The organism is Pseudomonas sp. 382 (assembly GCF_002759075.1).
GTDB lineage: Bacteria > Pseudomonadota > Gammaproteobacteria > Pseudomonadales > Pseudomonadaceae > Aquipseudomonas > Aquipseudomonas vlassakiae.
The window spans coordinates 1-82,385 of sequence record NZ_PEMX01000023.1 but is presented as its reverse complement, the minus strand read 5'-3'; the positions used below and the strand labels follow the sequence as shown (position 1 = coordinate 82,385).

At 63.6% G+C, this 82,385-nt stretch carries 70 protein-coding genes and 1 tRNA gene; 37 read left to right on the top strand and 34 right to left on the bottom strand.

The features are described from left to right. The first annotated feature begins 233 nt into the window (after positions 1 to 233). Positions 234 to 1,064: an alpha/beta fold hydrolase gene (locus tag CQW31_RS22020; RefSeq protein ID WP_054887232.1), complete on the top strand. Its 831-nt coding sequence runs from the start codon at positions 234 to 236 to the stop codon at positions 1,062 to 1,064. Between the two features lie 200 nt (positions 1,065 to 1,264). Further along, positions 1,265 to 2,044 (top strand): TSUP family transporter, encoded by a 780-nt coding sequence (locus tag CQW31_RS22015; protein ID WP_054887233.1) that lies wholly within the window; start codon positions 1,265 to 1,267, stop codon positions 2,042 to 2,044. A gap of 6 nt (positions 2,045 to 2,050) precedes the next feature. Here CQW31_RS22015 and CQW31_RS22010 read toward each other — a convergent pair whose 3' ends face one another. From CQW31_RS22010 to CQW31_RS22000, 3 genes are all read right to left on the bottom strand, one after another. Beyond that, entirely contained in the window at positions 2,051 to 2,848 is a 798-nt protein-coding gene (locus tag CQW31_RS22010; RefSeq protein ID WP_099815399.1) for an RHS repeat-associated core domain-containing protein, read from the bottom strand. A 158-nt stretch (positions 2,849 to 3,006) separates the two neighbouring features. Continuing rightward, a complete protein-coding gene (gene nudC, locus CQW31_RS22005; RefSeq protein ID WP_099815398.1) occupies positions 3,007 to 3,837 on the bottom strand; it encodes an NAD(+) diphosphatase in 831 nt (276 codons plus the stop codon). Between the two features lie 34 nt (positions 3,838 to 3,871). Further along, positions 3,872 to 4,684 carry a crotonase/enoyl-CoA hydratase family protein gene (locus CQW31_RS22000; protein WP_054887235.1) on the bottom strand — a complete coding sequence of 271 codons (813 nt, stop codon included), beginning with the start codon at positions 4,682 to 4,684 and terminating at the stop codon, positions 3,872 to 3,874. A gap of 161 nt (positions 4,685 to 4,845) precedes the next feature. On the opposite strand from CQW31_RS22000, the gene CQW31_RS21995 reads away from it, so the two are divergent. From CQW31_RS21995 to CQW31_RS21975, 3 genes are all read left to right on the top strand, one after another. Further along, the gene (locus CQW31_RS21995) at positions 4,846 to 5,481 is read left to right on the top strand and encodes a dihydrofolate reductase family protein (protein WP_099815397.1); all 636 of its coding nucleotides are present in this window, start codon (positions 4,846 to 4,848) and stop codon (positions 5,479 to 5,481) included. A gap of 397 nt (positions 5,482 to 5,878) precedes the next feature. Next, the gene (locus CQW31_RS21980; RefSeq protein WP_099815396.1) at positions 5,879 to 6,442 is read left to right on the top strand and encodes a lipocalin family protein; all 564 of its coding nucleotides are present in this window, start codon (positions 5,879 to 5,881) and stop codon (positions 6,440 to 6,442) included. Between the two features lie 60 nt (positions 6,443 to 6,502). Then, entirely contained in the window at positions 6,503 to 7,465 is a 963-nt protein-coding gene (locus tag CQW31_RS21975) for an MBL fold metallo-hydrolase (RefSeq protein ID WP_054887218.1), read from the top strand. A gap of 39 nt (positions 7,466 to 7,504) precedes the next feature. Here the strand turns inward: CQW31_RS21975 and CQW31_RS21970 are convergent, their stop codons facing one another. Then, positions 7,505 to 8,788, bottom strand: coding sequence for a Zn-dependent hydrolase (locus CQW31_RS21970; RefSeq protein ID WP_099815395.1), 1,284 nt, complete (start codon positions 8,786 to 8,788; stop codon positions 7,505 to 7,507). Positions 8,789 to 8,799: 11 nt separating this feature from the next. Beyond that, complete coding sequence (locus tag CQW31_RS21965) at positions 8,800 to 10,299, bottom strand: NCS1 family nucleobase:cation symporter-1 (RefSeq protein WP_054887220.1); 1,500 nt, start codon at positions 10,297 to 10,299, stop codon at positions 8,800 to 8,802. Between the two features lie 618 nt (positions 10,300 to 10,917). Here CQW31_RS21965 and hydA point away from each other — a divergent pair. The 3 genes from hydA (at position 10,918) to preA (ending at position 15,125) form a co-directional block, all read left to right on the top strand. Then, positions 10,918 to 12,357 (top strand): dihydropyrimidinase, encoded by a 1,440-nt coding sequence (gene hydA / locus CQW31_RS21960; protein WP_054887221.1) that lies wholly within the window; start codon positions 10,918 to 10,920, stop codon positions 12,355 to 12,357. A 125-nt stretch (positions 12,358 to 12,482) separates the two neighbouring features. Then, entirely contained in the window at positions 12,483 to 13,850 is a 1,368-nt protein-coding gene (locus CQW31_RS21955) for an NAD(P)-dependent oxidoreductase (RefSeq protein WP_099815394.1), read from the top strand. Continuing rightward, positions 13,851 to 15,125 (top strand): NAD-dependent dihydropyrimidine dehydrogenase subunit PreA, encoded by a 1,275-nt coding sequence (preA, locus tag CQW31_RS21950; protein WP_099815393.1) that lies wholly within the window; start codon positions 13,851 to 13,853, stop codon positions 15,123 to 15,125. Between the two features lie 139 nt (positions 15,126 to 15,264). Here preA and CQW31_RS21945 read toward each other — a convergent pair whose 3' ends face one another. The 5 genes from CQW31_RS21945 to gnd all read right to left on the bottom strand — a co-directional run bounded on the left by CQW31_RS21945 (position 15,265) and on the right by gnd (position 20,724). Continuing rightward, positions 15,265 to 15,885: a TetR/AcrR family transcriptional regulator gene (locus CQW31_RS21945; protein WP_099815402.1), complete on the bottom strand. Its 621-nt coding sequence runs from the start codon at positions 15,883 to 15,885 to the stop codon at positions 15,265 to 15,267. Beyond that, positions 15,885 to 16,241, bottom strand: a complete 357-nt coding sequence (locus CQW31_RS21940) for a VOC family protein (RefSeq protein ID WP_054886298.1) — start codon at positions 16,239 to 16,241, stop codon at positions 15,885 to 15,887. The genes CQW31_RS21945 and CQW31_RS21940 overlap by 1 nt, the downstream gene beginning before the upstream one ends. Before the next feature lie 56 nt (positions 16,242 to 16,297). Then, positions 16,298 to 18,094, bottom strand: a complete 1,797-nt coding sequence (locus tag CQW31_RS21935; protein WP_099815392.1) for a glycoside hydrolase family 15 protein — start codon at positions 18,092 to 18,094, stop codon at positions 16,298 to 16,300. Between the two features lie 144 nt (positions 18,095 to 18,238). After that, positions 18,239 to 19,744, bottom strand: coding sequence for a glucose-6-phosphate dehydrogenase (gene zwf, locus CQW31_RS21930; RefSeq protein WP_099815391.1), 1,506 nt, complete (start codon positions 19,742 to 19,744; stop codon positions 18,239 to 18,241). Then, entirely contained in the window at positions 19,744 to 20,724 is a 981-nt protein-coding gene (gene gnd, locus CQW31_RS21925) for a phosphogluconate dehydrogenase (NAD(+)-dependent, decarboxylating) (RefSeq protein ID WP_099815390.1), read from the bottom strand. The genes zwf and gnd overlap by 1 nt, the downstream gene beginning before the upstream one ends. 203 nt (positions 20,725 to 20,927) lie before the next feature. On the opposite strand from gnd, the gene CQW31_RS31370 reads away from it, so the two are divergent. The 9 genes from CQW31_RS31370 to CQW31_RS21885 all read left to right on the top strand — a co-directional run bounded on the left by CQW31_RS31370 (position 20,928) and on the right by CQW31_RS21885 (position 34,717). Continuing rightward, positions 20,928 to 21,098 carry a DUF6026 family protein gene (locus CQW31_RS31370; RefSeq protein ID WP_219824750.1) on the top strand — a complete coding sequence of 57 codons (171 nt, stop codon included), beginning with the start codon at positions 20,928 to 20,930 and terminating at the stop codon, positions 21,096 to 21,098. A 521-nt stretch (positions 21,099 to 21,619) separates the two neighbouring features. After that, complete coding sequence (gene glgA / locus CQW31_RS21920; protein WP_099815389.1) at positions 21,620 to 23,179, top strand: glycogen synthase GlgA; 1,560 nt, start codon at positions 21,620 to 21,622, stop codon at positions 23,177 to 23,179. 13 nt (positions 23,180 to 23,192) lie between these two features. Continuing rightward, positions 23,193 to 24,935, top strand: coding sequence for a malto-oligosyltrehalose trehalohydrolase (gene treZ, locus CQW31_RS21915; RefSeq protein ID WP_099815388.1), 1,743 nt, complete (start codon positions 23,193 to 23,195; stop codon positions 24,933 to 24,935). Next, on the top strand, positions 24,932 to 27,001 hold the full coding sequence (malQ, locus tag CQW31_RS21910) for a 4-alpha-glucanotransferase (protein WP_099815387.1): 2,070 nt from the start codon (positions 24,932 to 24,934) through the stop codon (positions 26,999 to 27,001). Before treZ ends, malQ begins: the two co-directional genes overlap by 4 nt. Then, a complete protein-coding gene (locus CQW31_RS21905; RefSeq protein ID WP_099815386.1) occupies positions 26,998 to 29,772 on the top strand; it encodes a malto-oligosyltrehalose synthase in 2,775 nt (924 codons plus the stop codon). The genes malQ and CQW31_RS21905 overlap by 4 nt, the downstream gene beginning before the upstream one ends. Before the next feature lie 17 nt (positions 29,773 to 29,789). Continuing rightward, complete coding sequence (locus tag CQW31_RS21900) at positions 29,790 to 30,056, top strand: DUF2934 domain-containing protein (RefSeq protein WP_152955953.1); 267 nt, start codon at positions 29,790 to 29,792, stop codon at positions 30,054 to 30,056. A gap of 153 nt (positions 30,057 to 30,209) precedes the next feature. Continuing rightward, positions 30,210 to 32,363 carry a glycogen debranching protein GlgX gene (gene glgX, locus CQW31_RS21895; protein ID WP_099815384.1) on the top strand — a complete coding sequence of 718 codons (2,154 nt, stop codon included), beginning with the start codon at positions 30,210 to 30,212 and terminating at the stop codon, positions 32,361 to 32,363. Between the two features lie 159 nt (positions 32,364 to 32,522). Then, on the top strand, positions 32,523 to 33,317 hold the full coding sequence (locus tag CQW31_RS21890) for an endonuclease/exonuclease/phosphatase family protein (RefSeq protein WP_054886288.1): 795 nt from the start codon (positions 32,523 to 32,525) through the stop codon (positions 33,315 to 33,317). 320 nt (positions 33,318 to 33,637) lie between these two features. Then, positions 33,638 to 34,717: an autotransporter outer membrane beta-barrel domain-containing protein gene (locus tag CQW31_RS21885; protein ID WP_099815383.1), complete on the top strand. Its 1,080-nt coding sequence runs from the start codon at positions 33,638 to 33,640 to the stop codon at positions 34,715 to 34,717. 55 nt (positions 34,718 to 34,772) lie between these two features. Here CQW31_RS21885 and glgB read toward each other — a convergent pair whose 3' ends face one another. Genes glgB through CQW31_RS21870 form a run of 3 tightly spaced genes read right to left on the bottom strand, consistent with a single transcriptional unit; the run spans position 34,773 to position 42,335 of the window. Continuing rightward, on the bottom strand, positions 34,773 to 36,983 hold the full coding sequence (gene glgB / locus CQW31_RS21880; protein WP_099815382.1) for a 1,4-alpha-glucan branching protein GlgB: 2,211 nt from the start codon (positions 36,981 to 36,983) through the stop codon (positions 34,773 to 34,775). Further along, positions 36,984 to 40,301 carry a maltose alpha-D-glucosyltransferase gene (gene treS / locus CQW31_RS21875; protein ID WP_099815381.1) on the bottom strand — a complete coding sequence of 1,106 codons (3,318 nt, stop codon included), beginning with the start codon at positions 40,299 to 40,301 and terminating at the stop codon, positions 36,984 to 36,986. It abuts the gene before it with no gap. 15 nt (positions 40,302 to 40,316) lie between these two features. Further along, positions 40,317 to 42,335: an alpha-1,4-glucan--maltose-1-phosphate maltosyltransferase gene (locus CQW31_RS21870; RefSeq protein WP_099815380.1), complete on the bottom strand. Its 2,019-nt coding sequence runs from the start codon at positions 42,333 to 42,335 to the stop codon at positions 40,317 to 40,319. A 152-nt stretch (positions 42,336 to 42,487) separates the two neighbouring features. Between CQW31_RS21870 and CQW31_RS31365 the strand changes: the two genes are divergently transcribed. The 5 genes from CQW31_RS31365 (at position 42,488) to CQW31_RS21850 (ending at position 44,154) form a co-directional block, all read left to right on the top strand. Further along, entirely contained in the window at positions 42,488 to 42,649 is a 162-nt protein-coding gene (locus CQW31_RS31365; protein ID WP_177332413.1) for a hypothetical protein, read from the top strand. 97 nt (positions 42,650 to 42,746) lie between these two features. Beyond that, complete coding sequence (locus CQW31_RS21865) at positions 42,747 to 42,983, top strand: hypothetical protein (RefSeq protein ID WP_256218665.1); 237 nt, start codon at positions 42,747 to 42,749, stop codon at positions 42,981 to 42,983. Positions 42,984 to 43,202: 219 nt separating this feature from the next. Then, positions 43,203 to 43,334: a hypothetical protein gene (locus CQW31_RS31740; protein ID WP_256218664.1), complete on the top strand. Its 132-nt coding sequence runs from the start codon at positions 43,203 to 43,205 to the stop codon at positions 43,332 to 43,334. Positions 43,335 to 43,600: 266 nt separating this feature from the next. Next, complete coding sequence (acpP, locus tag CQW31_RS21855) at positions 43,601 to 43,834, top strand: acyl carrier protein (RefSeq protein WP_099815378.1); 234 nt, start codon at positions 43,601 to 43,603, stop codon at positions 43,832 to 43,834. Positions 43,835 to 43,893: 59 nt separating this feature from the next. After that, positions 43,894 to 44,154 (top strand): hypothetical protein, encoded by a 261-nt coding sequence (locus CQW31_RS21850; RefSeq protein ID WP_099815377.1) that lies wholly within the window; start codon positions 43,894 to 43,896, stop codon positions 44,152 to 44,154. A 51-nt stretch (positions 44,155 to 44,205) separates the two neighbouring features. Here CQW31_RS21850 and CQW31_RS21845 read toward each other — a convergent pair whose 3' ends face one another. Continuing rightward, complete coding sequence (locus tag CQW31_RS21845) at positions 44,206 to 45,882, bottom strand: AMP-binding protein (RefSeq protein WP_099815376.1); 1,677 nt, start codon at positions 45,880 to 45,882, stop codon at positions 44,206 to 44,208. A 322-nt stretch (positions 45,883 to 46,204) separates the two neighbouring features. On the opposite strand from CQW31_RS21845, the gene CQW31_RS21840 reads away from it, so the two are divergent. From CQW31_RS21840 to CQW31_RS21825, 4 genes are read left to right on the top strand one after another with little or no spacing between them, the layout of a single operon-like run. Continuing rightward, a complete protein-coding gene (locus CQW31_RS21840) occupies positions 46,205 to 47,368 on the top strand; it encodes an isovaleryl-CoA dehydrogenase (protein ID WP_099815375.1) in 1,164 nt (387 codons plus the stop codon). A 19-nt stretch (positions 47,369 to 47,387) separates the two neighbouring features. Next, positions 47,388 to 48,995: a carboxyl transferase domain-containing protein gene (locus CQW31_RS21835; protein WP_054886279.1), complete on the top strand. Its 1,608-nt coding sequence runs from the start codon at positions 47,388 to 47,390 to the stop codon at positions 48,993 to 48,995. A gap of 3 nt (positions 48,996 to 48,998) precedes the next feature. After that, the gene (locus CQW31_RS21830; RefSeq protein ID WP_054886278.1) at positions 48,999 to 49,814 is read left to right on the top strand and encodes a gamma-carboxygeranoyl-CoA hydratase; all 816 of its coding nucleotides are present in this window, start codon (positions 48,999 to 49,001) and stop codon (positions 49,812 to 49,814) included. Next, entirely contained in the window at positions 49,811 to 51,763 is a 1,953-nt protein-coding gene (locus CQW31_RS21825) for an acetyl/propionyl/methylcrotonyl-CoA carboxylase subunit alpha (protein WP_099815374.1), read from the top strand. Before CQW31_RS21830 ends, CQW31_RS21825 begins: the two co-directional genes overlap by 4 nt. 33 nt (positions 51,764 to 51,796) lie before the next feature. Here the strand turns inward: CQW31_RS21825 and CQW31_RS21820 are convergent, their stop codons facing one another. Beyond that, positions 51,797 to 52,504 (bottom strand): LexA family transcriptional regulator, encoded by a 708-nt coding sequence (locus tag CQW31_RS21820; RefSeq protein WP_054886276.1) that lies wholly within the window; start codon positions 52,502 to 52,504, stop codon positions 51,797 to 51,799. 87 nt (positions 52,505 to 52,591) lie between these two features. On the opposite strand from CQW31_RS21820, the gene CQW31_RS21815 reads away from it, so the two are divergent. Both CQW31_RS21815 and CQW31_RS21810 read left to right on the top strand, forming a co-directional pair. Next, complete coding sequence (locus CQW31_RS21815; RefSeq protein ID WP_054886275.1) at positions 52,592 to 52,903, top strand: DUF6124 family protein; 312 nt, start codon at positions 52,592 to 52,594, stop codon at positions 52,901 to 52,903. Between the two features lie 433 nt (positions 52,904 to 53,336). After that, a complete protein-coding gene (locus CQW31_RS21810; RefSeq protein ID WP_099815373.1) occupies positions 53,337 to 53,852 on the top strand; it encodes a DUF4880 domain-containing protein in 516 nt (171 codons plus the stop codon). Between the two features lie 92 nt (positions 53,853 to 53,944). Here the strand turns inward: CQW31_RS21810 and CQW31_RS21805 are convergent, their stop codons facing one another. Then, the gene (locus tag CQW31_RS21805) at positions 53,945 to 55,006 is read right to left on the bottom strand and encodes an MFS transporter (protein ID WP_249342002.1); all 1,062 of its coding nucleotides are present in this window, start codon (positions 55,004 to 55,006) and stop codon (positions 53,945 to 53,947) included. A 240-nt stretch (positions 55,007 to 55,246) separates the two neighbouring features. On the opposite strand from CQW31_RS21805, the gene CQW31_RS21800 reads away from it, so the two are divergent. Then, the gene (locus CQW31_RS21800; protein ID WP_099815371.1) at positions 55,247 to 56,395 is read left to right on the top strand and encodes a M14-type cytosolic carboxypeptidase; all 1,149 of its coding nucleotides are present in this window, start codon (positions 55,247 to 55,249) and stop codon (positions 56,393 to 56,395) included. 118 nt (positions 56,396 to 56,513) lie between these two features. On the opposite strand, the gene CQW31_RS21795 is transcribed toward CQW31_RS21800, so the two are convergent. The 7 genes from CQW31_RS21795 to CQW31_RS21765 form a co-directional block, all read right to left on the bottom strand. Then, complete coding sequence (locus tag CQW31_RS21795; RefSeq protein ID WP_099815370.1) at positions 56,514 to 57,473, bottom strand: spore coat U domain-containing protein; 960 nt, start codon at positions 57,471 to 57,473, stop codon at positions 56,514 to 56,516. Next, entirely contained in the window at positions 57,470 to 59,710 is a 2,241-nt protein-coding gene (locus CQW31_RS21790) for a fimbria/pilus outer membrane usher protein (protein ID WP_249342140.1), read from the bottom strand. The genes CQW31_RS21795 and CQW31_RS21790 overlap by 4 nt, the downstream gene beginning before the upstream one ends. A gap of 165 nt (positions 59,711 to 59,875) precedes the next feature. Beyond that, complete coding sequence (locus tag CQW31_RS21785; protein ID WP_054886269.1) at positions 59,876 to 60,652, bottom strand: molecular chaperone; 777 nt, start codon at positions 60,650 to 60,652, stop codon at positions 59,876 to 59,878. Between the two features lie 46 nt (positions 60,653 to 60,698). Next, positions 60,699 to 61,202, bottom strand: a complete 504-nt coding sequence (locus CQW31_RS21780) for a spore coat U domain-containing protein (protein WP_054886268.1) — start codon at positions 61,200 to 61,202, stop codon at positions 60,699 to 60,701. 15 nt (positions 61,203 to 61,217) lie between these two features. Next, positions 61,218 to 61,751: a spore coat protein U domain-containing protein gene (locus CQW31_RS21775; RefSeq protein ID WP_054886267.1), complete on the bottom strand. Its 534-nt coding sequence runs from the start codon at positions 61,749 to 61,751 to the stop codon at positions 61,218 to 61,220. Positions 61,752 to 61,770: 19 nt separating this feature from the next. After that, positions 61,771 to 62,307, bottom strand: a complete 537-nt coding sequence (locus CQW31_RS21770; RefSeq protein ID WP_054886299.1) for a spore coat U domain-containing protein — start codon at positions 62,305 to 62,307, stop codon at positions 61,771 to 61,773. 18 nt (positions 62,308 to 62,325) lie between these two features. Beyond that, positions 62,326 to 62,853: a spore coat U domain-containing protein gene (locus CQW31_RS21765; RefSeq protein ID WP_054886266.1), complete on the bottom strand. Its 528-nt coding sequence runs from the start codon at positions 62,851 to 62,853 to the stop codon at positions 62,326 to 62,328. Positions 62,854 to 63,124: 271 nt separating this feature from the next. Here CQW31_RS21765 and CQW31_RS21760 point away from each other — a divergent pair, with 271 nt between their 5' ends. The 3 genes from CQW31_RS21760 to CQW31_RS21750 are packed head-to-tail and all read left to right on the top strand — an operon-like array spanning position 63,125 to position 68,252. Next, complete coding sequence (locus tag CQW31_RS21760; protein ID WP_054886265.1) at positions 63,125 to 65,374, top strand: ATP-binding protein; 2,250 nt, start codon at positions 63,125 to 63,127, stop codon at positions 65,372 to 65,374. A gap of 15 nt (positions 65,375 to 65,389) precedes the next feature. Next, positions 65,390 to 65,851, top strand: coding sequence for a response regulator (locus CQW31_RS21755; protein WP_054886264.1), 462 nt, complete (start codon positions 65,390 to 65,392; stop codon positions 65,849 to 65,851). Positions 65,852 to 65,864: 13 nt separating this feature from the next. Beyond that, positions 65,865 to 68,252 carry a hybrid sensor histidine kinase/response regulator gene (locus tag CQW31_RS21750; protein ID WP_099815369.1) on the top strand — a complete coding sequence of 796 codons (2,388 nt, stop codon included), beginning with the start codon at positions 65,865 to 65,867 and terminating at the stop codon, positions 68,250 to 68,252. 129 nt (positions 68,253 to 68,381) lie between these two features. Here CQW31_RS21750 and CQW31_RS21745 read toward each other — a convergent pair. Next, positions 68,382 to 68,456, bottom strand: a tRNA-Gln gene (locus CQW31_RS21745). A gap of 270 nt (positions 68,457 to 68,726) precedes the next feature. On the opposite strand from CQW31_RS21745, the gene CQW31_RS21740 reads away from it, so the two are divergent. Both CQW31_RS21740 and zapE read left to right on the top strand, forming a co-directional pair. Then, complete coding sequence (locus CQW31_RS21740; RefSeq protein ID WP_054883655.1) at positions 68,727 to 68,969, top strand: hypothetical protein; 243 nt, start codon at positions 68,727 to 68,729, stop codon at positions 68,967 to 68,969. Between the two features lie 105 nt (positions 68,970 to 69,074). Beyond that, on the top strand, positions 69,075 to 70,151 hold the full coding sequence (gene zapE / locus CQW31_RS21735; RefSeq protein ID WP_099815368.1) for a cell division protein ZapE: 1,077 nt from the start codon (positions 69,075 to 69,077) through the stop codon (positions 70,149 to 70,151). A gap of 110 nt (positions 70,152 to 70,261) precedes the next feature. Here the strand turns inward: zapE and CQW31_RS21730 are convergent, their stop codons facing one another. After that, positions 70,262 to 72,151 (bottom strand): propionyl-CoA synthetase, encoded by a 1,890-nt coding sequence (locus tag CQW31_RS21730; RefSeq protein ID WP_099815400.1) that lies wholly within the window; start codon positions 72,149 to 72,151, stop codon positions 70,262 to 70,264. A gap of 180 nt (positions 72,152 to 72,331) precedes the next feature. On the opposite strand from CQW31_RS21730, the gene CQW31_RS21725 reads away from it, so the two are divergent. Next, positions 72,332 to 73,198, top strand: coding sequence for a LysR family transcriptional regulator (locus CQW31_RS21725; protein WP_054883653.1), 867 nt, complete (start codon positions 72,332 to 72,334; stop codon positions 73,196 to 73,198). On the opposite strand, the gene CQW31_RS21720 is transcribed toward CQW31_RS21725, so the two are convergent. From CQW31_RS21720 to CQW31_RS21700, 5 genes are all read right to left on the bottom strand, one after another. After that, positions 73,172 to 74,329: an HPP family protein gene (locus CQW31_RS21720; protein ID WP_099815367.1), complete on the bottom strand. Its 1,158-nt coding sequence runs from the start codon at positions 74,327 to 74,329 to the stop codon at positions 73,172 to 73,174. The genes CQW31_RS21725 and CQW31_RS21720 overlap by 27 nt on opposite strands. Before the next feature lie 151 nt (positions 74,330 to 74,480). Further along, on the bottom strand, positions 74,481 to 75,800 hold the full coding sequence (locus CQW31_RS21715; protein WP_099815366.1) for a sensor histidine kinase: 1,320 nt from the start codon (positions 75,798 to 75,800) through the stop codon (positions 74,481 to 74,483). Then, positions 75,797 to 76,465 (bottom strand): response regulator transcription factor, encoded by a 669-nt coding sequence (locus tag CQW31_RS21710; RefSeq protein WP_054883650.1) that lies wholly within the window; start codon positions 76,463 to 76,465, stop codon positions 75,797 to 75,799. The genes CQW31_RS21715 and CQW31_RS21710 overlap by 4 nt, the downstream gene beginning before the upstream one ends. A gap of 1 nt (position 76,466) precedes the next feature. Next, positions 76,467 to 76,781 carry a PepSY domain-containing protein gene (locus CQW31_RS21705; protein ID WP_054883649.1) on the bottom strand — a complete coding sequence of 105 codons (315 nt, stop codon included), beginning with the start codon at positions 76,779 to 76,781 and terminating at the stop codon, positions 76,467 to 76,469. Continuing rightward, a complete protein-coding gene (locus CQW31_RS21700) occupies positions 76,781 to 77,089 on the bottom strand; it encodes a PepSY domain-containing protein (protein ID WP_054883648.1) in 309 nt (102 codons plus the stop codon). Before CQW31_RS21700 ends, CQW31_RS21705 begins: the two co-directional genes overlap by 1 nt. A 152-nt stretch (positions 77,090 to 77,241) precedes the next feature. On the opposite strand from CQW31_RS21700, the gene CQW31_RS21695 reads away from it, so the two are divergent. Together CQW31_RS21695 and CQW31_RS21690 are read left to right on the top strand one after the other, a co-directional pair. Next, positions 77,242 to 78,321, top strand: a complete 1,080-nt coding sequence (locus CQW31_RS21695; protein ID WP_054883647.1) for a patatin-like phospholipase family protein — start codon at positions 77,242 to 77,244, stop codon at positions 78,319 to 78,321. Positions 78,322 to 78,557: 236 nt separating this feature from the next. Continuing rightward, a complete protein-coding gene (locus CQW31_RS21690; RefSeq protein ID WP_099815365.1) occupies positions 78,558 to 79,730 on the top strand; it encodes a tyrosine-type recombinase/integrase in 1,173 nt (390 codons plus the stop codon). A gap of 1 nt (position 79,731) precedes the next feature. On the opposite strand, the gene CQW31_RS21685 is transcribed toward CQW31_RS21690, so the two are convergent. From CQW31_RS21685 to CQW31_RS21670, 4 genes are read right to left on the bottom strand one after another with little or no spacing between them, the layout of a single operon-like run. Then, positions 79,732 to 80,004, bottom strand: coding sequence for a hypothetical protein (locus CQW31_RS21685; RefSeq protein ID WP_099815364.1), 273 nt, complete (start codon positions 80,002 to 80,004; stop codon positions 79,732 to 79,734). Further along, the gene (locus CQW31_RS21680; protein WP_099815363.1) at positions 79,985 to 80,527 is read right to left on the bottom strand and encodes a DUF2514 family protein; all 543 of its coding nucleotides are present in this window, start codon (positions 80,525 to 80,527) and stop codon (positions 79,985 to 79,987) included. The genes CQW31_RS21685 and CQW31_RS21680 overlap by 20 nt, the downstream gene beginning before the upstream one ends. Then, positions 80,524 to 81,150, bottom strand: a complete 627-nt coding sequence (locus CQW31_RS21675; protein ID WP_099815362.1) for a glycoside hydrolase family 19 protein — start codon at positions 81,148 to 81,150, stop codon at positions 80,524 to 80,526. Before CQW31_RS21675 ends, CQW31_RS21680 begins: the two co-directional genes overlap by 4 nt. 59 nt (positions 81,151 to 81,209) lie before the next feature. Next, on the bottom strand, positions 81,210 to 82,247 hold the full coding sequence (locus CQW31_RS21670; protein WP_256587426.1) for an acyltransferase: 1,038 nt from the start codon (positions 82,245 to 82,247) through the stop codon (positions 81,210 to 81,212). Positions 82,248 to 82,385: the final 138 nt, after the last annotated feature.

Sequence of the window (82,385 nt, the reverse complement as noted above, 5' to 3'; positions counted from 1 at the left end):
GATGCATTCTTTATCGGCGCTTTGGTGGAAGGGGTGGGGCGATGTCTCCCACGGTCTGTACTGCTGCGAACAGTCAGAATCGGGCATTTAGTCCCACCACCCCTTCAAGTCTAACCATACAAGCGGGCGTGCCCGCGAAAAGGCCGGTACTGCCGCTACAAACTTCAATGCCGTGCGCAATCCCTCCTATTCTCAATAGCTCACTTCGGTTCGTGCACTGAGGAGACACGACCATGAGCTACGTAACCACGAAGGATGGCGTTCAGATTTTCTACAAGGACTGGGGACCGCGCGATGCGCAGGTCATCCACTTCCACCATGGCTGGCCGCTCAGCGCTGATGACTGGGACGCACAGATGCTGTTCTTCCTGGCCAAGGGCTTTCGCGTGGTCGCCCACGACCGCCGCGGCCACGGGCGCTCCAGCCAGGTATGGGACGGCCACGACATGGACCACTATGCCGACGATGTCGCAGCCGTGGTCGACCACCTGGGCATCCAGGGCGCGGTGCATGTTGGCCATTCCACCGGTGGCGGCGAAGTGGTGCGCTACATGGCCCGGTATCCTGGTGACCCGGTGGCCAAGGCCGTGCTGATCGCCGCCGTGCCACCGTTGATGGTGCAGACGCCGGCCAATCCTGGCGGCCTGCCCAAGTCGGTGTTCGACAACTTCCAGGCCCAGGTCGCCAGCAACCGTGCACAGTTCTACCGGGATGTTCCGACGGGTCCGTTCTATGGCTACAACCGACCGGGTGTGCAAGCGTCGGAAGGCGTCATCGGCAACTGGTGGCGCCAGGGCATGATCGGAAGCGCCAAGGCGCATTACGACGGCATCGTGGCGTTCTCGCAGACCGATTTCTCCGAGGATCTCAAGGGGATCAAGCAGCCGGTGCTGGTGATGCATGGGGATGATGACCAGATCGTGCCCTACGAGAATTCCGGGCCGCGGTCAGCCAAGTTGCTGCCCAATGGCACCTTGAAGACCTACAAGGGGTACCCGCATGGCATGCCGACCACCCATGCCGATGTGATCAATGCGGATCTGCTGGCGTTCATCCAGAGCTGATAGGGTTTGCAGTACCGGCCTCTTCGCGGGCAAGCCCGCTCCCACAGGTTTCGCGCCAACTTCAAGACCTGTGCAATACCTTTGGGAGCGGGTTCACCCGCGAAAGGGCCGGCACTGGCAACCGTTTGCGCCCAGGATTACCATGTCCCCTTCTAGCGCGGCCATTTGCCGCACGCCCTGCCCTCTGCCAGTCAGCCCCCATGCCCTTCGAACTCACCGTAGAACCGCTCACCTTACTGATCCTCGCCCTGGTCGCCTTCGTCGCCGGTTTCATCGATGCCATCGCCGGTGGCGGCGGCCTGCTGACCACTCCGGCGCTACTCACCGCCGGCATGCCGCCACACCTGGTTCTCGGCACCAACAAGCTCAGCTCGACCTTCGGCTCGGCCACCGCCGGCTTCACCTACTACAAGCGCAAGCTATTCCACCCGGCGCAATGGCGCCCCGCCCTGCTCGCGACCTTGGTTGGCGCCTCGATCGGTGCAATGGTGGCCCACTACATGCCAGCCGAGTGGCTGAACAAGATGCTGCCGGTGATCGTCTTCGCCTGTGGCATCTACCTGCTGTTCGGCGGCACGCCCAAGGCACCGCTGGATGCCGATGCGCCGATCAAGAAGAAATGGCAGTTCCCCCAAGGCTTCACCCTCGGTTTCTACGACGGTGTGGCCGGCCCCGGCACCGGTGCGTTCTGGACCGTCAGCACGCTGCTGCTCTACCCCATCGACTTGGTCCGCGCCAGCGGCGTGGCGCGCAGCATGAACTTCGTCAGCAACATCGCGGCGCTGACCGTGTTCATCATTTCCGGGCAGGTGGATTACATCGTTGGCCTGTGCATGGGCCTGTCGGTGATGGTCGGCGCCTTCTTCGGCGCACGCACGGCGATCAGCGGCGGCAGCAAGTTCATCCGCCCGGTGTTCATCACCGTGGTGCTGGCGCTGACCGTGCGCCTGGCGTGGCAGCACTGGTTCGGGTTGGTATGACCCCACCTATTCCTTACGGCGTATTCGGCCAACGGGATTGAAAGTTATCGGGGTGGCGGTTCTTCGAACGTACGGTATTGGAGGTAGCTCGAAAAGCCCTAACCAGGGATGATTTTCTGCTTGCGTGTTCATAAACCAATCGTCAGGCGTCAGCACATTGTGACGGTATCCAATCACTGGTCTATTCAACGCATTAGCGACTTCCTGTGCTGCACCGCTCGCCCCTGACTTGCAAGCAATCAGATAAATTGGCTTATTTGGATCGGCTCGATAAGATTTCAACCCCTTCAGTCTAGGAGCAATTTCCTTCATTGCTACTTTTCTGGCAGATACCATATTCCCATGTTCATTCATAAGCCGCGGGCTGCCGTCAGCGTGGCCATGCGTTACAAACCCCGCGTTACCAGTCTTAAAAACTTCCTTATGAAATGTGGTTGATGAGACCCCCTTCCGACCCGGGAACAAAACTTGATAATCGTCATCAAAAGTTATCGATTTTTGGAATAATGCCTTAAGCCAGCTCATGCGCCCTGATGGATCAACACGATTAACAGGATCACTAGCGCAATAAGCATAAGTATTTATTCCACCCCTATCAAATGGGCTCAAGATGTCGGGCGAAAGAAACCTTTGCAATGCACAACTGAGAGCTCTATAGCCATTACCCAGCATGTAAAAGCCTGTAAAGGAGTCTCGCAACTGCGCGTTGAATCCCAGTAGCGATTCAGTTGTGGCAGTACGGTTATAACCATAAGGCGTATAGCCGCGAGAGACAGGTAATTTGGCGCGACCACCGTAATGCATAAGACTCTCCTTGAAATCGCCGCCACAACTCTGCTGCCGGGGACTAAACTGAGATCAACGTAGGCATTTCCCCTCCAGGTTAACGGCCCCTGCCATTGTAAAGTTCAATTCGGGCTCAGCAACTATCAGAAATGACAGTCCCCTTGATAACCACAAACCTAGCGTGGCAGCACTGGTTCGGGCAGGCCTACGCGGCGCGCCACGTAAAGGTCGATCAAGTATCGGGCGATGGACCGCCCGGCCGGCAGTGGCGGTAAGTCGTGCACGCTGAACCACTTGGCGTCCTCGATCTCGTCCGGCTGCATGACAATCTCGCCCCCGGCGTATTCGGCATGGAAGCCCAGCATCATCGAGTGCGGGAACGGCCAGCACTGGCTGCCGATGTACTGGATGTTGCGCACCTCCACCGCCACCTCTTCGCGCACCTCTCGTACCAGGCAGTCTTCGGCGGATTCGCCCGGTTCGGCAAAGCCCGCCAGGGTGCTGTACACGCCTGTGACGAAGCGCGGCGAACGGGCCAACAGGATCTCGTCGCCACGGGTCACCAGTACGATCATGCTCGGCGAGATGCGCGGATAGCTGCGCAGGTCGCAGGGCTGGCAGTACATCGCCCGCTCCCAGCGGATCTGCGTCATCGCCTGGCCGCAGCTGCCGCAGAAGCGGTGCTCGCGGGCCCAGGTGCCGATCTGCGCGGCATAGCCCAGCACCTTGTAGGTGTCGAAGTCGCCTTCCAGCATGAACGCGCGCAGGCCACGCCAACTGCAACCCGGTACTTCGGTCGCGCTGCGCAGCTCCAGCAGGAATACCGGCTCGCCATCGAAATGGCCGATACCGTGCTCGCACAGCACCTCCAGGTCCTGCCGCTTGAGCCAGTCGCGGGGGAACAGCGCGCCGTTGGCGTCCACCAGGAACCCTTCCGGGCTGCGGGCCACGGCCAGCCCCCCGGTGATCTGTGGGTCGAGTACTGCGGTAGTCCAGCGAGCTGACATGTCGGGGGTTCCTTTGCTGCGTCCCCCGGCCCGGTCAGTCGGCGAACGTCGGTTTCTGTTTGCTCATGTGCGCCGCCACGGCCACGCGCAGGTCTTCGGACTGCAGCATCGCGGCGTTCCAGGTGGCGATGTAGTCCAGGCCATCGTCGATGCGATGGTCACGCATGTAGCTGAGCATCTCCTTGGTGCCGGCCACGGCGATCGGCGATTTTGCGGCAATCTCGCGGGCGATGGCAAAGACCCCGTCGAGCAACGCGGCCTGATCATCATAGACCCGGTTGACCAGGCCGATGCGCAGCGCCTCGTCAGCCTCTACATTGCGCCCGGTGAAGGCCAGCTCACGCATGATGCCGTCGCCGATGATACGTGGCAAACGTTGCAAGGTGCCGACATCGGCGGCCATGCCCATGTCGATTTCCTTGATCGAGAATTGCGCATCGCGGCTGCAATAGCGCATGTCGCAGGCCGAGATCAGGTCGATTGCGCCGCCAATGCAGTAGCCCTGGACCGCCGCCAGCACCGGCTTGCGGCAGTTGTCCACGGCATTGAAGGAGGCCTGCAGGCGCTGGATGGTCTTGCGCAGGAAGCGTGCGTTGCGGCCAACATCCTTGCCCATCTGCCCGGCCAGCGACGCCAGCATCATCAGGTCGATACCGGCGGAAAAGTGCTTGCCGGCACCGCTGATCACCACTGCGCGCACGGCCTCGGTGTCGTCGATCCACTGGAAGACATCGACGATTTCCGTCCAGAAGGCCGCGTTCATGGCGTTGATCTTTTCCGGGCGGTTGATCTGCACATGGGCGATGTTGTCGGTCAGTTCGACCTTGAGCGCGGTGTATTCGGTCACGGGCGGCACTCCTGTGGGGAAAGGATTCACGGCATGGATGGTAACCCAGGCAGGTGACCGTGCTTGTGCCAAAAACGGGACTGCATGCCCTGTCGAAATCGCCGCGCGCCGTTCGACCATAGGGTGAATCATCACATCGGCAAGCCTTTCAGGAGAGCCCCATGCGCAAACTTATCGTAGCCGCCTTCGTCAGCCTCGACGGGGTCATGCAGGCCCCCGGTGGCCCTCAGGAAGACACCAGCGGTGGTTTCACCTTTGGCGGTTGGCTCGTGCCCCATGCCGAGGAAGTGTTTGGCCAGGCCATGCAGGCGTTGTTCAGCCAACGGTTCGAATTGCTGCTGGGGCGGCGCACCTATGACATCTTTGCCGGCTACTGGCCGAAGGTGAAAGACGATACCGAGGACTTCTCCATCGCCAAGCTGTTCAACAGCGTGGCCAAGCATGTCGCCACCCATGATCCCGACAGTCTCGAATGGCATAACAGCCATGCGCTGGGCGTGGATATTGTGTCAGCGGTGCGAGCCCTGAAGCAGCAGCACGGCGCTGATCTGCTGACCCAGGGCAGTGCCAATCTGGTGCAGCAACTGCTCGCCGCCGGGCTGGTCGATGAGCTTCAGTTGCTCATTCACCCTGTGTTGCTGGGGCATGGCAAGCGGTTGTTCAGTGATAATGCGGCGCCTGGGGTTTTCACCCTGAAACATTCGCAGGTAACGCCGAAGGGCGTGATCATTGCCCGCTATGTGCGTAAGGGCGAAGTCGAGACGGGATCGTTTGATTTACCGCCGGAGAATGGGTGAGGGCTGACAGGTGCCTGCCGACAGATTTGTAGCGCCTGTGAGATCGAGCGCCGCCCGCGCGGCGCATCGCGGGCAAGCCCGCTCCCACATCTGTTTCGGGCCAGTCTCTCCTGTGAAGCCAACAGGGACCGCCTTGTTGGTATGGCGATGCATCTGAGTGGGCGCTGATGTCGCTCCACTTGTCTCCAGTCATGCACCAAGGCGGATCCTGTTGGCGGTACAGGAGTAACTGGCCCGAAACAGATGTGGGAGCGGGCTTGCCCGCGATGCGCCGCGCGGGCGGCGCTCGATCTCACAGGCGCCAAATAACTTAAGCCAGGAACAACCAATACAACTTTTACACCTCGCCCGCATCCAACCATAAGCAACACTCACACCCGCTGACAGGAGATTTGCCATGGCGATGCGCACGGCCCTGATGCTTTCCTGCATGACCGTGGCCCTGATGGGCTGCGTCGGTTCCAACGACGATCACCACACCCCGCCGTCCACCGAACAGGTCGACCTGCAACGCTACCAGGGCACCTGGTACGAGCTTGCACGCCTGCCGATGTTCTTCCAGCGCAACTGTGTGCAGTCCGAAGCCCATTACGGCTTGCGCGAAGATGGCCGTATCGACGTGACCAACCGCTGCAAGGAAAAAGACGGCACCTTGAACGAAGCCCGTGGTATTGCCGAAGCCCAGGTGCCGGGCCGGACCGACAAGCTCTGGGTGCGCTTCGATAACTGGTTCAGCCGCCTGGCGCCGGGGCTGACCAAGGGTGAATACTGGGTGCTGTACCACGACAAGGACTACCGCGTGGCACTGGTTGGCCACCCCAACCGCGAATACCTGTGGCTGCTGTCGCGCACGCCGGCAATTACCGACCAGACGCGTGACCAGCTGCTGACGATTGCCCAGAAGCAGGGTTATGACACCAGCAAGCTGATCTGGCGGCAGGACACCCCCGCCGAGCCTTGAGCATCGACGCCCTGCAGCAATCCGTCTAAGGTGTGGCTCCCCCAAGCATGGAGCAAAGCATTGGACCTGCAGTTTCTGGGCACCTCCTCCGGGGTGCCCACCAAAGCCCGCAACGTCAGCGCCACCGCCGTCATCGAAGCCAGCGGCAGACACTGGTACCTGGTCGATTGCGGCGAAGGCACGCAGCACCAGCTGCTGCACAGTTCGCTCTCGGTACGCGACCTGCGCGGCATCTTCATTACCCATGTGCATGGCGACCATTGTTTCGGCCTGCCGGGGCTGTTGGCCAGTGCCGCAATGGGCGGGCGCAGCGAACCCCTGGACCTGATCTTGCCCGCCGCTTTGCAGGACTGGGTGCGACTGAGCCTGGCGGCCAGCGAAACCCACCTGCCGTTCGAACTGCGCTTGTTGCCGGTCGAGGGGCTGGGGCAGTGGCAGAGCGAACACATCCAGGTCAGTACCGTGCAGCTGTCGCACCGGGTACCGAGCGTGGGCTTCGTGTTCACCGAACTGAACCCTGAACCACGCCTGGACATTCAGCGGTTGGTGGCTGAAGGGGTCCCGCGTGGGCCGTTGTGGGGCGATCTGGCCAAGGGACTGATGGTCGAGCTTGACGGGCAGCGGCTCGAACCGCGTGACTATTTGAAAGCCTCTCGGCCGCCGCGGCGGGTGATCGTCTGTGGCGACAACGACAACCCGGCATTGCTCGCCGAGGTCGCCAAGGACGCGGATGTACTGGTGCATGAGGCGACCTATACCCAGCCCATCGTCGAGCGCAGTGGCAACGCGTTCGGGCATAGTACGGCGGCGGCGGTGGCGCAGTTCGCTGAAGCGGCAGGGGTGCGCAATCTGGTACTGACGCATTTCAGTGCGCGGTACCAGGGGGATCCGAAGCGCAGCCCGTGCATTGGTGATGTGCGGGATGAGGCGTTGGCTCACTACAGTGGGCACCTGACCTTGGCTCAGGACCTGCAGCGTTACCATGTCGACCGTGATGGGTGCCTGGTCGCCGTTCAGTCTTGAGATCGCCGGGGCCGCAAAGCGGCCCCTTTCAGTGCATTGCTATGCCGCCAGGCGCCCGCTGGCGATCGCCTCCGACGCCGCCAGCATGGCCCGCAGCAGCACGGCACATCCTGCCGCCAGGTCCTCTGGCGTGGCGTTCTCGATCTCGTTGTGGCTGATGCCATTCTCGCAAGGCACGAAGATCATCCCCGCCGGCCCAAGCTCGGCCAGGAAGATCGCGTCATGCCCTGCCCCGCTGACGATGTCCATGTGCGGCAAGCCCAGGGCCTGCGCCGACTGGCGTACGGCATCGACGCAAGCGCGGTCGAAGTACAGCGCCGGGAAATCCGCCGTGGGGACCAGTTCATGGCTCAAGCCATGCTTGGCACAGGTCGCCTCGATCACCGTGCGCACATCGGCAATCATCGCTTGCAGCTGGTCGCCCTCCAGGTGACGGAAGTCCAGGGTCATGCGCACCTCGCCAGGGATCACGTTGCGCGAGCCGGGGTAGGCCTGCAGGCACCCGACTGTGCCGCAGGCGTGAGGCTGATGCGCGTGGGCGGTGCGGTTGACCGCTTCGACCACGGCTGCGGCGCCCACCAGGGCGTCCTTGCGCAGGTGCATCGGCGTCGGCCCGGCATGGGCTTCGACGCCGCGCAGGGTCAGGTCGAACCACTTCTGGCCCAGGGCGCCGAGCACCACACCGATGGTCTTGGCCTGGTCCTCGAGGATCGGCCCCTGTTCGATATGGGCTTCGAAGTAGGCACCCACCGGGTGGCCAAGCACTGCACGCTGGCCGGCATAGCCGATGGCGTCCAGCGCTTCGCCGACGGAAACGCCTTGGGCGTCGCGCTTGGCCAGGGTTTCTTCCAAGGTGAATTTGCCGGCGAACACACCCGAGCCCATCATGCAAGGCGCAAAGCGCGAGCCCTCCTCGTTGGTCCACACCACCACTTCCAGCGGTGCCTCGGTCTCGATGCCCAGGTCGTTGAGGGTGCGCAGCACCTCCAGCCCGGCCATCACACCAAAACAACCATCGAACTTGCCGCCGGTTGGCTGGGTGTCGATATGGCTGCCGGTCATCACCGGTGGCAGCTTGGGGTTGCGCCCTGGGCGACGGGCGAAGATGTTGCCCACCGCATCGACACTGACGCTGCAACCGGCAGCCTCGGTCCATTGCACGAACAGGTCGCGAGCCTGGCGGTCGAGGTCGGTGAGCGCCAGCCGGCACACGCCGCCCTTGGGTGTGGCGCCAAGGCGGGCAAGGTCCATCAGCGACTGCCACAGACGTGCACTGTCGACGTGGCGCTCGGTTGATTTCAGAACATGCTGGGATTGGCTCATAGTGTTTCTCCTCAGGCATTTTTATTGGTGTGTACTGGCGCAATCGCCGGCCCGCGCACCGCCACGCCGCCCAGGGCGTAGTACAGCGCCCCGCCCAGCAGCGACCCGGTGAACCAGCCATAGTCGTAGAACCAGCTGAAGCTGCTGTTGCCGATGGCCAGCACGGTCAGCGCCACCGGCACGGCGAAGGCGGCGAAGCCCGCCCGGTTCCACGCCGGGTACACGTCGTCGCGGTACAGCCCGGCAAGGTCCAGGTGCTGGCGGCGGATCAGGAAGTAGTCCACCACCATGATCCCGGCGATCGGCCCGAGCAGACTGGAGTAACCCAGCAACCAGTTGGAATAGACGCTTTCCAGGCTCAGGTCGGAAACGATCCAGCCGAGCTTCTTCAGCAACTCGTGGCCCATCAGCGCCAGGCCGATGAAGCCGGTCAGCCACACCGCGCGGCTGCGCCCGATCAGGCGCGGCGCGATGTTCTGGAAGTCGTTGGTCGGCGAGACAATGTTGGCGGCAGTGTTGGTCGACAGCGTGGCGACCACGATCAGCGCCATGGCCAGCGCGACCCAGCCAGGGCTATGAATCTTGCCGATCAGGCTGACCGGGTCGGACACCGTCTCACCCACCAGCGAGGCGGATGCTGCCGTCATGACCACCCCCAGCGAGGCGAACAGGAACATGGTCAGCGGCAGGCCGAAGATCTGCCCGAGGATCTGGTCTTTCTGGCTCTTGGCGTAGCGGCTGAAGTCGGGAATGTTCAGTGACAGCGTGGCCCAGAAACCGACCATGGCGGTAAGCCCGGCGCAGAAGTAGCCGACCACGCTGGCACCTTCCGGGCGCTTGGGTGGCTGCGCCAGCAATTCAGTCATCGACATGTGCGGCAAGGCCCAGAACAGCAGGCCGAAACCCACCGCCACCAACAGCGGTGCCGACAGTGTTTCAAGCCACTTGATCGACTCGGCGCCGCGCAGCACCACCCACAGGTTCAACGCCCAGAAGATCATGAACCCGATTACCTCGCCAGTGCCGCCCAGCGCCTTCCAGCCGTCGAAGATCGAGCCAAGGAACAGGTGGATGGCCAAACCGCCGAACATCGTCTGGATGCCGAACCAGCCACAGGCCACCACCGCACGGATCAGGCACGGTACGTTGGAGCCGAGGATGCCGAACGACGAGCGCAGCAGCACCGGGAACGGGATGCCGTACTTGGTGCCTGGGAAGGCATTGAGGGTCAGCGGGATCAGCACGATGAGGTTGGCCAGCAGAATCGCCAGCAGCGCCTCACCCACGCTCAGGCCGAAGTAGGCCGTGAGCACGCCGCCGAGGGTGTAGGTCGGCACGCAGATGGACATGCCCACCCACAGTGCGGTGATGTGCCATTTGTTCCAGGTGCGCTGGTGCACCTTGGTCGGCGCGATGTCGTGGTTATAACGCGGGCTGTCGAGGACGTCACTGCCTGCGGACAGCTCGAACAGGCCTGCCTGCTCGATCACTTCCGATCTGCTCTGTTGCATGGGGCCTTCTCCAGATTTCTTCTAGTTGTTCGCTCATCGGGCTAACGCGATGGCCGGAGTACACACACCACCAGTAATGCTCCTCCGGTCCGGCCTGGCGGTTGTGGCCGTACTCAAATTGCGTGCCGGGTTGGCCTGCGCCAACCCGGCCGGCCGCCGCCGACCGGAGGTAATCAACTGATCTGCAAAGCATTGTTGCGCGGCAGGCGGGGGCACGATGGTTCCCTCGCCTGCCGCTTGCGCCACTCTGGGCCGGCCCTGGCCCCTGCATCAGGTTTCAAACTGGTGCAGCCTGTTTTTTCAACGGCGCGGCGTGCGCCTCAAAGCCAGGAATCAAGCAGCTGATTTTGCATGGAAAATCTTGACCAATTTGGCTTCTTGTCAAGTGCGTCAAAATGGTGAAAGGCCTCCCCATTTTGGGGATTTGAAAAATTTATCCTTTATTATCAATAAGATAAGACAGATATAAGCATATAAAATTTTTTCTTGAACAATCCTGAAACTGCATCTAGATTCCAATCTTGTCAGTTCTGACAGGATTAAAACTCCTTCTTCAGCCACTGGCGCATAACAATTCCAAAAGCCGGCTCAGACCGGTCAGCCTGCGAGGAAGACGGCATGTCCCTGTTGATCCGTGGCGCCACCGTGGTTACCCATGAAGAGAGCTATCTCGCCGATGTCCTGTGTGTCGACGGCCAGATCCGCGCCATCGGCAAAGGCCTCGAAGCCCCTGCCGACTGCGAGATCCTCGACGGCAGCGGCCAGTACCTGATGCCCGGCGGCATCGACCCGCACACCCACATGCAGTTGCCCTTCATGGGCACGGTCGCTAGCGAGGACTTCTTCAGCGGCACCGCCGCAGGGCTGGCCGGTGGCACCACCTCGATCATCGATTTCGTCATCCCCAACCCGCAGCAGTCACTGCTCGAGGCCTTCCACACCTGGCGCGGCTGGGCGCAGAAGAGTGCCTGCGACTACGGTTTCCACGTTGCCATCACCTGGTGGAGCGAACAGGTCGCCGAAGAAATGGGCGAGCTGGTCAGCCAGCACGGGGTCAACAGTTTCAAGCACTTCATGGCCTACAAGAACGCCATCATGGCGGCCGACGACACGCTGGTAGCCAGTTTCGAGCGCTGCCTGCAACTGGGCGCCGTGCCCACGGTACATGCCGAGAACGGCGAGCTGGTCTACCACCTGCAACAAAAACTGCTGGCCCAGGGCCTGACCGGGCCGGAAGCGCACCCGCTGTCGCGCCCTTCGCAAGTCGAAGGCGAAGCCGCCAGCCGCGCCATCCGCATTGCCGAAACCATTGGTACGCCGTTGTACGTGGTGCACATCTCCAGCCGTGAAGCGCTGGACGAAATCACCTACGCGCGGGCCAAGGGCCAGCCGGTGTACGGTGAAGTGCTGCCGGGCCACCTGCTGATCGATGACAGCGTCTACCGCAACCCGGACTGGGCAACCGCCGCCGGTTATGTGATGAGCCCGCCATTCCGCCCACGCGAGCATCAGGAGGCCCTGTGGCGTGGCCTGCAATCGGGCAACCTGCACACCACCGCCACCGACCACTGCTGCTTCTGCGCCGAGCAGAAGGCCATGGGCCGCAACGACTTCAGCCGCATCCCCAACGGCACGGCCGGCATCGAGGACCGCATGGCAGTGTTGTGGGATGCCGGGGTCAACAGCGGGCGCCTGTCGATGCACGAGTTCGTCGCCCTGACTTCGACCAACACCGCGAAGATTTTCAACCTGTTCCCGCGCAAGGGTGCCATCCGCGTCGGCGCCGACGCCGACCTGGTGCTATGGGACCCGCAGGGCACGCGCACCATTTCCGCCCAGACCCACCACCAGCGGGTCGACTTCAACATTTTCGAAGGCCGCACAGTGCGCGGCATCCCCAGCCACACCATCAGCCAGGGCAAGGTGCTCTGGGCCGATGGCGACCTGCGCGCCGAGCCTGGCGCCGGTCGTTACGTGGAGCGCCCGGCCTATCCCTCGGTGTACGAGGTGCTGGGCCGACGCGCCGAGCAACAGCGCCCGACCCCCGTTCAGCGCTGAGGCCATCGGGGCTGCTGCGCAGCCCCTGTGGGAGCGGCCTTGCGTCGCGAAAGGGGTGCAAAGCACCCCCAGAATCCAACGCGATTCCGCTCGTCTGCATCCATAAAAAAAGAGAGGCTACAACCGTGATCGATGCCCTGAACCATCTGCCGCGCCCGCGCGCCGGCAGCGACCAGCTGGCCGAGCGCTTCACCGACCTGGCCCCGCCGCTCACCGCCCGCCAGGCAGCCGTCGAAAGCGCCCGCTGCCTGTACTGCTACGACGCCCCCTGCGTTAACGCCTGCCCGAGCGAAATCGACATTCCGTCGTTCATCCACCGCATCAGCGACGAGAACCTGCAAGGCGCCGCCGAGCGCATCCTGTCGGCCAATATCCTCGGCGGCAGCTGCGCCCGCGTGTGTCCCACCGAGATCCTCTGCCAACAAGCCTGCGTGCGCAACAATGCTCAAGAATGCGCCCCGGTGCTGATCGGCCAGTTGCAGCGCTACGCCTTGGACAATGCCCAGTTCAGCGAGCACCCGTTCAAACGTTCGCCGGCTACCGGCAAGCGCATTGCCGTGGTCGGCGCCGGCCCTGCCGGGCTGTCGTGCGCCCACCGCCTGGCCATGCACGGCCATGACGTAGTGGTGTTCGAAGCCAGCGAAAAGGCCGGAGGCCTCAACGAATACGGCATCGCCCGCTACAAACTGGTGGACGATTACGCCCAGCGCGAAGTGGAATTCCTGCTCGGCATCGGTGGTATCGAGATCCGCCACGGCCAGCGCCTGGGCGCCAACCTTGGCCTGGGCGAGTTGCGCGAGCAGTTCGACGCGGTGTTCCTCGGCCTGGGCCTGAACGCCGTGCGCGAGCTTGGCCTGGATGACGAACAAGCCCCCGGCCTGCTCGCCGCCACGGCCTACATCCGCGAACTGCGCCAGGCCGACGACCTGGCGCAACTGCCGCTGGCCGACCGCTGCCTGGTGATCGGCGCCGGCAACACCGCCATCGACATGGCCGTGCAGATGAGCCGGCTGGGCGCCCGCGACGTCAACCTGGTGTACCGCCGCGGTTACCCCGACATGGGCGCTACCGGCCATGAGCAGGACATCGCCAAGGCCAACCAGGTGCGCCTGCACACCTGGGCCCGCCCCGACGGCGTACTGCTCGATGACCACGGCCGCGTGCGTGGCATGCGCTTCATGCGCACCGAACTGGCCGACGGCAGCCTGCGCGACACGGGCGAGACCTATGAACTGGCTGCTGATGCCATCTTCAAAGCCATCGGCCAGCGCTTCGACGACGCCAGTCTCGGCGACCCGGTTGCCGCACAACTGGCGCGAGACGGCGAACGCATCCGCGTCGACGAAAACCTGCGCACCAGCCTCCCGGGCGTGTACGCCGGTGGCGACTGCACCGCCCTGGGCCAGGACCTCACCGTCCAGGCCGTGCAACACGGCAAGCTGGCCGCCGAAGCCATCCATGCCCAACTCATGCTCAACGTGGAGGCAGCGTAAATGGCCGACCTGTCCATCGAATTCGCCGGCATCAAGGCGCCCAACCCCTTCTGGCTGGCTTCCGCGCCGCCGACCGACAAGGCCTACAACGTCGTCCGCGCCTTCGAGGCCGGCTGGGGCGGCGTGGTCTGGAAGACCCTGGGCGAGGACCCGGCGGCGGTCAACGTGTCGTCACGGTATTCGGCGCACTACGGGCCCAATCGCCAAGTGCAGGGCATCAACAACATCGAACTGATCACCGACCGCTCGCTGGAGATCAACCTGCGGGAAATCACCCAGGTGAAGAAGGACTGGCCCGACCGCGCTCTGATCGTGTCGCTGATGGTGCCGTGCGTGGAGGCGTCGTGGAAATTCATCCTGCCGCTGGTGGAAGCCACCGGCGCCGATGGCATCGAGCTGAACTTCGGCTGCCCGCACGGCATGCCTGAGCGCGGCATGGGCGCGGCGGTCGGCCAGGTGCCGGAATACGTCGAAATGGTCACCCGCTGGTGCAAGATGCACTGCTCGCTGCCGGTGATCGTCAAGCTCACGCCGAACATCACCGACATTCGCCAGTCGGCCCGGGCCGCTCACCGCGGTGGCGCCGATGCCGTGTCGCTGATCAACACCATCAACTCGATCACCAGCGTCGACCTGGACCGCATGGTCGCCCACCCCATCGTCGGCGACCAGAGCACCCACGGCGGTTACTGCGGTTCGGCGGTCAAGCCGATCGCCCTGAACATGGTCGCCGAGATCGCCCGCGACCCGGAAACCCGCGGCTTGCCGATCTGCGGCATCGGCGGGATCGGCAACTGGCGCGATGCCGCCGAGTTCATCGCCCTGGGCAGCGGTGCGGTGCAAGTGTGCACGGCGGCGATGCTGCATGGCTTCCGCATTGTCGAAGACATGAAAGATGGCCTTGCGCGCTGGATGGACCAGCACGGCCACCGCAGCCTGCAAGCCTTCCGCGGGCAGGCCGTGGGGCATACCACCGACTGGAAGTACCTGGACATCAACTACAAGTCGGTAGCGCATATCAACCAGGACGCCTGCATTGGCTGTGGCCGCTGCCACATCGCTTGCGAAGACACATCGCACCAGGCGATTGCCAGCACTCTGAAAGTTGATGGGACCCATGCCTACAGCGTGATCGAGGACGAATGCGTGGGCTGCAACCTGTGCCAGATCACCTGCCCGGTGGAGAACTGCATCGAGATGGTCGCGCAGGACACCGGCAAGCCTTACCTGAACTGGACCCAGGATCCGCGCAACCCCTACCGTGAGGCCAGCTGAGTACTCTAGATCGATGGGGCTGCTTCGCAGCCCTTCGCGGGCACGCCCGCTCCCACAGGTTACTCGCAATCCTCAAGGTCGGCGCGGAACCTGTGGGAGCGGGCTTGCCCGCGAAGGGCCGCAAAGCGGCCCCACTCACTCACGGTTCCAAGCCTATGCCGCGCAAGATCACGCAGGTCACCGTCTGCACCGCACTTTCGAATGCCATGTCCGACAAAGGCTCACCCTCGTTCAGCAACGTCACCTGATAGCCAAAGTCGGCATAGTGCTGGGTCGAGGCCCAGATCATGTAGAGCAGCGCCGAAGGCTCCACCGGCAGGATGCGCCCCTCCGCCACCCACCGACGAATCTTGTCTTCCTTGAGCTTCGCCCAAGGCACCAGGCTCTCAGCGAGGTTCACCCCCAGTACAGGCGCCCCATGCAGCATCTCCTCGGCCCAGATCTTCGAGCCCAGCGGCCGTGAACGCGAATGGCCCATCTTGGCGCGGATGTAGCTGGTCAGCACCACCCGCGGGTCTTCGAAGTTCTCGAAGCACAGCGCGTCCTGCTTCCACACATCCAGCAGGTCCTGCAGCACCGCGCGGAACAACTCATCCTTGGTGCTGAAGTAGTAATGCAGGTTGGAACGCGGCAGCTCGGCCTGCTCGGCGATGTCACCCATCGAGGTGGCGCCATAACCCTTTTCGGCGAACACCTTTTCTGCGGCGACGAGGATCTTCTCGATATTGCGACGGCGGATTTCGATCTTGTGGTTGGCCATCAGGCTTGGGCCGTCCACACAGCAAGCTCGTATCCGTCAGGGTCGATGAAATGGAAACGGCGACCACCCGGGAAGGCAAAGGTAGCCCGGCTGATTTTCGATCCGGCGGCCTCGACCCGCTGTTGCGCGCCTTCCAGGTCGTCGGCATAAAGGATGATCAGTGGCCCGCCCGGCCGCACCGCTTCGCCAGTGGTGAAGCCTCCGGTCAAGCGCCCATCGCTGAACTCGGTATAGGTCGGCCCGTAGTCGGTGAAGCGCCAGCCGAACACGCTACCGTAGAAAGCTTTGCTCCGTGCGATGTCGCTGACGTTGAACTCGATGTTGTCGATCTGCCGATCGTGGCCACGAACACTCATGCGTGCTCCTTGCAGAATGGGTTTGCCCTAGTCTACTCCGGGAGTTGACGACGCCCCTAGTCACATCGTGCCCGATCACGCGCCGGGCTTTGTGCCCGGTGCAGGTTCAGCGCCGTGTTGATGATGCCGATGTGGCTGAACGCCTGGGGGAAGTTGCCGAGCATGCGCTTGCCGGCAGGGTCGTACTGCTCGGCCAGCAGGCCGACGTCGTTGCACAGCCCGGTGAGCGTTTCGTACAGCGCCTGGGCCTCGGCCTTGCGCCCCAGCAGCACGTACACATCGGCCAGCCAGAACGAGCACACCAGGAACGTGCCCTCCCCTGGCGTCAGCCCGTCGCTGCAGCTGTCGCTGTCGTAGCGCAACAGCAGGCCGTTCTTCAGCAGGCGTTGCTCAATCTGCACCAGGGTGCGCTGAAAGCGCGGATCCTCGGCCGGCAGGAAGCCGGTCAGGGCGATCTGCAACAGGCTGGCGTCCATCTCGGTCGAGCCATAGGCCTGGACGAAATGCTGGCCGCTGGCATCGAGCCCGCGGGCGCAGACCTCCTGATGAATCTGGTCGGCCACCTGCCGATAGTGACGGCCCTGCTCGCGGCCATCTTCGGTGGTGTCGGCCAGCCCCGCGGCACGGTCGAAGGCGACCCAGGCCATGACCTTGGAATGGACGAAATGCTGACGGCCTCCGCGCACTTCCCAGATGCCTTCGTCCGGGTCACGCCAGATCCGCTCGACATAGGGCAGGATCAGCCGGGAGATCGCTGCGCTGCGCGGGTGACGCGGCAAACCGCCCTTGATCGCCTGGGCCATGGCATCGGCCAGTTCGCCATAGATGTCCAGCTGCCTCTGCTCGGCAGCCGCGTTGCCCACCCTTACCGGCTGCGAGTGCTCGTAGCCAGCCAGCCAGGGCAAGGTGTATTCCTGCAGGTCACGCTCGCCAGCCAAACCGTACATGATCTGCATCTGTTCAGGGTTGCCAGCCACCGAGCGCAACAACCATTCACGCCAGGCCTGGGCTTCATCGAAGTAGCCAAGGTTCATGAACGCCAGCAACGTCATGGTGGCGTCGCGCAGCCAGCAGAAGCGGTAGTCCCAGTTGCGTTCGTGGCCGATGCGCTCGGGCAGCGAGGTGGTGACCGCTGCGACGATACCGCCGGTGGGCGCATAGGTCATGGCCTTGAGGGTAAGCAGCGATCGGCGCACCAGGCCGGTGTAGGGGCCGACCTCAGGGCAACGGTCGGCGAATGCCTGCCAATGCGCGAGGGCGTATTGCAGCGCCTGGTCGATGTCGCAGTCGGGCTGCACGGGCAAATGCGAAGACTGATGACGCAGGCTGAAGACCTGCCGCTCGCCGGCACCCACGCGAAAACGGGCGGCGGTGTGATGGTCCAGGCCATGGGGCTCCACGCTGCTGCTCAAGATCAGGCGGTCGGGGCCGGCCACCGCACTTAGCGTCAGCGGGTCGAGTTTTTCTACCCAGGGCACACTGCGGCCGTAGTCGAAGCGCAGCACCAGGTCCATTTCGAAGTGGGTTTCACCGGTGACGCCCTCGACGATGCGCACCACCGAATTGACTTCGCCCAGCGGCATGAAGTCGAGCACCCGGGCGCGGCCGCTGGCAGTGACCCAGGTGGTTTCCAGCACCAGGGTGTCACCCAGGTACTGGCGACTGCTGTGTTCGATGGGGTCGGTGGGGGCCAGGCGCCAGCGGCCATTCTCTTCGTTGCCCAGCAATGCAGCGAACACGGCCGGGGCGTCGAAACGCGGCAGGCAGAGCCAGTCGATCGAGCCGTCGCGGCTGACCAGGGCGGCACTGCGGCAGTTGCCGAGCAGGGCGTAGTCTTCGATGTGGGCGGGCATCAAACCTCCTTTTCAAAGCTTGCCTGCCCGGGCCTCTTCGCGGGTAAACCCGCTCCCTTAGGGATATCACTACCTCGCAGCCAGTGATGTACCTGTGGGAGCGGGTTTACCCGGGAAGAGGCCCGGGCAGGCAACAAAGCACTTTCATCCCAGTTTGTGCCACTCGCGCTTGTCGCGGGTCAGCAATTCATTGCCTTGTTCGGGGCCGTCCTGCCCTGCCGGGTACTCATGCACCTCGCCGCCCTGGGCCCAGGCATCGAGAAATGGCTGTACCGCCCGCCAGCCGTTCTCGATGTTGTCGGCCCGCTGGAACAAGGTCTGATCGCCGGTCAGGCAGTCGTAGATCAGCGTTTCATAACCGGTGGCCGGGGTCATCTTGAAAAAGTCCTTGTAGGCAAAGCCCAGCTCGATGTTCTCCATCACCAGCTCCGGCCCCGGCCGCTTGGCCTGGAGGTCGAACCACATGCCTTCGTTGGGCTGGATCTGGATCTTCAGGTAGTTGGGCTTGGGCCGCTCCAGCTCCGACTCGCGAAACTGCGCGTAGGGCGCGGGCTTGAAGCAGATGGCGATCTCGGTGTCGCGCACGCTCATGCGCTTGCCAGTGCGCAGGTAGAACGGCACCCCGGCCCAGCGCCAGTTGTCGATCATCACCTTGAGCGCCACGTAGGTTTCGGTCTGGCTGTCGGCCGCGACGTTGTTTTCCTGCCGATAGCCCGGCAGCTGTTTGCGGCCCTGCTTGCCCGCCGTGTACTGGCCACGCACCGAGTTCTTCAGGGCCATTTTTGCCGACCAGGGGCGGATGGCACCGATCACCTTGGCCTTCTCGCCTCGCACCGCGTCGGCGGCAAACGCCGCCGGTGGCTCCATGGCCACCATTGCCAGCAGCTGGAACAGGTGGTTGGGCACCATGTCGCGCAGCGCGCCGGTGTTGTCATAGAACGCGCCGCGGGTTTCCACACCGACTGTCTCGGCGGCAGTGATTTGCACATGGTCGATGTAGTGGTTGTTCCAGAACGACTCGAACAGGCCATTGGAGAAGCGGCTGACCAGAATGTTCTGCACCGTTTCCTTGCCCAGGTAATGGTCGATACGGTAGATCTGCCGCTCGCTCATCACGTTCAACAGGCAGGCATTGAGCGCCTCGGCACTGGCCAGGTCGGTGCCGAAAGGCTTCTCCACCACCACACGCCGGAAGCCACCGGCCGACTCGTCGAGCAGCCCGGCGTCGCCCAGGCGCTGAGCCACCTCCGGGAAGAAACGTGGCGAAGTGGCCAGATAGAAAATGGCATTGCCGTGGCTGGTTTTTTCGATGCGCTTGGTCAACGCCGCATAGGTCGCTGGGTCAAGGAAGTCGCCGGTCTGGTAGTCCAGGCGCTTGGCCAGCCGCGCCCAGAGCTTTTCGTCGAGGCACTTGGCAGCGCCCTCGCCGCCTTTGTCGCGCGCCTGCATGAAGGCATGCAGGCGCTCGGCGAATTCAGCGGCCGTGGCCGGGTTGTGGTCGACGCCGACGATGCGCAGGTTGCGGTCCAGCAAACCGTCACGGCTGAGGTTGTAAAGCGCCGGCATCAGCAGGCGCTTGACCAGGTCACCGTTGGCGCCAAACAGGAACAGCGTGCAGGGCGGAGCAGCAGGTATGGTCTGTTGGGTCATCAGTCTTTTTTCTCGACGTGGCCACCGAAGCCCAGGCGCATGGCCGACAGGATCTTGTCGCCATAGGTGCCCTGCTGCTGGCGCGAGCGGAAGCGGGCGAACAGCGCACTGGACAGCACCGGTACCGGCACCGCCTGTTCGACGGCGGCGTCGATGGTCCAGCGGCCTTCGCCACTGTCGGACACCGAGCCACTGAACTGCGCAAGCGTCGGGTCGGCCACCAGCGCATCGGCAGTGAGGTCAAGCAACCAGGAGGTGACCACGCTGCCACGGCGCCACACTTCGGCGATCTCGGCCACGTTCAGGTCGAAGCGCTGGTCTTCCGGCAGCTCGGTGCCGCCTTTGCTGCGCAGCAGGTCGAAGCCTTCGGCATAGGCCTGCATCAGGCCGTACTCGATACCGTTGTGCACCATCTTCACATAGTGCCCTGCGCCAGGCGGGCCGGCATGAATATAGCCGTGCTCGGCACGTTCGTGCTCACCGCTGCGGCCGTGGGTACGCGGAATGTCGCCGACGCCCGGGGCCAGTGCCCTGAACAGCGGCTCAAGGCGCTCGAACACCGCCTTCTCGCCACCGATCATCATGCAGTAGCCGCGGTCCAGGCCCCACACACCGCCAGAGGTGCCGACATCCAGGTAATGCAGCCCACGCTTGCCCAGTTCGGCCGCTCGGCGCATGTCATCCTTATAGAACGTGTTGCCCCCGTCGATGATGGCATCGCCCGGTTCCAGCAGCTCGGCCAGCTGGGCGATGGTCTGCTCGGTAGGCTCGCCGGCTGGCAGCATCACCCACACCGCCCGTGGCGCCTTGAGTTTCTGCACCAGTGCGCCAAGGTCGTGGGCACCTTGGGCGCCTTCGCCTTCCAGCCCGACCACGGCTTCACGGTTTCGGTCATGGACCACGGTGCGGTGGCCGGCGCGCATCAGCCGCCTTGCAATATTGCCGCCCATGCGGCCCAGCCCGACGATTCCCAATTGCATGAGCCGATGCTCCCCTTACCAGATAAATGACAACCACAGTTCAACTTTTCAGATTAGTCCAGCACGACGCCCGAGGGTTCAGCGACGAACGGCGTGACAACGTTAAACAAAAAAGTTCCCTTAGGCGGAGAAAGAATTCAGAATGCGCGCCGCGTGAAGCGACTACGCTTTAACTGTCACCAGCCAAAACCGCGAGGTGTGCCATGGGTACCTTGATGCCTGCTACTCCAACCCAGACCCTCTATGTCTCCGTGCGCCGCGACGAGCTGCGCCAGTTGAAGGACGAACGTGACCAGCTGCGCCAGCAGGTCGCTCAATTGCACATGCTGCTGGAACAGGCACGTAGCGACGACGGCAAAACCGTCGGCTTCTGATTCATCCCCCCTCTCCTGGTGGGAGCTTCGCGCTCCCACAGCGCTGTAACCCCGCCCCATTCTGGTGCGCGACACGTTGATCAGTCACATGATGGCGCACGCGTGAGCCAGCTCTGCCCCACCCTCGAACACCGCTGTTCATATCCGGTCACACTCGCCAACGTTTGCGTCTATCTCGGTCATAACCGAAGTGACCAATGGGTCACCTTTTTATCGCCCGCTCTCCTACACTCAGGTTTCGGCCCGCCATTTGCTCAGAGGAAGAGCGACGTAAAAAAGTCGAACTTTTGGAAATGGTGGCGGGTCAGCAACTAAGTAGGCCAATCGCAAAGGACTTCCTTCGCACGGCCCGCCTACCCCAACCAGTCCAAGCGCCTTCGGCCGGAATGCCGATCGCGTTGTGCCTGCACGCACGGCTTCGGGGCATGGATAGCATCACGCAATTGCCGAATCAGAGAGAACCGCACGAGATAACACCAAGGGTGCCAGCACCCTGCCAACACTTAGGGACGGAGAGAAGTATGATCAGTGCCGCTGTCGAGCCTCACGTAGAGTCATTCAAACCGGACAACCGCGAGCCGCTTACCCCGGATTTCGCCAAGACAGGCACGGCACCCGGCGCCCAACGCCAGCACAACCCCAACAAGCGCAAGATCCTGTTCGTCACCTCGGAAATCGCCGACCTGGTCAAGACCGGCGGCCTCGGCGACGTTTCCGCAGCACTGCCACGCGCCCTGGCGCACTTGCATGATGTCCGAGTGTTGATCCCAGGTTACCCGCAGGTGGTGGAAAGCGACAATCCCATCCACATCGTCGGCGAGCTCGGCGGCCACGCTGCCCTGCCGCCTTGCACGATCGGCCGCATGGACATGGCCGACGGCTTGGTCATCTATGTGCTGATCTGCCCCGAGCTGTACCAGCGCGACGGCACCCCTTACGGCGCCAACAACGGTCGCGACTGGCCGGACAACCACATCCGTTTCGCCCGCCTGGGCCTGGCCGCGGCGGAGATCGCCGCCGGCGAAGGCATGATCCACTGGAAGCCAGAAGTGGTGCATGCCCACGACTGGCCCGCAGGCCTGGCACCGGCCTACATGCACTGGCGCGGGCTGAACACTCCGACCCTGTTCACCATTCACAACCTGGCCTATCAGGGCGTCTACAGTCGCGGCTGTAGCCCGGAGCTGGCGATACCCGACCATGCCATGCAGCAAGAAGGCATGGAGTTCTACGGCAAGCTGTCGTTCCTCAAGGCCGGCCTTGCCTACTCCAGCCACATCACCACGGTCAGCGCCACTTACGCCCAGGAGATCACCACCCCGGAATTCGGCTGTGGGCTCGATGGCTTCCTGGCCAGCAAGGCCCAGCAAGGCCTGCTCGGCGGCATCCCCAATGGCATCGACGAAAGCTGGGACTCGGCCACCGACAAGCACCTGGAGCACAACTTCAGCATCAACGACTGGGAAGGCAAGGCACGCAACACCGACGCCGTGCGCAAGCTGTTCGGGCTGCAACCTTCCGAAGGGCCGCTGTTTGCCGTCGTTTCGCGGCTGGTCTACCAGAAAGGCCTGGACCTGACCCTCGGCGTTGCCGACTACATCGTCGAGCAAGGCGGGCAGATTGCAATCATCGGCCGCGGTGAGCCGGAAGAGGAACAGGCCATGCGCGAGCTGGCCCTGCGCTACCCTGGCCGCATCGGGGTACGCATCGGTTTCAACGAAACCGACGCCAGGCGCATGTTCGCGGGCAGCGACTTCCTGCTGATGCCTTCGCGCTACGAGCCTTGCGGCCTGAGCCAGATGTACGCGCAGCGCTTCGGTTCACTGCCGGTGGCACGCAACACCGGCGGCCTGGCCGACACCATCGAGAACGGCGTTACCGGTTTCCTGTTCGATGAATCGACCGTCGACAGTTACCGCGAAGCACTGAGCCGTGCCTTCTATACCTACGGCAAGAAGGACCTGCTCAATGCCATGCGCTGCCTGTCGATGACCCAGCCGTTCAACTGGTGCCAGGCGGTGGAACCCTACGCGCGCCTGTATGAGGACCTGGTCAAGCAGGCCCACCTGAGCCACTACTGAGCGGGGTTAGAAGATGCACAGACATGGCGCACACCTGATGGACGCCACGTCGGCGCGCTTCGCCCTGTGGGCGCCCGATGCGCGCAGCGTGAGCTTGGAACTGGAACAGCAGCCCGCGATCGAGCTGCTGCCCGAAGACGGCGGCTGGTACACCGGGGTTGCCCCGTGCCGGGCCGGTGACCGTTATCAGTATCGTATCGACGGCGAGCTGCAAGTGCCTGACCCGGCGTCGCGCTACCAACCCGAAGGGGTGCACGGGCCGAGCCAGGTCGTGGATGTCGGCGCCTTCGACTGGCAGCACCCCTGGCAGGGCCGGCCCTGGCACGAAGCGGTGATCCAGGAACTGCACGTCGGCGTGCTCGAGGGCTACCAGGGGGTCGCCCGGCGGCTGCCGAGGCTGGCCGAACTGGGCATCAGCGCCATCGAGCTGATGCCCCTGGGGCAGTTCCCCGGTGACCGTAACTGGGGCTACGACGGTGTATTGCCCTATGCGCCGCAGCACAGCTATGGCAGCCCGGAGCAGCTGTGCGCGCTGGTCGATCAGGCCCATGGCCACGGGCTGATGGTGATGATCGATGTGGTCTACAACCACTTCGGCCCGGACGGCAACTACCTGCACCAGTACGCCAGCCCGTTCTTCAGGGAAGACCGCCAGACGCCCTGGGGCGACGCCATCGATTTCCGCCGCCCAGAGGTGCGCGAGTACTTCATCCAGAACGCCCTGATGTGGCTGTGCGATTACCGCTGCGATGGCCTGCGCCTGGACGCGGTGCACGCCATCGACCAGCCCGACTTCCTGGTGGAACTGGCGCAACGCGTGCGCGCGGCGGTGGAACCGGGCCGGCATGTGTGGCTGGCGCTGGAGAACGAGCACAACCAGGCCTCGCTGCTGCAACAGGGCTTCGATGCCCAGTGGAACGACGATGGCCACAATGCCTTGCACGTCCTGTTGACCGGGGAAACCGAAGGTTACTACGCCGATTACCAGGAAAAACCCATCGAAAAACTGGCTCGCTGCCTGTCCGAAGGCTTCGTCTTCCAAGGTCAGGCCAACCGCCACGGTACGCCCCGCGGCGAACCCAGCGGGCACCTGGAACCCTCTTCGTTCGTGTTGTTCCTGCAGAACCATGACCAGATCGGCAATCGCGCTTTGGGCGAACGCCTGACTCGCCTGTGCTCGCCAGCGGCCTTGCGTGCCGCCACCGGCCTGCTGCTGCTGGCGCCGATGATTCCGCTGCTGTTCATGGGCGATGAAGATGGCAGTTGCCAGCCGTTCCTGTTCTTCACCGACTTCCACGACGAGCTGGCCGATGCCGTGCGCGAGGGCCGGCGCGGCGAGTTCGCCCACTTCAAGGCGTTTGCCGACCCCGAGCAACGCGAACACATACCCGACCCCAACGCCGAGCAGACCTTCCAGGCATCGCGACCGCAAAGCAAGCAGGTCCTCGCGGGCTGGCACGGCCTGTATCAGCAGCTGCTCGACGTGCGCCAGCGCCATGTCATCCCACACCTGCCCGGCAGCCGTGCATTGGGCGCCGTGGTGCTGGGTGATCAGGCCCTGACCGCACGCTGGCGCCTGGGCGATGGCCGTATCCTGCGCATCGACCTTAACCTGGCCGCGACGCCGCAGGTCGTTGAACTGCCCGCCGCGCAATGGCGCCTGTTCGACAGCAGCGACACCCGCCACCCCGATACCGCGCTGTCCGCCTACAGCTGCGTGGTCAGCCTGCTTCCACCTGGCCAGGAGCGCCCATGAGCGAAACCGCCCTGCACCGACTGGCCGCCCGCGTAGGGCTGGCCCGCGACTGGATCGACGCCAACAACCGGCCGCAGCAGGTCAGCGACGAGGTCCTGCGCAAGGTCCTCGACGGCTTGGGCCACGCTGCTGACGACGAGCCTGCCATCCTCGCCAGCCTGCGCGCAGTGGAAGCCGCCGAAGACGCCGAGCACCTGCCCCCGCTGATCACTGCCGAGCTTGACCAACCGCTGCCCCTGGGGCGCTACTTTCCGCCAGGCAGCGCCGTGCGCTGCACCCTGGAAAGCAACCGCCTGCAGTACCTGACCCTCGATGCCCAGGGCAACCTGCCCGGCGGCTTGCCGGTGGGTTATCACCTGCTGCAGGTCAACGACCGCAGCTTCACCGTCGCCGTGGCACCGCCGCGTTGCTGGAGTTTGGCTGACGTCGTCAGCGAACCACCGCCGCGCTGCTGGGGCCTGGCCGTGCAGCTTTACAGCCTGCGCCGCCCAGGCGACGGCGGATATGGCGATTGCCTGGCGCTGGAGCAGCTGGCACGCAGTGCCGCCGAACGCGGCGCCGACGCCCTGGCGATCAGCCCCATCCATGCCCTGTCAGCCATCGACCAGCAACACTACAGCCCCTACTCGCCGTCCAGCCGCCTGCTGCTCAATACCTTGTATGCCAGCCCCGCCGCGCTGCTGGGCGAGCGCGCCGTGCGCATGGCGATCGAGGCCTGCGGCCTGGAACAAGTACTTGAAGATCTGGAACAACGCCCACTGGTCGACTGGCCTCGCGCCGCCGACGCCCGCCTGCGGCTACTCGAAGCGCTGTACCTGGACTTCAGCCAGGCCGACCACCCGTTGCGCAAAGACTTCGACAGCTTCCGTGAGGCCCGTGGCCAGGCCTTGGAACACCACTGCCGCTTCGAAGTGCTGCAGGCGCATGCCGTCGAGCATGGCCTGGGCGCCGACTGGCGCAACTGGCCCAGCGCCTGGCACGACCCGTACCACCCGGAAGTCGAAGCCTTTGCCAACGCGTATCCGGCCAAGATCGAATTCCACGCGTTCTGCCAGTGGTTGACCGAACGCAGCCTGCAACGCGCCCAGTACGCCGCACGCAGCAATGGCATGGCCATCGGCCTGATCGCCGACCTGGCCGTCGGTGCCGATGGCGCCGGCAGCCAGGCCTGGAGCCGCCAGGACGAGCTGCTGGCCAACCTCAAGGTCGGCGCGCCACCCGATATTCTCAACCGCTCGGGCCAGGACTGGGGCATTTGCGCCTTCTCTCCCGAAGGCCTCAAGCGCAACGGCTACCGCGCCTTCATCGAGATGCTGCGCGCCAACCTGGCCCATGCCGGCGGCCTGCGCATCGACCATGTGATGGGGCTGCGCCGGCTGTGGCTGATCCCGCGTGGCTGCGAGCCCGACCAGGGTGCCTACCTCGAATACCCGGTGCAAGACCTGCTGCGCCTGCTGGCCCTGGAGTCGGTACGCCACCAGGCGATCATTCTGGGTGAAGACCTCGGCACCGTGCCCGAGGGCCTGCGCGAGCAACTGGCGGCCAAGGCCATACTGGGCATGCGTGTGCTGCCGTTCGAACAGACCCAGCCCGGCCATTTCAAACCGATCCTCGACTGGCCGGACGATGCCCTGGCCACCACCGGTACTCATGACCTGGCGCCACTGGCCGGCTGGCTGCAAAGCCGCGACATCGACTGGAGCCAGCGCCTGAACCTGATCGACGCCGCCACCGAACTGCACTGGCGCCACGATCGGCAAAAGGAACGCGAAGGCCTGTGCCGCACGCTGGAAGCCAACTATGGCCCGCAATCGGACAATGACGCGGTGATCGATGCCGCCATCCGCTACGTCGGCCACACCCGCGCCCCGTTGGTGCTGATCCCACTGGAAGACCTGCTGGGCAGTGACGAGCAGCCCAACCTGCCCGGCACCACCAGCGGCCACCCCAACTGGCGCCGGCGCTTCGCCGCTCCGGTGCACGAACTACTCGACGACGAAGACGCCGCACGGCGCCTTGAACTGCTGGCCCAGGCCCGCGAACAAGCCTGGGAGCGTGACCGATGAAACCACTGACCGCGACGCTACGCCTGCAATTTCACAGCGACTTCAGCCTCGATGACGCAGTGCCACTGGTGCCGTACTTCGCCCGGCTGGGCATCAGCCACCTGTACGCCTCGCCGATCCTCAAGGCCCGCGCCGGCTCGCGCCACGGTTACGACGTGGTCGACCCGACTTGCGTCAACCCCGAACTGGGTGGCGAGGCTGCGTTGCAACGGCTGGTGGCTGCGCTGCGCCAGCATGGCATGGGGCTGATCCTCGATACCGTGTCCAACCACATGGCCGTGGGCGGCGCCGACAACCCGTGGTGGCAGAGCCTGCTGGCCTGGGGCCGGCGCAGCCCCTACGCGGAGTTCTTCGACATTCAGTGGCACTCCAGCGACCCGCTGCTGGCCGGGCAGTTGCTGCTGCCGTTTCTCGGCAGCGACTACGGCGTGGCGCTGAAGAACGGCGACATCCCGCTGCAATTCGACGCGCAGTCCGGCGTGCTGCAGATCGCCCACTATCAGCATCGCTTCCCGATCTGCCCGCTGGACTACGGCTGGATCCTCGCACAGAGCCCCGAGCCGGCACTCAAGGCCCTGGCGGAGCATTTCACTGCCTTGCGCGAATCCCCCGAACCCGTGACGAACGCCTTGCCACTGCACGCCGAACTGGCGCGCCTGGTGGGCGAAGGCGCGGACCTGGAGTCGGCCCTGATCGCCTTCGACAGCCGCAGCGAAAACGGCTTCAAGCGCCTGCACCTGTTGCTCGAACGCCAGACCTACCGCCTCGCCAGCTGGCGCACTGCGGCCGATGACATCAACTGGCGGCGCTTCTTCGACATCAACGAACTGGGCGGCCTGCGGGTGGAGCGTAGCGCGGTGTTCGAAGCCACCCACGCCAAACTGTTCGAACTGATCGAGCGCGGCCTGGTGGACGGCCTGCGCATCGACCATATCGACGGCCTGGCCGACCCGCGCGGCTATTGCCGCAAGCTGCGCCGCCGGGTCGACAGCCTGCTCGCCAGGCGCCCGCTGCAGGCTGCGCTGGAACACTTCCCGATCTACGTGGAAAAGATCCTCGGCACCGACGAACACCTGCACCGCGACTGGCTGACCGACGGCACCACCGGCTACGAGTTCATGAACCAGGTCTCGCTGCTGCAACACGACCCGGCCGGTGAAGCGCCGCTGACCGAGTTGTGGGCTACGGTCAGCGAGCGCCCCGCGTTCCCCGAGGAAGTGCGGCTGGCGCGCCATCTGGTGCTCAATGCCAGCCTCGCCGGCGATTGCGAATCCGTCGCCCAGGCGTTGTTGCAGGTCGCCCGTGACGACCTGATGACCCGCGACCTGACCTTGGGCGCGATTCGCCGCGCGCTGCAAGCGCTGGTTGCGCATTACCCGGTGTATCGCACCTACTTCAATGCCTGCGGGCGCCCGGCCGAGGACGAACGCTTCTTCCAGCAGGCCCTGGCCAATGCCCGCCAGGACCTTGGCGAAGCCGACTGGCCGTTGCTCGACCAGCTCGAGCAATGGCTCGGTGGCCAACCCTGGCGCCAGCTGCCACCGGGCCGCCCACGCAAGCACCTGCGCCATGCCTGCGTGCGCTTCCAGCAGCTCACCGCACCCAGTGCCGCCAAGGCTGTGGAAGACACCGCCTTCTACCGCTCGGCACGGCTGCTGTCGCGCAACGATGTCGGCTTCGAGGCCGAGCGCTTCAGCGCAGGCGTCGAGCATTTCCATAACGAGGCTCAGCGCCGCCTGCGCGACTTCCCCGACAACCTGCTGGCCACCGCCACCCATGACCACAAGCGCGGCGAGGACAGCCGTGCTCGCCTGGCCGTGCTGAGCGAGCGTGGGCCCTGGTTGGCCAGCCGCGTGGAACACTGGCGCGAGCTGGCCGCGCCGCTGCGCGAGCAACTGGATGAGGGCGTGGCCCCCAGCCCCGGCGACGAGCTGTTGCTGTGGCAGACGTTGCTGGGTAGCTGGCCACTCGCGCTTGACCTGCAGGATGACAAGGCACTGCGCCAGTACGCCGAACGTATCCGCCAATGGCAGCAGAAGGCCCTGCGCGAAGCCAAGCTGCGCAGCAGCTGGAGCGCGCCCAACGAAGCCTATGAAGCGGCCTGCGCCGCCTATGTCGACGGCTTGCTGCTGGGCCGGGAAAACCAGCAGTTGCGCCAGTCACTGGCCGATGCTGCACAGCTGATCGCCTGCCCCGGCGCGCTCAACGGCCTGGTCCAGAGCCTGCTGCGCATGACCGTGCCGGGCGTCCCCGACTTGTACCAGGGCAACGAATACTGGGATTTCAGCCTGGTCGACCCGGATAACCGCCGCGCCGTGGACTACGCTTGCAGGCGTCGCACCCTGGACGATACCAGCGCGCCTGGCGAGCTGCTGGCGCACTGGCGTGACGGCCGCATCAAGCAGGCGCTGATCGCCCGGGTGCTGGACTGCCGCCAGGCCCACGCCGAGCTGTTCCGACGCGGGGCCTACCTGCCGCTGCAGGTGCAGGGCCGGCATGCCGATCAGGTCATTGCCTTCGCCCGCCTGGGTGAAGGCCAACGCGCCATTGTCGTCGCCCCGCGCCTGGCCTGCGGCTTGCTCGGCGGCGCCACTACACCGTTGATCCCGGCACAGAACTGGGACGATACCCGAGTGATCCTGCCGTTTGCCTTGTCGCCTGCCACTTGGACTGGACTTTTCGGCGGCGCCGCTGTCAGCCCTACAAGGGAGCTGATGTTGAGCGCGGTCTTGGCGCAATTCCCAGTCAACTTGTTGATCGAACATGCATAGCATTCAGGAGCGTCGTGATGAGTGTCGAAGAAAAACGAGTACGTGAATTCGCTTATCAGATCTGGGAATCGGAGGGTAAGCCGGAGGGTCAGGAGGAACGCCACTGGGACATGGCACGCAAGCTTGCCGAAGCCGAAGCGCTGGCCCCCAAGGCGGCACCGCGCAAGCGGGCGCCGGCCAAGCCCAAGGTAGCGGCTGAACCGAAGGCTGCGGCGTTGCCTGGGGCCAGCAAACCGGTGGCTGCCAAGAAGCCTCGCGCGGTGAAAAAGCCTACTGCTGGTTAAGCCCGTGCCGGCCCTTTCGCGGCTAAAGCCGCTCCCACAGGTTCTCCACTGCCTCTGAGGGCAATGCAGTTGCTGTGGGAGCGGCTTGAGCCGCGAAGAGGCCACTGCAGGACTGCGCAACATACCCTCCACAACGGCCAATCGAGGATTGCCATGAGCCCGCGCACCCCAAAGAAAACCCGCTCCGTCGCCCCAACGCGCATCCGCGAAGGCCTGCCCTTCCCCCTCGGCGCGACCTGGGACGGCCTGGGGGTCAATTTCGCCCTGTTTTCGGCCAATGCCACCAAGGTCGAGTTGTGCCTGTTCGACTCCACCGGCGAGCAGGAGCTCGAGCGCATCGAGCTGCCCGAGTACACCGACGAGATCTACCATGGCTACTTGCCTGATGCGCATCCCGGACTGGTCTACGGTTACCGCGTATACGGCCCCTACGAGCCGGAAAACGGCCACCGCTTCAACCCGAACAAATTGCTGATCGACCCCTATGCCAAGCAATTGGTCGGCAGCCTGAAATGGTCCGAGGCGCTGTTCGGTTACACCATTGGTCACCCGGATGGCGACCTGTCGTTCGACGAACGCGACAGTGCGCCTTTCGTGCCCAAGTGCAAGGTCATCGACCCGGCCTTCACCTGGGGCCGCGACCAGCGCGTGCAGGTCCCTTGGGAGCGCACGATCATCTATGAAGCCCACACCCGCGGCATCAGCATGCGCCACCCTGCCGTGCCGGAAGAGCTGCGTGGCACCTTCGCCGGCCTTGCCAACGACGAACTGCTCAAGCACATCAAGGACCTGGGCGTGTCGAGCATCGAGCTGCTGCCGATCCATGCCTTCGTCAACGACCAGCATTTGCTGGACAAGGGCCTGAACAATTACTGGGGCTACAACAGCATCGCCTTCTTCGCACCGCACCCGAGCTACCTGGCCAGCGGCAAGATTGCCGAGTTCAAGGAGATGGTCGCGCACCTGCATGACGCAGGCCTGGAAGTGATCCTCGACGTGGTCTACAACCACACCGCCGAAGGCAACGAACGCGGCCCGACCCTGTCGATGCGTGGCATCGACAACGCCTCTTACTACCGCCTGATGCCCGACGACAAGCGCTACTACATCAACGATTCCGGCACCGGCAACACCCTCGACCTCAGCCACCCCTGCGTACTGCAGCTGGTCACCGACTCGCTGCGCTACTGGGCGGGCGAAATGCATGTAGACGGCTTCCGCTTCGACCTGGCGACCATCCTTGGCCGCTATCACGACGGCTACAGCGAGCGTCACGGCTTCCTTGTCGCCTGCCGCCAGGACCCGATGCTCAGCCAGGTCAAGCTGATCGCCGAACCCTGGGACTGCGGCCCAGGTGGCTATCAGGTCGGCAATTTCGCGCCGGGCTGGGCCGAGTGGAACGACCGCTTCCGTGACACGGCACGGGCCTTCTGGAAGGGCGACGAAGGCCAGCTGGCCGATTTCGCCGCACGTATCACCGCTTCAGGCGACCTGTTCAACAACCGCGGGCGGCGGCCGTATTCCTCGGTCAACTTCATCACCGCCCACGATGGCTTCACCCTGCGCGACCTGGTGTCGTACAACGGCAAGCACAACGAAGACAACGACGAGAACAACCAGGACGGCACCGACAACAACCTGTCGTGGAACTGTGGCGCCGAAGGCCCGACCGACGACCCTGAAATCAACGCTCTGCGCATGCGCCAGATGCGCAACTTCTTCGCCACGCTGCTATTGGCCCAGGGTACGCCAATGATCGTCGCCGGTGATGAATTCAGCCGCACCCAGCATGGCAACAACAACGCCTATTGCCAGGACAGCGAGATCGGCTGGGTCAACTGGGACCTGGATGACGAAGGCAAGCAACTGCTGGCCTTCGTCAAGCGTCTGACCCGCCTGCGCCTGGCCTACCCGGTGCTGCGCCGCTCGCGCTTCCTGGTCGGCGATTACAACGAAGCGATCGGGGTCAAGGACGTGACCTGGCTGGCGCCCGATGGCAACGAGATGAGCGTGGAGCAGTGGGAAGACCCGCACGGCCGTTGTCTGGGCATGCTGATCGATGGTCGCGCGCAGGTCAGTGGTATTGCCCGGCCTGGGTCTGAGGCGACCATGCTGTTGATCGTCAATGCGCACCACGATGTGGTGCCATTCTTGCTGCCGGCGGTTCCGGAAGGTGACTACTGGAGCTGCCTGATCGACACCGACCGGCCGGAGCTGCGCAAGCCGCAGCATGTGCAGTTCGACAGTACCTTTGAGGTCAAGGGGCGGTCGTTGCTGTTGATGGTGCTGCAGCGCGAGGAAGACTGAACCCACCAGGCGGCTGTAGGAGCGGCCTTGTGTCGCGAAAGGGCTGCGAAGCGGCCCCAGGATTTGAGCTGCGCAGCAGAAATTGCCGGGGCTGCTGCGCAGCCCTTTCGCGACACCAGGCCGCTCCTACAGGTGCGCAACCCGCATGAAGGAGTCACCGTGAACCTCGAAGCCGGCAACCCAGGTTTCGCCAGCACCCGCCAGGCCCCTCCCGTGAAACGCCTGCGGGTGCTGACGGTGAACACCCACAAGGGCTTCACCGCCTTCAACCGGCGCTTCATCCTGCCTGAGCTGCGCGAGGCGGTGCGCAGCACCCAGGCCGACGTCGTGTTCCTCCAGGAAGTGCTCGGCAGCCACGACCGCCATGCCGCGCGCTACCCCGGCTGGCCGCAGACCTCGCAGTACGAATTCCTTGCCGACAGCATGTGGAGCGACTTCGCCTATGGCCGCAACGCGGTCTACCCCGACGGCCACCACGGCAATGCGCTGCTGTCCAAGTACCCGATCATCGAGCACCGCAACCTCGACGTGTCGATCACCGGCCCCGAGCGGCGCGGCCTGCTGCACTGCATCCTCGACGTCCCCGGCCAGCACAACGTGCATGCCATCTGCGTGCACCTGTCATTGCTGGAAAACCATCGACAGAAGCAGCTCAAGCTGCTGCGTCAGTTGCTTGATTCCTTGCCTGCCGAGGCACCGGTGATCATTGCCGGCGATTTCAATGACTGGAAGTCCCACGGCAACCGCACCCTTGGCCTGCAGCGCGACCTGCACGAGGCCTTCGAACGCCACCATGGCCATCTCGCCCGTACCTACCCGGCGCGCCTGCCCCTGCTGCGCCTGGATCGCATCTACCTGCGCAATGCCGATAGCCATGCGCCGCAGATACTGGGGCACAAACCTTGGACGCACCTCTCCGACCACTTGCCACTGGCCGTAGAGGTCAGGCTGTAACAATGATTCGGCATAGCCAGTGCAGCAGAAATAGCGATCATCGCTATATATGGAAAGTTAATTATTTCAATCAATGACTTACTGCTGAACACAGGGTTTGAACAGACATTTCACGTTTTCTTGACGCAAGCGCCTGTCTCTCCTTAGCTGAACACTATCACTAGATGTAAGAACTCGCGCCGGGCCTCTAGCTCGCGCCTTTGTGCGCGCTCGTGAACTCCGGCGTGCTGGTTTTTGTCGCCCTCTGTTTTTGACGTACAGCTCGTGACAACAGGCCAGGTCCTTGGGCTTCACACCAAAAAAAACAGAGGAGATCCGCCATGAAAAGAACCTCGAATCCCTTGCGCTTCGAACCTATTTTCTATGCGGTTTCCACGTCGATGCTTCTGGCAACCCCAGTGGAAACTTTCGCGTTCGAACTGCAGGAAGATCCGATCTCGCCCAGCTACTTGCAACAAGCGACGGTGCCGACGTTGTCGCTAGACCCGGTCACTGCCAGCGGGCTGAACATGGGGACACTGAACGCCTTCAGCGAGAAAATGGGCGAACGCCACAACCTGTCGGCCCCCGAGCGGGCAGGCGGCCAGTGGGCACAGTTCTTCCCTGGCACCATGCCTCGGCCTGGGGCGCGAGCGCCAGAGCAACTGGAAGCGCCCAGCCAGCAATTGATGATCGGCCCGGACCTGTTCGTGCGTGAAACCGCCGATGGCAATGTCCACCGTGCGGGGATTTTCGTCGGCCATAACAACCTGCAAAGCAGCTTCAATGGCGTACGGCCGTTGCTGGGTGACAAGCAGCGCAACGCAGTCAACCTCAGTGGCGAAAGCCTGGGGGTATTCTGGAGCATGACCCATGAGCGAGGCTGGCACCTGGATGCCGTGGCCATGGGCTCGCGCATCGAGGTGATGGGCCGCGGCGACAGTGGCCAACGCCTGAATGACAGTGGCCATGCGATGACTTTTTCGATTGAAGGCGGTTACCCGATCGGCCTGGGTGGCGGCTGGGTGATCGAGCCCCAGGCACAATTGATCAACCAGCAGTTCTTCCCGGGTAACCAAGTTCAGGCGGAGACCTTGCAGGCCTTCGACAGCCAGCCGAGCTGGAGCGGCCGGGTCGGTGCCAAGCTGTCCGGGCGCTACGACGTGAAAGGCATGCCGATCGAGCCCTATGTGCGAACCAACGTCTGGTATGACTTCAACGACGCCAGCGATGTCAAGCTGGACCAGGTCGACAAGATCTCCAGCTCGCGATACTCGACCACGGTAGAACTGGGCTTGGGCCTGGTGGCACGGGTGACACCCAAGGTGGCGCTGTTCGTCAGTGCCGACTACAGCAGTGATGTGGATGGCAACGACCTCAATGGGCTGATAGGCAGCCTTGGGGTGCGGATGCGGTGGTAGGCAGGTCTGGCCTCTTCGCGGGTGAACCCGCGAAGAGGCCAGTACGGGCAATAAATCAGGCCGGCTTCATCACCAGAACGCCAAGCGGTGGCAAGTTCAGTGCCAGTGACAGTGGCTGCCCATGGCTGGCCACCTGATCACTCGCCACCGCCCCCAGGTTGCCCACGTTCGACCCGGCATACAGCTCGGCATCGCTGTTCAGCAACTCCTGCCAACGCTCGCCAAATGGCACACCAATCCGGTAACCCTCGCGCGGCACCGGGGTGAAGTTGGCCACCACCAGCAATGGCTCACCCTGGCTGCTCCAGCGCAGCCAGGCGTACACGCTGTTGTGCGCGTCATCGCCGATCAGCCACTGGAAACCCTGGGGCTGGCAGTCCTGTTCATGCAGCGCCGGCAGCTCGCGATACAAGCGGTTGAGGTCGCCTACCAGGCGCTGCACGCCCTGGTGCTCAGGATATTGCAGCAGGTACCAGTCCAGCTGGTGGTCATGGTTCCACTCGCGCCACTGGCCGAACTCGCAGCCCATGAACAGCAGCTTCTTGCCCGGGTGGGTCCACATGAAGGTCAGGTAGGCGCGCAGGTTGGCGAACTTCTGCCAGCGGTCGCCTGGCATCTTGTCGATCAGCGAGTGCTTGCCGTGCACCACCTCGTCGTGAGAGATCGGCAGGATGAAGTGTTCGGAATAGGCATAGATCAGGCCGAAGCTCATCTCATTGTGGTGATAGGTTCGGTGCACCGGATCGTTCTGGATGTAGTGCAAGGTGTCGTGCATCCAGCCCATGTTCCACTTGTAGGCGAAGCCCAGGCCGCCCTGCTCGGTCGGCTGGCTCACACCCGGCCAGGCAGTGGATTCCTCGGCGATGATCAGTGCGCCCGGTGCCTCATGGGCGGCGATACCGTTGAGGTGGCGGATGAAGTCGATGGCCTCGAGGTTTTCGCGCCCACCGTGGCGGTTGGGCACCCATTCGCCGGGCTTGCGCGAGTAGTCGCGGTACAGCATCGAGGCCACCGCATCGACGCGCAAACCGTCGATGTGGAAGTGTTTGAGCCAGTGCAGGGCCGACGCCATCATGAAACCACGCACCTCGTTGCGGCCGAGGTTGTAGATCAGCGTGTTCCAGTCCTGATGGTAGCCTTCGAGCGGGTTGTCGTACTCGTACAGTGCAGTGCCGTCAAAGCGGGCCAGGCCGTGTTCGTCGGTGGGGAAATGCGCCGGTACCCAGTCGAGGATCACGCCAATGCCACCCTGATGGCAGGCATCGATGAAGGCCGCGAAGTCCTCAGGGCTGCCGTAGCGCGAGGTCGGTGCGAACATCGACAGCGGCTGGTAACCCCACGAGCCCCCGAACGGGTGCTCCATGATCGGCAGCAGCTCGATATGGGTGAACCCCAGTTGCTGCACGTAAGGCACCAGGCGTTCGGCCAGCTCACGCCAGTTGTAGTAGCGCGACACTTCACCCAGCTCGTCAAGCTCGCATTGCCAGGAACCTGGGTGCAGTTCGTAGATCGACAACGGGGCGCTGTAGGCGTGGCGCTGGGCGCGGTGCTCCATCCAGTCGTGGTCCTGCCAGGCATGGCTCAGTTCGGCGGCCACCTTGGATGCGGTGCTCGGTGGCAGCTCAGTGGCGCGGGCCAGCGGGTCAGCCTTGAGCGGCAGTATGCCGTCCTTGCCGAGCACTTCGAACTTGTAGGTTTCGCCCACACCCAGGCGCGGCACGAACAGCTCCCACACGCCAGCGCTGTGGCGCAGGCGCATGGGGTGGCGGCGGCCGTCCCAGTTGTTGAAGTCGCCGACCACCGACACCCGCCGCGCATTCGGTGCCCACACCGAGAAGCACACGCCATCGACACCCTCGACCTGGGTCGGCTGAGCGCCGAAGCGCCCGGAAAGGTCGCGGTGGTTGCCTTCGGCAAACAGGTAGAGGTCCATGTCGCCGAGTTGCGGGCCGAAGCTGTAAGGGTCTTCGGTCACCTGCTCGCCACCGGCCCAGCCGATTTGCAGCAAGTACGGCTGTGCCTCATCGAGGTGCGCAGTGAACAGGCCAGGCAGGCTGCCCTGCACCATGTCGGCAAGGACACGCCCGTCATGGCGCGCCAGCACCCGCACGCTCAGGGCATTGGGCAGGAAGGCACGGACGAACAAGCCGCCCTGCCCGTCGCCATGGGGGCCCAGCACTGCAAATGGATCGGCGTGCTCGGCGCGGGCCAGGGCATCCAGGTCCCGTTGCCGAAGGCCGCCGTTTTCACGCGTGGTTGCGTTCATCTATGAATCTCCCCAGGTACTGATCAGTCCATGCAGGCCATGCAAAGGCACGGCCAGCCAACTTGGACGGTTTTCGGCTTCGTATGTGATTTCGTAGGCGGCTTTTTCCAGGCAGAACAACTCCAGCGCGGCGCGCTCGCCCTCGGCATGTTGCCAGGCGTGGGGCACGGCGGCGGTGGCCAGGCCGTAGGCTTCGACGAAGGCATGCCGCGACTGGTGCAGGTACCGCCGGGCAACCCGTTGCCGGGCTAGCCGGGCCGGGTCGGAAAGGTCTACGGCAGACGCGCTGCGCAAGATCATCGCAGCAGCATAGTCGAAGGATCGCAACACGCCGCTGACATCCTTGTACGGGCTATGTTTGGCCCGGCGTTCGTCCAGCGGACGGGCAGGTTCGCCCTCGAAATCGATCAGGTAGGCATCGCCCTGCACCACCAGCACCTGGCCCAGGTGCAGGTCGCCGTGCACGCGCATCAGCAGGCCGCCCTGGGCCTGTTCGGCGAGCCTGGCGACGTGCTGGGCGAGGCCGTCCCGCTGCTGTTGCAGGTCGTCGACCAGGGCCTGGCTGTCGCTGTCGAGGTGTTCGCGGTGCTGCGCCAGCAGGTCGAGGGCATGATCCAGTTCGGCGCTGATCTGCGCGCTCCAGCGTTGGCAGTCGTCGGCGTCGCTGGGGCGCGGCTGGAACGCTTCGTCGTCGCTCGGTGCTGCGAGCAGCTGGTGCATCTCGCCCAGGCGCTGACCGAGCAAGGCGGCGAAGCCGGTGAGTTCGGCAAGCGCGTCGGTATGCGCTTCCGGGTCGGCAGTGCCAGGCTCCATCTCGTCGCGGATGGCCCGCTCCAGGGTGTTCTGGGTCCAGGCCCAGGCATCGCCCTGGTTGCTGAGGTAGCCTTGGGCGATCATCAACAGGTGCGGCGCGCCCTGCTCATCGACGCGGCTGACCCAGGCCAGCAGCGGCGAGATGTTGGCGAAGCCGGCGGCGGTGAGATAGGCGCTCATTTCCAGCTCGGGGTGAATGCCTGGGTTGACCCGGCGAATCAGCTTGAGCACCACGCGGTCGCCAACCACCACCGAGCTGTTGGATTGCTCGGCGCTGAGGTAGCGCACCTGGCTTTGCTCGTTCAGTTCCAGCCCGGCCAGCTGAGCGGTGCACGCGAAGCGCAACTCGCCTTGGCCATTGCCGCAGGGCAGCTGCGTGCCGTCCTGGCAGGCCCGCAGTACCGCACGGATGAACGGTTCGAGGACGAAGGCATCGGTAATCAGGCCGACCTGACGGCCACGGCGCACCCGCGACAGCGCCAACTGCTGTGGCAGCGCCGAGTTGATCTGCTCTTCCGCAAGCAGGCCGAACGGCAACTGGTAGCGGGTGGCTATGCCATCGCTGAGCACTTCGATCTCACTGAGCAGCACCGGGGTGGTAGCGGTGCCGAAACGCACGCCGTAGCGCAGGCGCACCTGATCGATCGGGCCTTCCTTGCCGGCGAACCAGCGACGCTTGGGCAGGTATTGCGGCAGGATGGTGTCGTTGAGGGTGTCGCTGGAGGGCGATTCCAGCAGTTCTTCCATGCGTTTGCGCAGCACTAAAGTGGTCAATTCCGGCAACCCCTCGGTGGCTTGGATGTGCCAGCTGGGCATGCGGTCATGGGCAGCCAGCAGGAACCAGTAGAAGGCGTACGGCGGCAACGTCAGCAGGAACGGCAGCTGGCCAATCGGCGGGAAGGCGCTGCCACCGAGCATCTCCACCGGCACTTTGCCCGCGTATTGCGACAGTTCGAGCTCCGCCGCCTGGGCGGCGCGGGAGACGTTGGCGACGCAAAGGATGACTTCGGTATTGCCGTCGGCGTCGGTGTACTCGCGGATGTAGGCCAGGATGCGCCGGTTGCTCGGCGTAAGCGTACGCAAGCTGCCGCGGCCAAAGGCCTTCTGCTGCTTGCGCACTGCCAGCAGCCGGCGGTTCCAGTTCAGCAACGAGTGCGGGTCGTGGGCCTGGGCCTCGACGTTGACGGTCTGGTAGCCGTACAACGGGTCCATGATCGGCGGTAACACCAGGCGTTGCGGGTCGGCTCTGGAAAAACCGCCGTTGCGGTCCGGTGACCATTGCATCGGCGTGCGCACACCGTCGCGGTCGCCGAGGTAGATGTTGTCGCCCATGCCCAGTTCATCGCCGTAGTACAGCGTTGGCGTCCCTGGCATCGACAGCAACAGGCTGGTAAGCAGCTCGATGCGCCGCCGGTCACGTTGCAGCAACGGCGCCAGACGCCGGCGGATACCGAGGTTGATACGGGCGCGACGGTCCTCGGCGTAGTAGTTCCACAAGTAATCGCGCTCGCGGTCGGTGACCATTTCCAGGGTCAGCTCATCGTGGTTGCGCAGGAAGATCGCCCACTGGCAGTTGGCCGGGATGTCCGGGGTCTGGCGCAGGATGTCGGTGATCGGGAAGCGGTCTTCCATGGCCAGCGCCATGTACATGCGCGGCATCAGCGGGAAGTGGAAGGCCATGTGGCATTCGTCGCCATCCCCCTCGCCGAAATACGGCCGAGTGTCTTCGGGCCACTGGTTGGCCTCGGCCAGCAGCATGCGGTCAGGGTAGTTGGCGTCGATCTCGGCGCGGATTGCCTTGAGCACCGTGTGGGTCTCGGCGAGGTTCTCGTTGTTGGTGCCGTCGCGCTCGATCAGGTACGGAATGGCGTCCAGGCGCAGGCCATCGACGCCGAGGTCGAGCCAGAAGCGCATCACCCCGATCACCGCCTTGAGCACCTGCGGGTTGTCGAAGTTGAGGTCCGGCTGGTGCGAATAGAAGCGGTGCCAGAAGTACTGCCCGGCGACCGGGTCCCAGGTCCAGTTGGATTTTTCGGTGTCGAGGAAGATGATCCGCGTGCCGTCGTACTTCTGGTCGTCGTCCGACCACACGTAGAAGTCCCGCGCCTTGCTGCCGCGTTTGGCGTGGCGGGCGCGCTGGAACCACGGGTGCTGGTCGCTGGTGTGGTTGATGACCAGTTCGGTGATCACCCGCAGGCCGCGCTTGTGCGCCTCGGCGATGAAGCGGCGGGCGTCGGCCATGCTGCCGTAGTCCGGGTGCACAGCCTTGTACTCGGCGATGTCGTAGCCGTCGTCGCGCCGTGGCGAGGGGTAGAACGGCAGCAGCCAGAGGGTGTTGACGCCCAGCTCGGCAATGTAGTCGAGCTTGCTGATCAGGCCAGCGAAATCGCCGATGCCGTCGTTGTTCGAATCGAAGAACGACTTGATATGCAGCTGGTAGATCACGGCATCCTTGTACCACAGCGGGTCATCGATGAAGGCTGCCGGGCGGGACCGCTTGGCCATGTGCGACTCCTTGCCCTATCGGGCCTTGCTGATGCGCCAGATGCCGAACGGCAGGTTCCAGGGTTCGATGCGCATCCACTGGGTCTTGCCGTACCAGGACCAGCGATGGCCGGTCATCAGGTCTTCGCCATGGGTTTCGGCATTGTCATCCAGGCCCAGTTCCCACAGCGGCAATTCGAAATGCGCCTCCTGGGCGTTGTGCGGATCGAGGCTCACCGCAACCAGGATGAAGTTGTCGCGCGCTGGCGTGCGTTTGGCGAAGTACAGGATGTTGTCGTTCCAGCAGTTGAAGAACGCCACCCCAAGGTGGGTCTGCAGCGCGGGGTTCTGGCGACGGATGCGATTGAGCTGGGCGATCTCGGCGATGATGTTGCCAGGCTGGGTGAAATCCCGGGGGCGGATTTCGTACTTCTCCGAGTCCAGGTATTCCTCCTTGCCCGGCAGCGCTGCGCTTTCGCACAGCTCGAAGCCGCTGTACATGCCCCACAGCCCCGAGCCCATGGTCGCCAGCGCCGCCCGGATGAGGAAACCGGCGCGGCCGTTATGCTGCAGGAAGTACGGGTTGATGTCTGGTGTGTTGACGAAGAAATTCGGCCGGTAGCATTGGCTCCACGGCGGCTGGTTGAGTTGCTCGAAATACTCGCGCAACTCTTGCTTGGTGTTGCGCCAGGTGAAGTAGGTGTAGCTCTGGGCGTACCCGACCTTGCCCAGGCGCGCCATCATCGCGGGCTTGGTGAAGGCTTCGGCGAGGAAGATCACGTCGGGGTATTGAGCACGCACATTGGCGATCAGCCATTGCCAGAAGGGCAACGGTTTGGTGTGCGGGTTATCGACACGAAAGGTCTTCACCCCCTCCTCGACCCAGCCGATGATCACGTCACGCAGGGCCAGCCACAGGCTGGGTACCGCGTCGGGCGCATAGAAATCGACGTTGACGATGTCCTGATATTTCTTCGGCGGGTTTTCCGCGTAGCGAATGGTGCCGTCCGGCCGCCAGCTGAACCAGCCTGGGTGTTCGGTGAGCCACGGGTGGTCCTGGGAGCACTGGATGGCGAAGTCCAAAGCGATCTCCAGGCCATGCTGGGCGGCGGCCGACACCAGGCGGCGGAAGTCGTCACGGCTGCCCAGCTGCGGATGGATCGCGTCGTGACCACCGTCCGGGCTGCCGATGGCATAGGGGCTGCCCGGGTCACCGGGCTCGGCCTGCAGTGCATTGTTGCGGCCTTTGCGGTGCTTGCTGCCGATGGGGTGGATCGGCGGAAAATACAGCACGTCAAAACCCATGTCGCGAATCATCGGCAGGCGCTGGTGCACGTCGTTGAAGGTGCCGTGGCGCTCGGGGCTGTCGGTGATCGAACGCGGGAACAGTTCGTACCAACTGGCGAACTGCGCTGCCGGCCGGTCGACATCCAGCGGGAATTCGATGCTGCGGGTCAGGTAGCTACGGTGCTCGGCTTCGGCCATCAGCCGCGACGCTTCGGCGCCCAGCAACAGTGCTACCTGATCATCGGTGTGCAGCTCGCCCAATTGCTGTTGCAAGCGTTGCAGTTCGTCGCGAAGCACGCCTTCACTGAGTTCGATGCCTTTGCCGAGCATCAGCCGGCCCTCTTCGAGCTCCAGCTTGACGTCGACGCCGGCGTGGTACTTCTTCTCCAGATCATGGCAATAGGTAGCGAACGGGTCGATCCAGGCCTCGATGCTGAACACGTGCGGGCCGATCTCGGTGGGCGTGAACTCGGCCAGCCACAGGTCATTGCCCGGCGACTGCATGGGCACGCAGTGCACCCGGCGGCTTTGCGACTGGCGCCAGGTCAGCACCACGGCCATGCGGTCATGGCCATCGGTATAGACCTTGCTGCTGACCGCCACAGGCTGGCCGCTGATGGCCTTGGCCGCGAAGCTGCCGGCGTCGAGCACCGGCTGGGTGTCTTCGATGACGATGCGTGGCGCCAGTAGCGCCTGGGACAGGCTGATGGCCTGGTCCGGGTGATCATTCGCCGTGGGCGCATGTTCAAAGGGCTCGTTGCGTGACATCGACCTTGCTCCCTCAGGCTGGTGGCGGTAAGGGTTCAGAGCCGGGCGCACGTCAAGGGGTTCAAAAAAATTGGAGCGAATGGCTGCTGCCAGCGGTCAGAGCCTGCAGGACCTCTTCAATTCCACCCACGCGCATTCACACGAGCCCGGCCATGAACATTCCCATTCCACCGGAAACACCCGACCCTAATATCGACGACCCGAGCCTGCCGCCGCCCGTGCCGGAGGACGACCCGGACGAGCTGCCGATCAAGCCGACCATGCCGCCAACGGTGGGGGATCCGCCGAGTGATGAACCACCGGTGAAGGCTTAAGGGTAGACGACGGCGGACTGATATTTTTGCCAGTAGCGCGGTTTGCCGCCGTTGCTGAAGATGAGGGCTCCCTATTTATGCCAAGGAGCCCCCTATCGTGCATATCGCGACCCGTTGGCTGCGCATGGAGTTCGAGCGACAAGTGATCGACTACTTGCAGGATGCCGGGGTGGTCGACCCATGGCTGGGAACCTGGCTGGCCCATCAGGACAAGGACAAATGCGAATTCGCGCTGATGGCGCTGGAGGCACGTTACGGCGTGCACTTGCGCCGTGATTACCAGACCGTTGCCGAGCTTGCCGCGGGGCTTTGCAAGGCAATGGAACTGAGCTGACCCTTCCAGTCAGCTCGCCTGTTGAACTGACAAAAATGCCAGTTGTGCCTTTAACGGCTCACTCTGACACTGAAGCCTCCTCAATACTCAAAGAGGCTACACCATGTCTGATGATGACAACCGGATGCTCTGGCCTATGTCATTAAAAAACTCAAAGAAGCAGGGATTCCCGACCCGAGTCTGACCGACACGGTAGATGCAATGGGTCGGGACAAGGTCATGAAGGCACTGAACGAAATTGACCTGGACTTTAAGGAGTTCAACGAGGCTCCTGGCAGCGCCATGAAAGCGTGTAAAACAGTGAAGGAAATGGCGCAGACCTACTATAGCCAGTTGGAGTCGATGGGTTGAGTCCGCCTTTCAAGCACATTCCGCCGCCAGGCTGCACCTCTTCGCGGGTAAACCCGCTCCCACAGGTTCCGCGCCGTATCAAGTCCGGCGCAATACCTGTGGGAGCGGGCGTGCCCGCGAAAGGGCCGGTAGCGCAAATACGTCAACCGGCAAGAACCAAAGACAGCAAGCACGCAATGTGCCTTCGACAACTGTCATTTTTACCAGTTTCGGTACTTTCTCCTGCGCGCTATACAAGGCACACCAGCCATCAGCGGGAGCATGAGATGAGCACCATCGAGGAACGCGTAAAGCAAATCGTTGCAGAGCAATTGAGCGTCAAAGTTGATGCGGTCACGCTCTCTTCATCATTCTCCGAGGACCTCGGCGCAGACTCGCTCGACACCGTAGAGTTAGTCATGGCGCTGGAAGAAGAGTTCGAGATGGAAATACCCGACGAAGACGCGGAAAAACTCTCCACCGTGCAAGACGCAATCGACTACATCATCAGCGCCCAATAGGCCAGAAGTCCGCCCATGCGACCTCAAACCAAGCCTTCGCGCCCTCCGGAGACGCCATCATGGATCAATATCGCAAGCTCGTAGTCAGAAGCCTTCAGAAGATTCTGTCCAACAAAGAGCTGCAACACACCAGAGCCTATGGCGTAAGCGAGTTATTGCAGGATTTCAAAGTTCACGATGAACTGCTGCTAAGGGAAGCACTCGGCGAGAAGACACTACGCTTGTACTTGAAAGCGCTTCGGGTGGCCACCCGGAAACCGCTAACTTATAGCGATGCGATGACCGTTGGCGATGTGATCGAAACGCTCTGCACGCCTTGAGCGATTGCTTGACAGGAAACAGGCCGGAACACCGACCTGTTTCCATCGTCATCATTCCCGCAAGGAGAAGCTCTCGATACTGATCTCCCGCATGCGAAACTTCTGCACCTTCCCGGTCACCGTCATCGGAAATTCGTCAACGAAGCGGAAATACCGTGGCACCTTGAAGTGCGCAATACGTGCCTTGCACCAGTCCTGCAGCTCCTCAGCCGTGGCGCTGTGCCCCGGGTGCAGCTTGATCCAGGCCACGATCTCTTCGCCGTATCGGTTGCACGGAATGCCCACCACCTGTGCGTCGGCCACTGCCGGGTGGGTGTAGAAGAACTCCTCCAGCTCGCGCGGGTAGATGTTCTCCCCACCGCGAATGATCATGTCCTTGTTGCGCCCGACAATGCGCACATACCCGTGCTCATCCATCACCGCCAGGTCGCCCGAATGCATCCAGCCAGCCGGGTCGATGGCATCCGCCGTGGCCTCGGGGTTGCCCCAGTAGCCAAGCATCACGCTATAGCCGCGCGTGCAAAGCTCACCGATCTCACCCCGGGCGACGATGCAGCCATCGGCGTCCACCAGCTTGGTTTCCAGCTGCGGCTGAGTGCGGCCAACGGTGGTCACGCGCAGCTCCAGTTCATCGTCCGGGCCGGTTTGCAAGGATACCGGGCTGGTTTCGGTCATGCCGTAGGCGATCTGCACTTCGGCCATGTGCATGTGCTCGATGACCCGGCGCATCACCTCGATCGGGCAGGTGGCGCCAGCCATGATGCCGCTGCGCAGGGTCGACAGGTCCAGTTGCGTGCGCGATGGGTGGTCGAGCATGGCAATGAACATGGTTGGCACGCCATACAGGATGCTGGCACGTTCTTCGGCGACGGCGCGCAAGGTGAGTTCGGCGTCGAAGGCGTCATTGGGGTAGACCATGGTACTGCCGTGAGTGATGCAGCCGAGGTTGGCCATGACCATGCCGAAGCAATGGTAAAGCGGCACCGGGATCACCATGCGGTCGCGGTCGCTCAGGCCGAGGCTTTCACCGACCATGAAGCCGTTGTTGAGGATGTTGTAGTGGCTGAGCGTGGCACCTTTGGGCGCACCGGTCGTGCCGGAGGTGTACTGGATGTTCACCGGTTGGTCGAACTGCAGGCTGTGCTGGCGAGCCACGTAGGCTTGCAGCGGCGTTTGCCCTGCCCGCTCGGCCAGCGCTTGCCAGGGCAGGAAGCCGCTGGGCGGGTTGGCCGCCAGGCTGATCACCCCGCGCAGTTCGGGCAGGCGTTCACTGGCCAGCTCGCCAAGGTTGGCGGTCGCCAGCTCCGGCACCAACGCTTGGACCATGGCATGGTAATCAGAGGTCTTGAACGCATCGGCACACACCAGCCAGCGGCAGCCAGACTGGCGTAGCACGTACTCCAGTTCACCCACGCGATAGGCCGGGTTGATGTTGACCAGGATCGCACCGACCTTGGCGCTGGCCAATTGCAAGATGCACCACTGGGCGCAGTTGGGCGACCAGATGCCGACCCGGTCGCCAGTGTTCACGCCCAGGGCCATCAGGGCGCGGGCATGGGTGTCGACCTGTTCGGCCAGCTGCCGCCAGCTGTAGCGCAGGCCTTGGTGGCGCGCCACCAGCGCTTCGCCGTCGGCGCAACGGGCCACGGTGGCATCGAAGGCCTGGCCGATGGTCAGGGTCAGCAACGGTTGGTCCTGGCGACCGCGGGTGTAGCTTGGTTGACTCATGGGTGTCCCTTCTTGTGGTTGTTCTGGGCACGGCTGAAGCGAGCTTGGAATACTGTGGCGCAGATTTACGTTTACGTAAAGGTGACCAGCGGATTGACAGTCACCGATTGCAGGTTTACGTTAACGTAAAGGTGATGAACGACACCCGGATCTTCGGTACAGCGCCGACCCTGTGGGAGCGGGTTCACCCGCGAATGCGATCTGTCAGGCAATGACGGTGACCCTGCCAATGCATTCGCGGGTAAACCCGCTCCCACAGGGCCGGCGGATTGTCCTTGAGCTACGGTGTAACCCAATTTCAAGAACAACAAGGTGCCCCAGCATGCATTACCCCTCCCTGAACTTCGCCCTGGGCGAAACCATCGACATGCTCCGCGACCAGGTGCGCACCTTCGTTGCCGCCGAACTGGCCCCGCGCGCTGCACAGATCGACCACGACAACCTGTTCCCCGCCGACATGTGGCGCAAGTTCGGCGACATGGGCCTGCTGGGCATTACCGTTGCCGAGGAATACGGCGGCGCCGGCCTGGGTTACCTGGCCCATGTGGTGTCGATGGAAGAGATCAGCCGCGGTTCGGCTTCGGTCGCCCTCTCCTACGGTGCCCACTCCAACCTCTGTGTCAACCAGATCAACCGCAACGGCACCCACGAGCAGAAGCTCAAGTACCTGCCCAAGCTGATCAGCGGCGAGCACATCGGCGCCCTGGCCATGAGCGAACCCAACGCCGGCTCCGACGTGGTATCGATGAAACTGCGTGCCGAAAAGCGCGGCGACCACTATGTGCTCAATGGCAGCAAGACCTGGATCACCAACGGCCCTGATGCCAACACCTACGTGATCTATGCCAAGACCGACCTGGACAAGGGGCCGCACGGCATCACCGCGTTCATCGTCGAACGTGACTGGAAAGGCTTCAGCCGCAGCAACAAGTTCGACAAGCTGGGCATGCGCGGCTCCAACACCTGCGAGCTGTTCTTCGACAGCGTCGAAGTGCCGGAAGAAAACATCCTCGGCCAGCTCGACGGCGGCGTGCGGGTGCTGATGAGCGGCCTGGACTACGAGCGCGTGGTGTTGTCCGGCGGACCGACCGGCATCATGCAAAGCTGCATGGACCTGGTGGTGCCGTACATCCACGACCGCAAGCAGTTCGGCCAGAGCATCGGCGAGTTCCAGCTGATCCAGGGCAAGATCGCCGACATGTACACCCAGCTCAACGCCAGCCGCGCCTACCTGTATGCCGTGGCTCAGGCCTGCGACCGTGGCGAGACCACCCGCAAGGACGCCGCCGGGGTGATCCTCTACACCGCCGAACGCGCCACGCAGATGGCCCTTGAAGCGATCCAGATTCTCGGTGGCAACGGCTACATCAACGAATTCCCGGCTGGCCGCCTGCTGCGCGACGCCAAGCTGTACGAGATCGGTGCCGGCACCAGCGAAATCCGCCGGATGCTGATCGGCCGCGAACTGTTCAACGAAACCCGCTGAGCACGAGGGACGGGCGCACATGGCTACCTTGCACACCCAGATCAACCCGCGTTCGGCGGAGTTCGCCGGCAACCGCGCGGCCATGCTCGAACAGGTCCAGGCCCTGCGCGGGCTGCTCGCCCAGGTGGCCCAGGGCGGCGGGCCCAAGGCACAGGAGCGGCATACCTCGCGTGGCAAGCTGCTGCCGCGCGAGCGCATCGACCGGCTGCTCGACCCAGGCTCGCCGTTCCTCGAGATCGGCCAGCTGGCGGCCCATGAGGTGTACGGCGAAGACGTGCCGGCCGCCGGGGTGATCGCCGGCATCGGCCGCGTCGAAGGCGTGGAATGCATGATCGTCGCCAACGACGCCACGGTCAAAGGCGGTTCCTACTACCCGCTGACGGTGAAGAAGCATTTGCGCGCGCAGACCATTGCCCTGCAGAACCGCCTGCCGTGCATCTACCTGGTGGATTCCGGCGGCGCCAACCTGCCGCGCCAGGACGAAGTGTTCCCCGACCGCGAACATTTCGGGCGCATCTTCTTCAACCAGGCCAACATGAGCGCTTTGGGCATCCCACAGATCGCCGTGGTGATGGGCTCGTGCACGGCGGGCGGCGCCTATGTGCCGGCCATGGCCGACGAAGCGATCATGGTGCGCCAGCAGGCGACCATTTTCCTCGCCGGGCCGCCATTGGTGAAAGCCGCCACCGGTGAAGTGGTCAGCGCCGAAGACCTCGGCGGCGCCGATGTGCATTGCCGCACCAGCGGCGTTGCCGACCACTACGCCGACAACGATGAGCACGCCTTGGCCATCGCCCGGCGCAGTGTGGCCAACCTCAACTGGCACAAGCTCGGCAAGTTGCAATGCCAGGCACCGGTGGCCCCCCTGTATGCCGCTGACGAGCTGTATGGCGTGGTGCCGGCCGATGCCAAGCAGCCGTTCGACGTGCGCGAAGTGATCGCGCGGCTGGTCGACGGTTCGGTGTTCGATGAGTTCAAGGCCCTGTTCGGCACCACCCTGGTGTGCGGCTTCGCCCACTTGCATGGCTACCCAGTGGCGATCCTGGCCAACAATGGCATCCTTTTCGCCGAAGCCGCGCAAAAAGGCGCGCACTTCATCGAACTGGCCTGCCAGCGCGGCATCCCGCTGTTGTTCCTGCAGAACATCACCGGCTTCATGGTCGGCAAGAAGTACGAAGAAGGCGGCATCGCCAAGCACGGCGCCAAGCTGGTCACCGCCGTGGCCTGTGCCCAGGTGCCGAAGTTCACGGTGATCATCGGCGGCAGCTTCGGCGCGGGCAACTACGGCATGTGCGGCCGCGCCTATGACCCACGCTTCCTGTGGATGTGGCCCAACGCGCGCATCGGCGTGATGGGTGCCGAGCAGGCAGCAGGGGTGCTGGCCCAGGTCAAGCGCGAGCAGAGCGAACGCAGCGGCCAGGCCTTCAGCGCCGAGGACGAGGCCAGGCTCAAGCAGCCGATCCTCGACCAGTACGAACACCAGGGCCACCCCTACTACTCCAGCGCTCGCCTGTGGGACGACGGTGTCATCGACCCGGCGCAGACCCGCGACGTGCTCGGCCTGGCGTTGTCCGCCGCGCTTAACGCGCCGATCGAACAGAGCCGCTTCGGCATTTTCCGGATGTGATCCATGAGCGATTTCAGCACCCTCGAAGTGATCCGCGACCCTCGCGGCTTCGCCACCCTGTGGCTGAGCCGCGAGGACAAGAACAACGCCTTCAACGCGCTGATGATCCGCGAACTGATCGTTGCCCTCGACCAACTGGCCGAAGATGCCAGCCTGCGCTTCCTGCTGCTGCGCGGCCGCGGCCGGCACTTCAGCGCCGGCGCCGACCTGGCCTGGATGCAGCAATCGGCGCAGCTGGACTTCAACACCAACCTCGATGACGCCCGCGAGCTCGGCGAACTGATGTACGCCCTGCACCGCCTCAAGGCACCGACCCTGGCCGTGGTGCAAGGCGCGGCCTTCGGCGGCGCGCTGGGCCTGATCAGCTGCTGCGACATGGCCATTGGCACCGAAGACGCCCAACTGTGCCTGTCGGAAGTGCGCATCGGCCTGGCCCCGGCAGTGATCAGCCCGTTCGTGGTCAAGGCCATCGGCCAACGCGCCGCACGCCGCTATGCCCTGACCGCCGAGCGCTTCAGCGGCGCGCGGGCCCGCGAGCTGGGCCTGCTGGCCGAGGTGTACCCGGCCAGTGAACTGGACGCGCAGGTCGAAGCCTGGGTGAGCAATATGCTGCAGAACAGCCCGCAAGCGCTGCGCGCCACCAAGGACCTGCTGCGCGAAGTGGACGACGGCGAACTCAGCCCGGCCCTGCGCCGCTACTGCGAAAACACCATCGCCCGCATCCGCGTCAGCGCCGAAGGCCAGGAGGGCCTGCGCGCCTTCCTGGAAAAACGCCGCCCCGCCTGGCAAACCGACGACAAGAAGGAGCCGCGCCCATGAGCCGCCCCGCTTTGACCACCCTGCTGGTCGCCAACCGTGGCGAAATCGCCTGCCGGGTGATGCGCACCGCCAAGGCCATGGGCCTGACCACCGTCGCCGTGCACAGCGCCACCGACCGTGACGCCCGCCACAGCCGCGAAGCGGATATTCGCGTCGACCTGGGCGGCAGCAAGGCCGCCGACAGCTACCTGGTGGTCGACAAGATTCTCGCTGCGGCCAAGGCCAGCGGCGCCCAGGCCATCCACCCGGGCTATGGCTTCCTGTCCGAGAACGCCGGCTTTGCCCGCGCCATCGAACAGGCCGGGCTGATCTTCCTCGGCCCGCCGGCCAGCGCCATCGATGCCATGGGCAGCAAGTCGGCGGCCAAGGCCTTGATGGAAGAGGCCGGGGTGCCACTGGTGCCCGGTTACCACGGCGAAGCCCAGGACCTGGACACCTTCCGCGCCGCCGCCGAGCGCATCGGCTACCCGGTGCTGCTCAAGGCCAGCGCCGGTGGCGGTGGCAAGGGCATGAAAGTGGTCGAGGACGAAAGCCAGCTGGCCGACGCCCTGGCCTCGGCCCAGCGTGAAGCGCAGTCGTCCTTTGGCGATGCGCGCATGCTGGTGGAGAAGTACGTGCTCAAGCCACGCCATGTGGAAATCCAGGTGTTCGCCGACCAGCACGGCAACTGCCTGTACCTCAACGAGCGGGATTGCTCGATCCAGCGTCGGCATCAAAAGGTGGTTGAGGAGGCCCCGGCGCCGGGCCTGTCCGTCGAGTTGCGCCAGGCCATGGGCGAAGCGGCGGTACGCGCGGCCCAAGCCATCGGCTACGTCGGCGCGGGCACCGTCGAGTTTCTGCTGGACGCCCGTGGCGAGTTCTTCTTCATGGAAATGAACACCCGCCTGCAGGTCGAGCACCCGGTCACCGAAGCCATCACCGGCCTCGACCTGGTGGCCTGGCAGATTCGCGTGGCTTGCGGCGAGCCGCTGCCGATCACCCAGGCACAGGTGCCGCTGATCGGCCATGCCATCGAGGTGCGGCTGTATGCCGAGGACCCGGCCAATGAATTCCTGCCGGCCACTGGCACGCTCACGCTGTACCGCGAATCGGCAGCGGGCGAAGGCCGCCGGGTGGACAGCGGGGTCAGCGAAGGCGACGTGGTATCGCCCTTCTACGACCCGATGCTGGGCAAGCTGATCGCCTGGGGCCAGGACCGCGAACAGGCACGCCTGCGCTTGCTGGCCATGCTCGACGAGTTCGCCATCGGCGGGCTGAAGACCAATATCGCCTTCCTGCGCCGCATCCTGGCCCACCCGTCCTTTGCCGCCGCCGAGCTGGACACCGGCTTCATTCCCCGGCATCAGGAGGTGCTGCTGCCAGCCCCCCAGGCACTGTCTGCGGGCTTTTGGGAGGCCGCGGCACAAGCCTGGCTGCAAGGCCAGCCGCCGCACCAGCGCGCCGACGATGCGCGTTCGCCGTGGGCCGAACGCGATGGCCTGCGCCTGGGGCTGCCGGCGCGCAGCAGCTTGCACCTGGTCTGTGGCGGTGAAAGCCAGGCGGTTGCCCTGGAGTGCAGTGCCGCATCGACCTGGCAGCTGGAGGGCGAACAGCTGGGCCATGACGCTGACGGTATCCGTCGTCGCTCTCTGGCGGTACGTCGCGGGGGCACGCTGTTCCTGCACTGGGATGGCGAGGTGCATGCCGTCGAAGCCTTCGACCCGATTGCCGAAGCCGAGGCCAGCCACAGCCATCAGGGCGGGCTCGGCGCGCCCATGAACGGCAGTATCGTGCGGGTGTTGGTAGAGCCTGGGCAGGCAGTTGAGGCTGGAACGGCGCTGGTGGTGCTGGAGGCGATGAAGATGGAGCACAGCATTCGTGCGCCCCATGCCGGGACGGTGAAAGCGCTGTTCTGCCAGGAAGGGGATATGGTCAGCGAAGGGACAGTGCTGGTCGAACTGGCTGAGTGAGGCATACAGGGGCCGCTGTGCGGCCCCAGCAATCTAGAAGACGCCGTGCACCCGCACGACCACGCCGAGAAACTCGCAGCCTTCTTCACATACCAGCGTGGGATAACTGCGGTTCAGCGCCTTCAAGTACTGCTGCCCACCCTCCTCGGCCAGCTCACGCAGAATCGCCGTTTTCCCCGGCTGCCGGGCAATGACCAACCGCCCCGGCTCCGCCTCCAGTCCCGGATCCACCAGTATCCGCATGCCCTGGGGCACGCTGCGGCCACTGGCTGAACTCATCGTGTCGTTTTCAACGGTCAACCAGAACGCCTTGCCCTGTGCCAGGTAATCCGTCTGCTCGAACTCGCCGGGCTCAGCCATCTCTGCAGTTCCAAGCTCATCCCAAGCCAACACCGGGTAGCGAAAGCACACGATGTATTGCATGAGGTCAAGTTCGTCATCGTCGTCATCCACCTCGTAGATGCCGCGCTCCTCACCCACCTGCCCCTGAATGCGCAACTGCAGGCTGACGCTGTAGTGAGGCATGCCAATCTCGACGAAGGTGCGGTTCATCGACTCGATCTTCGGCTGGCGCCGCTTGTTCACCCAATGCCCCACGCTGCCTTGAGACACGCCAACGCGCTCGGCCAGCTGCTCCTGAGTGAGCTTCAGCTCCTCCATCCGGTCACGGACGAGGGCAATCCATTTATCCATATTCATCGCTGGCACGATACGGACTGCCTTCTGGCGCTCAATAAACATTCAGTATTATTTATATAAAAGCACATAAATACCCAAGGTATTAAACTGAGGCAGAACCCTTTCCCATTGGCCTGCGCAGGTATCAGGATGAAACCACCGAAAGACGACGTAACAGATCTCGACAGCGAAGCAGCCCGCCGCGCGCTCGATTACTACCTCAATCCGAACCCCACGCGCCCTAGCGCGAACAACCGGATCTGGACCCTGCACGAAGGCGTCACCGCCGAGCAGGCCCAGGATCACGCCATCGAGCTGCTGCGCTGCGCCGCCGCCACAGCCCACGAAACCGCCACCCATCAGGAAGGCAGCACCCGCGAATTGACGTTCGCGCTGATGCACATGATCGACATGGCCAGGGCCCTGCTGGAGCACAGACGCGCCCTGCAGAACGGCTTATAGGCAAAAAAAGGCGGGAGAAACGTGATGGCCGGGTAACGGCAAAAGGCCCCATTTGCCGGGATCGGGAAGCGCGCCGGTAAAATCTTTTTACCGGATAACTGAAAATTCATTTGACTGGCAAATGATAACGATTATTATTGCACTCAGCTGATCGCGAGATCTGCTGGATAACCCGGAGCTTAGGTCGCTCCAGATTATCTCCTCATCAGGCTAATCACGGTTTTTGACCCGGCTTTTTGCCGGGTCATTTTTTTTGGCTCTTCAGGCTAATGAAGATCGTTGATGGCGCGCATGATAGCAAAAGTGTTTCAGAGCGTGAACGCTCATTACAAATCTTTGCGGAATCAGCACTTGAGAATCAATCTCGTTTTATCTAGGCTGTTTCTGCATCAAGGACGATGCCCCCACCCTACCCCCGAGCAAGGAGCTGTCCATGAGCCGTCTGCTGCTGCCCCTCGAGCATCCCACGCCTTCCCGCGAGCAGGCTGCCGAGAATGAACTGCTGCATGCGCTCAAGCGCCTGCCTCGGCGTGTGCAGCAAGTGTTTCTGCTCAACCGTCTCGATCAGCTGGACTTTGCCAGCATCGCCAAACGCCTCGACCTTCCGCTACTCAGCATCGAACGCAACATGAACCAGGCCCTGCAGGTCGTACACCCACGCGGGGATGCATTGGCCAGCGTGGCCGGGCAATGGTATGTGCGGTTGCAGAGCCCTGAGGTGACGTCGTGCGAACGCATCGATTTTCGCCGTTGGCTGGATGCGGCACCTGCACACTTGCAAGCGTTTCACGATACCGAGCTGCGCTGGCGCAGCCTGCTCGCCCCGGCGCGGGAGCTGGGGCAGGATGGCTGGTACCGGCAAGGGCGGGCGGCGATTTCGGTGGGTGGGTGTTCGGTGGCGGTTGGTTTGGGCTTAGCCGCGCTACTGCTATTTGGGTATTGGGCCTGAGTCACAAACCCGCTGGCGCCGCTCCAAACCATTCAGATAGATAAGCAAATACCAGCCCGCGAGGCTGCAGGCGATAAAGCCCAGCGCCAGGCTCATCGGCAAGCTGTCCCTCGTAGATGCCACCAGCATGCTGGCGCCCCCACCGGATGCAAACAGCATCGTATTGCTGAGCGAAGCCGCAGCACCTGCACGCTGCGGGTGCAGCCCCAGCGCATGGCTGGTTGCAGCTGGCCGCACAATGGTTGTGCCGATGGTACAGAGCACCAAGGGAAGCAGAAGGCTGAAAACCCCAAGCTCATGCAGGGTGACAACCAGGCAAAGAGCAAGCCCAGCCAGACCGATGAGTGCGAATCCCCAACCCACCTGCGCCTGCATTGCGATGCGATGCGGCAATTCAGCCAGCTGGCAATGAAGCCGCCGATCAGGTACGCCAGCCCATACCCGAGAAAGACCATGGAGAAGGCGAACTCCGTCAGGCCAAGTTGCTCGATTAGCAACAATGGGGAGACGACCACAAATGAAAAATGGCAGGCGAACGCCAAGCAAGAAAATAGCGAACTGACGAGAAACGCGCGGTCCTTGAGTAAAGCCTGATAACTATCTAATACGCCTGCACTGCCAGCAGATGTCGGCTTCTCTTGCAGCAACTTCAAAGCCAGCACCAGCACAGCAATGGCCAGCACCACAAAGACCTGAAAGCTGCCTGCCCAACCGAGATGTCGCTGGAGTACGCTGCCCGCAAGTGGCGACAAAGAAATAAATACACCACTTGCGCTGGTCAAGAGGATACGCATCGCATTGCGCTGATGGCCATTAAACTTATCCTGCACCAAAGCCTGGCTGAGCACGAAGCACCCGCATCCGACTGCCTGTAGTAAACGAAAGACCATGAAGCCTTCGTAACGGGTTGCAAAGATGCATCCCGCCGCACCTGCAATGGAAACCACCAGACCAACAATCAGCAGACGTTTTCGCCCCATCCGGTCGGAAAGCGGACCGATAATAGTTTGTGAAATGGCAACACCGATGGCGAACAGGCTGATTGAGTACGCAATGTACTGCGCATCAACAGCAAAGTCCCGGGCCAGCAACGGCACAGAGGGCAAGATCACATCTAGCGGAAACACGCCCAGAAGCGTGATGAGAAGGAGCAATAAAACATAACAATTAGTGGACCGCGGAGTGTCTCGCCTTTTCATATAGCCAACCCTCAATTTCAAACGGAGAAATTGGGATGTATTCGAGCAAGATGCACAAGACAAAATACAGAGCGAATACCCTTAAATATCTGTAGGAAACGTCTACCCCTAGCTTCGCGAGCCTGATAGTCACCCGCACACTTCCCTTTCAAGCGGTGTACAGTACCCCCACAACAAATCCCAAGGAGCCCGCCCATGACCGTGACGCTGTCCCCCCTGCAAATCGACTGCGATTTCGATTCCGGCAACATCCAGGTCCTGGATGCCAGCAATCCGGCCCAGGTGCGCCTGGCCATCCGCCCGGACACGAACAGCGGCCACTTCCAGTGGTTCCACTTCAAGGTCAGCGGCCTCACCCCGGGCCAGGTCCATCGCTTCAGCCTGGACAACGCCAGCGAGTCTTCCTACAAGAACGCCTGGAGCGGCTACAACGCCGTGGCCTCCTACGACCAGCAGAGCTGGTTCCGCGTGCCAAGCCAGTTCGATGGCAAGGCGCTGTCGTTCGAACTCAAGGCCGAGCAGGAGCAGGTCTGGTTCGCCTACTTCGAGCCTTACTCGCGTGCCCGCCACAACCAGCTGATCGAACGTGCCCAGCAGATCCCTGGCGTCGAGCTGCTGGCCCACGGCCGCAGCGTGCAAGGCCGGGATATCCCGCTGCTGCGCGCAGGCGATGGCGCGGCGGGCAAGCGCAAGCTGTGGCTGATTGCCCAGCAGCACCCGGGCGAGCACATGGCCGAGTGGTTCATGGAGGGGGTGATCGACCGGCTGCAAGCCAATGACCCAACCGTTCAGAAGCTGCTGGAGAAAGCCGACCTGTACCTGATCCCGAACATGAACCCGGACGGCGCTTTCCTCGGCCACCTGCGCACCAACTTCAAGGGCAAGGACCTGAACCGGGCCTGGCAGGATGCCAGTGTCGAGTTCAGCCCGGAGGTGTTCTTCGCCCAGGCGCAGATGAAACAGTACGGGGTGGATGCGTTCATCGACGTGCATGGGGATGAGGAAATCCCGCATGTGTTCACGGCGGCCTGTGAGGGCAACCCGGGGTACACACCGCGGCTGGCCAAGCTGGAAGAGCAGTTCCGCACGACCTTGTGCAGTGTGACCAAGGACTTCCAGACAGTGCATGGCTACACGCGGGACGAGCCGGGACAGGCAAATACCACACTGGCGTGCAATGCAGTGGGCATGGCGTATGACTGCCTGTCACTGACGCTGGAGATGCCGTTCAAGGACCATGACGATGCACCGGAGCCGCTGGCCGAGTGGTCGGGGGCGCGGTCCAAGGCGTTGGCCGGGGCGGTGCTGGAGACCTTGCTGAAAATGGTCGACCATCTGCGCTGATCAGGTTCGGCCTCTTCGCGGGTAAACCCGCTCCCACAGGCAGTGCACTGGCCTTGAGGCGAGTGGGAACCTGTGGGAGCGGGTTTACCCGCGAAGAGGCCAGACCAGGCTTGTCCAGTCAGAACTGCACATCGAGAATCACATTGTCGATGTAACTGGCCGCTGGCGGTGTGGCCTGGTCGGTGTAGACCTTGGCGTTGTAGTTGAACACCTGGCTTCCGGTCCCGGTGCCATTACCGGGGTTCACATCGGCATCGCTGCTCGCCCGCCGGGCGGTGGTCAGCGAGCCCCAGCGCACGGTGCCTGCGCTCTTGAAGATGTCATAGGCCAGATAGTTGCCCGCCGAGGACTTCATTCGCCGCCGCCCGCCGGACACATTCTCCCCATCATTCAAGCCCACCGTATAGGCACTGCCCTTGGTGCACGACAGGCTCACGCTCTGGCTCACGGTGCCAAACCCGGCCACCACCGGGGCACTGCCGAAGCTGATGCTGGGGGTGGTGATCTGGCAGTCGTTGCTCACCGTCAGGTTGACGGTCATCGTCTGGGTGCCGGAGCCGATATCCCGCCCCAGGCAGAGGCCGCCGACCCCGATCCCGGAGCAGTAGTTCCAGCTCCAGGCGATGGTCAGGGTTTCCTGGTACAAACCCGCCGCGACAATGCTGCCGAGCTGGGTCCTCATGTAAAGCGGCACTGCCTTGGGCGTGGTGCCATTCAACAACCCCAGTAGATCGAGGATGCCATTACGGGCGAAATCGAAGGCGACACCGCGGGTGATCGGATAGCTGGTGCTGTTGTCTGCGTACAGGGTGTACGCAATGACGTCCCCCGTTGGGCCGACCAGCCCGCTGGTGGACGAGGTGATGGTCGCGTAGAAATGGTCGCTGGCACTGAGCAGGCTCAGCAGCGAACCGGTGCATTGCAGCCCGGCATTGGTGCTCGATGCGCTCTGTATCGTGGTACGTACCAGGGTCGAGTTGATCGTGCCGAACGCCGCCGGCGTGGTGGCCACCGACGAGCACAGCGCCCAGGCCGAACCTGCCGGCAACAGCATCAAGGCACACAATAGCCGCTTCATCGGCACACCAGTGGGCCGATCAGCGGAACACTGCCCTGCGAATCGGGCAAATTGAATTCCACCTGGCACTGCCCTCCTCCTTCCACCGTCACGTGCAGGCGGTTGTGCGGCGACAGGTTCTCCAGGTACACCAACCCGTCCCAGCCCACCACAGCCTGGCTGCCGCTTTCCTGATGGCTGACCTTGCTGCCGAGCTTCAGCGGTTGCTGATTGGCGTCGACCAGCTCGATGCTCGCCGCCAGCACACGTTTGAGCGGGAACTCCAGCAGGTAGCCGCTGCCACGGCGCACCGCCACCCGCTGCTCGACCTCGGCGGCCAGCACGTCGGGCGGCAGGTTCATCGGGTCGATTTCGTACTTGCCGCGGTAGTAGCCGCTGCTGTACGGCACCAGCAGATGGCCGCTACGGTCGGTGCGGCCGATTTCCTGATTCTCGTAACGCACCGGCACATCGGCGTAGCCATTGGTGCTGACCACCACGAAGGCATCATCGATGCGGTTGGCTGCGTATATGCCGGAATCCATCCACACCAGCGAACCACTGGCGTCCGCCCAGCGGGTCATCTCACCGCTGCTGCCGTAAACGCCGGCCTGCAATTGCACCGATTGCAGGCGCCAGGTGACATCAGCCTGGCGATAGGCATCGCGGTCGCTGCCGCTGGCATAGCCGAGGTTGTAGCCGACGCCGCCGCCCACCGGCACGGCGCGGCTGTAATTGACCCGTTGCAGGCGCTCGCTATCCTTGCTGCGTTCAGTCCCCACCGCCAGGGTGCCGCCGAAGTCGAACGGCATGACCACCTGCGCCTGCACCGCCCAGTTGCTGTCGCCGACCTCACGGTTGGCCGACAGGTACAGGCTGCTGTTGCCCCACAGCGGTTTGCTCCAGCTCAGGTTGATAAGCCGGGTGCGCGTGTCGTCGCCGGCGCGAACATCGAAATAGCCGGCGCCGAGGCTGCCGTACTGGTCGAGGTTGACGCTCAGGGTCACCTGCTCGCTGCGCTGGCTCAGTTGCATGTCAGGGGTGTCGACCCGGGTCAGGTCCGAATACTCGCCATGGCGCTGCAGGCGCTGGTAATTGAAGCCGAAGCGCTGGCTGTTGTACTGGTAGCCGAGGGCGACCTGGTGGCCCTTCTCACCCTCGAACTGGCTCTGTGCCAAGGCGGCATTGAGCACACCGAAGTTACCCAGGCGCATGTTGCCGCCCAGGCCGCCGAGCAGCAGTGATTGCGCGGTTTCAACATGGGTTTCCAGGGTGAAGCTGTCGCTGAGGCCATGGCGCAGGCTGGCCGAGGCAACGCCGGTGCCGTAGCTGAAATCTTCCACGGCATAGTCGCGGCGCAGGCTGCCGGCGGCCACGGAGAAGTCCGACAGGCCTTTCTGCAGCAGGCTGCTGGTGACATAGAACGGCAAGGTCGTGGACACCTGCCGGCCCAGGGCATCGGTGGTCACCACCACGGCCTCGCCGGCACCGTTGATGAACGGCACGTTGGTCAGGGTGTAGGGGCCTGGCTGCAATTCGGTGGTGCTGGACTTGTAGCCATTGATGAACAGATCCAGCGAGGTCGGCACTGCGGCTTCGCCAGCAAAGGCCGGCAACGGATAGGTCACCAGATCCGGGCGGGCGCCAAAGTCACGCGACAACTGCACGCCACCCACCCGCACCGAACTGCTCCAGGGCAAGGCACCGGTCACGAAGTCACCGGCTTCGTACGTGAGCAGGCGCTGTTCATCGGTGAACCGCCAGGTGGTGTCATAGCGCAGAAAGCCCTGGCGATTGGCATCGCTCTGCGCACCATTGAACGACTGGCGCCACTGGCCGGTGGTCGAGAACGTGCCCCAGCTGTCGAACACGCGCAGCTCGTTCCAGGCTGCCAGGTAGGAACCGCCATCGTCGGTGTCATTGAGGTACAGGTCGTAGTTGAACAAGGCGCCGAAGCTGCTGCGCGCTTCGGTGGCCGGGTACAGCCCGCGATCACCGACCTGCTGGTCCGGCAGCCAGGCCGGCGGCACCTGCAGCAGCAGGCGCTGGTTCTGGCTGTCGTAATCGCTGTGCAGGCCCGGCACATCGTCCAGCGAAATTTCACCCTGCGGATCGCCCGGCAGCTGAATGCCCAGGTTGCGCAGCACATCGCTGTCCAGGTACAGGCGCCCGGCACGTTGCTGCACCGCCACCAGCTCAGCCCTGGGCATCTGGTTCACCAGCAAGTCGAGGTACAGCGTAGCGTCGGCAACGGCCATGGTTTCGCTGGGCGGGGGTGGCAGGTCGTCGGCCAGCGCCAGCCAGGGGCCGAACAAGGTCAGCCCCAGGCACCAGCGGCGCGAAGCCCGCGACAGCCGCCTCACACACGGATTCCGACCATTGCCAGATGCTCCATGGGCCATGCCTTTCATCCAGCCGCGGGCTCATTGCCCTTGCCGGATCGCTTCGGCCACTTCCTGGCCGTTTACCCTGCCCTTGATCACACTGCCTGCGTTCGGCACTACCGGCGCCGGCCAGCGCATGCTGGCACCGGGCAGCACATAGCCAAGCAGGCCCTCGGCCAAGGGTTTGCCCTGGCCACCCTGCTGCACCACCACATCGGTCAGACGCGCATGCACCGGGCCGGTATTGCGCATTTCCACATAGGGTTTGCCCTGCACCGTCACCGCGCGCCAGCTGAGCTGCGGCTTGCCGACGCCGTCGGCGTTGCGCTTGCCTTGCGGGTCAGGCTTGCCCCACAAGCCTTCGCCATAGACGAACAACGGCACCGAATAGCGCATCTGCAGGCGGATCGCTGCGGTGGTGCCCTGGCTGGCAGTGTCGGTGGGCATCGGCGAGGGGATCTCGTCGATGATGATGCGGTAGGCCTGCTCCTGGCCGGCCGGCGAACTGCCCGTGCGGGTCAGGCGGATCAGCTGCTTTTGCCCGGGAGCAATGGTGGCCACCGGCGGGCTGCCGATGACCTCGCGCTGGGCCTGGAACTGCTCCTGATAGTCACCCTGGCGCCAGGCGAACACCCGTACCTGCAGGCTGGCCGGCGCCGTGCCGCGATTTTCCAGCCACAGGGCGCCGGCCTTCTGGTCAGCCTCCAGCACCGGGTCGATCGGCCAGATCAGCACCGAGGTGGCCGCCCCTGCCGGCAGGCTCGCCAACAGCAACAGACCGACCGCACCTTGCGCCCACTTCGCGCCTCCCCCCATACCACTCTCCTTGGTCTTTTTTCTTGGGTCCTGGGTCCTGGTGTGTTCACCAGGTCACCGATACTTGCACCACATCGGTGTAGGTCCCGGCCGGCAAAGTGCCGGGCAACTGGGTACGGCCATACACCGGCAACTTGATGGCCGTGGCGTCGGTGTAACTCACCGTCACGCTCTGGCCGATGCCCAGAACCTGGCTATAGGCCGCGTCCCGGTACAACTGGTAGGCCAGCACCTGGGTGCCGCCCGTACGCTTGAGGTTGCGCGTACCACTGGCGCTGTTCTGGCCGCCGTCCAGGCTCATGCTCATGGTCACCCCCGGGGTGCACTGGAAGGTCACCGTGGCGCCGCCCAGCGAGGTGCTGAGAAGGCCGGTGGACAGTGCCGACTGGGTGCCGAAGTCGAGCGCGCCGTAATTGGTCACCCCGCCCACCACCAGGCAGCCGGCAACGATCTGCGCGGTGACCTGGAAAGTACTGCTGGTCGCGGCATCCAGGGGCAGGGGCAGCCACATGCCGAGCCCCGTCAGGCAACCCGTGAGCCAGCAACGCATGGCGCTGGGCATGGTTCAGAACGACAGCTCGACTGCCACGGTGTCGGTGTACGTCCCGGCCGGAAGGCCCGCCTTGCCCCGCGCCTGGCCATACAGGTTGACGGTCTGCGCCACGCCAGTGCTGGTCGGCAAGGTGATGGTGCCGTCGATGGCCAACAGCGTGGTGCGCCCGGCATCGGTGTAGAAGTCGTAGGGCACGAAATTGCCAGCGCCGTCAGCCAGCGCACGCGTGCCGCCGGTAGACTGGCCATCATGTGACCCGGCCCGCACGCGGATCGCCGGCACCGTGCCGGCCGAGCAGAGGATGCTCATGGCGCCACCGCCACCGCCCAGCACCTGGGCATTGGCGGTGGTGAACAGGGCTTCCTGGGTGCCAAAGTTCAGGGTACCGAAGTTCAGCCCCGAGGTGCCGCCGGCGCCGTTGACCTGGCACGCCGAGGTCAGGGTCAGGGTCGAGGAGATGGTCCCGGTCACCGTAGCGGCCTGGGTGTGAGCTGCCATGGCCAGGCCGAGGCCGGCGAGCATGCAACGGGAAAAAGTCGTGCGCATCTGAGTCTCCTTGCGTCGTTTACCAGTCCAGGGTCACTCTCAGGGTGTCGCGGTACAGCCCAGCCGGCAGTGCGCGCGGCTGCGCCACTACCACACCGTAGATGGGAATAGGGATCTGCTCGAAACTGCTGACGGTAAAGGCACGGGCTTGGCCGATGCCGTAGCGGCTGTTGCCACCCGGGTCGACTGCCAGTTGATAGGGGATCATTTCTCGGCCATTGCTGAGACGACGGACGCCATCGTCGCCATTCAGGCCACCATTGATGCGCACATTGAACGCCCGCACCTCTGGCGTGCAACTGATCCGCAAACTGCCCTCGCCACCCGCCTCGTCGACCCGACTGCGCAGCGGCGTGTCCCAGTTCGGGCCGCGCTCGCCGAAATCCATCAGGCCTGGATTGCCCAGCGTGGCTGGCGGCTGGTCACCGCTGTTGATCTGGCAGGCAGCGCTGATCACCAGCCGCGCCTGGATGAACCCTGTGGTGGTGCCATGTGCCCCGCCACTGGGCAACAGCAACGGGCCAAGGCTGAGCAGCAGGATCGAAGTACGGTTCAACATGTGCCGGGTGCCTCGCTACCAGGTGACCGTGACTTTGAGCCGGTCGGCGTACTGGCCGGCGCGTGGCACCCAGGCCAGCTTGTCGATGCGGGCGTAGAGCGGCAGCTCAACCGAGCCGGTATCAGGCACACGCGCGGCATGCGCTTCACCGACAACCACCGGCTCGCGCCAGGCGGCATCACGGAAAAGCCGATAGGGGATCGGTCTGGCCTTGGTGTCGTCGCTGGCCAGAAAGCGCAGCTCGCCAACGCCGCCATGCTGGCCACCGTCGACCCGCACTTGGTAAGCTGTGTCAGGGTTGCATTCGAGCCGTGGCGGGCGCTGGCTGAGCAATACGCCACTCAGTGGCGCATCCGGGCCGTCCAGGCGTGCGGCAGCACCCAGGTCGATCCGACCCAGGGCCTGGGCGCCCGCATCACGCTGCTGGGTAATCAGCATGCAGCCGCGCTGCACCAGTACCCGCACCTCGACCAGGAAGTCCGCCGCTACGGCACTGCCGCTCAACAACAGGCCAAACAGCGCGGCCAGAAAGCGTTCCGTCACTGGATGTTCCTTGTTTTTCTCGTGTGATTCTGAGCGTAGCAGCAGGTGACAGAACCGTGATGGCTGGGTGCCATTCTTTTGTGCTAACGCCAAAGCGGTAGCAGGCCGACAAGAAATTTCCGAATCCCGGCGAACCCCGGGCCATCCCATGCCTCCAATGGCCATGGGCCGACAAAAGCGATCGGCATTCTGCTAGGGTGGCCGTTAGCCAACCGCCAGCGTCCGTTGCCGGCGGCATGCATGGAAGAACTTCACAGGAGCGTTTCCACCAATGACTGCAGACAAAGCGCTCGACGCCGCCGTGGAGCGCTGCGCCGAAGAGCCGATCCAGGTGCCCGGCAGTATCCAGCCGCACGGCTTTCTGCTGGTACTGGATGAACACGACCTGCGTATCCTCCAGGCAAGCGAGAACATCGAGCGCTGGTTGGGTGTACCGGCCAGGGAGCTGATCGGCTGTACCTTCGCTGACTTGGTCAGCGAGCGCTTCGACCTCCGCGTCCAGCTCGAACGCCTGCCTGACGACGAAGCGTTCCCGTTCCACATCGGCGATGTGCGCTTGCGCGAGGGCGCGCCGTGCAGCGACAAACTGCGCCTGCTGACCCACCGCCATGACCAGGTACTGATCGCCGAGTTCGAACCCTTCCGCCTGCCTGCGGACGTAACCGACCAGGGCGACTACTACCCACTGGTGCGCGGGTTCGTCAGCAGCCTGCACAACGCCGACAGCCTCGAAGAGCTGCTCCAGCAATGCGTGGTGCAAGTGAAGCGCATCACCGGCTTCGGCCGGGTCCTGGCCTACCGCTTCGATGCCGAGGGCAATGGCCAGGTGCTCGCCGAACTGGCCGACGCCGGTTATCCGAGTTACCTTGGCCTGCGCTTCCCCGCGACGGACATCCCGCGCCAGGCCCGCGACCTGTACCGGGTCAATCGCATCCGCGTGATCGAAGATGCCAACTACCACGCCTCCCCCCTCTTGCCGGCGAACAACCCGCGCACTGGCAAGCCTCTGGACATGAGCTTCGCCGCCCTGCGCAGCGTGTCGCCGGTGCACCTGCAATACATGCGCAACATGGGTACCCTGGCTTCGATGTCATTGTCGATCGTGGTCGATGGCCAGCTCTGGGGCCTGATCTCCTGCCACCACGCCCAGCCGCGCGCGGTCGAGTTCCGTACCCGCACGGCCTGCGAACTGCTGGCCAGCGTGCTGTCGCTGCAGATCGAGAGCCGCGAATCGCACGCCAAGACCCGCCAGTTGCTCGAGCTGCGCCAGCACATCGTGCGCATGATCTCGTCGATGGCCGACCATGACAGCGTCAGCGATGGCCTGTACGACTTGCCCGAGGTGCTGCTGGCGTTCGCAGGCGCCAGCGGCGCGGCGATCATCTCCGCCGACCGCTGTGAGCTGATCGGCCAGACCCCGCCTGCGGCGCAGGTCACGGCCCTGGTGCACTGGCTGGAGCAGCGTGGCGAAGAAACGGTATTCCACAGCGACAACCTGCGCCGTGACATCGATGAACTGCCAGAACTGGCCGCGTATGCCGGCGGCGTGCTGGCCGTGGCCATCTCGCAGATCCACTCGCACTACCTGCTATGGTTCCGCCCCGAGCAGGTGCGTACCGTCGACTGGGCCGGGCGCCCCGACAAGCAGATCGACGCCCAGGGTACGCTCAACCCGCGGCACAGTTTCGAGCGCTGGCGAGAAGAGATCAGCGGCTACAGCGCCCCCTGGGACCCACTGGTCATCGAAGGCGTGCTCGAATTGCGCACGGCAGTGCTGGGTATCGTGCTGCGCAAAGCCGAGGAGCTGGCGCAACTGGCCAACGAGCTGCGCCGCTCGAACAAGGAACTCGAAGCCTTCTCCTACAGTGTGTCCCATGACCTGCGCGCCCCGTTGCGCCACATCGCCGGCTACACCGAGCTGCTCGGCGAGATCGAGGGCCAGGGCCTGAGCGAGCGCGGTAAACGCTTCCTGCAGCACATCGATGAAGCCGCGCGCTTTGCCGGCAGCCTGGTCGACAACCTGCTCCATTTCTCGCAGATGGGCCGCTCGGCCCTGCGCCTGTCGGATGTCGACCTCAATGCGCTGGTCGACGCCATCCGCCAGGACCTGGCCCCGGACTATGCAGGCCGCGAAATCGTCTGGGATATCGCGCCGCTGCCCAAGGTCATCGCCGACCCGGCGTTCATCAACCTGGCCTTGCACAACCTGATCGCCAACGCCATCAAGTACACCCGTGGCCGTGAACCCGCCCACATCACCATCGGGTCCGAGCAAAACCACGACGAGACGCAGATATACATCCGCGACAATGGTGTAGGCTTCGATATGGCCTACGCCAACAAGCTGTTCGGAGTGTTCCAGCGCCTGCACCGCATGGAAGACTTCGAAGGCACCGGGATCGGCCTTGCCAGCGTGCGGCGGATTATCGAGCGTCATGACGGGCGAGTCTGGGCCGAAGGCCATCTCGACCAGGGTGCCTGCTTCTACTTCACCCTGCCCCGTCACCCCGCAACCACCTGAGGTACCCGTATCACCATGCTCAAACCAATCTTGCTGGTCGAAGACAACCCCCGGGACCTGGAGCTGACGCTCCTGGCCCTGGAACGCAGCCAGCTGGCCAACGAAGTGATCGTCCTGCGCGACGGCGCCGATGCCCTCGACTACCTGTTACGCCGCAACACTTACCACGAGCGTGCCGACGGCAACCCGGCCGTCCTGCTGCTGGACCTCAAGCTGCCGAAAGTCGACGGCCTGGAAGTGCTCAAGGTAGTGCGTACCACGCCCGAGCTGCGCAGCATACCCACGGTGATGCTGACTTCCTCGCGGGAAGAGCCCGACCTGCTGCGCGCCTACGAACTTGGGGTCAACGCCTATGTGGTCAAGCCCGTGGAGTTCAAGGAGTTCGTCGCGGCGATTTCCGACCTTGGCGTATTCTGGGCGGTGCTCAACGAACCGCCTCCCGGTTCGCTGCGCCTGAACCGCCGTGGCAGCCACTGAGGCCCCCGCAGAGATGTTGCCCACACCACTCAAGTTGCTGATGGTCGAAGACAGCTCGATGGACGCCGAGCTGACCCTGATGCGCCTGGAGCGCAGCGGGTTACAGGTGCAATCGCGGCTGGTTTTCGACCATGTCGGGGTCGAGCACGCCCTGCTTGAAGGCAGTTTCGACCTGATCCTGTGCGACTGCGTGCTGCCGGGATCGTCCGGTACCGAAGTGCTGGCCATCACCCAGCGCCTGGCCCCTGACACGCCGTTCATCTTCCTCTCGGGCATCTATGGCGAAGAGCATGCGGTCGAGATGATTCGCCTGGGCGCCACCGATTATGTGCTGAAGAAGAACCTGCCGTTGTTGCCCAAGGCCGTGCGCCGGGCCTTGTCCGAAGTGCAGGAACGCCAGCGCCGGCGCCGTGCCGAAGAAGCCCTGGCTGATGTCGAGGCGCGCGCGCGCATTGCCATCGATGCCGCCGGCATGGGCACCTGGGACTTCCGGCCGCAACAGGGCCAACTGGTTTGGGATGTGCGCTGCAAGACCCTCTTCGGCCTGCCAGCCGAGACCGAGATGAGCCTTGAGGTGTTCTACGCCGGCATCTACCCCGACGACCTCGCCAAGGTGCGCGAGGCCGTCGAGCAGGCCATGCGCCCGGACAGCGACGGCCTGTACCGGGTCGAGTTCCGCATTGCCCAACCTCATGGCCTGGAACCGCGCTGGCTGCTCAGCAGCGGCCAGTGCCAGTTCGTCGATGGCCAGTGCACGCGGTTTACCGGTGTATTGCAGGACATCCATACCCAACGCCAGGCGACCCTTGCGCTCAAGCAGCTCAACGAGATGCTCGGCGAACGGGTCGAGCGCCGTACCCGTGAGCGCGACCGCGCCTGGGAGCTGTCCCAGGACTTGCTCGCAGTGCTCAACAAGGACCTGACCCCGGTGGCCCTCAACCCGGCCTGGGAGGCCAGCCTGGGCTTTTCCCGCGAGCGTCTGAGCCAGGCTTCGCTGCTGCACCTGCTGCCTGAGGCGGATCAGGAAGCGCTGCTGACCGAACTGGCCGCCCTCGCCCATGGCCGCACCAGTGCGCGCTTCGTCGGCCGCATCCAGCACGCCGGCGGCCAGTTGCGCTGGCTGTCCTGGGTCGTGGTACCGGAAGATACCCTGCTCTACGTGGTGGCGCGGGACATCACCAGCGAGCGGGAAACCGCCCTGGGCCTGGCCGAAGCCAACAACCGCCTGCGCGAACAGATCGCCGAGCGTGAACGCATCGAGGCGGCACTGCAGCAGATGCAGCGGCTGGAGGCCGTCGGCCAGCTCACCGCCGGGGTCGCCCATGACTTCAACAACCTGCTCACGGTCATCCTCACCGGCGCCAGCTTCCTTGAGCGCGACCTGGCCAAGGGGGACCTGGCCAAGGCCCGCAGCCGCCTCACGCATATCCGCGAAGCCGGTGACCGCGGCGCCAAGCTGACCTCGCAACTGCTCGCGTTCTCCCGTCGCCAGCGCCTGGAGCCGGTGCCGCTGAACCTGAACCGCACCCTTACCGGCCTGGAAGAACTGCTGCGCCGCACCCTCGGCGGCAATATCCGCGTGCGCCTGGACCTGGACCATAGCCTGTGGCAGGCGCTGACCGACCCGACCCAGACCGAGATGATCATCCTCAACCTGGCGATCAACGCCCGCGACGCCATGCCCGAAGGCGGCCAGTTGACCCTGTCGACCCGCAACACACGCATCAGCACCCGCCCGCAACGCCCGGAAGACCCGGAGCCCGGCGAATACGTGATGCTGAGCATTCGCGACACCGGCTGCGGCATGAGCGAAGAGGTGCTGGCCAAGGTGTTCGAGCCGTTCTTCACCACCAAGGACATCGGCAAGGGTTCTGGCCTGGGCCTGGCCCAGGTGTTCGGCTTCGCCAAGCAGTCCGGTGGCGGTGTGCGCATCGATACCGAGCCTGGGCATGGCACCCTGGTGGCGGTGTACTTGCCGGCAGTGAAGCAAGAGGTGGCCATCGATCCCGTCGCGCCGATCGCTGCACTGACCATCGACGACAGTGGCAGGGACCGCACGGTGCTGCTGGTGGATGACGATCACCTGGTGCGCGACCTGCTCGGTGACGTGCTGCGCCAGTATGGCTACCAGGTGCGCCAGGCGCACAGCGGGGAGCAGGCGCTGGCCTTGCTGGACGATGATATCGACCTGCTACTGACCGACTTTGCCATGCCCGAATTCAACGGCGGGCAACTGGCCATGGCGGCGCGCGACCGCTATCCGCAATTGCCGGTGGTGTTCCTGACCGGGTATGCGGAACTGCAAGGGCTGGAGTTACCGGGAAGCCTGGTGATGCAGAAGCCGGTGCAGGCCGATGAACTGGCCAGGATGTTGAATGAACTGCTGCGCGCAACCGGTTAGATTCGTTTTCCTGCACCAGCCTCTTCGCGGGTTTACCCGCGAAGAGGCTGGTGCAGGAAACGGAAACGACAAAACCAGCGCTGACGGTCGTCTGCACTGATTGGGAAATTTGCTAACTGAAGAGAAAAATGGCAGGGGCGGCTGGATTCGAACCAACGCATGGCAGGATCAAAACCTGCTGCCTTACCGCTTGGCGACGCCCCTGTATCGGATGCAGCTGACGCTGACCTGACAATTCCAATCGAGTGACAACCGGGTTGTTGTCTTGGAATGCGCGGCACTTTAACACATAGATTCAGCCTGTAAACCCCCTTCGTGAAAAAAAATGCCTTAAAACAGCAAGTTAGTGTTCACGCGCCGATTCTGCGGACCGCTCGGGCAACCGTTCGTCGTATTTATAGCGCTGCGCTTCAACGCAATCGCATTCCTCCCTTCCAATCAGATAAGCGAATTCTATTGACCAAGGAGGACCCCATGCCCGTTTCCCACGACCTTTACCAGGACCTGCACTACCCCCGCGAAATCGTCCAGCAGCGGCGCCAGCAGGACAAGACCCTGGACCGGCTGCTCGATGAGTATGTGGATATCGACAACCAGGTGCTGGCTGCCGAATCGATCTCGGCCGGCAACTTCGTCGACGAAGACCTGCTACACCTGAAGGAGCGCCGGTTGACCGTGAAATACATGATCGAGCGCCAGCTGGAGCGCAAGGCCTGAACACATCGTGCCAGGCGATAGATGCCTGGCACTTTTTGTATTGGTCAAAAGCGCTCGCCTCGGGCAAGCTGCGCGCAGCCCGCATTTGCCCAAGGAGGCTTCACCTTGCCCGCCTGGATCCCTGCACCGCTGCGCCAGCTCGGCCAGCGCCTGCGCCCTGCCGCGCCTCAACAGAGCGAATTGCTCAGTTGGCTCGAAGACAAGGCCGCCAGCCGCGGCTATCAGCTCAGCGATGGTCAGCGCCGGGTCATCGACAGCATGGCCGCGCAAATCGCGCGTCTGCTGGAGGGAGGCCAGCCTCGCAGCCTCTATCTGTACGGCTCGGTCGGCCGTGGCAAGAGCTGGCTGCTCGATGGTTTCTTCCAGGCGGTACCGGTAGCGGCCAAACGGCGCCTGCACTTCCACGACTTTTTTGCCCGCCTGCACCAAGGCATGCACCAGCACCGCCTGCTGGACGATGCGCTGGGCGCCACTCTGGACGAGCTACTGGGCGGCTGCCAGGTGCTGTGCTTCGATGAGTTTCACGTGCATGACATCGGCGATGCCATGCTGCTCACCCGACTGTTCAACGCCTTGTTCACCCGCGGTATCTTCCTGTTGGTGACCTCCAACTACGCGCCTGAAGGGCTGCTGCCCAACCCGCTGTACCACGAACGCTTCCTGCCGGTGATCCGCCTGATCAACGGTTCGATGGACGTGCTTGAAGTGGGCGGCGACACGGACTTTCGCAGCCTGCCGGCCAACCGCGAGCAGCAGCGCTTTACCATAGGGCACTATGTGTGGCCGGGCGATGCGGCGCAGCGCCGGGCGCTTGACCTACCCGCTGAGCAACCCGTGGTGCTGGAAGTGAACAAGCGCCCGCTGCGCGCCTTGGCCGTCGATGGCCGACGCGTGATGCTGGCCTTCGAGGACCTGTGCGAGAAGGCCACAGCGGTAATCGACTACCTGGTGCTGGCCGCACAGTACGACGAGTGGATCATCGATGGGCTGGATGATCTGTCGGCGTGTTCGCTGGCGGCGCAGCAGCGCTTCGTCAACCTGGTGGACGTGCTTTATGACCAGGATCGGCAGGTGACCGTGATCGGGCGCCGGCCACTGGAACAAAGCCTCGGCGGGCCGCTGGCCGACCTGATGCGCACCCGCAGTCGGTTGGGGCAATTGCATCAAGCAGGACCTGAGTGATATTGGGGCTGCTGCGCAGCCCTTTCGCGACGCAAGGCCGCTCCTACAAGTACCGCGCGATCCTGTAGGAGCGGCCTTGTGTCGCGAAAGGGCCGCAAAGCGGCCCCAGATCAACCTGCCCTGGGCAAATCCGCCAGCACCGCCTCGATCTCCCCCAGCACCGCCGCGTCATCCAGGGTCGAAGGCGGTACGTAAGCCTGCCCATCGGCAATCTTGCGCAGTACCGCCCGCAGAATTTTCCCCGAACGGGTCTTGGGCAAACGCTTGACCAGGCGCACCCGGTTGAAACACGCCAGCGCGCCGATTTCCTCACGCACCCTGCCGACCAATTCCACCAGCAACTGCGCTTCGGCTATGCCCTCGCCATCCTTGAGCACCACCAGCGCCAGCGGCACCTGGCCCTTGATCTCGTCATGCACACCGATCACCGCACACTCGGCCACCGCCGGGTGACGGGCGACCAAGTCCTCCATCTCCCCGGTGGACAGCCGATGCCCGGAGACGTTTATCACGTCGTCGGTGCGGCCCATGATGTAGACGAAGCCCTCCTCGTCGAGGTAACCGCCGTCACCCGTGTGGTAATAGCCAGGGTAGGTCTGCAGGTAGGCTTGCAGGTAACGTTCATGGTCGCCCCACAAGGTCTGGCTGCACCCGGGCGGCAGCGGCAGGGCAATGACGATGGAGCCCTGTTGGTCCGGCCCCAGCAGGTGCCCGTCGTCATCGAGCACGCGCACGTGATAACCCGGCACCGCACGGTTGCTCGAACCCGGCCGCGCCGCACTGCCTTCCAGCCCCACGCAAGGCGCGGTGACCGGCCAGCCAGTCTCGGTTTGCCACCAGTGGTCGTGCACCGGTTTGCCGGTGACCTGCTCCAGCCACTGGTGCGTACTGGAATCGAGTTTTTCCCCGGCCAGGAACAGCTGGCGCAACGAGCTCAGGTCATGCTTGCGGATCAGCTCGCCTTCCGGGTCTTCCTTGCGGATCGCCCGCATGGCCGTCGGCGCGCAGAACAAGGCATTGACCTGGTACTGCTCGACCACCCGCCAATACGCCGAGGCGTCCGGCGTGCGGATCGGCTTGCCCTCGTAGAACATCGTGGTGCAACCGCTCATCAGTGGCCCGTAGACGATCAGCGAATGGCCAACCACCCAGCCGACATCGGAAATGCCCCACCATACATCCCCGGCCTGCATGCCGTAGATATGACGCATCGCATAGCAAAGCGCGACCGCGTTGCCACCATTTTCGCGGACGATGCCCTTGGGTTTGCCGGTTGTACCGGAGGTGTACATGATGTACAGCGGGGCGCCGGCCTCCAGCTCGACGGGCGCCACCGGCTCGGCACCGGCCAAGGCCTGCTGCCAGTCCAGGTCACGGCCTGCCAGCAACTGCGCACGGGCCTGGGGCCGTTGCAGCACCAGCACCTTGCGAGGCTGATGGCGGGCCAGCTGCAGGGCGCGGTCGACCAGCGGCTTGTATTCGATCACCCGGTCGAACTCCAGCCCACAGGACGCGGTGAGCACCAGCGTGGGCCGGGCATCATCGATACGCAGCGCCAACTCGTTGGCGGCAAAGCCACCGAACACCACCGAATGCACCGCGCCGATTCGCGCACAGGCGAGCATGGCCATGGCCGCCTGCGGCACCATCGGCATGTAGATGATCACCCCGTCGCCCTGGCCCACGCCCAACTGCCGCAGCAGGCCGGCCAGGCGCGCCACTTCGTCGCGCAACTGATAGTAGGTGAAGGTCTGTTGCACACCGGTCACGGGAGAGTCGTAGATCAACGCCAGCTGCTCACCCCGGCCCAGTTCGATCTGCCGGTCCAGGGCCAGGTAACAGCTGTTTAGGCGACCGTCGGCGAACCAGCGGTGGGTACCGTCGGGGTTGTTCTGCAAGGTCTGCGAGGGTTGCCGATACCAGGCCAGGGCTTTGGCCTGCTCGGCCCAGAAGGCCGCAGGGTCGGCAATGGATTGGGCGTAGCTGTGCTGGTAGGTCATGTCGATGAAAACCCGGTACTTGTTGTTATTGAAGGGCGGATAGTGAGTATGGCCTGCCACACCGGGGCCGCCATGGGACTAAAGTCACAACGGACCTGCAAATTTGCAGACCTGACAGAAATGCCCCACAACGGTGCAAAGCCTCTAGAATAGGCCGCCCTTCCCGCCACAGAGCAGCTCATGGACATCGATCAGGCCCGGACCTTCCTGGAAATCGTGCGTTGCGGCAGCCTGGTCGCCGCTGCCGAACGCCTCTTCGTTTCGCAGACCGCGATCACCGCCCGTGTGCAGCGCCTGGAGCAGCAACTGGGCTGCCAGCTCTTTGTGCGCAGCCGCAATGGCGCCAGCCTGACCAGTGACGGCGAAGCCTTCGTCAGCTATGCCAACCAGCTGGTGCAGACCTGGGAAGCGGCACGCCGCGACCTGCCGCTACCCGCAGGCTGCCGGCAGGTGCTGCATGTGGGCGCGGAGGTGAGCCTGGGCAACCCGATGCTGCTCGACTGGGTCGGCGCCTTGTACCGCGAGCTGCCCAGCCATGCCATCCGCAGCGAGGTGAGCGATGGCGAGTCGTTGCTGCACAAGGTGGAGATGGGCCTGCTCGACGCCGCGCTGGTCTACCAGCCGACCTACGGCCCGGGGCTGCAGGTGGAGCAACTGATGGAAGAAAAGCTGATCCGCGTGCGCCGGGTCGCGCAACCTGAGCCCTATATCTACATTGACTGGGGCGAAGCCTTCCGCCGCCAACATGACGCCGCCCTGCCCGACTGCGCACGCCCGGCGCTGAGTTTCAACCTCGGGCCGCTGGCACTGCAGTTCATCCTGGAGCAAGGTGGCAGCGGCTACTTCCGTACCCGCGTGGTCCAGGCCTACCTGGAGAGTGGTGTGTTCGAGCGGGTGCCACAGGCGCCGGAATTTACCTACCCGACCTACCTGGTCTACTCGCGCAAGCGCGACAGCGAAGCCTTGCAGCAGGCCTTCGCGATGCTGCGCCGGCAGGTGGCAGCCGGCGCCAGCGATTGGTCACAACGCTGGGACCCGGCTGTCTGAGGTATCGCCGGTCGCACTGAGCAACTGGCGCTTGAGGCCGGCGATCAGGTCGGTCTGGGTGACCACGCCAACCAATTGCTCGCCGTCGAGTACCGGCAGGCAGTGCAAACCCTGCTCGCACAGCAGCGGCAACAGGCGCTCCAGCGGGTGCTGGCTGCTGACGCTGACTACCCGCCGGCTCATCACCTGCGCCATGCGCACTGTCTGGCGACCGAACAGGCCACGCCAGCTGAATTGGCCACGCTGCATGGCCGCGCCCGCCAGGTCACTGAGGCTGACAATGCCCACCAGCTTGCCCTGCTGCAGCACCGGCAAGGTTTTCAGGTGGTGGTCAGCGAGCATCTTCCAGGCCTGCTCCAAGGGGGTGTCCGGCGTAGCGAACTGCACGTCGCGGGACATTACCGCGCCGGCAGTGATGCCGCCCAGGCTACGCTGCAGCGCATGCTGTTCCGTGGCAAGAATGATGCGCTCCAGTTCGTCGCGGGTGACATCGACAAACTCACCCAACTCTTCAAGGGCCTGGTCCAGGTCAGCGCCACTGATGCCCACGCGCTCGCTGGGCAGCGGGTCGTGGGTATGGTGCACGTCCTTGCGCGGCGCCCCGGCTTTCGGGTACTGCACACCGGTGAGCCGGTTGTAGATCACGGCCACGGCCACCAGGATCAGCGCGTTGAGCAGTACCGGTTCAAGCAGGTGATCGCCCATGGCCGTCAAGCCCGGGTCGGCCAGGACCGCACTCACTGCCACCCCACCACCCGGTGGGTGCAGGCAACGCAGCAGGCACATCACCAGAATCGAAAGCCCCAAGGCAACGGCCGCTACCCAGAGCTCTGGGCCAAACCCCTGGCGCAGGGCCAAGCCGACGGCACCGGCCAAGGCATAGCTGCCGAGCACTGGCCACGGCTGCGCCAAGGGCCCGGAATGCACGGCGAACACCAGCACTGCCGAGGCCGCCAACGGGCCGAGCAGGTGCAGGGCAATGCCCGGCCCATAGGCAAGGCTGGTCAGCCAGCCGGCGAGTGACAGGCCGAGCAACGCACCGATAGCGGCACGCACGCCTTGTTTGGGAGGGATATTCAGGGGGGCTGGCAGTAGCCGCTGAAGACGACTTTCAGAACGCATGGCAGACATTCAAGTAATCGGGATCTGAAGTATTTCTGATTGAAAACGAAGGAATTGTGCCGGTTGGAGGCAGACGGGGCTAATTCAAAAAAATGCGCCTGTACTGCAATTTTTTTGCAGTGCTGAACTGGGCACTGGGGGCACCAGGTGTGCCCTGGCACTAGCGCGCCTTGCGCGGCAACTCGATGCTCACCCGCAGCCCGCCCAAGGGGCTATCCAGCAACGCCAGACGCCCGCCCCAAGCCTCGACGATGTCGCGCACGATGCCAAGCCCCAGCCCATGCCCATCGACCTGTTCATCCAGCCGCGAACCACGCTCCAGCACCTGCAGGCGCTGGTTTTGCGGAATCCCGGGGCCATCGTCATCGACCCATAACCGATAGCCCCCGGCTGTCGGCGCGATCCCCAGCCGCACTTCGCTGTCGGCCCATTTGCAGGCGTTGTCCAGCAGGTTGCCGAGGAGTTCCAGCACGTCTTCACGATCCCACGGCAGCAGCAGGCCCGGTGGGACATCGTGCTCGAGCAGCAAGCCCTCGCCATGGATCATGGCCAAGGTCGAGAGCAAGCCAGGCAGTTCGGCATCACAGTCGAACTGCGCCCCAGGCAAGGCATCGCCGGCCAGCCGTGCCCGGTTCAGCTCACGGGCCAGGCGCTGCTGGATCTGCTCCAACTGTTCACGCAACTGCGCCTGCACCTCAGGCAGGCCCTGCAAGCGCTCACTGGATGCCAGGCTGAGCAGCACCGCCAGCGGCGTCTTCAGTGCATGGCCGAGGTTGCCCAGGGCATTGCGCGAGCGGCGCAGGCTGTCTTCGGTATGGCTGAGCAAGTGGTTGATCTGGTCCACCAGCGGCGCCAGCTCGCTGGGCACCTCGGCATCGAGTAACGAGCGTTGGCCTTGCTGCAGCTGGGCGATCTGCTGGCGCGCGCGCTCCAGCGGGCGCAACGAGCGGGTGACGGTGATGCGCTGCAGCACCAGCACGATCAGCAATGCCACCAGCCCCATCCCCAGGCCGATCTGCTGCAAGCGGCGGAAACCGTCGCGAACCGGCGAGTAGTCCTGTGCCACGCTGATCGAGATGTCCTGGCCCAGGCGCCGGTAATCGGCGCGCAAGGCCAACAGCTGCTGGCCTTCCGGGCCCAGCTCGTGGCTATCGGACAACCCCGGCGTGGCCGGTTTGGGCATGTCCAGGTCCCACAGCGAGCGCGAACGCCACGTGCCCTGGTCTAGATCGATACGGAAGTAGTACCCCGAAAAAGGCCGCTGATAGGCAGCGGAAACGCGCCGCTCATCCAGCTGCAGGCCATTCGGCCCGCGTACCAATGCAACCAGCAGGTTCTCGCTTTCCTTGCGCAGGCCGTTTTCCAGGTAGCGCTGCAAGCCTGCCTCGAACAGCCACAGGGTCAATTGCGCCAGTACCAGCCCGACCAGCACCAGCACGGCGACCAGGCCCAGGCTCAGGCGCGCCTGGATGGACTTCACCCGGTGCTCCCGGCATAAATGTAGCCTTGCCCGCGACGTGTCTCGATGACGCTGCGACCCAGCTTGCGCCGCAGGTGGTTGACGTGTACTTCCAGCACATTGGAATCGCGCTCGGTCTCGCCGTCGTAAAGGTGCTCGGCCAGGTGGCTCTTGGACAGGATCTGCTGGGGGTGCAGCATGAAGTAGCGCAACAGGCGAAACTCCGCAGCGGTGAGCTGGATGTCGACGCCATCGCGGCTCACGCACTGGCGGCTTTCATCCAGCTGCAGGCCTGCAGCTTCCAGAGTTGGCTGGTTGGCCAGGCCGCGGGCACGGCGCAGCAGGGCCTGAATGCGCAACTGCAGTTCCTCGGGGTGAAAGGGCTTGCTGAGGTAGTCGTCCGCCCCGGTCTTCAAACCTTCGATGCGTTCCGCCCACGACCCGCGCGCCGTGAGGATCAGCACCGGCGTGGCGAGGCCGCCGGCACGCCATTGCGCCAGCACCTCCAGGCCCGGCAAGCCCGGCAAGCCGAGGTCGAGGATGATCAGATCATAGGGTTCGCTCTGGCCCTGGTACACCGCGTCGCGGCCATCGGCCAGCCAGTCCACGGCGTAGCCCTGGCGTTGCAGGCTGGTGGTCAGTTCGTCGGCCAGGGGCACGTTGTCTTCGACAAGCAGCAAGCGCATGTCAGTCGTCTTCCTCATCTTTGAGCAGCGCGCCGCTGCTGGCATCGAGCTTGACCTCGCGCACTACGCCGTCCCTGGTCAGCAGCTCGACTTCATATTCGTAACGGCCGTCGTCTTCTTCCAGCTCTGCCTCCAGCAGGCGAGCCCCGGGGTAACGCCCCAGGGCAGTATCCAGCAATTGCTCGAGCGGCAGGATGATGCCCTTCTGCCGTAGCTTCAGGGCTTCGTCCTGGTCCAGGTCGCGGGCAACGGCCAAGGAGCACACGGCCAGCAAGGACAACGCCAGGTATCGCGCCGGCCGGGGTAAGTGGATCATCAGTGGTCCTGCTCGTCCTTCAGCACTTCACCGGTCTTGGCATCCAGGTCGACATCCCACTCGACGTTCTGCGAATCACGCAATTCGACCTTGTAGATGTAACGACCGTATTCGTTTTCCAGCTCCGAGTCGGTAACGGTGGCGCCTGGGTGCTTGGCCACGGCAGCGGCCTTGAGCTCGTCCAGCGACTTGATGGTCTTGGCATTGACCAACTCGACCACTTTGTCAGGCTGGACGTCCTGAGCGAAGGCGGCATTGGCGCCCAAGGCAAGGGCGGCGGCGGTGAACAGGGCAGTCAAAGTTTTCATGGGGGCTCTCCTGAGCGAGGTTCAAGTTGTCTACGGGGCTAAGACTAACCAGCGGTCCTTAATTCAACCTGAAAACAGCTGGCGCCATGATAGCGCAGCTGAAACGGTCTCAAGCCCCTATAATGACCGCCTTGTTACCTGCGAGATCCGTCATGAGCGCCATTCACATCAAATACCCTGCACTCACTTTCAAGGCTGGCCAGCGCGCTATACGCCAGATTCGCGAAAAGGGACTGCAGGCAAGCGATGTCGGTGTGCTGCCAGGCGCGGCAGGTGGCCCAAAGCCCCTGGGCATCCAGGGTCTGGACCTGGCACTGTTCGGTGAATGGCTGCCCTCGGCACCCCGACAGCGCGCGCTGATCGGCGCCTCGATCGGCTCCTGGCGCTTCGCCAGCGCATGCCTCGACGACCCGGTCGCCGGCATCCGCCGCCTGGGCGAGCTTTATACCGAGCAGGACTTTGCCAAAGGCGTCACCCCCGCCGAGATCAGCCGCAGTTGCCAGCGCATGCTCGACGACCTGCTGCAGGGACGTGACGGGCAGATCCTCGCCAACCCGCACTACCGCCTGAACATCCTGGTGGTAAAAAGCCACGGCCAGCTCGCTCACGACCACCGCGGCCGCCTCGGCATGGGCCTGGGTTCGGTGGTCGCCAGCAACCTGCTAGGGCGTGCGCGCCTGGCCCGGCACTTCGAACGGGTCATTCTGCACGATGCGCGCAGCGAACCGCCGCTCGACGCTCTCACCGACTTTCCCTCGCGCTGCCTGCCGCTGGACCTTTGCAACCTGCGCCAGGCCCTGCTCGCCTCGGGCTCGATACCGATGGTGATGGAAGGCGTGCGCGACATTCCCGGTGCTGGTGCCGGCACCTACCGCGATGGCGGCCTGCTCGACTACCACCTCGACCTGCCCTACCGCGGTAACGACCTGGTGCTCTACCCGCACTTTACCGACAAGGTCGTGCCCGGCTGGTTCGACAAGGCGCTGCCTTGGCGCAAAGGGGACCCCACGCGTCTGCAGAACGTGCTGCTGATGACGCCGTCGCCGCAGTACCTGGCCGCCCTTCCCTTCGGCAAGTTGCCAGATCGCAACGACTTCAAGCGTTTCATGGGCGATGCGCCCGGTCGCAAGCGTTATTGGTACAAAGCGATCGCCGAAAGCCAGCGACTGGGTGATGAGTTGCTGGAGCTGATCGCCACCGGGCGGTTGCACGAACGCCTGCAAGCCTTGTAGCGGCCATGCTGGTAGACTGCGCGCATTATTGATTCACATAGAGTTATGACAGCGTGGAAATCTTCAAGGATTCCACAGTGGATTCCCGCCGAAAACCGCGCGATACCACAAACAGCCATGACGCCCTGAATCAGGCGTCATTGGCGTATCGCCGCGTACCACGCTGTACCTTCCCAATGACAGAAACGTAGTACATCATCCAGTACATCCAACGACCAGCAAGAGGCAATGTACTAGTGGCGCTCACGGACACCGCGGCCAGGCAGGCCAAGCCCCGGGAAAAGGGCTACACCCTTGCGGACTCGCTCGGGCTTACGCTGTACATCGCCGAGACCGGCGTGAAGAGCTGGCACTTCAGGTTCACCTGGCTCGGAAAGCAGGCCAGGATTTCGCTTGGGACTTACCCAGAGATCGGCTTGAAGGAAGCGCGTGCGCGGAGGGATGAGGCGCGCGAAGAGGTTGCGCAGGGAACAGACCCGCGCGAATCGAGAAGGGTGAAGAAGACAGAGCGCCTTGGCGCCCAGGAGAGGACATTCCGCCGCGTCTATGACGAATGGCTGGAATTCAGGAAGGGAAGTCTGACCGCCTCAACGGTCAAGATCATTTCGAACGCGATGGAGCTGGATGTACTACCGGCCTTCGGCCTGCGCCAGATCGACGCCATCAAGCGGTCGGATGTGATCACGCTGATTCGCCGTATAGAACGCCGCGGATCGGTGACCACCGCCGTTAAGACCAGGCAGTGGATGGGCCAGGTATTCCGGTACGCAATCGCCACCGGCATGATCGAGAACAACCCCACGGCGGAAATGCACACTGTCACCGAAAAAATGGCGCCGCATAAAAACCGGCCGTTCCTGGCTTTCACGGAAATGCCTGCCATCATCAAGGCCATTGAGGAAAGCCAGTCGGGACTGCAGCTGCAGTGCGCAACCAAGCTGCTCATCCTGACAGCCTGCCGCCCGGCTGAGGTGCGCAAGGCCGAATGGTCGGAGATCGATCTAGAAACCGCGACCTGGTCAATCCCGGCCGCCAAGATGAAGATGCGCCGCGACCACGTGGTGCCGCTGTCGCGCCAGGCCGTCGAGCTCCTGCGCCTGATGCTGCCGATATCCGGCAACCTGAAGTACGTGTTCCCGAACAGAACTGACGCCGTCCGGCCGATCGGCATCAACTACGCGGTGAACCTGATGGACCGGTGCGGATACACCGGCCGCCAGTCGCCGCACGGATTCCGGCACCTGTTTTCCACGGAGATGAACAGCCGCGGCTACAACAAGGACTGGATCGAGCGCCAGCTCGCCCACGCGGACAGCAGCTCAATCCGTGACGTGTACAACCACGCCACCTATATAGAGCAGCGGCGCGGGATGATGCAGGAATGGGCCGACATAGTGCTGCCAGCTTGAATCAATGACCGCTGCCGAGTTCGGCCAGCCGGATCTTGGCCGAATCGTAGATCAGCTGATACAGCCGCTCAATGGCGTAGGCCTGAATCGCCTTCAGCACCTCCAGCGCTTCGACGAGGCTCTCGGCCCGCGCCTGGGCGATCAGGCAATTTGTCGCCGTGTCACTCGACTCGATCTCCGCGACCCGCTTGCGCAGCAGGCCGTGGATGTCTGGCGGAATGATGATTCCTGGCAAAAACTCCTGGGGCTTCTGGTTACCGTAACGACCGCTCACTATCTTCTCTCCCCTTTATGGAGAGGCCATTATAGATCGACTCGCACGCCAGCCCAGCTATTCGGCTTCGCTCAAGCGCTGCTGCGCAGCTGCCCGCCATTCGGTCAGCGTCTTCAAGCAATCCCCCGAGCACCACGACGGCAGATGTTCCTGCCTTGCGCTGCTGGGCAGCGACGGTGTCGCAGGTGGCTCGGTGGCCGGCGCGCAGTCGATCGATTTCCCCGCGCAGCCCACCAGCAGCAGACTCAGCAGCAGCGGCGCGGCCTTGGGCAAGCTCCAGTTGTTGTCGTGCACTCTCACCCTCCTTGTCCGCCACGGCCTGGCGGCGTTGTTCTTCGGTTCTGACCTGGGACGCGGCGCGCCGGTCGCGCTCGGCCACCTGCAGGCGGTAGTCGGCCAGCTCTGCGCGGGCAGTGCCGGTCTCGCCCTGGGCAACCACCACCCGGTACTGCTGTCCGCCGGCGACCAGTACCAGGGCGATCAGCCACCAGCACCAGGCCGGTACCGCGCCCAGCCAGCTCATGCCAGCACCTTCAGGGCTAGGTCATACAGCGCCAGGCGCTCGGCGGCGCCGAACGGCACCTTGCCAGGCTGGCCGGTGTTGATGATGCTGCCGATATCGCGGATGCGGCCGGCGTCAGCCATCTCGTTCAGGCCGCGCTTCGCCCACCACCAGGCGGCGGACTGGGCGGCATGTTCGGCCTGCTCGAGCAGCTCAGGCTCATCTTCAAGCGGAAGACCCAGGCCAGCGCCAGTCTCGCGGTAGTTGCTGCGCCCGGTCACCTGCAGCAGGCCGCGCCCACGGAACCGCCAGCCATCACCGGATGCCTCCGGGCCGTTGCCCATCCGTCCGCCGTACACCTTGTTGGCGATCTTCTCCGGCTGCCGGGCGTATGCGGCGGCGTTCTGCGCGGTGAACCGGCTGGGCCAGGTGCGCACCAGGGCGTCGGCACTGTAGTTCAGGTTCTCGACCAGGTTGCGCAGCTGGCCAGACTCATGGCCGACCTGGGCCAGGAACGCAGCCTGACGGATGCGGCTGTCGATCTTCCAGCGCGCCATGGCGCGGTTCAGTGCGGGCACAAAAATGCCCGCGACCGGGCGGGCATTGGGGAGGATCTGCAGCAGTTGCTGCTCGGTGATGGGCATGCATTTCTCCAGGCGAAAAAAAGCCCGCTCATGGCGGGCCTCATGAAAATATTAAAGCTCTAGTTAACGAATGCGCGATGCAATCTCGCGGGTAGAACCAATCTGGTAACCAGATGTGAAAACCTAATGCCAGCAACGTCAATCCACCTAAATGCCCAGGCAAAAACAACGCAAGCACACACTACCGCGCTGTTCACCAAAACCCATACAGGAAGCGAATCATTCGACACCTGATGCAACCATACTCCTAGTGAGTGAATAATAGCCCCATGTAGGATATACAGCGGGAAAGAAATCACACCGAAAAATTGACTAACTGAGTTACCCAAGAAGCTCTTGATCGCTTCGTTATAAACAGCAGAACACACAATCACAGCGGACAACAAAACAACAGGAACCAAATACCCAACCTGCGGAATGAAAGCCAGCAAAAATGCAGCGCCCAAAAACGCAACGCCGGAATAATTAAATTTGATGCAATCGCCCCCAATCAGCGCTCTAGCCTCAGCCAGAACTATCCCAGCTACAAATGCGGAATAAATTGACTGAATGGCCAGCAACGCTAGGAACACTGCCGCATACCCGTAAAACCTCCAGCTTCTTCTTGACAGCATAAATACCATGCATAATGTCAAAAATGACCCTACGAGTTCGTATGGCATAGTCCAAAGCTGAGGTATAGGCCTAACAGTCGCCTGCTGATCAAACGAGAATGCTCCAACGAATGCAAAGTGTGCCACCACAGACAGATCCCCCGCCGCCTCTCTACGAGCCGGGGTAATGACAAAGCCTGCATAAACAAATAGGTAGACGACTGCGCACCCAAGAGCAATCGGGACAACTAATCGAAAATACCTACCAACGGCAATGCGGGCTAGCACCCCAAAATCATTTTTTCGGATATAGCCAATCGAAAGCGCATATCCGGAAATAATGAAGAACGCAAACACCGCAGAATTTCCGCGAAAGGGCAATATTCTACCAAGTAAATCAGGCGAAACAAACTCACCCGGAAAGTTCTGTACAAAAACATGGTACATAACTACAAACAGAGCGGCCCACCCCCGTATCCCGTCTAGAGTTGATATCCGCTCCACGCTTTTATTAGGGACAGTCTGAAAAAGACTTTCTGATTTTGGCAAAATAGCCGAACGCCACCCACCGAGTTTTCTGATGAAGCAGATGACCTTCGCCGATGCCGAGTACGCCGGCAAGCGCAAGCAGACCCGCAAAGA

What these genes read in the sequence shown, in the direction of transcription:
- CQW31_RS21780 (WP_054886268.1), bottom strand. Translation starts at nt 61,202, where the DNA reads ATGCGTTGCTGGCTCACGGGTTGCCTGACGGGGCTCGGCATGTGGCTG.
- CQW31_RS22015 (WP_054887233.1), top strand. Translation starts at nt 1,265, where the DNA reads ATGCCCTTCGAACTCACCGTAGAACCGCTCACCTTACTGATCCTCGCC.
- CQW31_RS21785 (WP_054886269.1), bottom strand. Translation starts at nt 60,652, where the DNA reads ATGGGGGGAGGCGCGAAGTGGGCGCAAGGTGCGGTCGGTCTGTTGCTG.
- nudC (WP_099815398.1), bottom strand. Translation starts at nt 3,837, where the DNA reads ATGTCAGCTCGCTGGACTACCGCAGTACTCGACCCACAGATCACCGGG.
- CQW31_RS21840 (WP_099815375.1), top strand. Translation starts at nt 46,205, where the DNA reads ATGCATTACCCCTCCCTGAACTTCGCCCTGGGCGAAACCATCGACATG.
- CQW31_RS21970 (WP_099815395.1), bottom strand. Translation starts at nt 8,788, where the DNA reads ATGAGCCAATCCCAGCATGTTCTGAAATCAACCGAGCGCCACGTCGAC.
- CQW31_RS22020 (WP_054887232.1), top strand. Translation starts at nt 234, where the DNA reads ATGAGCTACGTAACCACGAAGGATGGCGTTCAGATTTTCTACAAGGAC.
- CQW31_RS21835 (WP_054886279.1), top strand. Translation starts at nt 47,388, where the DNA reads ATGGCTACCTTGCACACCCAGATCAACCCGCGTTCGGCGGAGTTCGCC.
- CQW31_RS21830 (WP_054886278.1), top strand. Translation starts at nt 48,999, where the DNA reads ATGAGCGATTTCAGCACCCTCGAAGTGATCCGCGACCCTCGCGGCTTC.
- hydA (WP_054887221.1), top strand. Translation starts at nt 10,918, where the DNA reads ATGTCCCTGTTGATCCGTGGCGCCACCGTGGTTACCCATGAAGAGAGC.
- CQW31_RS21800 (WP_099815371.1), top strand. Translation starts at nt 55,247, where the DNA reads ATGACCGTGACGCTGTCCCCCCTGCAAATCGACTGCGATTTCGATTCC.
- CQW31_RS21815 (WP_054886275.1), top strand. Translation starts at nt 52,592, where the DNA reads ATGAAACCACCGAAAGACGACGTAACAGATCTCGACAGCGAAGCAGCC.
- CQW31_RS21740 (WP_054883655.1), top strand. Translation starts at nt 68,727, where the DNA reads ATGCCCGTTTCCCACGACCTTTACCAGGACCTGCACTACCCCCGCGAA.
- CQW31_RS21935 (WP_099815392.1), bottom strand. Translation starts at nt 18,094, where the DNA reads ATGCCCGCCCACATCGAAGACTACGCCCTGCTCGGCAACTGCCGCAGT.
- CQW31_RS21825 (WP_099815374.1), top strand. Translation starts at nt 49,811, where the DNA reads ATGAGCCGCCCCGCTTTGACCACCCTGCTGGTCGCCAACCGTGGCGAA.
- CQW31_RS21850 (WP_099815377.1), top strand. Translation starts at nt 43,894, where the DNA reads ATGGATCAATATCGCAAGCTCGTAGTCAGAAGCCTTCAGAAGATTCTG.
- treZ (WP_099815388.1), top strand. Translation starts at nt 23,193, where the DNA reads ATGCACAGACATGGCGCACACCTGATGGACGCCACGTCGGCGCGCTTC.
- CQW31_RS21675 (WP_099815362.1), bottom strand. Translation starts at nt 81,150, where the DNA reads ATGCCCATCACCGAGCAGCAACTGCTGCAGATCCTCCCCAATGCCCGC.
- CQW31_RS21980 (WP_099815396.1), top strand. Translation starts at nt 5,879, where the DNA reads ATGGCGATGCGCACGGCCCTGATGCTTTCCTGCATGACCGTGGCCCTG.
- CQW31_RS21760 (WP_054886265.1), top strand. Translation starts at nt 63,125, where the DNA reads ATGACTGCAGACAAAGCGCTCGACGCCGCCGTGGAGCGCTGCGCCGAA.
- CQW31_RS31365 (WP_177332413.1), top strand. Translation starts at nt 42,488, where the DNA reads ATGAACATTCCCATTCCACCGGAAACACCCGACCCTAATATCGACGAC.
- CQW31_RS21905 (WP_099815386.1), top strand. Translation starts at nt 26,998, where the DNA reads ATGAAACCACTGACCGCGACGCTACGCCTGCAATTTCACAGCGACTTC.
- CQW31_RS21795 (WP_099815370.1), bottom strand. Translation starts at nt 57,473, where the DNA reads ATGAAGCGGCTATTGTGTGCCTTGATGCTGTTGCCGGCAGGTTCGGCC.
- preA (WP_099815393.1), top strand. Translation starts at nt 13,851, where the DNA reads ATGGCCGACCTGTCCATCGAATTCGCCGGCATCAAGGCGCCCAACCCC.
- CQW31_RS21965 (WP_054887220.1), bottom strand. Translation starts at nt 10,299, where the DNA reads ATGCAACAGAGCAGATCGGAAGTGATCGAGCAGGCAGGCCTGTTCGAG.
- CQW31_RS22010 (WP_099815399.1), bottom strand. Translation starts at nt 2,848, where the DNA reads ATGCATTACGGTGGTCGCGCCAAATTACCTGTCTCTCGCGGCTATACG.
- CQW31_RS21885 (WP_099815383.1), top strand. Translation starts at nt 33,638, where the DNA reads ATGAAAAGAACCTCGAATCCCTTGCGCTTCGAACCTATTTTCTATGCG.
- CQW31_RS21750 (WP_099815369.1), top strand. Translation starts at nt 65,865, where the DNA reads ATGTTGCCCACACCACTCAAGTTGCTGATGGTCGAAGACAGCTCGATG.
- CQW31_RS21820 (WP_054886276.1), bottom strand. Translation starts at nt 52,504, where the DNA reads ATGTTTATTGAGCGCCAGAAGGCAGTCCGTATCGTGCCAGCGATGAAT.
- malQ (WP_099815387.1), top strand. Translation starts at nt 24,932, where the DNA reads ATGAGCGAAACCGCCCTGCACCGACTGGCCGCCCGCGTAGGGCTGGCC.
- gnd (WP_099815390.1), bottom strand. Translation starts at nt 20,724, where the DNA reads ATGCAATTGGGAATCGTCGGGCTGGGCCGCATGGGCGGCAATATTGCA.
- CQW31_RS21755 (WP_054886264.1), top strand. Translation starts at nt 65,390, where the DNA reads ATGCTCAAACCAATCTTGCTGGTCGAAGACAACCCCCGGGACCTGGAG.
- CQW31_RS21870 (WP_099815380.1), bottom strand. Translation starts at nt 42,335, where the DNA reads ATGTCACGCAACGAGCCCTTTGAACATGCGCCCACGGCGAATGATCAC.
- CQW31_RS21845 (WP_099815376.1), bottom strand. Translation starts at nt 45,882, where the DNA reads ATGAGTCAACCAAGCTACACCCGCGGTCGCCAGGACCAACCGTTGCTG.
- CQW31_RS21995 (WP_099815397.1), top strand. Translation starts at nt 4,846, where the DNA reads ATGCGCAAACTTATCGTAGCCGCCTTCGTCAGCCTCGACGGGGTCATG.
- CQW31_RS21790 (WP_249342140.1), bottom strand. Translation starts at nt 59,710, where the DNA reads ATGGCCGTTGCCGACGCTACGCTGTACCTCGACTTGCTGGTGAACCAG.
- CQW31_RS21945 (WP_099815402.1), bottom strand. Translation starts at nt 15,885, where the DNA reads ATGGCCAACCACAAGATCGAAATCCGCCGTCGCAATATCGAGAAGATC.
- treS (WP_099815381.1), bottom strand. Translation starts at nt 40,301, where the DNA reads ATGGCCAAGCGGTCCCGCCCGGCAGCCTTCATCGATGACCCGCTGTGG.
- CQW31_RS31740 (WP_256218664.1), top strand. Translation starts at nt 43,203, where the DNA reads ATGAAGGCACTGAACGAAATTGACCTGGACTTTAAGGAGTTCAACGAG.
- CQW31_RS21720 (WP_099815367.1), bottom strand. Translation starts at nt 74,329, where the DNA reads ATGTCTGCCATGCGTTCTGAAAGTCGTCTTCAGCGGCTACTGCCAGCC.
- CQW31_RS21900 (WP_152955953.1), top strand. Translation starts at nt 29,790, where the DNA reads ATGAGTGTCGAAGAAAAACGAGTACGTGAATTCGCTTATCAGATCTGG.
- CQW31_RS21695 (WP_054883647.1), top strand. Translation starts at nt 77,242, where the DNA reads ATGAGCGCCATTCACATCAAATACCCTGCACTCACTTTCAAGGCTGGC.
- CQW31_RS21730 (WP_099815400.1), bottom strand. Translation starts at nt 72,151, where the DNA reads ATGACCTACCAGCACAGCTACGCCCAATCCATTGCCGACCCTGCGGCC.
- glgX (WP_099815384.1), top strand. Translation starts at nt 30,210, where the DNA reads ATGAGCCCGCGCACCCCAAAGAAAACCCGCTCCGTCGCCCCAACGCGC.
- CQW31_RS21725 (WP_054883653.1), top strand. Translation starts at nt 72,332, where the DNA reads ATGGACATCGATCAGGCCCGGACCTTCCTGGAAATCGTGCGTTGCGGC.
- CQW31_RS21810 (WP_099815373.1), top strand. Translation starts at nt 53,337, where the DNA reads ATGAGCCGTCTGCTGCTGCCCCTCGAGCATCCCACGCCTTCCCGCGAG.
- zwf (WP_099815391.1), bottom strand. Translation starts at nt 19,744, where the DNA reads ATGACCCAACAGACCATACCTGCTGCTCCGCCCTGCACGCTGTTCCTG.
- CQW31_RS21940 (WP_054886298.1), bottom strand. Translation starts at nt 16,241, where the DNA reads ATGAGTGTTCGTGGCCACGATCGGCAGATCGACAACATCGAGTTCAAC.
- CQW31_RS21680 (WP_099815363.1), bottom strand. Translation starts at nt 80,527, where the DNA reads ATGAGCTGGCTGGGCGCGGTACCGGCCTGGTGCTGGTGGCTGATCGCC.
- acpP (WP_099815378.1), top strand. Translation starts at nt 43,601, where the DNA reads ATGAGCACCATCGAGGAACGCGTAAAGCAAATCGTTGCAGAGCAATTG.
- CQW31_RS31370 (WP_219824750.1), top strand. Translation starts at nt 20,928, where the DNA reads ATGGGTACCTTGATGCCTGCTACTCCAACCCAGACCCTCTATGTCTCC.
- CQW31_RS21705 (WP_054883649.1), bottom strand. Translation starts at nt 76,781, where the DNA reads ATGATCCACTTACCCCGGCCGGCGCGATACCTGGCGTTGTCCTTGCTG.
- CQW31_RS21710 (WP_054883650.1), bottom strand. Translation starts at nt 76,465, where the DNA reads ATGCGCTTGCTGCTTGTCGAAGACAACGTGCCCCTGGCCGACGAACTG.
- CQW31_RS21700 (WP_054883648.1), bottom strand. Translation starts at nt 77,089, where the DNA reads ATGAAAACTTTGACTGCCCTGTTCACCGCCGCCGCCCTTGCCTTGGGC.
- glgA (WP_099815389.1), top strand. Translation starts at nt 21,620, where the DNA reads ATGATCAGTGCCGCTGTCGAGCCTCACGTAGAGTCATTCAAACCGGAC.
- glgB (WP_099815382.1), bottom strand. Translation starts at nt 36,983, where the DNA reads ATGAACGCAACCACGCGTGAAAACGGCGGCCTTCGGCAACGGGACCTG.
- CQW31_RS21775 (WP_054886267.1), bottom strand. Translation starts at nt 61,751, where the DNA reads ATGCGCACGACTTTTTCCCGTTGCATGCTCGCCGGCCTCGGCCTGGCC.